98 protein-coding genes, 1 tRNA gene and 1 pseudogene are annotated in these 99754 nt (G+C 66.2%); 48 read left to right on the top strand and 52 right to left on the bottom strand.

What is annotated here, in order from left to right:
* Positions 1-92: 92 nt before the first annotated feature.
* Complete coding sequence (locus WEB52_16060; protein ID MEX2227948.1) at positions 93-1427, top strand: phage portal protein; 1335 nt, start codon at positions 93-95, stop codon at positions 1425-1427.
* Between the two features lie 175 nt (positions 1428-1602).
* A complete protein-coding gene (locus WEB52_16055) occupies positions 1603-2124 on the top strand; it encodes a hypothetical protein (GenBank protein ID MEX2227947.1) in 522 nt (173 codons plus the stop codon).
* A 50-nt stretch (positions 2125-2174) separates the two neighbouring features.
* On the opposite strand, the gene WEB52_16050 is transcribed toward WEB52_16055, so the two are convergent.
* Positions 2175-2525 (bottom strand): hypothetical protein, encoded by a 351-nt coding sequence (locus WEB52_16050; GenBank protein MEX2227946.1) that lies wholly within the window; start codon positions 2523-2525, stop codon positions 2175-2177.
* A gap of 91 nt (positions 2526-2616) precedes the next feature.
* Here WEB52_16050 and WEB52_16045 point away from each other — a divergent pair, with 91 nt between their 5' ends.
* Together WEB52_16045 and WEB52_16040 are read left to right on the top strand one after the other, a co-directional pair.
* Positions 2617-2754, top strand: coding sequence for a hypothetical protein (locus tag WEB52_16045; protein ID MEX2227945.1), 138 nt, complete (start codon positions 2617-2619; stop codon positions 2752-2754).
* A 101-nt stretch (positions 2755-2855) separates the two neighbouring features.
* Positions 2856-2981, top strand: a complete 126-nt coding sequence (locus tag WEB52_16040; GenBank protein ID MEX2227944.1) for a hypothetical protein — start codon at positions 2856-2858, stop codon at positions 2979-2981.
* A 386-nt stretch (positions 2982-3367) separates the two neighbouring features.
* Here the strand turns inward: WEB52_16040 and WEB52_16035 are convergent, their stop codons facing one another.
* Positions 3368-3739, bottom strand: a complete 372-nt coding sequence (locus WEB52_16035; GenBank protein ID MEX2227943.1) for a response regulator — start codon at positions 3737-3739, stop codon at positions 3368-3370.
* 258 nt (positions 3740-3997) lie between these two features.
* Here WEB52_16035 and WEB52_16030 point away from each other — a divergent pair, with 258 nt between their 5' ends.
* The gene (locus tag WEB52_16030; protein MEX2227942.1) at positions 3998-4474 is read left to right on the top strand and encodes an Hsp20/alpha crystallin family protein; all 477 of its coding nucleotides are present in this window, start codon (positions 3998-4000) and stop codon (positions 4472-4474) included.
* 84 nt (positions 4475-4558) lie between these two features.
* On the opposite strand, the gene WEB52_16025 is transcribed toward WEB52_16030, so the two are convergent.
* Both WEB52_16025 and WEB52_16020 read right to left on the bottom strand, forming a co-directional pair.
* On the bottom strand, positions 4559-6067 hold the full coding sequence (locus WEB52_16025) for a leucyl aminopeptidase (protein MEX2227941.1): 1509 nt from the start codon (positions 6065-6067) through the stop codon (positions 4559-4561).
* 170 nt (positions 6068-6237) lie between these two features.
* The gene (locus WEB52_16020; GenBank protein MEX2227940.1) at positions 6238-6669 is read right to left on the bottom strand and encodes a lipocalin-like domain-containing protein; all 432 of its coding nucleotides are present in this window, start codon (positions 6667-6669) and stop codon (positions 6238-6240) included.
* A 230-nt stretch (positions 6670-6899) separates the two neighbouring features.
* Between WEB52_16020 and WEB52_16015 the strand changes: the two genes are divergently transcribed.
* Positions 6900-7637 carry a phage Gp37/Gp68 family protein gene (locus tag WEB52_16015; GenBank protein ID MEX2227939.1) on the top strand — a complete coding sequence of 246 codons (738 nt, stop codon included), beginning with the start codon at positions 6900-6902 and terminating at the stop codon, positions 7635-7637.
* Positions 7634-8497 carry a three-Cys-motif partner protein TcmP gene (gene tcmP / locus WEB52_16010; protein MEX2227938.1) on the top strand — a complete coding sequence of 288 codons (864 nt, stop codon included), beginning with the start codon at positions 7634-7636 and terminating at the stop codon, positions 8495-8497. The genes WEB52_16015 and tcmP overlap by 4 nt, the downstream gene beginning before the upstream one ends.
* 49 nt (positions 8498-8546) lie before the next feature.
* Here tcmP and WEB52_16005 read toward each other — a convergent pair whose 3' ends face one another.
* From WEB52_16005 to WEB52_15985, 5 genes are all read right to left on the bottom strand, one after another.
* A complete protein-coding gene (locus tag WEB52_16005; GenBank protein MEX2227937.1) occupies positions 8547-8915 on the bottom strand; it encodes a P-II family nitrogen regulator in 369 nt (122 codons plus the stop codon).
* A gap of 13 nt (positions 8916-8928) precedes the next feature.
* On the bottom strand, positions 8929-10269 hold the full coding sequence (locus tag WEB52_16000) for an ammonium transporter (GenBank protein ID MEX2227936.1): 1341 nt from the start codon (positions 10267-10269) through the stop codon (positions 8929-8931).
* Positions 10270-10452: 183 nt separating this feature from the next.
* Positions 10453-11010, bottom strand: coding sequence for a carboxymuconolactone decarboxylase family protein (locus tag WEB52_15995; GenBank protein MEX2227935.1), 558 nt, complete (start codon positions 11008-11010; stop codon positions 10453-10455).
* Between the two features lie 240 nt (positions 11011-11250).
* Positions 11251-14622 (bottom strand): UvrD-helicase domain-containing protein, encoded by a 3372-nt coding sequence (locus tag WEB52_15990; protein ID MEX2227934.1) that lies wholly within the window; start codon positions 14620-14622, stop codon positions 11251-11253.
* On the bottom strand, positions 14619-17876 hold the full coding sequence (locus tag WEB52_15985) for a PD-(D/E)XK nuclease family protein (GenBank protein MEX2227933.1): 3258 nt from the start codon (positions 17874-17876) through the stop codon (positions 14619-14621). Before WEB52_15985 ends, WEB52_15990 begins: the two co-directional genes overlap by 4 nt.
* Positions 17877-18067: 191 nt before the next feature.
* Here WEB52_15985 and WEB52_15980 point away from each other — a divergent pair, with 191 nt between their 5' ends.
* Entirely contained in the window at positions 18068-18523 is a 456-nt protein-coding gene (locus WEB52_15980) for a nitroreductase/quinone reductase family protein (GenBank protein MEX2227932.1), read from the top strand.
* 6 nt (positions 18524-18529) lie between these two features.
* Positions 18530-19390, top strand: a complete 861-nt coding sequence (locus WEB52_15975; GenBank protein ID MEX2227931.1) for a hypothetical protein — start codon at positions 18530-18532, stop codon at positions 19388-19390.
* Between the two features lie 25 nt (positions 19391-19415).
* On the opposite strand, the gene WEB52_15970 is transcribed toward WEB52_15975, so the two are convergent.
* The 6 genes from WEB52_15970 to WEB52_15945 form a co-directional block, all read right to left on the bottom strand.
* Positions 19416-20156, bottom strand: coding sequence for an SDR family NAD(P)-dependent oxidoreductase (locus tag WEB52_15970; protein ID MEX2227930.1), 741 nt, complete (start codon positions 20154-20156; stop codon positions 19416-19418).
* Positions 20146-20568, bottom strand: a complete 423-nt coding sequence (locus WEB52_15965) for a hypothetical protein (GenBank protein ID MEX2227929.1) — start codon at positions 20566-20568, stop codon at positions 20146-20148. The genes WEB52_15970 and WEB52_15965 overlap by 11 nt, the downstream gene beginning before the upstream one ends.
* A 52-nt stretch (positions 20569-20620) precedes the next feature.
* Complete coding sequence (locus WEB52_15960) at positions 20621-21742, bottom strand: NAD(P)/FAD-dependent oxidoreductase (GenBank protein ID MEX2227928.1); 1122 nt, start codon at positions 21740-21742, stop codon at positions 20621-20623.
* Between the two features lie 138 nt (positions 21743-21880).
* Positions 21881-21955 (bottom strand) — tRNA-Thr (locus WEB52_15955).
* A gap of 43 nt (positions 21956-21998) precedes the next feature.
* Positions 21999-23351 (bottom strand): adenylate/guanylate cyclase domain-containing protein, encoded by a 1353-nt coding sequence (locus tag WEB52_15950; GenBank protein MEX2227927.1) that lies wholly within the window; start codon positions 23349-23351, stop codon positions 21999-22001.
* Positions 23352-23358: 7 nt separating this feature from the next.
* Complete coding sequence (locus WEB52_15945; GenBank protein MEX2227926.1) at positions 23359-24651, bottom strand: adenylate/guanylate cyclase domain-containing protein; 1293 nt, start codon at positions 24649-24651, stop codon at positions 23359-23361.
* A gap of 177 nt (positions 24652-24828) precedes the next feature.
* Here WEB52_15945 and WEB52_15940 point away from each other — a divergent pair.
* From WEB52_15940 to WEB52_15930, 3 genes and pseudogenes are all read left to right on the top strand, one after another.
* A pseudogene (locus WEB52_15940) lies at positions 24829-25029 on the top strand (dodecin family protein).
* Between the two features lie 314 nt (positions 25030-25343).
* On the top strand, positions 25344-26195 hold the full coding sequence (locus tag WEB52_15935) for an SDR family NAD(P)-dependent oxidoreductase (GenBank protein ID MEX2227925.1): 852 nt from the start codon (positions 25344-25346) through the stop codon (positions 26193-26195).
* A 141-nt stretch (positions 26196-26336) separates the two neighbouring features.
* Positions 26337-26813 carry a VOC family protein gene (locus WEB52_15930; GenBank protein MEX2227924.1) on the top strand — a complete coding sequence of 159 codons (477 nt, stop codon included), beginning with the start codon at positions 26337-26339 and terminating at the stop codon, positions 26811-26813.
* Between the two features lie 58 nt (positions 26814-26871).
* Here WEB52_15930 and WEB52_15925 read toward each other — a convergent pair whose 3' ends face one another.
* The 15 genes from WEB52_15925 to WEB52_15855 form a co-directional block, all read right to left on the bottom strand.
* Positions 26872-28386, bottom strand: coding sequence for an acyl-CoA carboxylase subunit beta (locus WEB52_15925; protein ID MEX2227923.1), 1515 nt, complete (start codon positions 28384-28386; stop codon positions 26872-26874).
* A gap of 203 nt (positions 28387-28589) precedes the next feature.
* The gene (locus WEB52_15920; protein MEX2227922.1) at positions 28590-29462 is read right to left on the bottom strand and encodes an aminoglycoside 6-adenylyltransferase; all 873 of its coding nucleotides are present in this window, start codon (positions 29460-29462) and stop codon (positions 28590-28592) included.
* A gap of 51 nt (positions 29463-29513) precedes the next feature.
* Positions 29514-29987: a pyridoxamine 5'-phosphate oxidase family protein gene (locus WEB52_15915; protein MEX2227921.1), complete on the bottom strand. Its 474-nt coding sequence runs from the start codon at positions 29985-29987 to the stop codon at positions 29514-29516.
* A 12-nt stretch (positions 29988-29999) separates the two neighbouring features.
* Entirely contained in the window at positions 30000-31103 is a 1104-nt protein-coding gene (locus tag WEB52_15910; protein MEX2227920.1) for an NAD(P)/FAD-dependent oxidoreductase, read from the bottom strand.
* Positions 31104-31256: 153 nt separating this feature from the next.
* Positions 31257-32156 carry a DUF4097 family beta strand repeat-containing protein gene (locus WEB52_15905; GenBank protein ID MEX2227919.1) on the bottom strand — a complete coding sequence of 300 codons (900 nt, stop codon included), beginning with the start codon at positions 32154-32156 and terminating at the stop codon, positions 31257-31259.
* A gap of 8 nt (positions 32157-32164) precedes the next feature.
* A complete protein-coding gene (locus WEB52_15900) occupies positions 32165-32572 on the bottom strand; it encodes a thioredoxin family protein (GenBank protein ID MEX2227918.1) in 408 nt (135 codons plus the stop codon).
* 2 nt (positions 32573-32574) lie between these two features.
* Positions 32575-32958: a hypothetical protein gene (locus WEB52_15895; GenBank protein ID MEX2227917.1), complete on the bottom strand. Its 384-nt coding sequence runs from the start codon at positions 32956-32958 to the stop codon at positions 32575-32577.
* A 12-nt stretch (positions 32959-32970) separates the two neighbouring features.
* Positions 32971-33171 carry a hypothetical protein gene (locus tag WEB52_15890; GenBank protein ID MEX2227916.1) on the bottom strand — a complete coding sequence of 67 codons (201 nt, stop codon included), beginning with the start codon at positions 33169-33171 and terminating at the stop codon, positions 32971-32973.
* A gap of 57 nt (positions 33172-33228) precedes the next feature.
* The gene (locus WEB52_15885) at positions 33229-33762 is read right to left on the bottom strand and encodes a hypothetical protein (protein MEX2227915.1); all 534 of its coding nucleotides are present in this window, start codon (positions 33760-33762) and stop codon (positions 33229-33231) included.
* A 504-nt stretch (positions 33763-34266) separates the two neighbouring features.
* Positions 34267-34908 (bottom strand): class I SAM-dependent methyltransferase, encoded by a 642-nt coding sequence (locus tag WEB52_15880; protein MEX2227914.1) that lies wholly within the window; start codon positions 34906-34908, stop codon positions 34267-34269.
* A gap of 85 nt (positions 34909-34993) precedes the next feature.
* The gene (locus WEB52_15875) at positions 34994-36919 is read right to left on the bottom strand and encodes an ABC transporter ATP-binding protein (protein MEX2227913.1); all 1926 of its coding nucleotides are present in this window, start codon (positions 36917-36919) and stop codon (positions 34994-34996) included.
* 12 nt (positions 36920-36931) lie between these two features.
* Positions 36932-38791 (bottom strand): ABC transporter ATP-binding protein, encoded by a 1860-nt coding sequence (locus WEB52_15870; protein MEX2227912.1) that lies wholly within the window; start codon positions 38789-38791, stop codon positions 36932-36934.
* 121 nt (positions 38792-38912) lie between these two features.
* Positions 38913-39629: a chlorite dismutase family protein gene (locus WEB52_15865; GenBank protein ID MEX2227911.1), complete on the bottom strand. Its 717-nt coding sequence runs from the start codon at positions 39627-39629 to the stop codon at positions 38913-38915.
* Positions 39622-40686, bottom strand: a complete 1065-nt coding sequence (locus WEB52_15860; GenBank protein MEX2227910.1) for an AsnC family transcriptional regulator — start codon at positions 40684-40686, stop codon at positions 39622-39624. Before WEB52_15860 ends, WEB52_15865 begins: the two co-directional genes overlap by 8 nt.
* Positions 40683-41696, bottom strand: coding sequence for an aldo/keto reductase (locus WEB52_15855; GenBank protein ID MEX2227909.1), 1014 nt, complete (start codon positions 41694-41696; stop codon positions 40683-40685). Before WEB52_15855 ends, WEB52_15860 begins: the two co-directional genes overlap by 4 nt.
* Before the next feature lie 275 nt (positions 41697-41971).
* On the opposite strand from WEB52_15855, the gene WEB52_15850 reads away from it, so the two are divergent.
* Both WEB52_15850 and WEB52_15845 read left to right on the top strand, forming a co-directional pair.
* Complete coding sequence (locus WEB52_15850; GenBank protein MEX2227908.1) at positions 41972-43648, top strand: DUF885 domain-containing protein; 1677 nt, start codon at positions 41972-41974, stop codon at positions 43646-43648.
* 15 nt (positions 43649-43663) lie between these two features.
* Complete coding sequence (locus tag WEB52_15845; protein ID MEX2227907.1) at positions 43664-44248, top strand: hypothetical protein; 585 nt, start codon at positions 43664-43666, stop codon at positions 44246-44248.
* 206 nt (positions 44249-44454) lie between these two features.
* Here WEB52_15845 and WEB52_15840 read toward each other — a convergent pair whose 3' ends face one another.
* Positions 44455-45081: a hypothetical protein gene (locus WEB52_15840; GenBank protein MEX2227906.1), complete on the bottom strand. Its 627-nt coding sequence runs from the start codon at positions 45079-45081 to the stop codon at positions 44455-44457.
* A gap of 98 nt (positions 45082-45179) precedes the next feature.
* Entirely contained in the window at positions 45180-45755 is a 576-nt protein-coding gene (locus tag WEB52_15835; protein MEX2227905.1) for a DNA-3-methyladenine glycosylase I, read from the bottom strand.
* Between the two features lie 98 nt (positions 45756-45853).
* Between WEB52_15835 and WEB52_15830 the strand changes: the two genes are divergently transcribed.
* The 4 genes from WEB52_15830 to WEB52_15815 all read left to right on the top strand — a co-directional run bounded on the left by WEB52_15830 (position 45854) and on the right by WEB52_15815 (position 48365).
* The gene (locus WEB52_15830) at positions 45854-46051 is read left to right on the top strand and encodes a hypothetical protein (GenBank protein ID MEX2227904.1); all 198 of its coding nucleotides are present in this window, start codon (positions 45854-45856) and stop codon (positions 46049-46051) included.
* Positions 46048-46653 carry a DoxX family membrane protein gene (locus WEB52_15825; protein ID MEX2227903.1) on the top strand — a complete coding sequence of 202 codons (606 nt, stop codon included), beginning with the start codon at positions 46048-46050 and terminating at the stop codon, positions 46651-46653. Before WEB52_15830 ends, WEB52_15825 begins: the two co-directional genes overlap by 4 nt.
* A gap of 85 nt (positions 46654-46738) precedes the next feature.
* Positions 46739-47869: a phosphotransferase gene (locus tag WEB52_15820; GenBank protein MEX2227902.1), complete on the top strand. Its 1131-nt coding sequence runs from the start codon at positions 46739-46741 to the stop codon at positions 47867-47869.
* A 70-nt stretch (positions 47870-47939) separates the two neighbouring features.
* Entirely contained in the window at positions 47940-48365 is a 426-nt protein-coding gene (locus WEB52_15815) for an SRPBCC domain-containing protein (GenBank protein ID MEX2227901.1), read from the top strand.
* 75 nt (positions 48366-48440) lie between these two features.
* Here the strand turns inward: WEB52_15815 and WEB52_15810 are convergent, their stop codons facing one another.
* Together WEB52_15810 and WEB52_15805 are read right to left on the bottom strand one after the other, a co-directional pair.
* Positions 48441-49646 (bottom strand): NUDIX domain-containing protein, encoded by a 1206-nt coding sequence (locus tag WEB52_15810; protein MEX2227900.1) that lies wholly within the window; start codon positions 49644-49646, stop codon positions 48441-48443.
* Positions 49647-49839: 193 nt separating this feature from the next.
* Positions 49840-50712 (bottom strand): NUDIX domain-containing protein, encoded by an 873-nt coding sequence (locus WEB52_15805; GenBank protein ID MEX2227899.1) that lies wholly within the window; start codon positions 50710-50712, stop codon positions 49840-49842.
* A 100-nt stretch (positions 50713-50812) separates the two neighbouring features.
* Between WEB52_15805 and WEB52_15800 the strand changes: the two genes are divergently transcribed.
* The 3 genes from WEB52_15800 to WEB52_15790 are packed head-to-tail and all read left to right on the top strand — an operon-like array spanning position 50813 to position 53707.
* A complete protein-coding gene (locus tag WEB52_15800) occupies positions 50813-51682 on the top strand; it encodes a PIG-L family deacetylase (protein ID MEX2227898.1) in 870 nt (289 codons plus the stop codon).
* A gap of 9 nt (positions 51683-51691) precedes the next feature.
* Entirely contained in the window at positions 51692-52576 is an 885-nt protein-coding gene (gene ccsB, locus WEB52_15795) for a c-type cytochrome biogenesis protein CcsB (protein MEX2227897.1), read from the top strand.
* A gap of 9 nt (positions 52577-52585) precedes the next feature.
* Positions 52586-53707: a CapA family protein gene (locus WEB52_15790; protein MEX2227896.1), complete on the top strand. Its 1122-nt coding sequence runs from the start codon at positions 52586-52588 to the stop codon at positions 53705-53707.
* A gap of 140 nt (positions 53708-53847) precedes the next feature.
* On the opposite strand, the gene WEB52_15785 is transcribed toward WEB52_15790, so the two are convergent.
* The 4 genes from WEB52_15785 to WEB52_15770 all read right to left on the bottom strand — a co-directional run bounded on the left by WEB52_15785 (position 53848) and on the right by WEB52_15770 (position 58905).
* On the bottom strand, positions 53848-54087 hold the full coding sequence (locus WEB52_15785; protein MEX2227895.1) for a hypothetical protein: 240 nt from the start codon (positions 54085-54087) through the stop codon (positions 53848-53850).
* A gap of 342 nt (positions 54088-54429) precedes the next feature.
* A complete protein-coding gene (locus WEB52_15780; protein MEX2227894.1) occupies positions 54430-55149 on the bottom strand; it encodes a dienelactone hydrolase family protein in 720 nt (239 codons plus the stop codon).
* Between the two features lie 25 nt (positions 55150-55174).
* Positions 55175-58012 (bottom strand): valine--tRNA ligase, encoded by a 2838-nt coding sequence (locus tag WEB52_15775; GenBank protein ID MEX2227893.1) that lies wholly within the window; start codon positions 58010-58012, stop codon positions 55175-55177.
* A 296-nt stretch (positions 58013-58308) separates the two neighbouring features.
* Positions 58309-58905 (bottom strand): amino acid transporter, encoded by a 597-nt coding sequence (locus WEB52_15770; GenBank protein MEX2227892.1) that lies wholly within the window; start codon positions 58903-58905, stop codon positions 58309-58311.
* A gap of 159 nt (positions 58906-59064) precedes the next feature.
* Here WEB52_15770 and WEB52_15765 point away from each other — a divergent pair, with 159 nt between their 5' ends.
* The 6 genes from WEB52_15765 to secA all read left to right on the top strand — a co-directional run bounded on the left by WEB52_15765 (position 59065) and on the right by secA (position 66615).
* The gene (locus WEB52_15765; GenBank protein MEX2227891.1) at positions 59065-59331 is read left to right on the top strand and encodes a metal-sensitive transcriptional regulator; all 267 of its coding nucleotides are present in this window, start codon (positions 59065-59067) and stop codon (positions 59329-59331) included.
* Positions 59332-59415: 84 nt separating this feature from the next.
* Entirely contained in the window at positions 59416-59625 is a 210-nt protein-coding gene (locus tag WEB52_15760) for a heavy metal-associated domain-containing protein (GenBank protein ID MEX2227890.1), read from the top strand.
* Between the two features lie 120 nt (positions 59626-59745).
* Positions 59746-62490 carry a heavy metal translocating P-type ATPase gene (locus tag WEB52_15755; GenBank protein ID MEX2227889.1) on the top strand — a complete coding sequence of 915 codons (2745 nt, stop codon included), beginning with the start codon at positions 59746-59748 and terminating at the stop codon, positions 62488-62490.
* A gap of 176 nt (positions 62491-62666) precedes the next feature.
* A complete protein-coding gene (locus tag WEB52_15750; protein MEX2227888.1) occupies positions 62667-62993 on the top strand; it encodes a hypothetical protein in 327 nt (108 codons plus the stop codon).
* A 221-nt stretch (positions 62994-63214) separates the two neighbouring features.
* Positions 63215-63475: a hypothetical protein gene (locus tag WEB52_15745; GenBank protein MEX2227887.1), complete on the top strand. Its 261-nt coding sequence runs from the start codon at positions 63215-63217 to the stop codon at positions 63473-63475.
* Between the two features lie 413 nt (positions 63476-63888).
* Positions 63889-66615 (top strand): preprotein translocase subunit SecA, encoded by a 2727-nt coding sequence (gene secA, locus WEB52_15740; protein MEX2227886.1) that lies wholly within the window; start codon positions 63889-63891, stop codon positions 66613-66615.
* Between the two features lie 78 nt (positions 66616-66693).
* Here the strand turns inward: secA and WEB52_15735 are convergent, their stop codons facing one another.
* The 3 genes from WEB52_15735 to WEB52_15725 form a co-directional block, all read right to left on the bottom strand.
* Positions 66694-68211: an ATP-binding protein gene (locus WEB52_15735; GenBank protein ID MEX2227885.1), complete on the bottom strand. Its 1518-nt coding sequence runs from the start codon at positions 68209-68211 to the stop codon at positions 66694-66696.
* Positions 68212-68597: 386 nt separating this feature from the next.
* Positions 68598-69293, bottom strand: a complete 696-nt coding sequence (locus tag WEB52_15730) for a DUF4389 domain-containing protein (protein MEX2227884.1) — start codon at positions 69291-69293, stop codon at positions 68598-68600.
* Positions 69294-69329: 36 nt separating this feature from the next.
* Complete coding sequence (locus tag WEB52_15725) at positions 69330-70133, bottom strand: hypothetical protein (GenBank protein ID MEX2227883.1); 804 nt, start codon at positions 70131-70133, stop codon at positions 69330-69332.
* 224 nt (positions 70134-70357) lie between these two features.
* On the opposite strand from WEB52_15725, the gene WEB52_15720 reads away from it, so the two are divergent.
* Entirely contained in the window at positions 70358-71671 is a 1314-nt protein-coding gene (locus tag WEB52_15720; GenBank protein ID MEX2227882.1) for an acetyl-CoA hydrolase/transferase C-terminal domain-containing protein, read from the top strand.
* 218 nt (positions 71672-71889) lie between these two features.
* Here the strand turns inward: WEB52_15720 and WEB52_15715 are convergent, their stop codons facing one another.
* The 3 genes from WEB52_15715 to WEB52_15705 are packed head-to-tail and all read right to left on the bottom strand — an operon-like array spanning position 71890 to position 73893.
* Positions 71890-72363: a DinB family protein gene (locus WEB52_15715; GenBank protein MEX2227881.1), complete on the bottom strand. Its 474-nt coding sequence runs from the start codon at positions 72361-72363 to the stop codon at positions 71890-71892.
* A gap of 10 nt (positions 72364-72373) precedes the next feature.
* Positions 72374-72955, bottom strand: a complete 582-nt coding sequence (locus WEB52_15710; protein MEX2227880.1) for a sulfatase-like hydrolase/transferase — start codon at positions 72953-72955, stop codon at positions 72374-72376.
* A gap of 26 nt (positions 72956-72981) precedes the next feature.
* On the bottom strand, positions 72982-73893 hold the full coding sequence (locus tag WEB52_15705; GenBank protein ID MEX2227879.1) for an LLM class flavin-dependent oxidoreductase: 912 nt from the start codon (positions 73891-73893) through the stop codon (positions 72982-72984).
* A gap of 558 nt (positions 73894-74451) precedes the next feature.
* Here WEB52_15705 and WEB52_15700 point away from each other — a divergent pair.
* A complete protein-coding gene (locus tag WEB52_15700; protein MEX2227878.1) occupies positions 74452-74823 on the top strand; it encodes a BlaI/MecI/CopY family transcriptional regulator in 372 nt (123 codons plus the stop codon).
* Here the strand turns inward: WEB52_15700 and WEB52_15695 are convergent.
* On the bottom strand, positions 74816-75079 hold the full coding sequence (locus WEB52_15695) for a hypothetical protein (protein MEX2227877.1): 264 nt from the start codon (positions 75077-75079) through the stop codon (positions 74816-74818). The genes WEB52_15700 and WEB52_15695 overlap by 8 nt on opposite strands.
* Before the next feature lie 13 nt (positions 75080-75092).
* Between WEB52_15695 and WEB52_15690 the strand changes: the two genes are divergently transcribed.
* The 12 genes from WEB52_15690 to WEB52_15635 all read left to right on the top strand — a co-directional run bounded on the left by WEB52_15690 (position 75093) and on the right by WEB52_15635 (position 81629).
* Entirely contained in the window at positions 75093-75704 is a 612-nt protein-coding gene (locus WEB52_15690; GenBank protein ID MEX2227876.1) for a M56 family metallopeptidase, read from the top strand.
* A gap of 135 nt (positions 75705-75839) precedes the next feature.
* Positions 75840-76103, top strand: a complete 264-nt coding sequence (locus tag WEB52_15685; GenBank protein ID MEX2227875.1) for a hypothetical protein — start codon at positions 75840-75842, stop codon at positions 76101-76103.
* The gene (locus WEB52_15680; GenBank protein ID MEX2227874.1) at positions 76100-76255 is read left to right on the top strand and encodes a hypothetical protein; all 156 of its coding nucleotides are present in this window, start codon (positions 76100-76102) and stop codon (positions 76253-76255) included. The genes WEB52_15685 and WEB52_15680 overlap by 4 nt, the downstream gene beginning before the upstream one ends.
* Positions 76246-76482 (top strand): redoxin domain-containing protein, encoded by a 237-nt coding sequence (locus WEB52_15675; protein ID MEX2227873.1) that lies wholly within the window; start codon positions 76246-76248, stop codon positions 76480-76482. Before WEB52_15680 ends, WEB52_15675 begins: the two co-directional genes overlap by 10 nt.
* The gene (locus WEB52_15670) at positions 76463-76810 is read left to right on the top strand and encodes a hypothetical protein (GenBank protein ID MEX2227872.1); all 348 of its coding nucleotides are present in this window, start codon (positions 76463-76465) and stop codon (positions 76808-76810) included. Before WEB52_15675 ends, WEB52_15670 begins: the two co-directional genes overlap by 20 nt.
* Positions 76811-76834: 24 nt before the next feature.
* Positions 76835-77200 carry a plastocyanin/azurin family copper-binding protein gene (locus WEB52_15665; GenBank protein MEX2227871.1) on the top strand — a complete coding sequence of 122 codons (366 nt, stop codon included), beginning with the start codon at positions 76835-76837 and terminating at the stop codon, positions 77198-77200.
* Between the two features lie 15 nt (positions 77201-77215).
* A complete protein-coding gene (locus tag WEB52_15660; protein MEX2227870.1) occupies positions 77216-77521 on the top strand; it encodes a hypothetical protein in 306 nt (101 codons plus the stop codon).
* Positions 77518-78465, top strand: a complete 948-nt coding sequence (locus WEB52_15655) for a hypothetical protein (GenBank protein MEX2227869.1) — start codon at positions 77518-77520, stop codon at positions 78463-78465. The genes WEB52_15660 and WEB52_15655 overlap by 4 nt, the downstream gene beginning before the upstream one ends.
* A 10-nt stretch (positions 78466-78475) precedes the next feature.
* Positions 78476-79198: an SCO family protein gene (locus WEB52_15650; protein ID MEX2227868.1), complete on the top strand. Its 723-nt coding sequence runs from the start codon at positions 78476-78478 to the stop codon at positions 79196-79198.
* A gap of 118 nt (positions 79199-79316) precedes the next feature.
* Positions 79317-79913 carry a redoxin domain-containing protein gene (locus WEB52_15645; GenBank protein MEX2227867.1) on the top strand — a complete coding sequence of 199 codons (597 nt, stop codon included), beginning with the start codon at positions 79317-79319 and terminating at the stop codon, positions 79911-79913.
* Complete coding sequence (locus WEB52_15640) at positions 79913-80644, top strand: cytochrome c biogenesis protein CcdA (GenBank protein MEX2227866.1); 732 nt, start codon at positions 79913-79915, stop codon at positions 80642-80644. Before WEB52_15645 ends, WEB52_15640 begins: the two co-directional genes overlap by 1 nt.
* A gap of 157 nt (positions 80645-80801) precedes the next feature.
* Complete coding sequence (locus tag WEB52_15635) at positions 80802-81629, top strand: aminoglycoside phosphotransferase family protein (GenBank protein MEX2227865.1); 828 nt, start codon at positions 80802-80804, stop codon at positions 81627-81629.
* A 63-nt stretch (positions 81630-81692) separates the two neighbouring features.
* Here WEB52_15635 and WEB52_15630 read toward each other — a convergent pair whose 3' ends face one another.
* Complete coding sequence (locus WEB52_15630; GenBank protein ID MEX2227864.1) at positions 81693-82667, bottom strand: D-glycerate dehydrogenase; 975 nt, start codon at positions 82665-82667, stop codon at positions 81693-81695.
* An 89-nt stretch (positions 82668-82756) separates the two neighbouring features.
* Here WEB52_15630 and WEB52_15625 point away from each other — a divergent pair, with 89 nt between their 5' ends.
* The 5 genes from WEB52_15625 (at position 82757) to WEB52_15605 (ending at position 91926) form a co-directional block, all read left to right on the top strand.
* Positions 82757-83437 carry a Crp/Fnr family transcriptional regulator gene (locus WEB52_15625; GenBank protein MEX2227863.1) on the top strand — a complete coding sequence of 227 codons (681 nt, stop codon included), beginning with the start codon at positions 82757-82759 and terminating at the stop codon, positions 83435-83437.
* Between the two features lie 276 nt (positions 83438-83713).
* Positions 83714-88036: a DEAD/DEAH box helicase gene (locus WEB52_15620; GenBank protein ID MEX2227862.1), complete on the top strand. Its 4323-nt coding sequence runs from the start codon at positions 83714-83716 to the stop codon at positions 88034-88036.
* Between the two features lie 642 nt (positions 88037-88678).
* The gene (locus WEB52_15615; GenBank protein MEX2227861.1) at positions 88679-89761 is read left to right on the top strand and encodes a hypothetical protein; all 1083 of its coding nucleotides are present in this window, start codon (positions 88679-88681) and stop codon (positions 89759-89761) included.
* Between the two features lie 82 nt (positions 89762-89843).
* Positions 89844-90935 (top strand): hypothetical protein, encoded by a 1092-nt coding sequence (locus tag WEB52_15610; protein MEX2227860.1) that lies wholly within the window; start codon positions 89844-89846, stop codon positions 90933-90935.
* A 178-nt stretch (positions 90936-91113) separates the two neighbouring features.
* On the top strand, positions 91114-91926 hold the full coding sequence (locus tag WEB52_15605; GenBank protein ID MEX2227859.1) for an enoyl-CoA hydratase/isomerase family protein: 813 nt from the start codon (positions 91114-91116) through the stop codon (positions 91924-91926).
* 265 nt (positions 91927-92191) lie between these two features.
* Here the strand turns inward: WEB52_15605 and WEB52_15600 are convergent, their stop codons facing one another.
* The 6 genes from WEB52_15600 to sodN form a co-directional block, all read right to left on the bottom strand.
* Positions 92192-93814: an FAD-dependent thymidylate synthase gene (locus tag WEB52_15600; protein ID MEX2227858.1), complete on the bottom strand. Its 1623-nt coding sequence runs from the start codon at positions 93812-93814 to the stop codon at positions 92192-92194.
* A gap of 97 nt (positions 93815-93911) precedes the next feature.
* Positions 93912-94496, bottom strand: a complete 585-nt coding sequence (locus tag WEB52_15595; GenBank protein MEX2227857.1) for a hypothetical protein — start codon at positions 94494-94496, stop codon at positions 93912-93914.
* Between the two features lie 260 nt (positions 94497-94756).
* On the bottom strand, positions 94757-95701 hold the full coding sequence (locus WEB52_15590) for a DUF5666 domain-containing protein (protein ID MEX2227856.1): 945 nt from the start codon (positions 95699-95701) through the stop codon (positions 94757-94759).
* Positions 95701-96321, bottom strand: a complete 621-nt coding sequence (locus WEB52_15585; protein ID MEX2227855.1) for a sigma-70 family RNA polymerase sigma factor — start codon at positions 96319-96321, stop codon at positions 95701-95703. The genes WEB52_15590 and WEB52_15585 overlap by 1 nt, the downstream gene beginning before the upstream one ends.
* Before the next feature lie 124 nt (positions 96322-96445).
* Entirely contained in the window at positions 96446-96799 is a 354-nt protein-coding gene (locus tag WEB52_15580; protein MEX2227854.1) for a S26 family signal peptidase, read from the bottom strand.
* A 32-nt stretch (positions 96800-96831) separates the two neighbouring features.
* Positions 96832-97347: a superoxide dismutase, Ni gene (gene sodN, locus WEB52_15575; protein ID MEX2227853.1), complete on the bottom strand. Its 516-nt coding sequence runs from the start codon at positions 97345-97347 to the stop codon at positions 96832-96834.
* Positions 97348-97583: 236 nt separating this feature from the next.
* Here sodN and WEB52_15570 point away from each other — a divergent pair, with 236 nt between their 5' ends.
* Complete coding sequence (locus tag WEB52_15570; GenBank protein MEX2227852.1) at positions 97584-98363, top strand: type III pantothenate kinase; 780 nt, start codon at positions 97584-97586, stop codon at positions 98361-98363.
* Positions 98363-99559 carry a bifunctional phosphopantothenoylcysteine decarboxylase/phosphopantothenate--cysteine ligase CoaBC gene (gene coaBC / locus WEB52_15565; GenBank protein ID MEX2227851.1) on the top strand — a complete coding sequence of 399 codons (1197 nt, stop codon included), beginning with the start codon at positions 98363-98365 and terminating at the stop codon, positions 99557-99559. The genes WEB52_15570 and coaBC overlap by 1 nt, the downstream gene beginning before the upstream one ends.
* The last annotated feature ends 195 nt before the right edge of the window (positions 99560-99754 follow it).

Genomic DNA, 99754 nt, shown 5'->3' with positions numbered 1-99754 from the left:
AAGCGGCGCGCGGTGCAGTGCGAGACGAGATCCTTCGCGTTCGCTCAGGATGACGGTTCGAACTTCCAGACGACGAGAGGAGCATGACTGATATGAACGAGTCCCATCCGATCACGCGGACGCTTGACGCGCAGCGGATCCGGCGCTATGCGGAGCACCTGGCGTTTTACGGCGGCGACCAGTGGCCGGCGTCATTGCGGCGGCAGAACCGGCGCCTGGTCTTCAATTACGCGAAGGCGATCGTCGACAAGACGGCATCGTACGTGCTCAGCGGGCTGAACTTCGGCGTCGACCCGGTCGACGACACGCCGGAGGCCGCCGCGCGCGCACGCGAAACCGAACGGACGCTGGCGCGCGTGTACGAGGAGAACCAGCTCGACCAACTCGACTTCGACAACGAAGTCGACGCGTCGATCCTGGGGGATGGCGCGTACAAGGTGACGTGGGACGCCGCTGCGCGTCGCGTGCGGATCACGGCGCCGGACGTGCAGGGACTCTTCGCGTGGTGGTGCGGCGACGACGTGGCCCGCGTGTGGCGCGTCGCGAGCCGCTATATGCTCGATGCGGAGGCGGCGCACAGCATGTACGGCATCGCGCCGCCGAAGGGCGCCCGGACGCGCGCCGGAGCGGCGCAACCGGCGATCGAGATCGTCGAGGTGTGGACGGATGGCGAATTCGAGCTGTGGGCCGGCGGCGCGCGCATCGAGCGGCGCGAGAACCCGTATGGCTTCATCCCGTTCGTCATCTATCCGAACCTGCGCGAGCCGAAGCAGTTCTGGGGCGTATCGGACCTGCCGGCGATCAAGGAGCCGCTTCGCGAACTGAACCGGGCGTTGACGCAACTCTCGATGATCCTGGAGCTGAGCGGCAACCCGATCGCCGTGCTGGAGAACGTCACCGAAAGCACGGACATCGCCGTGATGCCGGGCGCGGTGTGGGAGATCCCGGAGCGGGCGCGGGCGTATTTGCTGGACTTGCTGCAAGGCGGTGGCGTCAAGCTGCACGCGGACTACGTCGAGATCATTTATCGCGCGCTGCACGACCTGGGGGAGGCGCCGCGGACGGCGTTCGGCGACAATCGTTCGGGGCTTTCGGGCGTGGCGCTGAACGTCGAACTGGACCCGCTGCTGAAGAATGTGCAGCGCAAGCGGCTGATCCGCGCATCGGCGTTCAAGCGGCGGAACGAGATGGTCCTGCGCATCCTGGAGCAGCACATCGAGCCGCGGCCGGCGTACGCGCCGTATCGCTCGCGGATCATCTGGGGCAGCGTGCTGCCGCTGGACCGCAGCAGGCTCGTCGCGGACGAACGCGCGCTCGTCGCATCGGGCATTCACTCGAGAAGGCGCGCGGCGGACGAGCTGGGCGTCGAAGATCCGGAAAGCGAGTTCCGGCGCTGGCTTGATGAGCAGCGGATGCTGGGCGGGTGACGAGGTTGGAAACGGGACGCGGGAAGCGCGAGGCGGAGATGCCGGTGGTTGAGCGGCACTTTGCGAGACGATCGCAACCTGCTTGCCTGACGCCACGCTCATGCGCGGTCGTCGCGGGCGTAGACTGATCGTAGCCATCGCCCTCACCGGTGCGATTGCCTGACGAGGAGGCTCCATGCGATTACTTGCGACACTTGTTGTGCTCGTCCTGGTTGGAACCCTGGCCGGCTGCGGCGATGATGATGACAACAACAACGACGTGGATACGACACCACTCGGCATCACAAGCCCCACGTCCGTCAGCGCGAGTCCGTCCGCCGGCGGCTCGGAAGGGGCTGAAGTCAGCGTAGAACTCGTCGACTTCTCCGTCATTGCCGATGCGTCTTCACCTGCGGGCGACGTGACCTTCAACATCGAAAACACCGGCCCGGAACACGCGCATGAATTCGTCGTAATCCGGACGGATCTTGACGCAGCGAATCTTCCGACGGCGGACGATGGGTCCGTGGACGAGGAGGGAGACGGCATCGAGGTGATCGACGAGGTGGAGGAGATCGCGGAGGGGGCTTCCGAGACGCTGAGCGTCAACCTGGACGCCGGCCACTACGCCCTAATCTGCAACATTGTGGAGGAGCATAGTGGCGAGACCTTTGTCCACTACGATCGTGGGATGTACACCGACTTCACCGTCGAATAGCTGGTAGGCGTCAGCCGCTTCGCTTCCGACTCGGAACGAGGCATCCGGCGCTATTCGCGGACCAGGTGGTTGCAAAGCTGCTCGATCATTGCCTTGAGGTCTGCGGCGATCACGGGCGATACGAGATAGCCATCGGCGCCGGGTCTTGGCTCATCGCCCTCGTAGATATCGACGATGCAGACGTCCGGCTTGATGTTGCGCAGATCAGCGATGCAGTCACGCCTCTGACTCTTCGAGTCGCGCATGTTGAAGACGATGGCGGAGGGCCGGAGACGCCCGACCTCAGTTTTCGATCGAGGTTGCGTGGACTTCGAAGCGTCCTCGCGAAGCGCCCACGCCATGAGCCGCATGAAGGGCTCGCCGTCCTCCACGAGAAGTACGTTTGAGGGGAGTGCGGACATGGGCGCCCTAGCCGTCCTGCTTTAGCGGAGGCTCGGCCTTGTGCCGCATGGTATCGTTTTCACAAGCGATGCTCGCCCGCTACAAGTACGCATGTTCGCGTGGCTGCTGTTGGCAATCGACCGTTTCGCGCGGTGGCCGCTGCTCGTCGCGTGGCTGGCGCTGATCTTCGGGCTGTCATCGATCCCGAACGAGATCCAGCAGAGCGCGCTCGATGCGGTGAAGGAGTAGATTATGTTGGCGTCGATGTCACCTACTAGCAGGTGCCGTAGACGCCGGAGAACGCGTCTACGGGATCCGTTGGACCCTTGTCGAAATGACAGGACGCCCTGGTGCGACCCCAGGAGCAGCGCGTGCCCGGCGTCCAGCGCCCGCCGATGCCGTGGTACCAGCGCGGCGTACACGGCTCGACGCCCAGGATCTCGTCACGCGGCACCGTTTCGTCGAAGGGGCCGTAGCGGAATCGCAGGTCGCCTCGACGACATCGACAAAGAAGCGTGCTGGCGTGGCGCCGAAGAGCATGAGCAGTGGCCGCCAGGTCGGATCGATGAGCATCGGGAAACGCATGGCGAGATTCTACTGCGGCTGGCGACGCAGGGCGACAGCGGTTTTCCGTTTTCCGCGCGGGCTGAAAGCCCGCGCTCGATTGGCGTAGAACGCGGGCAGTGTCTGAGTCGATGTCGCGGGCTGAAAGCCCGCGCTCGATTGGCGTAGAACGCGGGCAGTGTCTGAGTCGATATCGCGGGCTGAAAGCCCGCGCTACAGTCGACGCGCCACGGTCAACGGGCGCCGCGATGCGTACTTTGTGCGCCCGGTTCTTGCTCGCTCGAGGTGTACGGCAGAATCAGCCGCCGGCGGCGCCATCCATCGCATAGTGTGTCAGCGCGGCGACGGCTTCGATCACGGCATCCGGTCGAAACGGCTTGGGAATGAACGCGTCCGCACCCAGCCGCCTCCGGTCGCCGCTCACGGCAGCCGACGTGACGATGATGGGCGCGACGCAGCCATGGCGACGGATCTCGCGGACGAAGCGCTCCGCGGGAATCTCTCCCACGGCCAGGTCGAGGATGATCGCGTCGGGCGGCTCGCGGTCCAGCGCGGCGAAGGCCGTTTCGGCATCGTGGGCGGTCTCGACGTCGAAGCCGCTGGTGTGCAGGGTGAGCCGGAGCATGCGGACGATGGTTTGGTCGTAATCGACGATCAGTACCCGTGTCATTCCGTTGTCCCCCCAACCCGGCCCGCCACAGGCGCGTCAAGTTAAGCGCATCTCGCATTTCAAAAGCGCAAATCGAGAAGCTTTTCACATACACGGGGATCGCAATGTCGTAACAATCCGCCGGTGCGGGCAGGGCTCGCGCGTTGGGCGAGAGCTGTGAGTGCTTTGACATTACGCGCACGGCGCCCGTTGCTTCGGCGTACCTGCACTGGAGCTAGCGTTGGTTGAGACGGCGCAGCAGTGCCAGGGAGGTGAATGTTGCAGGACAAGCAATCCGAACAGAACACGGACACCCAGGAGATCCCGGCGAACGTGTATCGCAGCGCTGAGCGCGTCACGATCTCGGCGCCGATGCCAGGGTTGGAGCCGCAGAACATCGTTGTGTACGTGTCGGACGGCCCAGTGGTGACGCTGCATGCTGACTTGCGCGGCGCGATGAAGGGCCAGAACGAGATCATCCTCGATGAGTGGACGGCGGGGCCGTACCACCGCGAGATCGAGTTGCCGACGAACGTCGATGGCGAGCGCGCGAACGTGACGTACAACAACGGCGTGATCGTCGTGTCGCTGCCGGTCGCCGATCGCACGACGACGGCCGAACTGATGCTCCACGGCGTGTCACCCACGCAGGGCGAACGCGTCGGTAACCGCGGGCGCAACATGCAGGGCGACACCGGCGGTGCCCGCGGCCGCGGCGAGGATACGACGAGCTACGCGTCCGGCGACACGATCTGATCGGTGCAAACGCGACTGGGAAACGCGTGGATGAGGGACGGACCGTCAACAATCCGTCCCTCGTTCTTACGCTAACGCGCGTCATTACGCGAAGGGGCGCTCTGCCAGGTCCAGCGCGAGGTTCACCAAGGTCCGCACCGGAATGCCGCTCGCGCCCTTCACGATCGTCCCTTTCTCCTTGTCGAAGAAGTCCACGCCGGCGATGTCGAGGTGGGCCCAGGGCCGCTCATCGACGAACTCCTTGAGGAAAAACGCCGCGGCGATCGATCCGGCATTGCGACCGCCGGTGTTCTTCACATCGGCGACCATGCTCTTGTTCAGATCCTTGTATTCCGGAAACATCGGCAGTTGCCAGCAGCGCTCGCCGGAGACTGTCGCTGCGGCCTTCACACGCTCCACGAGCGCATCGTTGTTGGCGAAGACGCCGAATGCGACGTCGCCGAGCGCGACGGAGATCGCACCCGTGAGCGTCGCGACATCGACGACCGGTGATAAGTCGAGCTGGACGGCGTAGCTGAGGGCGTCGGCGAGGATCAGGCGGCCTTCGGCGTCCGTGTTGATCACTTCGATCGTCTTGCCGTTCATGGCGCGAAGCAGATCGCCGGGCTTCGTGGCGTTGCCGCCGGGCATGTTCTCGGTCGCCGGCACGAGCGCGGTGACGTTGATCTTCGGCTTGAGCCGCGCAATCGCGATCATAGCCGCGACGACCGCGGCGCCGCCGGACATATCGCCCTTCATCTCTTCCATGCCAGCGGCGGGCTTGATGGAGATGCCGCCCGTGTCGAAGGTAATGCCCTTGCCGATCAGGCCGAGCGTCGCGCCTTCGCCGCCGCCACGGTACGTGAGCATTATGAACTTCGGCGGTTGCGCGCTGCCCTTCGCGACGCCGAGAAACGCGCCCATTCCCATCTCTTCGGCCTTGGCGCGGTCGAAGACCGTGAACCCGAGTTGGTGCTCGGCTGCCATCTTCTCCGTGCGCGCGGCGAACTCCGTCGGTGTCAGCACGTTCGAGGGCTCGTTTGACAGGTCGCGCGCGAAGTTGGCGGCTTCCGCCATGATCGTGCCGCGCTCCGCCGCGCGGTGCATCGCATCGACGCGGGTGGCGTCGTGCTCGACGAGGGTGATCGCCGCGACCTCGATGGCATCGTCGTCGGTCTTCTTGTGACGGTCGAACCGGTAGAGTCCCAGCACCGCGCCTTCGGCGAGGGCCTGCGTACACGACTCGGCGTCCAATCCGCCGATGCCCGCGCCGTGCGCGATCGTGGCGAACCGGGTGATGCGCTTGCCGCGCAGAAAGCGCGCGACGTTCGCGCTCAACTCGCGCACTTTGTCGATGTTGAAGTCGCCGGTCTTGCCGAGGCCGGCGATCAGCACGCGTTTTGCGGGCAGTTTGCCGAAGCTGTGCAACAGCGTCATCTCGCCCTGCTTGCCGCGCACGTCGCCGGCGGCGATCAGTTCGCTGATGGCGCCCGAGAGCGCATCGTTGACCGCGCCGGTGGCGCCGGCCGGAGCCGTGACGCCTTCGAAGAGGTTCACGACGATACATTCGGCTTCGACACTCTGAATGTCCCCGGATTCGACGGAGATTTGCATTCGGGCGGCCGCTCCTCGTCTATCGCATGAGTAGTTCGTGTGCTATGGCATCTTAGGGAGGCCCTTCACATGTGGCAATGCCACGTGGGCGCTCATTGATCATCGGCACGGGCGGGCTTTCGCCGAAGGCGCCGGACGCGGCGTCGAGTGCGATCCGTGCGTCTTTGTAATCACGAGATCCGCTGCCAGGAGGTCGCCGCGGCGACCGCGACACCGTCGGCGGTGATCAGGTCATCGCGCAGCGTCAGGACGTCGCCTGCGATCTCGAACCGGCGCACGAATTCCAGGCCAACCCATGCGGGGTGCGCCGCGCCGATCAGCCGATGCGTGACGGTCGCTTCTGCATCGTCGATCGTGAACGCACCGAAGTAGGCGACATAGCCGGCAACCGCCGACGCCATCGCCGTGTCGATTCCCGCGCGATCCGCGGCCCCCGGTGCGGGCCGGCCGGCGCGCATGATCTGCGCCGACATGTGGCCGGACGCGTCGTAGATGAGGATGCCCGTCGCGCCCTCGCCGAAGGGATTCGCGTGCTTGCCATCGGCGCGCTTCCATTCGGTCGAAAGGAGCGCCCACGTGCCGATGAGGTCAGATGCCGGCATGGTGGCAGAGTAGCGGGATCTGGAGGTTGGAGGCTGGAAGCGGGAACGACGCGGACCGGATGGCGATGGTTGTTGCTCGCCGCCTATCGAGGGAACAAGATCAACGCGTGGGGCGCATTGACTATGACGCGGTCGGGCGGTGAGCGATGACCTTGAGCTCGTGACGTCGTGTGAGGCCTTGACGAACGTTTGTTCTAGGATGATATCATACTCGGCGGCAGGAGAAGAGGATGTCTACCTTGTCCTCGATCGAGTGGACGGACGCAACCTGGAATCCAGTTACCGGGTGCACGAAGGTTTCGCCCGGCTGTGCTCATTGTTACGCGGAGACGTTCGCCGAACGGTTCCGCGGAGTTCCGAATCACCCGTACGAGCAGGGCTTTGATCTAAGGATCTGGGAGGAACGTCTCTCGCTTCCTCTCGAGTGGAAGCGTCCGAAGATGATCTTCGTGAATTCCATGAGCGACCTCTTTCATGAACGCGTGCCGGATGAGTTCATCAAAGAGGTTTTCGATGTAATGGCCGAAGCATCGTGGCACATCTTCCAGGTGCTCACGAAGCGACCAGAGCGTGCTGCCGCATTATCTTCAACGTTGCCTTGGCAACCGAACGTCTGGATGGGTTCGAGTGTGGAGAATCAGCGCTTTACAACGCGCATTGACGCGTTGCGCTCGACCGACGCTCACGTCCGATTCCTGTCATGTGAGCCGTTGCTCGGTCCGCTGAAGCTCGACCTACGGGGTATAGATTGGGTGATCGTCGGCGGTGAGTCCGGTCATGGTGCACGACCCATGCGTGCTGATTGGGCACGAGGTGTGCGTGACCAGTGCCAGGACCAAGGCGTTGCGTTCTTCTTCAAGCAATGGGGCGCGCACGACGAGAGCGGGGTGCGCCGTGCCAAGAAGGCAAATGGCCGCATCCTAGACGGCCGCAAGTGGGATGAGATGCCCACAAGCGCCACGCAATGAAGGACGACGATGAGGTCCAACCGGTTGACTCACAGGATCTTAGTGTTGGGGATGATGGACTCCCCGTGCGGGATGATGGAGAGTGGGCTGAGGAGAAGCTCTATTACATAGAGCGGTACATCCAAATCTTCACCACCGGAATGAAGTCGAAATGGCCGCGGCGCGTTTATATCGACCTCTTCACCGGCCCGGGTCGGTCCCGTGTTCGAGGAACGACTCAGGAATTCGAAGGATCGCCTTTGAGAGCGGCGAAGGCCAAGTATGCCTTCACCAACTTATTTCTGAATGATGCAGACCCGGCGGTTACCGCCGCGCTCGGCGCGAGGATAGATGACTCTCCGAGAGGGCGCACTACGATCACCACGATGGACTGCAACAACGCCGCGGTGCTCGCCGGTGACAAGCTGTTCACTCCACGCAATCGAACAAGCACGCTTGGCCTTGCCGTCATCGATCCCACTGCCTTTCAGATCTCCTTTGATGCCATAAAGCGGATGACTGGAGGCCGCAGGATCGATCTAATCATCACGTTCATGACTGGTTACCTTCGGAGATTCATCGACCAGCCGAGCTATGCGCCACAGCTAGATGCATTCTTTGGATCCGGGGACTGGCGTCGGTTCGTCGATGTCCGTGCGGAAGGCCGTCGGATCACGTTCGGCGCACTACTCGAGTTCTACAAAGATCGGCTCCGCACGATCGACTACATCCACGTCGATGACCATGTACGCATTCTGAACACCAAATCTAATCCGATCTACCATTTGATCTTCGCTAGTAAGAATCCTAAGGGCCAGGAGTTTTTCGAGAAGATCAGCCGACGGCAGTTCACCGGCCAGCACAGGATGGCATTGGAATGAAAAGGGCCTCCGTATCCCGGAGGCCCTTTTGCTTTTGGATCGTTTCGTACTACGCGACCGGCACGTCGCCGCCGCGCTCTACCGCGATATCTCCGCGCTCGCCGGTGCGGACGCGGATCGCTTCCAGCACCGGTGTGACGAAGATCTTGCCATCGCCGATGTTCCCCGTCCACGCCGCCTGCTGGATGACGTTCACGCAGTCGTCGACGCACTCATCGACGACGACGGTCTCGAGTTTCACCTTCGGCAGCATGTCCACAGAGTAGGGCTGCGCGCCGCGTCCCGCGTGCACGATGCCCTTCTGCGCCCCGCGCCCCGTGACGCCGACGATGTTCAGCCCGATGTAGCCGCGCGCTGCGAGCGCGTTCTTGACGTCGTCCAGTTTTTCCGGACGGATGATCGCTTCGACCTTTTTCAAAGAGTCCTCCTGCCTATCGGGTCGAGCCCGGTGTTGCTTGCGGCACACCGGACGGCTGGTGAATCGGCATGTCCGTGTGCACCGGGATCGCCTCGGGAATGCCGAGCACCGGCCCGCTGCCCCCGAAGACGTACGCTCGCTCGCCGTGCTGCGAGACGTCGAGGCCCGCGACCTCGTCCTCCTCATTGACACGTATGCCCACGGTGAGGTCAAGGAGCTTGAGAATGCCGAACGTGACGATGAACGAGTACGTCGCGACGGCGGCCACGCCGACCGCTTGCCGGCCAATCTGCTCCAGGCCGCCACCCTGCGTCAGACCGTCGACGCCGAGCGTGTTGGCAGCGGCGATCGTGAAGACACCGGTCGCCAGCGCGCCCCACAGGCCGCCGACGCCGTGCACCGCCACCACGTCCAACGAGTCATCGAGGTTCGTCCGCGTCCGCCACTGGACGGCGAGGAAGCACAGGGCGCCCGCGATGCCGCCGATCGCGATCGATTCCATCGGCTGCACGTAGCCGGAGGCCGGCGTGATAGCGACGAGGCCCGCCACGGCGCCGGCGGCGGCGCCGACGACGCTCGGCTTACCGGACATCCACCAGCTCATGCCGACCCACGAGAGCGCGGCGGCGGCGGCGGCGGTGTTCGTCACGGTGAACGCATTCGCCGCGACGGCGTTCGCCGCTCCGGCGCTGCCGGCGTTGAAGCCGAACCAGCCGAACCAGAGAATGCCGGTGCCCAGCAGGATCATCGTGATGTCGTGCGGCTCCATGGGCTCCTGCTTGTAGCCCTTGCGCCGCCCGAAGACCAGCGCGGCCGCAAGCGCAGCGGCGCCCGCATTGACGTGGATCGCGGTGCCGCCCGCGAAGTCGAGCGTCTTCATGTCAGCCAGCAGCCAGCCTTCCACGTCGAACACCCAGTGCGCGACGGGCGCGTACACGAGCAACGACCATGCCGCCATGAAGACGAGGAAGGGGCCGAACTTCGCACGCTCGGCGAATGCGCCGGTGATCAGCGCCGGCGTGATGATGGCGAACATGCATTGGAAGATCATGAACGCTTCGTGCGGGATGCCCGGACCCGCCTGCGAGTCCCCGGCGGCGCCGACGCCCTTCAGACCGAAGTGGTCCAGGTTGCCGATCAATCCCCAGCCCTCGACATCGGGGCCGAACGTGAGCGAGTAGCCGACGACGACCCACAACACGCCTACGAGCCCCATCACGATGAAGCTCTGCATCAGCGTGCCGAGGACGTTTTTGTTGCGTACGAACCCGGCATAGAAGAACGCGAGTCCCGGTGTCATGAACAGGACAAGTGCAGATGCAGATAGCACCCACGCGGTGTCCCCCGAGTTGATTTCAGGCATACGCCCCTCCCCTGGCTAGAAGCTCGTGATGCGGGGAGAGTATCGGCGTGATGTTACGGCCACGTTTCGTGGCAGTGATCCTTCGATTACGTGGTGGGAAGGCAGGCCGATGCCAGGGGCCGCAGGCCGGTGCAACATACGCCGTGCCCCGCCGGGTCGTCGCTCCCTCGAATGTCAGACGTCGATGCCGATCGCCTGCAGGTCCTGCGCCGCCGGTGCGTCTATGTCAACTTCCAGGGCGTTGAGCGTGCGCGACACCATGTTGTAGAAGCCGGTCACCATCGTCAGCTCGACGATCTCCTCTTCGTTGAGGAACTGCGCGACGGCGTCGAACGTCGCCTGCGACACGCGGGCGTCCGCCGTCAACTCGCCGGCGAACGCGAGCACCGCCATCTCGTGCGCGTCGAACAGGGCGCCGTGCGCGTCGCCGACGCCGCGGATCTGCGCGTCGGACAGGCCGGCGCGGCGCCCGAACGCGATGTGTTGCGAGAACTCGTACGGGGCACGGCACGCCATGCCGACGCGCAGGATTGCCAGTTCGCGCAGCTTCGGGTCGAGCTTGCCCTGCTCGAGGAAGTAGCTGCCGAACCGCATGAAGCGCAGGAGCGCCTCCGGGCTGTGGCTGAGGGCGCGGAAGATATTGAGGATCGGCCCGCGCTGCTCCATGCGCTCGAAGATCCAGCGGTGGTCTTCCGCCACGTCCTGCGTCTCGTTCAACCGCACGCGCGCCATGTGATCGCCTCCTCGTTGCCGGGCGATGGTAGTGCCTGCGAGGCTATGTGGCGAGCGTGGACGCCGGACCTGCGCCGCGACGGCGTCAACGATCTATGCGTTTCACGTCGGGATCCTTCGCGTTGCTCAGGATGACGCGATTCGCAGTGCCGGGCGTCGCGATCGGGCCGACGACTGTGCGTTTCAAGCCGGGATCCTTCGCTTTGCTCAGGATGACGCGCGCGGCGCACATAACTCGGATCACGCGAGCGCTTCCTCTGGTACGGGTTCGAGCCGCATAAGCGCCTCGGCCTCTGCGAGGAAGGCGTCATCGACAGGGTATGCGCGCTCGACGCCCGGGCGCGCGAAAAGGAACACGACTTCACGCACGGGCATCGCTGCCTGGCGCACCGCCCATGCGTAGACGAGGGCCTGGTTGCGATAGTGCGCCGCCCGCTCGTCGACGTCCTTCTCGGTTACGGCGTCGGTCTTGAAGTCGACGATCACTGCTGCGCTATCTTCCTCGAAGAGCAGGTCGATGCGGCCTTCGGCGAGTCCTTCCGGCAGACCGGCGCGCGTGGCGGCGTCGCGCGGCAGCGCAACCGTAAACGGCGCCTCCAACAGCATCCGCCGCGACCGCAGTGCGCGCTCGACGACAGCGCTCGCGAGGGCGCGGCGTGCGATCGTGGCGATCTCGTCTGCGCGTTGCGGCATGCCGGATTCGCTCGCGATCGCGCGCGCCAATACGTCGATTTCGTCGGTGCTCCGGAGTTCGATGCGCTCCAACAGCGCGTGTACGGCGCTGCCGAACTCCGTCGCGTTGCCGCGGCGCACGTCGTCGGTCGCAGCCAGGGGGCGCTCCCACTCCGGTTTCAGCGCCGAAGCGGTGCGCACGACGAGCGGACGCTTCGCACGCTCAACGAGCGCGTCGTGCTCGGCCAACCACTGCGCGCGTGCCGCGATGACACGCTCCGGCGCTCCGTCGGGCACAGCCGCCGGCTCGCGTCGCCACACCGGCAGCGCGGCCACGAGCCGCGGCAGCGTCGCCGCGTCGATCGACGGTGCGAAGCCGGCGTTCTCCTTCCGCAGCCAATCGTTGAGGCATTCGGGCACCTTCGGGATCTTGGCGTCGGCCGCATCGATGAACGGCACGACGAGCCGGTCCTTCGCACGCGTCGACGCCACGTAGAGGAGTCGCAGTTCCTCGGCTGAGGCATGACCCTTCTCGGCGTCCTCTGCTTCCGCGAAGCCGGGTGTCTGAAATCGCAGGTCCTTCCGGCCCAGGCGCATGTGCAGCGCCCTGGCGCCACGGTCGGCGATCACGCGCGTGTAGTCATAGCGACGCGTGCCCATGTTCGCGAACACGACGATCGGGAACTCGAGCCCCTTCGCCGCGTGTACCGTGACGATCCGCACGACGTCGTCGGTCTCTTCGCTGATCGGCGCGTCCGTCTCGTCGGTCGTGCGCGTGACGTTCTCCTTGAGCCAGCGGACGAATCCGCGCAGTCCGCCGCCGCTCGCTTCGGCGTACGTGCGCGCCTGGTCGATGACCTTGAGGAGATTCGCCGCCACCTGCTCTCCTTGCGGCTGGAGCATCGCGAACTCGACGAGTCGCGTTGCATCGAGCACGGCGCGGACCAGCTCGGACAGCGTCAGCGGCGAGCGCTTCACACCGTTGGCGTCGGTCCAGGCGTGGCGTTTTCGCGCGAGCCTTCGCAGCGTGTGCAGCGACTCGGCGACGGGCCCGGACCACTTGTCGTCCATGGAGATGAAGTCGAAGCGACCGCCATTGACCTTGTGCAGCAAAAGGTCTTCGTCCGAGCAGCCGAACGCCGCCGAACGAAGCGCCGCCACCGTCGCGACGCCGTCCGCGGGGTCGTCGATCGCGCGCAGCACGGCGACGAGTTCGCGCACTTCTTGCCGCGTGAAGAACGTGCGGCCGCCCTCGTGGCGGTAGGGCACGCCCGCGCGCGCGAAGGCCTCCTCGTAGATGACGAGTTCGGTGCGGCTCGGTATCAATACCACGATGTCGCCGAAGCGCGCCGGACGCTGCGGTTGCGCCGCCTTGCCTTCGCGCACGCGCCAGCCGCCGCCGGCGACGCGCTCACGCACGAGCGACGCGATCGCCTCCGCTTCAGCCAGGCGCACGTCACTGGCCTTGCTGCCGGCCGCCGTGCCTCCCACCAGCGTGATCGCATCCTCGGAGATGTACTCCGGGTGATGCGACAGCGGCACGTACGGCGGCTGCACGCCGGGGGTCTCCTCGAAGAGCTCATCGAAGGTGTCGTTGACCCAGCCGATGACGCCATCGACCGAGCGGAAGTTCTGCGTGATGCGCACAGGCGCGCCGCCGAAGACGTGGCGCTTCACATCGTCGTACATGGCGATGTCGGCGCGGCGGAAGCGGTAGATCGACTGCTTGGGGTCGCCGACGACGAACAGGCTCCCTTCGCGGAGCTTCGCACGGCGCCAGTCGATCGCGGCGCCTTCGGCGCAGAGCAAGACGATCAGTTCTACCTGCAGCGGGTCCGTGTCCTGGAACTCATCGACCAGCACGCAGCGGTACTTCTGCTGGAAGTACGCGCGCACCTCGGCGTTGTCACGCACGAGATCGCGCGCCCACACGAGCAGATCGTCGAAGTCAGCCTTGCCCGCCTTCCGCCGGCGCTCGTCGTAGAAGAACACGAAGCCCTGCAGCCACTCCAAAAGATCGGCGACAGCCGCCTCTCGCATGTCGCTCTTCGCGCCTTCGAGAAGCTTCGATACGACGCCAAAGCACGCCTTAACCGATGCCAGGTCACTCTTGGTGCGCCATTTCGGCTGCGCGCCCGACTTCGGGTTGACGCTGTCGAGGCTGACAAGCGCACGGCGCAACGCGTCTGGATAGCCCCGGAAGCCATCGAGGTCGTGGAGGTCCGCTTCGAGCCGCTCGATCTGCTGATAGCCGTAGTCACCGACGTCGATGCAGTGCTGCTTTGACGCGCGCAGTACGTCGATCTGCAACCGGACGGCGTCGAGCACGGCGATCGCATCAACGTGGCGCTTGGGATACGGCCGCAGCGGCAACAGATCGCGGTGCTCGTTCAGATGCTGAGCGGCATCTCGCACGAGCTTGAAGTCGAGTTGCAGGTTGAGCACGTTCACGAGTGCTTCCGGCGGATCGTCGCCGCCCGTTTGCGCCGTCAGCCAATCGCTCCACGCGGCGTCGAACTCCAACTGCGCCGGGAGCGTGTCCAGCACTTCGAAACCGGGATCGAGGTCGGCTTCGACGGGCCGCTCGCGCAACAGGCCCGACGCGAAGGCGTGGATCGTCTCGATGTGCGCGTGGTTGAGGCCACGGATCGCCGCTTCGAGACGTGTGCGCTCGACGGGCGCCGTTGCGACGTCCGCGAGCGCATCTTCGAACCCCTGACGCACGCGCGCGGAAAGCTCCGCTGCCGCCTTCTCCGTGAAGGTGATCACGGCGAGTTCGTGCACCGCCGCGTGGCCGGTTGCGATGATCCGCACGATGCGTTCGACGAGCACCGTCGTCTTGCCGGTCCCGGCGCCCGCCTCGACGATCATGTTCGTGTCGACGCGTTCGGCGATCTCGTCGCGGATCGCCTGGTCGGCGGGCACAAATGCGGTGCTCATTCGATCGCCTCAAGCGCAATGAAGGGGGCGGCGCGCGGGTCGTCTGCTTTAGGCTTCATGATGCGCGCGATCTGCGCGTCGCAGACATCCTTGTAATCGCAGAACAGGCAGTTGCTCCGCTTGTCGACGCTTTCCGGATTCGGGGCGAAGTAGCCGCCATCGACGCCATTGGCGATCGTCTGCAGGACGCGCTCGAACTGATCGTGCGACGCCGTGAGTTCGGCGCCGGAGATGATGTGCCGCTTGAAATTGCCACGGCTGCTGACGTAGAAGTACTGCGCATCGCCGTCGGTCTCCGGACGACCGAGCATGCGCGCCGCCGCGCGCAGGTAAATCGGCAATTGCAGCATGGTGCCCGCCGCGAAGCGATTGCTCTCTTTGGCGTTCTTCTTGCCCGTCTTGTAGTCGATGACGCGAAAGCCCGGGCCTTCGGTCGCCCAGTCGATGCGGTCGATGCGGCCCTGCACGCGCACCGTGCGCCCGGCGATCGCGATCGACAGCGGTTCGTCGGACGAGAGCGTCTCGTCCTCTTCGCCGAACCCCCGACCACCGGGGCCGAAGCGCGCTTCAAACGCGCCCGGCGGCATGCCGCTCGAAGCTGCGTCCTTCAGTTCCGCGTCGTACCAGCGCACGAGGTCCTCTTCGATGACCTTCTGGTCCATGCGCCAGATCAGCGGCCTCCCTGTGACGCCGCGCCGCACGCGCTCCTCGCACTCCTCGCGGGCGACGCGCATCAGCAGTTCCAGGTGACGCTCGCGCGCTTCGACGCGCGGCGGATCGTTGCGGATCGCGAGCATGAACTTCTGCAGGATCTCGTGGATCAGTGAGCCGCGCTTCAGATGGTCCATCCGCTCGATGTCTTCGGGCTCCTCGACCGGTTCGATGCCGAGCGAGTAGTGTACGAAGTAGCGATACGGGCACACGGCGTACATCTCCAGGCGGCTCGCCGAGACGCTCGCGCCCTCGCGCTGGAAGACCGAGTTGCGGCGTGCCGCCTCCACGGCCTCCCGCGAGATCATGACGCCGTCGTACGCGGACAGGGCGCCGCTCCGGCGCTGCTGCCGTGCGCACACCGCCCGATCGAACGACGGCGTCAGCGACGATACGGCTTCAATGGCCCCGGGCATCGCGCCCTCGTTCGACGCCTTGATCAGCCCGCGGTCGTATTCGGCCCGGGACAACGACGCCGCGATCTCGTCGTTCGCCAGCCGTCCGGCGGCGAAGCGGCGCACGTTGGGCAGCGCGTCCAGGTCGTCGAGCGCCACCCGGCGCCCCTCGATCGCTTCCGCGAGGCCCCTGTAGAAGTAGGAGGGCAGATGCTTGCCGGTGCGTCCTGCATCCGCGCGGGCAAACGACGCTGCCAGGTGCTCCTTCGCCGCCTGCACGCCGGTCCAGAAGGTCAGCGCCGCATCGTCTGGCTCGGTGCGCATCGGCAGCCTGGCGCCGGCGGGCGCGAGGTTGATCGCGCGTCGCTCGTGCTCGAGCAGCAGCGCGTCGGGACGCGGCGGCGGCGGCCACGCGCGCTCCGCGACGCCGAGCATGTACACGGCGCGAAAACGGAGGTGGCGCAGCGACGACGCGTCGATCACGGCGACGCCCTGTCGCCCGAACATGCGCACGGGCTCCTTCAGCACGTTCGTCGTGTCCCGCGCCTCCAGGTCATCACGCACCGCGCGCGCGAACTGCTCGAACGTGGCCGTGGCGCGCACCGCCGAAAGCATGCTTAGCTCATCGAGTGCAGCGATGATCGATCCCGTGCCCTCGGCGTACGCATCGACGAGCGATCGCAGGAACGCCAGGTGCTCTGCCCACGTGGCTTCGTCGGCGCGCGCTGATAGTGCTGCGTGGAAGTCCGATGCGAACCCGATCAACGTTTCGACGCGCGTCGCGACATCGGCCTGCCAGCCGAAGCGCTCGTCCTTCGACAGTTCGCGCTTTTCATTCGCGAGCCGCGTCAGCCGCTCGCGCCACTGGTCGATGCCCTCGACGACGCCCGCGTCGCGGGTGTACGTCTCCCATTCCGAGGGACGCACGCGGTCGTACTGCGCGATGGTGGCGCGGGGCAGTTCGGTCTCGGTGAGAAACTCCATCACCTTCGCGCGCGAAAACGTGCCGTCGCGCGCCAGTTCGAGAAGCGCCAGCACGCGGCGGCCCAGCGGGTGCGTCGACAGGAGGCGGCCGTCGTGCAGGTACGTTTCGATGCCCGCCTCGGCAAAGATCTCGTCGACCAGCGCGCGGTACGGATCGCGGTTGCGGTAGACGACGGCCATCTCGTGGAAGCGCATGCCGGCCTGCGCCCATCGCAAACACGCGCGTGCCGCCTCCCACACCTCGCGCACGGTATCCGGCGCGTTGATCAGCGTGATGTCGCCGGTCTCGATGCGATCGGCGTTGTGCCGCGCGAACAGCCGCCCGCTCACACGATCGATCGACGATCGAGGAGCAGCCGTGGCCGTCGACGAAGCATCGAGCAACGAAAGCTGGGCGGGCTGAAGCGATTTCGCGTCGGCCGCCGGCGCCGCGCTCGGTGCGGTTTCGACGCTTGCTCCTAGCTCGGCAAGCCGTACCCGAAACGCCGCATGGGCGTCGTCGGCGTCGGTGCCCGAAGCGGGCAGGAACACCGTGACGCTGGCCTGCGACGCGACATGCTCGATCAGCCGCACCTGCAGGTGCGCAGGCGTCCCCGATCCCCAGAGCCCGTACACGAGCAGCGGTCCCTCGAACCGCGCCCGCAGCGCCGCCGCGTAGTGCTTGCCGACGGTCGCGAAGCCTTCGCGGCGGCGCTCGTACTCGGCGTAGAGTTCGCCGAGCTCGCGCAGTTTGGCGCTGCCCATGCCGGCGGCTTCGTCGAAGCGGCCAGAGAAGCCGCCCAGTTCCAGCTCGCGAAACACGCGCCCCAGCGCCTCGACGAATCCGTCGCGCGCGGCGATCTTCGCGAAGTAGCCGGTCGCCGTCGCGGCGACGTCTCGCACGAGGAGCCGCTCGGCCGCCGGCGTCAAGCGCGGAAGCGCTCGCAGCGTCGAGTCGGCCTGCGACATCTGCTGCGCCAGTTCGTGCGGACGCAGGTAACGGACGTTGATCTGCGCGACGCTCCTGAGCGCGAGCGCGCGCCGCAGATAGGGCCGCAGCAGTACGTGCCCGACGAGCACGGTCACCGGCGCGAGCGGATCGTCACCACGTGCCGACGTTACCGCTTCCGCGAGCGCGTCCTCGAGGTGCGGGATGGTGCCCGTGATCAGCCTGGGAGGGGGCATAGCGACGCAAGTATACGTGGGAGCGGCGACAGCTCCTGTCGCCGTTATGGAAGCGGGAGGCGAGAAGCGGGAAGCGGGATCGCCGTGTCTACGCACGTCACTTCGTTCCACTCGGTCTCTGCGCAGCGGCCACTGATAACCGTTGCCGGGCGGGACGCGCGGGCGCACAATAGCCGCACAGAGGTGCAGCCATGCCGAAGTACCAGCCGCCCGATTTCTTTACGCAGCGCATCATGAACCCGCTGATCATGCTCGTCGGCAAGACGACGGGCATGACGATGAAGAACACGCACACATTGTCGGTGCGAGGGCGCACGTCGGGAGCGATGCACAGTGTGCCGGTGAGCCCGCTGGAGTTCGAAGGCCAGCGCTATCTCGTCGCGCCGCGCGGCACGACGCAGTGGGTGCGCAACATCCGCGTGTCCGGCGAGGGCGAACTGCGCCTCGGGCGCAAGCGCGAGCGCATCACCGTGCAGGAGATCGAAGACGGCGCGAAGGCGCCGATCCTGCGCGCGTACCTGAAGGTGTGGGAATCGGAGATGAAGAAGTTCTTCAACGGCGTCGGGCCTGACGCCTCGGCGGAGGAACTGCGCAAGGAAGCGGCGGACCACCCGGTGTTCAGGATCGCATCTGGCACGAAACGGTGACGGCACATGCCACGAATCGACGACCGCTGGCTTGATTCGATTGTCTACGTCTACCCATCAATTGCTTCCGCTGAAGCGGGAGAGAGGGTCGGTGGGTGCGGATTCCTTCTAGGCGTCCCATGGGAAAGTGACCAGGCCAAACCATCCGCCGAACGACGTCAGCACACCTATGTGGTGACCAATAGCCACAACATTCGAGAACACAAAGGACTTGTGATTCGGTTCAACACGAGGGATGGCCGTGGCGATGTGTTGGAGACGGTCGAGAGTCAGTGGGAGCACCACCCCGACGACGATGACCTCGCAGTCTGCCTAGTTGACCCACCTAGCGAGGACTATGCGACAAACCTTGTTCCAGTTGACGCGTGCGTGAACGCATTCCACGTGAACATGTTGGGGCTTGGCCCCGGAGACAACGTTTTCGCGCTAAGCAGATTCATCGGACACGACGGTGAACAGCGAAACGCACCCATCGTCCGCTTTGGGCATTTATCAATGATGCCAATAGAGCCGGTGCGGCATCAGCGCGGATACGACGTGGACGCGTTTCTTGTAGAGGCGCTTTCCTTGTCGGGCCATAGCGGTTCCCCCGTATTCGTCTATTTCTCGGATGATGCCTTCTCGAAGCCAGCGTTGCGAAGCGAGATCCCGCTTCCCACGATTCGTGGTCCTTGGCTGCTTGGAGTCGACTTTGCGCACATGCCCTCGTACGCGGTCCTCCAGGACAATGAGGGGGACCATCCAAAAGGCTGGAACGTCGAGATCAATTCCGGATTGATGGCAGTGTCGCCCGGCTGGAAGCTTCAGGAATGGCTTAAGCGACCGGACATGTCAGCACCGCGTTTAATTCGTGAGCAAGCGGAGTGATCCCCGTCCGAAAGGGCGCTACTCATTACGGCCCCACGCCACGCGCGACGTCACGCGCCGTCGCCTGCGCGACCGGGCGCACGACCATCTCGTCGATGTTCACGTGCGGCGGCCGCGTCACCGCCCACACGATGCAGTCGGCGATGTCTTCGCCCGTGAGCGGCGTCATGCCCTCGTAGACCTTCGCCGCGCGCTCTTCGCTCCCGAGCCGGACGATGCTGAACTCCGTCTCGACGAGCCCCGGATCGATCTCGGTGATGCGCACCGGCTTGCCTAACAGCTCGATGCGCAGCGTGCGGGTGATCGCGCGCACGCCGTGCTTGACGCTGGTATAGCCGGCGCCGCCGGGATAGGTCTCGAAGCCGGCGATCGAGCCAATGTTCACGATGTGGCCGTTGCCTGATGCTTCAAGCTTCGGCAGCAGCGCGCGCGTGACGAACATGAGGCCGAGCACGTTCGTCTCCCACATGCCGCGCCAGTTGTCGTCGTCGGCCTCCGCGATCGGCTCCAGTCCGAGCGCGCCGCCGGCGTTGTTGACGAGCACGTCGCAGCGCTCGACCTGCGCCGCGAACGCTTCGACGCTCTTACGGTCGCGTACGTCGAGCGCGATCGCCGTGGCGCCGATGGGCTCGGCGGCGGCGCGCAGCTTCTCGATCCGCCGCGCGCCCATCACGACATCGAAGCCCGCAGCGGCGAGCCGCGCCGCCGTCGCCGCGCCGATGCCGCTGCTGGCGCCGGTTACTACTGCTGTGCGCTTATCCTGCATGCGCCGCGGTGGCGATTGGAGGGCGGCGCTTGTGCCGCGATCCAATGAGGTACGCCGAAGCGATCGGCGCCAGCCCAGCAGCCATCCAGACGACCAAGAGAGTCACACGCACAGGATCGGATGCACTCAAGCAGTCGTCGCATTGAGCATCGCGAATCGCAACCCAAAGGAAGAGGGTCGGCAGGAACACCATCACCGCCGCCCGGACGACGGCGTACGCCACGAGCTTTGGACTCAATCCCGCGACCCGCCACCAGCCCAGGCCCGGAAGCAGGCTCAGGTAGAAGATGGTTGTACCCACCACGCCGCCTCCGCTGATCGCGACCTCCAGTGAGCGCACGATCAAGAGTGCGGGTATGGGCCAGAACTCCAGCGCGACGGCTATCCAATCCACCCGTGAGTTCTCACGCATGGCGACGATTATGCATCATTCGGCTGCCTGTTTGCACTCCCCTCGTCCGCGGTCACAGGAGCGATGCCACCTTCCGCGCGATCGCAGGCGCCGCCGTCATGCCCGGCGACTCGATGCCACCCAGGTGTACGTAGCCGCCGTCGCGCCAGATCAGGAAGTCGGCCTGCGGTCCGCCGGCTGCCTGCAGCTTCGGGCGGTAGCCTACCTGTCCGGGCTCGAGGTCGTCTGCCTCGAGGAACGGCAGATAGCGTTGCGCGGCGGCGAGAAATTCGCCGCGGCGTACGTCGTCGGCGCGATAGTCGAGCGGCGCGCCGTCGTCGAGCCACTCCGTGTCGGGGCCGAGGTGCACGCCGCCGTCGACGTCGATCGTCACGTGTACGCCGAGGCCGCCCTTCGCGTGCTCGGGCACGGGGTAGACGAGGTGCCGCGCCAGCCGCGCCTTCGCCGGCGTCACGATGTCGTAGTAGCGGCCCTTGTTCACCGTCTGCCGCATCACCGGCGTCGCGTCCGTGCCGTCGAGCGGGTAGCCGAGCATCGATGCGATCGCCGGCGCGCCGAGGCCGCCGCTGTTCACGAGCGCGTCGCTCGTGATCGACGTCTCCTCGCCGTCCGGGCCGCGCATCGCGATCGTGAAGCCACCGTTCGCGCGGGCGATCGACAGCACCTCGTGCTTGAGCGCGATCCAACCGTCGCGCCGCTCGACCTCCCGCGCGTACGACGCCATGAGCGCGGACTGGTCGACGACGCCCGTGCTGCCCGAAAACAGCCCGGCGACGCATCGCACGTGGGGCTCGATCTCGCGCAGCTCCGCCTCATCGCGCACGACGCGCATCTCCGGCACGCCGTTCTCGCTCGCACGCTGCGCGACGTCGTCGAGCGCGTCGAGTTCGGTGGCGTCGACGGCGATGATCAGCTTTCCGAGCCGGTGCGCCCGCACCGAATGCGCGGCGCACCATTCGTAGATCAGCGCGTTGCCTTCGAGGCAGAGGGTGTGCTTGAGCGAGCCCGTCGGATAGTAGATGCCGGCATGGATGACGCCGCTGTTGTGCGACGACGTCTCGAAGCCGAAGCCGGCATGCCGCTCGATGACGGCGACCTGCCGCTTGCGTGCGAGTTCGGCGGCGACTGCCAGCCCGACGACGCCGCCGCCGATGACGGCAACCTCAACGTCCATTGGGCCATGCTATCGGAGGCTGGAGGCTGGAGGCTGGAGGCTGGAGGCTGGAGGCTGGAGGCTGGAGGGGCAAGACAACTGCCGCAGCTGGGACGCGAACGGCCCGCGAGGTCGCGGACCGTCGTTGGGATGTCGGCCTGGAGCCGGCGGTCAGATTCGAACTGACGGCCTGCTGTTTACGAAACAGCTGCTCTACCACTGAGCTACGCCGGCACGAAGGCGCCTCGCATCGCGAGGCGAGGGTAGTATAGCGAAGTCACTCCGCCGCCCGCACCGCGAACACGCGCACCGGATCCGCGATGCCCTTGAGCGCATGCTCGCCGCGATCCTCGAACATCACGCCGGACGACGTGCGCGCGAGGTCGCGCACCGTCGCCGAGACCAGGATGCCGCCGGGCTCGCAGAGTCCGCAAATGCGCGCCGCGACGTTGACGACGCCGCCGTAGAAGTTGCCGTTTTCCTCGGTCACGTCGCCGGCGTGTACGCCGACGTGTAACCGCAGGTCGCTCCGCTCGCTGACATCGACGCAGTCCGACGCCGCCTCGAGCGCGCGTACCGCCGACGAAAACACCGCCATGACGCCATCGCCCAGTACCTTCCCTTCGACGGTCGTGCCGCCGCGCGCGGTGATGGCGTCGCGCATCGCCTCGTCGAGCGCGCGCGCCTGCTCGCGAAACGCAGCATCGCCGAGCCGCTCCGTCAGTCCGGTGCTGTCGACGATATCGGTGAACAGCACGGTCCGAAGGCCGGGGCCGGTCTGCCGCCCGCCATCGCCTGTGGGCGCCGGACCCGGCGCCGGTGCATCACCGAGAAAAGCGGCGACCGCATCGGAGACCAGCCGTGCCGCCCCGTCGCCGAGCCAGCTCGTACCGACATCGAAGAGCACGAGGCGCGCGCCCGGGATGCCGGACGCGATGCGCTGACCGAGTGCCGCCGTGAAGAGTTGCGTCTGCCGCTGTTGCATCACGAGCGTCGGGGCGCGCACGCGCGCGAGTGATGCGGTGACGTCGCTCGTTGCGAACGCTTGTCGCAGCAGGCGCGCCGCCACAGATCCATCGGCCGACTCACGGATGACGTTCGAGACGTCCACGTTGAGGCCAGCGTAGTCGAGACGCCCCGAAAGATCCGTGAGCGCTTGCGCCGCTGCTTGCCAGTTCGTCTCCGCCAGTTGTGCGAAGGCCTGCGTCGCCGCGTCGCTCATCACATCGGCTGGACGTGCGAATGTCGAGTACAGGAGGAGCGCAGTTACGCGGTCCGGGTGCAGCGCCGCATAATCAATCGCACGGGGGCCGCTGACGCCGCTGCCGAAGATGGCGAAACGTTCAATCTTTGACGCATCGATCACCGCGTCAAGGTCGCGCAGCAGGCCGCCGTGGCTGAAATCGTCGACGTCGCGCTGCGAAAGCCCGGTACCGCGCGCGTCGAAGCGCACGAGCGTGCGGCGGTACCCGAGGCCTCGCATCATGTCTTCGTGCGGCGCGAGCAGGTGGGTCAGCGAAAGCGACTCGACGAAGAACGGGCAGGCGACGATCGCCGGGCCCTCGCCCTCGACGCTGTAGGCGATGCGGATGCCGTCCTCTGTCGTGCAGTAGCGGATTTCGCGTTCCATGCGGCAATTATCCGCGATCGGGCAGGACGGCAAACACCCGCACCGGATCGGCGATGCCCTTTAGCGTGTGTTCGCCGCGGTCCTCGAACCTCACGTTGGACGACGTGCGCGCCAGGTCGCGCACCGTCTGCGACACGAGGATCTCGCCGGGTTCGCACAGCCCGCAGATGCGCGAGGCGATGTTCACGGCGCCGCCGTAGACATTCGTCCCCTCGCCGATCACGTCGCCGGCGTGGATGCCGACGTGCATCGGCAGGTCCTGGCCGAGCGCCACGCACGCTCGGGCAGCGGCGATCGCCTGCGCGGCCGATGTGAACACGCCCATGACACCATCGCCGATCACCTTGCCATCGATGGGCGTGCCACCGTGCGCGCGGACGGCCGCGCGGACGCCATCTTCGACGATGCGTGACGCCGCACGAAACGCCGCGTCTCCCATGCGTTCTGTGAGGGCCGTGGAGTCGGCGATATCGGTGAAGAGGATGACGGCGATCCCTCCATCCCGCGCCACGCTGACGGGTGTCGTGTCATTGAGGCCCATGAAGTCGAAGACGGCGTCGACGATCGCTTCGTGGTCGGGATACGGAGTGGGGGGATGCCCGGGCACAAACCGCAGCTGGCCATGTGACAGGTGCGCAGCAAGGCGCATCGCATGTTGATGTGGCACGCTTTCCCGATGGATGATCAGCACCGGAATCGTGACGCGGGGTAGCAGCGCATCGAAGTCTGGTTTCCGCCAGTCCATGCGCCGCGCGGACATTTCCGGGGTCGTCGTGTCCTTGTACGCCTTCCCCATCGCGCGCTGCAGAGAGACCGGACCGTCCGGAAACAGGCGGCTTGCCCACAGGCGCCAGAAGTACGACCAGTCGCGAAGCGCGGCTTTGGCCATCTCCTTGTTCGGGTTCGACTCGATGAGCGGTGACCACAGGATCAGGCTTCGCGACCGCTGCTCTTCACCGAGCACATAGGTGAGACAGACGTGCGTCGCGATGTCGGCGAACAACGTGAACTCCCGCAGTCCCGCTGCATCCGCGACAGCTGCGATGTCGCGCGCTTCCGCTTCCGGCGATAGATCGTCGACCTCGCGCTGCGATGCGCCGGTGCCACGCCGATCGAACATGACCAGGCCTGTGCGGCTGGCAAGCGCGTCGAAGTACGCCCGTGCTTCGGGGATGGGGAACTGCGTGTCGATGCTGAGTACGGGCGTGTTCGCGTAGAGCAGCGGTGGGCCGCTGCCGTACGTGGCGTACGCGATCCGGGTGCCGTCGGCGCTCGTGCAGAAGCGGAACTGCGGATCCATGACCGACAGTATCGGCGATCCGCAGGCCACGGAACCACGATTCGAAAAAACGCCGAACTCGAACGGCCCTGGGCGTCCGACGCCAGCGAGGATGGTTCGTGCTCCACCGCTTGCCCGCCTGTGATACGATCGCTCTCCCCAAACCCGCAGGTGCGGCACGCACACATGGAGGCACCGATGTCGGTAGCACGAGTCACCGAGATCACGTCCCAGTCTGCCCGCAGTTTTGAAGACGCCGTCAGGCAAGGGATCCGGCGCGCAAACGAGACGTTACGCAACGTCTCCGGCGCATGGATCAAGGAGCAGCAGGTCGTCGTCGAGGGCGGGCGCATCACCGGTTACCGCGTGAATCTGCTGGTGACGTTCATCCTCGAAGACGCGCCGCGCGGCCGCGCGGCAAAGAGCGCGCTCGCCGCCGCGGCGCCGGCGACGCGGGCGCCCGCGAAGAAGGCCGCCGCGAAGAAGACGGCACGCAAGCGCACGACGCGCAAGCGGGCGCGGCGGTAGTCAGCGGTTCCCGGCGCATCGGCACTTAGCCGTTCGCGGTTCCTTTGGAGCGCGCTTCAGGGTTGCCTTACATGCGGCGGACCGCGCCCGAAGACATGCGCGCCCGCCACAGTCTGCGCGCGCATTGTTCCCCTTCGCGCCCGTCGATACCTTGACGGCCTCTCCGAGGCCGAAAGGACAGCGCGATGAAAGACTTCAAAGACAAGACGGCCGTCGTCACCGGCGCTGCCAGCGGCATCGGGCGCGGGCTCGCCGACAAGTTCGCCGCCGAAGGCATGCGCGTCGTCCTTGCCGATGTCGAACAGACGGAGCTTGAGCAAGCCGCCCGCGAAATGACCGACGCAGGCGCCACGGTGCTCGCCGTCCGCACCGACGTGTCGAACGAAGCTGACCTGCACGAACTCGCGCGGCGCACAACGGAACGATTCGGCGGCGTGCAGATCCTCTGCAATAACGCAGGGGTGGGCGGTGGCGGTCCGCTGCCTTCGTGGAGCACGGAACAGCAGGATTGGGACTGGGTGCTTGGCGTCAACCTCTGGGGCGTGATATACGGCGTGCGCGCCTTCGTGCCGCTGATGCTGGAGCGCGGCGAGGAAGCGCACATCGTCAATACGGCCTCCGTCGCCGGTTTGATCGCGGGCGCCGGCGGTCCCGCGTACACGGTCAGCAAGTTCGGCGTCGTCGCCTACTCGGAGACGCTGCATCACGAGCTTGCGTTCGCATCGGGCGGCAAGATCAAGGTCTCGGTGCTCTGCCCGGCGCTCACGAACACGCGCATCATCGAGTCAGGCCGCAATCATCCCGCCGGCCCGCGCCCCGAACCGGCGGAAGGCACACCCGAGCGTGCGATGGTCGACATGATCAGCGGCATCTTCGCGGGCGGCATGGCGCCGTCGGAAGTGGCGCAGCAGGTCTTCAAGGCGATTCGCGACGAGCGCTTCTACGTGCTCACGCATCCCGAACACAACGACGTGTTGCGCGCACGCCTGGACGCCATTCTCTCTGGCGACCCGCCGCCGACGCTCATGCCGGGGTAGCCGACGCGCCTTACGAACTGACCGATCTCCCCTGACACTCTACGTCAGTTGAATGCGGTTTCTTTACGCCGATCCGCTGGCGCCACCTTGCAGTGCCTGTGCTACGATCCTAATTCACCACGAACTCAAGGAGGCATAACCGTGGCAGTGAAGCCCATCCCCGACGAATACAACACCATCACCCCCTATCTCTACTTCGATGGCGCGACGAAGGCCATCGACTGGTACAAGCAGGCGTTCGGCGCGAAGGAGCGTATGCGCATGCCCGGCCCTGGCGGCACGATCGGCCACGCCGAACTCGAAATCGGTGACTCGATCATCATGATGTCGGACATGGCCGAGCAGTCGCCGAAAAAACTGGGTCACGTGACGTCATCGTTCGTGCTCTACGTGAAGGACGTCGACAGCGCTTTCAAGAAGGCGATCGATGCCGGCGCGAAGGAACTGCAACCGCTGGAGGACAAGTTCTACGGCGACCGCATGGGCACGCTCGCCGATCCTTTCGGTCACGAGTGGTCGCTCGGCACGCACGTGGAAGACGTCAGTCCGGCGGAGATGCAGAAGCGCTCGCAGGCCGCGATGGCGCAGATGGCCGGCGGTTCGGAGCGCTCCGCGTAACGTCGGCCGACAGCAACGTCGGGGTGCGGACGCGATCGCGTCCGCACTCTTGTCTTGTCTAGAGCGGGACGTTGCCGTGCTTCTTCGCGGGCATGGTGTCCGTCTTCGAGCGCAGCATGCGCAGCGACTCGATGACGGCTCGCCGCGTGTCGCGCGGGTCGATGACATCGTCCACGTAGCCGCGCGCCGCCACGATGTACGGGTTCGCAAAGCGCTCGCTGTACTCCGCGACGAGTTGCGCGCGTTCCGCCGCCGGGTCGGCGGCCTCCTGCAGGCGCGCGCGGTAGAGGATGCTCACCGCCGGGTCGGGTCCGACAACGGCGACCTCTGCCTGCGGCCACGCCAGGTTCACATCCGCGCGGAGGTGCTTCGAGCCCAGCGCGTCGTACGCGCCGCCGAAGGCCTTGCGCAGGATCACGGTCACCTTCGGCACCGTCGCCTCCGCGTACGCGTACACCAGCTTCGCGCCGTGCGTGATGATGCCGCCGTACTCCTGCGCCGTCCCCGGCCGGTACGCCGATGTATCGACCAGCGTCAGCACCGGCACGTTGAACGCGTCGCAGCAGCGTACGAATCGCGCCGCCTTGCGCGCCGAATCGATGTCCAGCGACCCGGCAAGGTTGTTCGGCTGATTCGCCACGACGCCGATCGGTTGCCCGGCCATCCGCGCGAAACCCGTGACGAGGTTCATCGCGAAGAGCGACTGTACTTCCATGAAGTCGCCGTCATCGACGATGCGGTCGATGACCTCGCGCACGTCGTAGCTCTTGGTGCTTTCGGCCGGGACGATCTGCAGCAGGTCGTCGGCGCGGGCATGGGGATCATCGGCGGATTCGCGAGTGGGCGGTGGCTCCATGCTGTTCGAAGGCAGAAACGAGAGCAGGCGCCGTACCTCCAGCAGCGCATCCTCGTCACGGTCGAGCACGAAGTGGCAGGCGCCGCTATGCTGGGCATGGGACATGGCGCCGCCCAGCTCGTCGTGCGTGAGGTCTTCGCCGGTCACCGATCGGATGACTTCCGGGCCGGTGACGAACATCTGCGCCGTGCCGCTCGTCATGAAGACAAAGTCGCTGAGTCCCGGCGCATAGGCTGCGCGGCCCACGCACGGCCCCAGCACGACGGCGATCTGCGGCACCGCGCCCGAAGCTAGCGCCATGCGCATGAGCACGTCGCCCCACGCGCCCAGCGAAGCAATGCCTTCCTGCAGCCGCGCGCCGCCCGTGTCGTACAGGCCGATCACGGGGGCGCCGGTCTTTATCGCCAGGTCGAGCACCTTCGCGATCTTCTCGCTCATCGCTTCAGATAAAGACCCGCCGAAGATCGTGAAGTCCTGTGAGAACACGAACACCACACGTCCGTCGATGCTGCCGTAGCCGGTGACGACCGCGTCGCCCAGGTAGTGGCGCTCGGCGAGCCCGAACTCCTCAGCGCGGTGAACGACGAGCTGATCGATCTCCTCGAACGTGCCGGCATCGAGCAGGATGTCGATGCGTTCGCGCGCGGTGAGCTTTCCGCGTTCGTGCTGGGCTTCGTTCCGGCGCGCGCCGCCGCCGAGCCGCGCCTGGTCCTTCATGCGGAGCAACTGCTCGAGCCGCCCGTCGCTGTCGGTTATCGAGGACTGTGTGATGGGATCGCTCCTCTGAAGGCCGCATCATGCGATCAGCGGCGATAGTTGAAGTGGCTACGACCATCGTCGAGCGATGCGTTGCGAGGAGCAATGGTACGTTCGCACCATCTGCGCCGCGTGAACGTCGGGGCGCGCTGCAATAGACGTAGCTAGTGCGGCATCGTCCGCAGCCGCTGCCAGTACGCGACCACTCCGGCGTCCATCTTGTGCGGATACCGATAACCGAGGCCCGCAGCGACTTCCAGCGCGACGCGCCGGAACACCGCGCCCGTCCGAAACAGCGCCTCCCAGTTCTCGTCCGCGTCGGCGCCGACGAATGTCGCCTCGACCTCGGCCCAGATGTCCGGCGGCAGCCGCCGCTTCAGGTGCCGCCCCACGACGCCCGGCCGCACCGACCAGTCGTGCGCGATCTCGACGTGCCACTCCAACATGCGGCGCATCACATCGAGCTTCATGACGCACTCGAGGTTGTACTTCCACGCGAACAACTCATCGCGCCAGATGTTCTTCGCGACGTACGTGGACTCCCACCAGAACTCCTCGACGACCGCGAGATACTCGGCTTCCGTGGGCTTCGACGGGATGTGCGCGCGGTACGTCGCCGGCTTGAGGCCGTCGGCGAGGCCGTCCTTGTCCAGCAGGACGCGATAGCCGACGTCGAGCAGGTTTGGCAACCGCGGTTGCTGCTTGATGCGGTCGAGAAGCGCGGCCTCCATGAGGAGGTGGTCGACCTTCGTACCGTCCTCGTACACAACGAGCCGCGTGATGCCGTCGTAGCCCTGGTCGTTCCACTCGCTGCGGAAGCGCACCAGCGGCGCGCCGTACCACGCCAGCCACGACTCATCGCGCCGAAGCGGCTCGATGGTCGTCACGACCAGCAGCAGGTCATAGTCAGACAGCGCGTCGACGGGCGCATCCGGCGCGGCGCGTGAACTCTCGAGGATCAGCGCGCGGACGTGCTCGTTGCCGGACGCCCACGCGACCGCGCGGCGCAGGACGGGATCGCTCTCTTCTTCGACCATCGTTCGAGTATAGATGCGGCTCCGGTCAGGCGACGGCCGTCAGGCGAGCGATTACTTCTTCGCGCGCCAGACGATCGATGCCTGGCCCGGCGGCAGCAGCGCTGACAACTCGATGCGCCACGGCGTCAGCTTGAGCACGCCGAACTCGCCGCCGTTCGGGCCGCCGCTCCACGGTGGGATGATCGCGGGGTCGTAGCCCAGCGGCGGCGGCGTGCTCTTATAGAGGTCCCAAATGCGCTGCTTCGCTGAGGGGTCGTCGACCCACTCGGCCTTGCAGTCCGCGTAGATCTGTTGGTGCTGCTGGTCCCAGTAGGACAGCGAGACGTGCGCGTTCTTCGCCAGGTGCTTGGCCTTGTGCGAGTTGCGGCTGGTGCCGATCCAGCCCGTCGAGCCTTCCCAGATCGGATGCAAGATGCGCGTGCGCGGCCGGCCCTTGAGGTCAACCGTCGCCACCGTACACCAGACGATGCGCGCGACCCGCGCATTGAATTCGTCAGCGATCTCGTCGAATGATGCGGTTTCCATGCGCCTCCTCGCTCAGTCGCCCTGCGCTTGCGCCGCCTCGATCGCTGCCACCATTTCGGGCGGCGGCGTGCCCGAAGCGAGGGCGATGGTGAATTCGTACATCGGCTTCGCGATCTCGTTCCGCTGCTGTTCGTACGCGGCGAGCGCATCGTCCATCGCCGCGCGGCCGCTCAGGCCTTCGTCGAGCGCGGTCGAAAGCAGTTCGGCGTCGCGGAATGCGTCGTTGATGCCGAGACCGGTGATGGGGTCGCGATGATATCCCGCGTCCCCGACGAGCGCCCATCCCGGGCCATACGGCTTGCGGAAGAAGTTGGGGACGTCGGCGGTGCCCTCCCAGCGCTCTTCGCGCTTGCCGGCCCTCACGCGCTCGTGCATAGCTGGCGAGATGGCCTCCATGTAGCGCATGAAGTTGCCTTCGATGTCGCTGCGGAACTCTTCGAACATCTCGTTCGACTGGCCGACGGCGATGCAGTCGAGGCCGTCGTTGGTGGGGAAGGCCAGGATGCCGCCGTTCTCGCCGATGTGCAGTTCTGCGCCTTCGAGGTTCGTGCCGGAAAAGTAACTGTAGTACGCGCACGAGAGCGAGGGGTGCTCGTCGTAGGCCGGCGCATCGACGATCTTCGCCACGCGTGAGTGCATGCCATCGGCGCCGACGACGACGGTCGCGCGTTCTTCGAAGACTTCGCCGTCCTTCGTGCGCGCCCGCACGCCGATCACGCGATCACCTTCGATGAGCAGATCCTGCAGCGTCACGCCCTCGCGCACCTCGGCGCCGGCTTCGCGCGCTGCATCGACCAGGAGTTTGTCGAGCACGGTGCGTCGCGGACAGTAGGCCCTCTCGACGGGAGCGCCGGGAATCTCCGGCGGCGTCAAGCCGAAGCCGTTCATGAAAAACGTGATCTTCTCGATGGGCCGGCAACCGGCGGCGTCCATCTTCTCGATCAGGCCCCACTTCCGCAGTCTCGCGACGCCTTCGACCTGGATGTAGTGCGTCGAGAGAATGTCGCTCGGAAACGTCGAGCGGTCGATAACCAGGATGCGGTGGCCTTTTTGCGCGAGCAGCATGGCCGTCGGCGATCCGGCGCACCGCGCGCCGACCACGATCACGTCGTACATGTGGTACCTCCTTCAGTGGGCCCCCCGGCATCATATGACGCGCAGTGGCGCGGCCGACAGGTGCCGATCGGATGAGCATTTCGTACCGGGAATCGCCTCCGTTTTCGCGAGAGGGCTGGACGCGCTCGCACAATCCGCGTGCCGTCATCGTCTTCAATCGAGCTTCGAAAGGCGGATCGAGCCGGCGCGCGTGCGCAGCCGCACCTTCGGACCGCCGCCCTCAGGCCCCGCCCCGTTGCGACGCGGCGGCAGGTCCGAACGCACGCTTCCGCCGCCGCTTTCCGCATCGACGAAGAACGGAAACTCCGTATCCACGGAAAGCTGAATGGAGCCGGCCAGCGCCTCGAACTCGGCGTCGGCCACGATCTTGCCGCGATAGCGCGTGCTGCCCGCACGGGACTTGACGCTCATGCGACCGCGCACGTTATCGATGTTGACGCTGCCGCTGCGCGAGCCAACCTTCAGGTCGCCTTCGACGTCATTCACTTCGACGCTGCCGCTGCGGGCATCGATCGTGACGCCACCCTGGACGTGATTGACGGCGACCTTGCCGCTGCGCGCATCGGCCGTCACCTCCCCGCGCACCCGCTCGATGAGCAGGCTGCCGCTCTTCGAGATCGCGGTGACGTCGCCCGTGATGTCGTCGACGCCGACTTTCCCGGACATCGCCTCGGTGTGGACCACGCCCTCGACGTGCGTGATCTGCACCGATCCGCTCTTTGAGAGCACGCGCACCGCCGAATGCAGCGGCACGCGCACGTGATAGTCGACGCGCGAGCCCTGTCCGAACAGCACCGCCCAGCCTTCGCGCTTCGGGAGCGCCGGCATGCGCACGATCACGCGGTGCGCGTCTTGCTCCATCGCCTGCTCGACCAGCGCGGCGGCATCGTCGGCCTCGACGGAGAGGTCCGTCCAGACGCGCACCACCGCGTCGATGACGACGCGGTCGGTCTCACGGCCTTCGACGATCACCGTGCCGGAGCGGCTTTCCAGGTGCAGGACCGCCTTCTCTCCCGTCTTGAATTCGCGGTTGATCGTGCGCACATGCTCCATGGGTCAGCTCATAATCCCGCGGTGAATCCCCAGAGTCGGGCGGTGAAGTCATTCCACTTCGCGCGCGCTTGGGGCGGCTCCTCGAGCCGCACGACATCCGGGTCGAGCGCCCGGCGCAGTGCGCTTGCGAGTTCCCGCCGTGAATGCGGCCCGACGATGCGTGCCACCTCCTCCGCCCCCTGCAGGACCACGAAGGTCGGCAGCAGGGTGATCCGAAAGCGCCGCCGCAGATCGGGATAGGCATCGATGTCGACGGCACGTACCGGCAGGCGCCCCACCGGCAGTTCGACGCCGCCCGCGCGCGAGGCGATCGGCCGCTGACGGCAGCGCGATGACGTGAACTCGACGACGAGCGGCACGCCCGCGACGGGAATCTGCGATTCGCTGGTGAAGGCGCGCTCCGGCGCGATGTTCATCGTCATCGCCAGTCATCCCCGTCCCAGTCCACCGCCCAGCCGGCGCGTCTGCGATGGCGTGCGTGCCAGCGCCGGCCGCGAAAATCGTCGTGTCCACCATCGAGCGTCAGGAGCCTCGGCATGAAGGCAGCGACGCCGGTGACCGCCGAAAGTGCGATCAGCCAATCCTTGTTCGCATCGACAGCGCCCGCCAGCAGCATGACCGCAAGCACGAACGATGCCATGCGGACATCCAGCACCGGCCGCGGCATCAGGCCGGACCACGGGCGCAGCAGTCTGAAGGCGGAGATGCCCGTCACCACGACGAGCGTAATCAGCCAGCCACGCGTCGGGTCGATGTTGCCCGCAAGCAGCAGGAGCGCCAGGACGAATGCAAGTATGCGCACCGCGACCCCCTTCTATCGTGCGAGCGCTTCGCGCACGCCGGCGTCGTGGTCGAGCGTCATGCCCAGGCGCACGAGCGCCGATGCGACCGCGCGGCGCACGCCTTCGTGCCGGTGCATCTCGTCCAATGCGGCGATCGTGTGCGGACTAATGTGCTCGAGTTGACGTTGCCGCTGCTCGATCATGATCTCGTCGATCTGTTGGCTGTGCATCATGGCTTCCTCTCCGTTTCGCGGACCTTCGCTCCGCGCTGTTCCCACCGGGATCGATGGCTAATCCTCGTCGCCGCCAACCCATCCGCTAAACCGCGATCCCCGCCGCCCGGGACGATCCTCATCGCGTCGGTGATGGCTCGTATCATGCCCCCACGATGGCGGCGGCCCTGACTCTGACGCTCGCAACGCGCGCGCCAGCGCCTTCACGAACCAGGAGTTCGCCGAAGTGCCGCCTCGCTGCGCTGCCTGCGTCGCGAGATCCTTCAGCTCTGCGGGGATGCGGATGGTGATTTTTTCGATGTCGCCTTCGAGCGATGCCCAGCGCGCGTCATCGCCGTCGCCGTGCTTCTCCTCGACCTCGAGCGCGAGGCCTCCCGGGCGGTACGTCAGGCGGATGCGGAAGTGCTCGCGCACCTGCTCATCGATCGACTGGACGATCTGGGACATCAGGTCGTTGACCGCGCGCTCGAGCGGCACGCGGGCGGTTTCGATGTAGGTCTCGAGGTGGCGGCGGCGCTCCTCGTTGTCGATCAGCCCGAGGGGCTGCTTGAGGGCGTCGAAGAGGGCTTCGGTGCGAAGTTCGGTGGCCATGGCGCCTCCGCGCAGCTAGTAGCCATCGGTAAGATGGCGTTATGATGGCACTATGCTGGCAGTCTGTCAAGAGGGATCCTCGCCCAGGTTGACAATATTTTTCGGCGCGTAAGCGGCGTGCTAGGCCCAAATCGGGAACCTGGGGGAAGTGCGAGAATTGGAGAATCCGCCTCGAGCCCCGAAGCTGAGCTGCGTGAAGCGCCATCCCTTCGTGATGCGCCGTACAGGCGGCGATTAACGCTCGCGCAACCGGAAATCATCTACTGTTGGGTGTGCGACCCCTGCACGCCACGGACGGCGCGGAGCGGATGTATGACACGAGGCACGGGGCATCGCACCGTCCGTGCGCGCAGGCGGTCGTCTTTGATGTAGCTCCGGCGTCAATCCGCCTTCGCTCGCACGGTCTACGGCGCCGGTTTCTCCCAGAGCATCACGCTGAACCATGGCACGCGAAACGCGCGCGCGAAGTCCGGGTGCGCGCGCAACTCCTCGGGAGGCGTGGGCTCAACGAAGCGTCGAAGAATAAGCCCGGCCTGCCATGTAGGCAGAGAGCGGTCGATGCCAGTTGCGGATGCGCAGGCCGTTCCACTCCAGAACCGCGCTCCATTCGGAACCGTAGTTGTCGATCGGCACGAAGAGCTCGTTGCCATCGTCATCGCGCTGCCAGCCGTGGTTCTCCGCAACGGACGCGCTAGCGAAACCAATGTTCACGGCGACAAGGCGGCCGCCTGGTCTGAGCGATCGCGCCATCTCCGCGATCGCTTCCACATAGCCCTCGATGTCGACGAGCGTGATGTAGCTGACGGCGAGATCGAAGGCGCCATCACGCAGCGACATGGCCTCGGCGACGGCGCGGACGGGCGACATGTTGCCGCGATCTCGGGCCGCAGCCACGAGCGCCGGAGTGGGATCGATGCCGATGCATTCGGCGCCGCGTTCGGCGAGCATGCGCGCGAAGCGGCCTTCGCCGCTGCCGACATCGAGCGCACGCCGCCCCGTCACATCGCCGCAAAGATGCAGGACGAGCGGATCAAGCATCTTGCGCGTCATGTCGCGCTCGATGCCCTCGATCCACGCCGGCGCGGAAGCGTGCCAGCCGCCATCGCGCGCGAGGCCATCGTCGGGAACGGTCAGATCGATGGACACAGGGCTGATGTATAACCGCGCTCGCGGCGTCCGGCAAGCACGTCGCCGCCAGCGGCCCGGCGCGTCGCCGCTAGATCCGCCTAGCTCAGTTACCGGCCGGAGCCGTAGCCGGCTCTTCCGCCTTCGCGGCGCCGTTCTTGCCGAGCGCGTGCTGCTCGTACGTCATGCGGTACAGGTTCGCGTAGCGGCCGCCGAGCGACAGCAACTCGTCGTGGCTGCCCTGCTCCGCGATCCGCCCGTGCTCCAGCACGATGATCCGGTCGGCGTTGCGGATCGTCGACAGGCGGTGCGCGATGACGAACGACGTCCGCCCTTCGAGCAGCGTCTTCAGCGCGCGCTGAATGACCTGCTCCGTGTGCGTGTCGACGTTGGCCGTCGCCTCGTCGAGGATGAGGATGCGCGGCCGCGCGATGATCGCCCGCGCGAAGCTCAACAACTGCCGCTGTCCGACGGAGAGGTTCATGCCGCGCTCGTGCAACTCCGTGTCGTAGCCATCGTCGAGCCGCATGATGAAGTTGTGGGCGCCGACGAGCCGTGCTGCCTCCTCGACATCTTCGACCGTGGCGTCCGGGCGCCCGTAGCGAATGTTGTCCGTGACGGTGCCGGAGAACAGGAACGGGTCCTGCAGGACGATGCCCGTCTGCCGCGCCAGGCTCTGGTGCGTGACGTCGCGGATGTCGTGACCATCGACGGCGATCGAGCCTTCGTTGATGTCATAGAAGCGGAGCAGCAGCGACGTGAGCGTCGTCTTGCCGGCGCCCGTCTGACCGACCAGCGCGATTGTCTCGCCGGGGCGCACGTGCAGGTCGATGTTCGCCAATACGGGCACATCCTCGACGTAGTTGAACGTCACGTTGTTGAAGTCGACGCGCCCGTCCACTTCGCCTAACTCCAGTGCGTCCGCCTTGTCTTCAAACTCCGGCTTCGTGTCGAGCACCTCGATGACGCGCTCGCCGCCGGCCATCGCGCGCTGGAGCTGCGTGTACTGGAGCACCAGGTCGCGCACCGGGTCGAAGAGCAACTGGAGTTGCAGCACAAACGGGATGAGCACCGCGATCTCGAGATGGCCGTTCATCACCCGATAACCGCCATAGCCGATGACCAGCGCCATCGCGACCGCCACCGTGATCTCGACGAGCGGCATCACAGCCGCCGTCAACCTGCCGGCGGCGACGTTCGCATCGAGGTTCTGAGCGTTGATGCGGTCGAAGCGCTTGGCGTTCTCGTCCTCGCGCGAGAGGCTCTGGATCACGCGCACACCGGAGACGTTCTCCTGCAGGTTCGCGTTCACCATCGCGATCGCCTGGCGCACGCGGATGAACGCTTTGCGCGAGTAGCTCTGCCAGACGAGCATGGCGATGACGAGCACGGGAATGACGGTGAATGTGACGAGCGCGAGTTGCCAGTCGAAGTAGAGCAAAAACGCGACCGAGAACGCGATGCCGACGATGTCGCCGAAGATCGTCAGGAAGCCGCTGGTCATCAGCTCTTGCAGCGACGTCACGTCGCTGGTGACGCGCGACATCACGCGACCCACTTCGTTGCGGTCGTAGAAGCGCAGCGAGAGCTTCTGGAGATGCCCGAACATCTCCTTGCGGAGCTTCAGCAACAGGCGATGACCCATCCAGCCGGACATCGTGAGCTGCAGGAACGAGAACACAGCCGCGCCGGCCGCGAGCCCCAGGTAGATGAAGCCCCAGCGATTGAGGTCGTCGAAGTTGGTCCGTCCCGCCGCATCGATGAGCCCGCCGACGGCGAGCGGCATGGTGCGCGTGAGGACGGCGAAGCCGAGCGTGCCGGTGAGCGCCAGCAGCAGGCGCATGCGGTATGGCGCGACGTATTTTGCCAGCCGCGTGACGACGCGGTGGTTATAGACGGAGCCAAGCTCGTCGTCGCTCCAGCCGTCGGTGCTGCGCTGCAGGGAGTTCGGACGAAGCTGGCCCCCTGGCCCGCCGCCGAAGTGTCCGCCGCCGCTCCAGCCACCGGCTGAACCGCCGCCCCAGTACGCCAAGTTGTCCTCCGCTCAGGCGCCGCCGGCGGCGGTCGCCGCCTCGGCCTCTACCTGCACTTCTCCGAGCGTCTCGAGGCGCTTGCGCTCGCGCTCGTACGCTTCCTCCTGGTCCCGCAGCTCCACGTCGTAGATCTGGCGGTACAGGCCGTCCTGCTCAATCAGCTCTTCGTGACGGCCGCGCTCCACGATCTGGCCGCCCTTCAGCACCAGGATCTGGTCGGCGGTGCGCACGGTCCGCAACCGCTGCGCGATGACGAACGTCGTGCGGCCCTTCATCAGTTCGGCGAGTGCCTGCTGAATCAGGTATTCCGTCTGCGTGTCGACGCTCGATGTCGAGTCGTCGAACACGAGGATCTTGGGGTCGAGCAGCAGCGTGCGCGCGATCGAGATGCGCTGCTTTTGACCACCCGAAAGCGTGATGCCGCGCTCGCCGACCCAGGTGTCGTACCCGTCGGGCAGTTGTTCGATGAATTCGTGTACGCGCGCCAGCTTCGCAACATGCACGACGTCGTCGTTTGAGGCGTTAGGGGAGCCGTAGGCGATGTTCTCTCGGATCGTCGCTGAGAACAGGAAGACGTCCTGCTGGACGATACCGAACGTGCGCCGCAACGACGACAGCGTCACATCGCGGATGTCCACATCGTCGATCGTGATGCGACCGCCGGTAACGTCGTAGAAGCGTGGCATAAGATTGACGACCGTCGACTTGCCGGAGCCGGTCTGGCCGAGCAGCGCGACGACCTGGCCGGGCTTCGCATCGATGTCGACGCCGCGCAGCACGGGGCTGATCGTGTCATAGCCGAACGCCACGCCGTCGAAGCGCACGTGGCCCTTAACGTCGGTCAGTTCGGCTGCGTTCGCCTTCTCCTGCACCGCCGATTCGGCGTCCAGGATGTCGTAGATACGCTGGCCGGACGATTGGGCGCGCGCCCACAGCATGGTGATAAAGCCGATGCTCCGCACCGGAAGCTGGAGCATGGCCAGGTACAGCAGGAACTTCGCCAGCTCACCCGCCGTCAGGTTGCCATCGGCGATCTGGTTCGCGCCGACCCACGCCGTCGCGACCATCGCGAGCGACCAGACGCCGGTGAGCAGCGGTGTGTACTTCGCCTGGAGCTGGCTTGACATGTAGGAATTGTCGAACAGGTCCGCAGCTTCGGTATCGAACTTGTGCTGCTCGTTGTTTTCGCGTCCGAATGCCTTCACCACGCGCATGCCGCTCAGGTTTTCCTGCAGCACCACGCCCAGGCGTCCTTGCAGTTCCTGCGTGCGCAGCATGATCGGCCGTAGTTGCGACGTGAAGCGGATCGCCAGGGCAGCGGTGATCGGGATGAAGATCCAGCTGATCATCGCCAACTGCAAGTTCGTGGTGCCCATGAGGCTAAGCGTCGCGATCAGCAGCACCGCGATGTAGACGAGCCGGATCGCGCCCATGCTGATGAACATTCGCACGCCTTCGACGTCTTGGGTCGCGCGCTGCATGATCTGCCCGGTCTGCGCTTTGTCGTGGTAGGCGAAGCTCAGCCGCTGCAGGTGGTTGTAGATGTCGTTGCGGATGTCGTACGCGCAGCGCTGCGCGAGCCACTCCGCCGTGAACGTCTGAAAGTACTGGAAGATGCCCCGGAACGCTGCCGCCCCGACGATCAGCCCGGCGGCGATCATCAGCGTCCGCTCATCGCCCAGCGCGACGTCGACGCCGCCGACGGTCTGGATGTCCAACCCGGTGTCGATGGCGTACTGCACGAGCCACGGACCTGCGAGTTGGAACGCCGTCAGTCCCGCAAGCGCGCCCCAGACGAGGAAGACGCGCTGCCGGTAAGGCAGCGCGTAACGCAGCAGGCGCAGAGGTACGGCTAGTTTGGTGGGGGCCATGACGCGGAAGTCTAACAGACCCTGACGTGCACGTAAAGGTAGGCGGACGCTGGAAGCTGGAAGTTGGAAGCGGAGGCGGGAGGCGGGGAGGCGGGAGGCGGGAGGCGGGACGCGGGGCGGTCTAGCGGGCCAACGCGCCCGCGCGCACGCGAAACTCGTCGACGAGTTGTGACGGCGTGCGCAGGACGCATGTGAACATCGGTGTGTCGCGCAGCGTGTACGAACTGGCGCGCGTGTAGCGCAGGTCCTGCACGAGGTCCAGGAACTCCGCCGGATCCGTGCCCTCGAACGCAACGACGAATTCCTGATCGTCGATGCCGTAGCTGTAGCTCGTGTTGATGCGGATGCGCGGGTACTTTTGCCCGACGGCGACGTGCTCGCGCATGATCTGGCCGCGCTCCTCGCTGGAGAGCTTGTACCACTCGCGCGTCTTCACCATCGGATAGACGAAGACGTACGGCGCGCCGTCCGGGTACGCGCGCAGCGCCTCGCGCTCCGGGTCGGTCTCCTTGCGTGCATACGGCGACGGCTTCGTCATCGAGATGAAGTTGTGCGACAGCACCAGGTGGTCGCCGGCCGCCGTCGCGCGTACGTTGCGTTCGAACTGCTGCAACGGCTCCGTGCCGGCTTCGGTCTTCAGCCAGACGCCGAAGTCGGTGTCAGCGCGCAGCCCGACGATGCTGTAGCAAAACTGCCACGGCGCGACGGGCATGGCGAGCGCTTCTGCCAGTTGATCGAGGTCGCGCGAGCGGTCATCGGTGCTGAGGGCGCGCCACGAGTCGGCGAATCGATAGAACGCCCAGCGCATGTACTCGCGCTGCGAGGACGGCTCAGGCATGCGACGCGCTCCCGCGCAGATGCTCGCGTTCCCACTCGTCATACGCCGGCGTGAAGTACTCGAGGCGGATCTTCTTGAACTCGGTCGTGCTGTACAGCACGGCGTAGTCCTTCAATCCGTGCTGGTCTGCGAGCTGTTCGACGAAGGCTTCGCACTCGCCCTTCTTGCGCGCGTGGATCATCGTGAAGAGGTCGTACTTCCAGTCTTCATACGTCGGGCGGCGATAGCAGTGGCTGATCGTCGTGTAGCCGGCCATCGTCTGGCCCATGTCGTCGACGGCGGCGTCACCGACGTTCCACACCGCCATGCCGTTCGCGCCGAATCCGGCCTTTCGATGCCGCAGGATCGCCGCAAAACGCCGCAGGAAGCCGCGCCGCTGCAAATCCTGTAACTCTTCGATCAGCCCGTCGACGGTCGTGCCGAGGCCGCGGGCAGCGGGTGCGAACGGATCCGGCTCGAGCGGCAGGTCGCCCTGCACGGCGCGGATCACGTCCCTGTCGCGCTCGGTCAGCGTGTGCTGTGACGCCACCTCGCGCTGGCTGTGCGTGTATTGCGGCGCCGAGCGGTCGTCGATCTTGCGCTCGCCGGTCATGTCCAGCGTAACGCCGATCTTGTACAGCTTGAGCGTCGGCAGCATGCGGGTCGAGGTGGCGCCGGCCGCCTCGTGCAGCACGTCGACGTGCGCCTGCAAGTCGGCGCCCGGCGGCACGGCGATCGTGAACCACATGTTGAAGGCGTGCGTGCGCTTGTAATTGTGACTGACGCCGGGGTGCGCGTTGACGACTCTGGCGGCACGCACCAACTGCGCATCCGGCACACTCATCGCGACGAGCGACGTCGCATAGCCGAGTGCCTTCGTATCGAAGATCGGGCTGACTTGCCGGAGCACGCCCGATTCACGCATCGCCGCCACGCGTTCGATCGTTTCCTCCTGCGAGATGCCGATGCGCTGCGCCAGTTCCGCGAACGGTTCACGGATCAGCGGGAACTTGTCCTGCATCTCGTTCAGCAGGTGCTGGTCGGTGGCGTCGAGCGCAACTCGCGCGGCCGTCGTCATCGCGCCGCCGCCGCGGTGGCATTCTCGGCCGCCTGCTCCAGCCCGAAGTTGGACTCGTACAAATCCTGGATGCGCGCCAGCTCCTCCGACGTGAGATCGGGGATCTCGCAGGCGCCCGCGAACTCCGCCATCTGCTCGCGGTCGTAGATGTTCGGCAGCGCCGACGCGATCGCGGGCTGCGTGAACAGCCATTTGAGCGCCACCTGCCCGAGCGTCGCACCGGGGCGCCCTTCGACGAGAAACTGGAGTTGCTCGACCTTCTTGATGCCGTTAAGCAGCCACGATCGCGGGCGGTGGCGACGATGGTCGTTCTCGGCGAACACGGTGTCTTCGGTGTACTTGCCTTCGAGCATGCCGGAGCTGTGCGGCACGCGCACGACCACGCCGACCCCACGCTCCGCCGCGGCGTCGATGTGCGCGCGGCCGGGATCTTGCTCGAGCAGGTTGTAGATGATCTGCATGCCATCGATGTTCCGCTCGCGTACTGAGCGCACCCCTTCGTCCTTCCAGCCGATCGCCGGACCCAGCGCGACGCCGTAGCTGCGCAGTTTGCCTTCGCGCTTCAGCGCTTCGAGCGTGTCGAACGTCTCGTCGTTGTCGATCGTGTCCATCTTCGGGTTGTGCAACTGGTAGAAGTCGATACGGTCGCGCTGCAGGCGACGCAGACTCTCTTCGACGGCCTTGCGAAGGTGCGCCCCGCTGAAGTCCTGCGGGATCTCCTGCTGGCCGCGCCGCCGCTCGGGGTACGAGTAGAAGTCGTAGCCGCCCTTCGTCGCGATGATCACGTCAGGGTCGTTGCCGAACGCGCGCCCGAGTTGCTCCTCGGAGCGGCCGTTCCCGTAGCTGTCCGATGCGTCGAAGAAGTTGATCCCGAGCGCCTTCGCATCGCGGAACATGGCGATGGCGTCGTCGTCGGTGTAATCGCCCCACCAGCCGGTGCTCGTCGTCCAGACGCCGAAACCGACCGCGGAGACGTCGAGGTCGGTGTTGCCCAGCCGCCGGTATTGCATCGGACCTCCCATGAGCGAAGCGACCTTAGTGCGCGATTGCACTATTGATCGGAGGGCGGCGCTGCGCCACCGAAAACCTGTGGATATATACGCACGCTACGTTCGCGTCACGTCAAGCGGGGCCGATCGGCCCGTGGCGGCAATGCGCGTGGTTCCTGACCGGCGACGCTCCTACAACCACGGACGAAGATTGGCGACAGACAACCAGCCACGGGCATCACCCTGCGGGGACAACCCACTGCGGCGCCGCCCGCGCCCTGCGAACGGAGTACAGCATGTCGCGCGTCTATGACCTTGCGCACCGGTACGTCGACGAATTCGTCGCGCTCGATCCGCTGGCGGCGACGCGCCTCGGCATTCCGGGCCATGACGCCGAGATCAGCGACCTTTCGCCCGCCGGCGCCGCAGCTTCCGTGGCGCACGCGCGCAAGACGGTAGCCGAGCTGCAAGAGACGCCGGTCGAGGGCGAAGCCGACCGCATCGCGCGGGACGTCATGCTCGACCGTCTCGCCGTGCAGATCGACCTGTACGGCGCCGGCGAGCAGTACATGTCGGCGCGCACGCTCGGCAGTCCGCCGGCGGGATTCCGCAGCGTCTTCGACCAGATGCCGCGTGCGACGGCGGAAGACTGGTCGAATATCTCTTCGCGCCTGAACAAGTCTTCGCAAGCGCTCGACGGTTATCGAGAGACGCTCGCTGAGGGCACCGCAAAGCGCCGCACCGTCGCCGCGCGGCAGGTGCGCGAACTGGCGCGGCAGGCCGAGGTGTGGAGCGGTCAGAAGCAAGGCCAACCATCGTTCTTCAGCACCATCCGCGCTGACTTCGAACGCAGCGGGATCGGCGACGACGCTCTGCGCGCCGACATCGAGTCAGGTGTGCGCGTAGCGGACGAAGCGTACGCGTCGCTCCGTCGCTATCTGCTCGAAGAATATCTGCCGCACGCCGTCGAGCGCGATGGCTCCGGGCGCGAGCGCTACCAGCTCGGCGTGAGCAACTTCGTCGGCGCCGCGCTTGATCTCGATGAGACGTACGCGTGGGCGTGGGACGAACTGCACCGCCTCGAGCGCGAGATGGAGACGACGGCGGAGCAGATCAAGCCGGGGAGCACCGTCGAAGAGGCGCGGGCGCTGCTCGACAGCGACCCCGCGCGCCAGGTGGAGGGCGTCGAGGCGTACCGGGCGTGGTTGCAGGAGAAGCACGACGACGCGCTCGACAAGCTCGATGGCGTGCACTTCGCGATCGACGAGCGGATCCGGCGCATCGAAGTGATGATCCCGCCGCCCGGGGGCGCGCTCGCGGCGTTCTACACCGGGCCGTCCGAAGATTTTTCGCGGCCCGGCAGGACGTGGTTCCCCGTCGGCACGCGCACGACCTTCCCGAAATGGACCGACGTCACGACCGTCTACCACGAAGGCGTGCCCGGTCATCACCTGCAGGTCGGCGCGACGAAGTGCCTGGACCTTTCGCGGTACCAGCGCATGCTTGCGTTCGTCTCCGGCCACGGTGAGGGCTGGGCGTTGTACTCCGAGCGCCTCATGGCCGAACTGGGATTCCTCGACGTGCCGGACTACTACATGGGCATGCTCAGCATGCAGGCTCTACGCGCCGTCCGCGTCATCGTCGACATCGGCATGCATCTCGAACTGCCGATCCCGAAGAACGAAGAGTTTCACCCGGGTGAGACGTGGAGCCACGACCTTGCCGTCGAGTTCACGATCGAGAAGACGGGCATCAACCGCGAACTCGTCGCGAGCGAGATCCTGCGTTACCTGGGCTGGCCGGCGCAGGCGATCAGCTACAAGGTGGGCGAGCGCCGCTGGCTCGCCGCGCGCGACGAGGCGAAGCGGCGTCAGGGCGCATCGTTCGACCTCAAGCGCTTCCACACCGACGCGCTCGGCCTGGGGCCGATGGGGCTCGCACAGCTCGAGACGGAACTGGCGCGGATGGCTTAGCCTAAGCAGGACACCATGGACGGGACTAACAAACAGGATCCACCTCCGAAGATCTATCGCAACCCGGCGGATCTGAGTCAGATAATCCGAATCATGCCGGGAGATCCGCGCCGCCATCCGGGCGACGTACGACGCGGGCCCTATGTCGTCGTAACCGGTCCGAAGATCGAAGCAGAACGGAGTAGGCCTGTTCCACTCGCCGGCAATCCAGAATTAGACACACCGAAGGACGAGCGCGACAAGGAGACGACGCTTGACGGCGGGCTGCGCGGGGCCGTTCTTAGCGAGGTCGTCGACTATGACCTGTGGCTGTGGGAGGTTTTCTCCGAATCGAAACGCCTGTTCAGGGACCAGCCAGATCACGTGAATCAAAGACTTTCCGCTCTGACAGTCGCTGAGATGGTTCAAGAGAACCTCGTGGTTCTCGTCCGCGGCAACCGCTTCAAAGGACAGCTGGATCAGCTGTACTCTGAAGAAGCCGTGCGTTTGATCATGACCGAGGAAAGCTGGCGTGTTCCCGTCACCGACCAGGAGGAGCTGCAGATTCGCATTACCGATGTCGGCTCCGACACTTTCCTCCAGAAGCTGAGCGCTTCCTAGAGGTCTCTCAACACTGGGTTGGGTCACGGAGCAAGATGTGGGGCCCGAAACACGGCCTCACGTGATCGTCGACCAGCCCCCGCGAAATCCTGCGCTACCTGGGCTGGCCGGCGCAGGCGATCAGCTACAAGGTCGTTTCCACACCGACGCGCTCGGCCTGGGGCCGATGGGTCTCGCGCAGCTCGAGACGGAACTGGCGCGGATGGCTAAGTAGAAGGCGTCGCGGGAAGGCGGCGTAGCGAGAAGGTCGCGGCAGCCACCCAGATCGGAAGCGCCACCAGCGGCCCGACGGATAGGCCAAGCAGCAGGAACGCCGCAAGCGGAAAGCCCGCGTACGAAACCCAGCGCGGCGCGGAGCGTTCTTTCAACGTCACGATCGATGAGGCGACGATCATCGCCGCCGCGGGGATCACGGCGAGCGCGCACAGCAATACGTAACCAAGCTGCGGCGGTCCGGCGGCGCCGGACGCGAACTGCCCTGTATCGCCGAACCCGCGACCGAATGCCATGCTGAGCGATACGGTCATGAGCGCCGCCGCCGCGACGACGATCAGGAGGCCGGCGAGCGCACCCGCAAGGCCTGCGACATCCGGCCACGATGCTTCGTTATCCGCGACGCGAAGCGCGCGGCGCAGTTGTACGGCGAACCATATGAGCACCATGCCTGAAGCCGCGAGCAGATAGCCGCCGACGATGTCACGCGCCCGGTTGCCCCGCTCGGCGAAGTACTCGTCGAACGTGGCGTCGGGATCGCCGAACGTGCCAAGCAACTCACCCAGCAGAACGCCCCCCGCGACGAACAGCACGACGAACGCAGGCCCGGCGATGGTCATGTGCGACTCCTCTGGTTCATGGCGCCCCCCTCATCGATCGTCGCTGCCCCAGCGACGCCAACGTCCTCTATCCGTGACCGTTGCGTCAATCGGGTGTACTATCCGCGCTTCTGGGACCTGAAGCACGACGTCACGTGATCGTCGACCAGGCCGGCCGCCTGCATGAAGGCGTAGCAGATCGTCGAGCCGACGAACTTGAAGCCGCGCTTCTTCATGTCTTTGCTCATCGCGTCGGACTGCGGCGTCTTCGCCGGCACCTCGGCGAGCGATGACGGCGAGTTGATGCGCGGCGCACCATCGACGAAGCGCCAGACGTACGCATCGAACGAGCCGAATTCACGCTGCGCGTCGAGCACGCGGGCGGCGTTGTTGATCGTCGCGAGGATCTTTGCGCGATTGCGCACGATGCCGGCATCGGCGATCAGTGCTTCGACCTTGCGCTCGCCGTAGCGCCCCACCGTCGCCGGCACGAATTGGTCGAACGCGCGACGATAGCCTTCCCGTTTGCGCAGGATCGTCAGCCAGCTCAACCCCGCCTGCGCGCCCTCCAGCGTCAGCAGTTCGAAGAGCGCCCGGTCGTCGTGCAGCGGCACGCCCCACTCGTCATCGTGATAGGCGATGTACAGAGGGTCAGACGTGGCCCAGGAACAGCGCGTAGGCGTGCCATTTGTCATGCTGTGGGTGCCCTTTGCCACTACCAATGCGCGTCCGGAGGACGCACTATATCGGTGCGGCCTTCGCTGCTGGAGGCCTAGCGCAAAGGAGGTCAGGTATGGAAGGCGCTCTTGCGCTCGTGGCGGGCATCCTTGCCTGGGCGGGCGTCGCCGCGGTCGCCGTGCTCATGGTGCATTTCTTCCAGGACGACAATCAGATCCTCGCGTTCATCCCGATCCTCATCGCCGTGGTCATCGCCTGGGCTATCGGTGAGGTTGTGACGCGACGCGTCTTCGGCGAGGAGGCGCAGCGATGAGCATCATGGAGCGCGCATTCACCAATCGCGAGCTGCGTGATCCGTCGTGGTTCGCGGCGATCTTCAACAACACGTCCATGGCGCCGCTCTGGCTCCTCGCGCGCGCGTATCTCGGCTACCAGTGGCTGCTGGCGGGCTGGCACAAGGTCTGGGGTGACGAGCGCTGGATCGCCGTCGAAGGCGAAGATGGCCAGCCACTGCGAGGATTCTGGGTGCGCGCCACGGAGATCCCGGAGCAGGGACAACCACGCATCACCTACGACTGGTATCGCGACTTCCTGAATTACATGATCGACCACGAGTGGTACACGTGGTTCGCCTGGATCGTCGCCTTCGGTGAGGTGATCGTCGGCATCGCGCTGATCGTGGGGTTGTTCACGGGCCTCGCGGCGCTCGCCGGTGCGACATTGAACTTCAACTTCCTGCTCGCCGGAAGCGCCAGCACCAACCCGGTGTTGTTCATCATCGCCGTGCTGATCCTCATGGGCTGGAAAGTCGCCGGCTGGATCGGCATCGACCGCTGGTTGCTGCCGGCGCTCGGGACGCCGTGGGATCCCGGCACGGTGGTGCGGGAGACGGCGCGGACGGTGTCGCAGCGCTAACGGCCACCGAGCGTCGGCCATGCGCACGCGCGGCTTAGCGCGGCGCTCACTTGAGCCTCACGCACTGCTGTGCCATCAATCCCCCGTGATCGAGCCGCAGATCTCCGACGACGAACTGGTCGCGGGCGTGCGCGCGGTGCGCCGCGATGGCGCGAGCGTGCGCATCAAGAAGCGCAAACGCCTGCGTCCGACGGCGGGGCTCACGGGCTCGTATTTCGAGCGCGTCCAGCTCGAGATCGCCGGCGCGAAGCAGAAGGCGATCCTGAAGCAGGGCGAGTTGCCCTACGGCCCTCCGACGAGGGAGCATGCGTTCTTCGCCACGCTCGCGCACGGCGTCCCGATGCGCGTCCCGGCCCTTTATGGCATCGGCCCAGTACCGCAGAACGGCGGCGATGGCTGGGTGCTCATGGAGGCGCTGCCGCGCGGCCGGCGCATCATCGAGTGGGCGGCCGAGGAGACGCCGCGTGCGCTCCGCAATCTCGCGGCCCTGCACGCACAGTACCTGGGCGCCGCGCCTGCAGGGCTGGTGCGGCCGTTCACCCGCGACCTCGCCTACATCTTCTCCTTCCTTGAGGGCGGCATCGAAGCCCTCCGCCAAAAGTACGCCGCGTACCCGCACTTCCCGCGCGCCGTCGGCGAGCGTTCGCTCGAACTGGCGTCTCAGCTCGCACAGCGGCCCGATATCTTCCGCCGCGCCTTCGAGCGCTCGCCGGAGACGCTCCTGCACGGCGACTATCATCGTGGCAATCTCCTCGTGCGCGATGGCGAACCGCACGTCGTCTTCGACTGGCAGTTCGTGTGCGCCGGGCCGCCGGCCTACGACCTGGCGGTGTTCTGGCTGTACATGGGCGCGGTCAACAAGCCGGGCTTCCTGCGTTTCTTCGACCGCATCGCGGTCGTGCCGCGCGACATGACGTGGCAGCAGGTGCTCGAGGTCTACTGCGACGAGTTGTCACGCCTGCGGCCGGACGCCGACATCGCCGCGATCACGTCGTGCGCGGATCATGCGCTGGCGTGGGAGCCGTTCCGGCAACTGACCTACATGGGACGCGGGCTGGATAACTTCGCGGGCTACATGAACTTCATCTATCGCGACCATCGCAAGATCGGCGGCTGGTTCGCGCGCTGGGTCGGCATCGAAGAGGGTTTCCGGTTGTACGGCGAGGTCTTCGCCGACTTCGAGGAGCGCGCCGAACGCCTGCTGGCGTCGGGGTAGATCCAGACGGGGCGACGACCCAGTATCTCTAGCAGGGGCGTGAACCGCCCGGCATGAGGAGGCACGCGCAGTGAAGTATTACGAAGCCGGCACGACGATCAACGCCCCACCAGGACGCGTCTGGTCAATCCTCATCGACGGGGCGAAGTACCCGGAGTGGGACGCGGGCGTCGACCGCGTCGAGGGCACGATCGCGGCCGGTGAGACGATCAAAGTTGTCTCTAAGGCCAATCCCGGGCGTGCGTTCCCGGTGAAGGTGACGGGGTTTGAGCCCAACGAGTCGATGACGTGGTCCGGTGGCATGCCGCTTGGGCTGTTCAAAGGCGTGCGCACCTTCAAGCTCACCCCGAATGGCGATGGCACGACGCGGTTCGATGCGCGGGAAGAGTTCACCGGCCCGTTGCTGCCGCTGATCTGGCGTTCCATGCCCGATCTGGGACCGTCGTTCCAGCAGTTCGCCGACGGCCTGAAAGCGCGCGCCGAAAGTGTCGTTTGAGCGACGCGGTCTGGAATATCGACTGCCGCACGGTGGATGGTGCCGGGACGGATAACGTCGCGTAACCAAACTCGCTCAGTCCACCGATGCGAAGATCTCCTCCGGTTCGCGCGCCGCGACCTTGCGCAGTCGCGCCCGCCTCACGGCGTCTTCGATCGACGATAACTGCGCGAGCGCCTTGCGCGTGTCCGATGCGACGCGCGCGGGTTCGGCGTTCTTCACGCGGTACTTGAACAGCCAGTACATGAACTCGCGCAACTCCGAGAGCGAGATCGTGCGTCCGGCGCGCTGGCCTCGCTCCGCGCGGAACTCGGCGAACAGTTCGGATCGGCCGCGGCCGTAGATGCGCTCGTAGAGCGGATCCCGCGCGTGCTCGGGGTCGCGCGGATCCTTGATCGCCACGCTGACGAGCTCCTTCACGAGATCGAGCTCCACGGCGTACTGCAGCGCCTCTTCGACGATCACGCCGTACACGTAGTTGAGGTGCGCGCGATGCTTCGTCTCGCCGATCATCTCGCGCAGCCGCTCGTCGGCGATGCGCGCGCCGTGCTCCTCACCGGGCGCCCGCCCTTCGAACAGCAGGCGCTCAGCCTCGTCATCGGGCACCGCGTCCGGGGCTTCTCGAAGCAGTCGCTCCGCGAGCAGCAGCCAGTCGAACGCTTCGCCGCCGATGAGATAGCGGAAATGCCGGGCTCCGACCTGTTCATCGGGCTGTTGCCAGAGCGCGATCGCCTGCATGAGCGCTTCGAACCACGGCTCACCGGCGTCGATCGCGCCGCGGAAGTGCTCGACCGGATCGACGGCGTGCGCGTGGTCCTCGAAGGCATCGCCGCGCAAGTACCGCGCGTAGACCGGTGCCGCAAAGAAGTCTTCGAGCACCTCGCGGTGGTTGTAGGCGATGTCCAGGCCATCGATGCCGTCCGGACCAAGGAAGCGCAGTTCCTGGCCCTCGCCGCAGGTCATCTCCTCGACGGGCGTCTCGCACGGCGCATGAAACAGGTACAGCTCGAAGTCGGACGAAGCTCTTGTCGCGGCGTTGCGCTTGCCATCGGTCGCGCGGCGTCCGTTAAAGTAGTAGGCGCGGAACGGCTCGATGCGGCCCGGCGTGAGGCCCGTCTCCTCCTCGGTCTCGCGTCGCGCCGCCTTTTCCGGCGACTCATCGCCCTGCGACGCACCGCCGACGATACCCCAGTGGCCCGGGAACATGATCTTCGGGTTGTCATCGCGAAGCTGCATGAGCACGCGTCCCTGCCTGTCGACCAGCAGAATGCCGGCGCTCATCTTTCGGGGGACATGTCGTGGTTCGGTCAATGGTCCTCGCGCTGACTGCAACGCGCGTCCGAATGCAGACGCAGTCTTTCATTATGCGAGATCGGCGGCGAGATTTACAGCGCGTGCGTTGGTCGCCAGTCGTCGGTCTTCGGTCGTCAGGGATGATGGTGCGGAGCCAGGCGTATCGTGTGCGCGCCCGGCATCACGAGTTCGGCGTGCGCGCCAGCATGGCGGCGTAATGATCGCCCGCGGTAAAACTCTCGATGAGCAGGCGCAGCTCCGTCACGATCGTCTGCGGCAGCGCATCGGGCGAGAAGTACGCCATCCCCTGACCCTCCCCCAGCACCAGGGCTTCAATCGGCACGTCGACCAGCGCGGTGTAGATGTAGATCAGTTGCGGCGAACCGCGCGCCGGAAAGTCGACGGCAGCATAAAGCTCATACCGCGACGGCGCCCACGCCAGCTCCTCCTCCATCTCGCGCAGGAAGCCTTCGTCCGGCGTCTCGCCCGGTTCGATCTCGCCGCCGAAGGAGCCCCACTTGCCGGGGTTCGCGATCTCCGGCTTGTCATCGCGATGCTGCAGCAGAAAACGGCCATCCGCGCCGACGAGGAGCGCCGTCGCGGTCAGCACGTCGTAGCGGCGTTTCAGGCGGCGATACGTGCGCGACGCGGCGAACTGCGCGACCACCTCGCCGATCCCCGGCATCGTTTCGGGCGGCAGCGCGCTCGGGTCGAAGAGCGCCATCCCCTGTCCCTCGCCGAGGACCAGCGACTCGAACGGCACGTCGAGGTGCGCGCCGTACGCGTACGACGTCGTGGCGCCGCCGTGATGCTCGATCTCGCGCGTCGTGAACAGCTCGATATGGCGCGGGCGCCACGCCAGTTCCTCCTCGATCTCGCGGAGGAACGCCTGCGTCGGCCGCTCGCTCGCCTCGACATGGCCGCCGAAGAAGCCCCACTGGCCAGCCCCCACCAGCCCCGGCTTGTCGTCGCGATGCTGCAGCAGGATGCGGCCGTCTTCCGCCACGATCAGCCCGACGGCGATAGCGCTGCTGATATGTTGCTCTGGCTTCACGACGACCAGCATATCGGCCGAACGGCGAGGTGAGACCCGCGAGGCCAACCGACGACCGACGACCGACGACCGAAAACCATCGATCCGCTAGGATCAGCGCGTGGTTACACGAGTAGCGAAGAAGGCCGCTTCGACGGCGCGACGCGCGAAGAACGGCGAGCGCGAGCCGACCGTCGAAGAAAAATGGGCGACGTACTCGCGCGCGCTGATCATCACCGCGCACCCCGATGACGCGGAGTTCCTCGCTGGCGGCACCGTGGCGAAGATGTGCGCCATGGGCTGGGAAGTGACGCTCGCCGTCGCGACCAGCGGCGATAAGGGCACGCGCGACGCCAATCTCCGCCCGCAAGAACTCGCGGCCATGCGCGAAGCCGAGCAGCGCGCCGCCGCCGACGTGTTGGGATTGCATCGCGTCGTGTTCTGGGGCATGCCCGACGGCTGGCTCGAAGAGGGGCCCGAACTGCGCGGCATGGTCGTCAAGCTGATCCGTCAACTGAAGCCCGACGTCGTCGTGACGTGGGATGGCTTTCGCGCCGGCTTCAACCACACCGACCACCGCGCGATCGGCCGGGCCGTGCGCGATGCGCTCTACCCGGCGGCGCACGATCCGCACTACTACGGCGAGCTGACGCGCGCGGGCATCGGCCCGTGGCGCACGGCTGAGCTATTGCTTGCTGGCTCACAGGACGCTGACTGCCATGTCGACATCGGCCCGTATCTCGAAAAAAAGGTCGACGCGATCTTGTGCCACAAGAGCCAGATCGAGGCGCGCGACCGCGAAGAGATGCTGAAAGGCTGGCGCGCGGCGGCGAAGCGCAACAAAGACCGGCGCAAGCAGACCGGTTTCGAGTTTGCCGAGAGCTTCAAGCGCATGGAGTTTCGCAGGCCGCCCGGCGCTCCCGGCACGCCTGCGCCGGCCGATGCGCAGCCGGCGGCCGCAAAGAAGGTATCGAAGGCACGCGTGCGGTGAGGAGGTGTGGTGGAGTCGCTGGCGTTTGACCTCTTCGTCGCTTCCTACGTCCTCTCGCTAGCCGGATCGGCGGCGTACGTGGCGATCCCGCTGTGGCCTCGCGTCAGCTACCGCGCGGCGGAGACCACCGCCGGCACGCCGATGACCGTCGCGAGCGAGAGCGAGCCTCCGTCGTGGCTGGCGCCGTTCGCGACGGGCGCCTCCTGGCTGACGCTCGCGACGTTGACCGCGTCGCTCGTCACGCGCTGGATCGCCGTCGAGCATCCGCCGTACGCGAACATGTACGAGTACACGATCGCGCTCGGGTGGGGCAGCACCGTCGTCTACGTGATCTTCGAACGCTGGTACGGTCAACGCGCGCTCGGCGCCGTGCTGTTTCCAGGCATCGTCGGGTTGTTCACGATTTCGCTGGTCTTCTTCCCCGCCGAGGTGACGCCGCTGATCCCGGCGTTGCAGGCGAACCGCATCCTGGGCATCCACGTCGGCATGATGATGGCCTCGTACAGCGCGCTTTCCATCTCGTTCGGCGCGGCGGTGCTCTACCTTGTGCAGGATGGCAAGCGTCGTTTCGCGCGACTGCCCTCAGGCGCGCGCCTCGAGGAGATCGCCTACAAGTCGGTGCTGATCGGCTTCCCGATGCTCGCGCTTGGCATCGCGCTCGGCGCCTGGTGGGCGAATGACGCGTGGGGCCGGTACTGGGGTTGGGACCCCAAGGAAACGTCGGCGCTGGTGACGTGGTTGATCTACGCCGGCTACCTCCACGGGCGCGGCCTGCGCGGCTGGCGCGGCAAGCGCTCGGCGTACGTCCTGATCCTCGGGTACGCTGCCGTCATGTTCACGTACTTCGCCGTGAATCTCTGGGTGTCGGGCCTGCACAGTTACGCCGGCGTGTAGCCGGCGCGCGTGAAGTCCTCTCGATCGTTCCGGTGGTGCATGCTCGCCGCTGCCGTGCTCGCCATGGCAGTGTCGGCGATCGCATTCGCCGGCTGCGACGACGACCCGCCGGGCACCACCGTCGAAGCGGAGGCGACGGTCGGCGCCCCGCCGGACATCCGCATCGATCCCACGCCAATCGACGAGCCGACGCCCGGTCCCGCCGTCACGACGCTGGTCTTCACCGGCGACATCATCCCTGCTCGCTGCACCAACGCTCGGCTCGAAGAGGTCGGGCACCGGGCCGCGGTGTTCGCCGTCCATGACCAGTTAGCGTCAGCGGACCTCACGATCGGCACGCTGGATAGCACGATCTCCACCGTCGCGCGGCCCATCGGTTGCACGCCGACGTTCAACCTCGCTGCGCCCGCGGCGGCGGTCGACATGCTCACCTACGGCGGCTTCGATGTCATCTCGCACGCCGCGAACCACATCAAGGACTGTGGCGCTGTTTCGTGCGGCGACCAGGCGATGTTCGAGACGCTCTGGCTGTTGAGGAGCGTCGGCATCATGCCCGTCGGCAGTGGCGGCAATCTGCGAGATGCGCGAGCGCCGGCCGTCGTCGAACGCAACGGCATCTGGTTCGCGTTTCTCGCGTACGACGACATCGCGTCGTACTACCACGCGACGGAGAGCAGCGCGGGATCGGCGCCGATGGACGCCGCGACGATCGCGCAGGACGTCGCGGCCGCGCGCAACTTCGCCGATGTCGTGATCGTGCTGCCGCACTGGGGCGTCGAGTACGTCGCCGAGCCGACGGCGCGTCAACGCGCATTCGCGCAGGCCGCGGCTGCCGCCGGCGCTGATCTCGTCGTCGGCAATCATTCGCACTGGGTGCAGGCGCACGAGCAGATCGGCGAGACGTTCGTTGCGTACGCGCTGGGCAACTTCGTCTTCGACCAGGACTGGTCGCGCGAGACGCAGCAGGGCGCCATGCTCGAAGTCACCTTCACGAACGACGCCATCAGCGGCTATCGCTACATCCCGGTGCGCATCCACGATCAGTATCAACCGCGGATCGCCGAGTGGGACGAGGCGTGGGAGATCCTGCGCCGCATCGAAGCCGCTAGCGATCTGCTGCGCACGCCCTGATTGGTGCCGTCGGCCGCGTCGAGACGGCTCTCTAGATCGAGCCGGCGAACATCAAGCAAGGATGGTGTGATTGCCGCTGCGACGCGTAGGACGACCCGACCGTCGCGGCTCAAGATCGAAGCAAGAACGGCTGGCAGAAATCAGGTCTCGAAGCGCGATTCGTGGACGGCAGCCTTGCCCGGCGTGTACCCGCCAGCGGGGCGTGCCGGCCGCGCCCGGCGCGGGCGCTGCGGACGTGCCGGCTGCTGTCCGGACGCGTTGTCCTTCATCCAGGCCGGCAGGTACTTCTGGTAGCGGTCAGCCCCGTTGGCCGAAGCCGGCTGCTGCTGCGCAGGCCCCTTGCCGGGACCGCGACGGCGATTGCGGTTGTTCTTTCCCATTGCACCTCAATGAGCGTAAAGCAGCGCGAGCGCATCCTGCGCTGTCCGCCTGACGAGATAATCGGCTGTTTAGCGACGCAAGAGAGGGGAGAATCTTGCGAGGGCTGCGAAAGTCAGGGTGTTGCCCTACTTCTAAATCTAGACGGAACGCACGTAGTTTGTAAATAGCGTTTGGCTCGCGAATTTGTGTCGGCCGCCTCGCGATCGGCCGCTATCGTGCCGAAACCACCAGGTTCTCACCCTATTCGACGCTTTGTCTTCGCAGAATTGTTCCATCAGACGGATCGCTCGTCCGGTCACCGACACCGGGCAAAAAATACTGATCCCGTCCAGGTGACCTGCTTAGATGGCCGGATCGGCCAGCTGCCTGCGGAAAAAGGCCAGGATCCGACGGCGCGCGTCGTGCGCGGATGGCTCGTGATAGCTGGCTGCTGATAGCTTCGCGGCCATCCTGTCGACGAACGAAAGCTCGTTGGGACGGTGGTCGTTGAGAAAGCCATGCCCGGCGTCGGGGTAGACCTTGATGTCATGGTCGACGCCGGCGGCCGTCAAAACCGGCTCCAGAACGTCGGGCACGTTCCGTACACCGGGCCAGCGGTCCCTCGCGCCGTAGCTGGCAACGATAGGGCAAGCGCGCGGCAGCGCACGACGGGACTCCTGAGTGAGTCCACCGTAATTAACGCTCGCGACGTCGAAGCCGTGATCAGGCGCGAGCATCAGCGCCAATCCGCCGCCGAAGCAGAAGCCGATCACACCCGTGCGGCCGGTGCAATCGCTGCGTTCAGTAAGCCAGGTCCGCGTGGCGTCCAGGTCAGGTAGGGGGCCAGCGGGATCACGGATCGCGGCGAAGAGACAGCGCCATCGTCCTCCCCAGTAGAACAGGTCCGGCGCCACGGCGAGAAAACCTTCAGAGGCGAGCCAGTCCGCCTGCTCGTGAAGATCGCGACTCACGCCTGCGGCGTCATGGATGACGACGATGCCCGGCCACGGCCCGTCACCAGCCGGAGCGGCGATATAGGCCGGCATTTCGCCGCGCTGCGCGCGAATCCTAGCCTCACTCATGGACGCTGCACAATCACAAGAAAAACTAGAGTTCCGCCTGGCTCGCCCTCAGACCATCCAGCCGCTGCCGCACCGCCGCCAGCCGCTCTTCCTCCGTCGCGATGATCTTCGCGGGCGCCTTCGCCCGGAACTGCTCGTTGGACAACTTCGTCTCGATGCGCCCGGCGTCTGCTTCCGCATCGGCGATCAGCTTCTGCAGGCGCGCGCGCTCCGCTTCGACGTCGAAGAGGCCGGCGAGCGGCACGACGGCGGTCACGCCCTCCAGCACCGCCGTCGCAACTTGTTCGCGCGGCGCTTCGTCGGCGCTCGCGACGACGTGCAGCGGCCGCACGCGCGCCAGCGTCTCGATATATGGCGCGCCCGTCTCGAGCACGCTGCGAGCGCCATCGGCGACGGCGTACGCTTCGATGAACTTTCCGGGCTCGACCTTCCTTTCGGCGCGGATGTTGCGCAGCGCCCGCACGACGTCGATCAGCGTGCTCATCTCGCGTTCCGCCGCGTCATCGTGGTAACCGCCATCGCCGCGGGGATACGCCGCGACGATTAGCGCCTCTTCGTCGATCCCATCGACCCGCGACGCGAGGCTCTGCCAGATCTCTTCCGTCACGAACGGCATGAAGGGATGCAGAAGCCGCAGCGAGCGGTCCAGCACGTACGCCAGTACCGGCAACGGCGACGGCGACGCAGCATCGCCGGAGCGCGCGCGCACTTTCGCCATCTCGATGTACCAGTCGGCAAACTCGCCCCAGACAAAGTCATAGACTTGCCGTGCCGCCTCGCCCATCTCGAACTTCTGGAGCTGCTCGTCGACGCGGCGCGCGAGCCCTTCGACGCGGGAGACGATCCAGCGGTCTTCGAGCGGCGCGTCTGGCCCCGGCATCGTTTCGAGCACGCGCACCTTCTCGTCGCCGACCATCGACAGCACGAAGCGCGCTGCGTTCCAGAGCTTGTTCGCGAAGTTGCGGCTCCCCTCGACGCGCTGCATCGAGAGCTTCAGGTCGTTGCCGGGCCCGCTCGACGTGATCAACGTGTAGCGCAGCGCGTCGGCGCCGTACTCCTCGACGACATCCAGCGGGTCGACGCCCGTGCCGAGCGACTTGCTCATGCGCTGGCCCTGCTCGTTGCGCACGGTGCCGTGCAGATACACGTGGCTGAACGGCACCTCGCCCATGTTGTAGAGGCCGAGCATGATCATGCGGGCGACCCAGAGGAAGATGATGTCGTACCCCGTCTCCATGACGCTCGTCGGGTACCAGTACTTCAGGTCGTCGGTCTCTTCCGGCCAGCCGAGCGTGGAGAACGGCCACAACCCGCTCGAGAACCACGTGTCGAGCACGTCGGACTCTTGCAGCAGATGGCCGCCACCGGTGGGCGAGCGGTCCGGTGTCTCGACGGAGACAATCGGCGTGGCGCCGAGCGCGCTCCACGTGCTGTGCCGCTCGATTGCTTCGTGCGACAGGCCTTCGGCGCGCAGTTCGTTGTACGTCGCGACGCGCGGCGCCGCGTCTTTCGGCGCGCCAGGATCGCGGTACGTGACGATGATCTTGTCGCCGTCCTCGTCAGCGCTGTACCAGACGGGGATGCGGTGCCCCCACCACAGCTGGCGTGAGATGCACCAGTCGCGGATGTTCTCCATCCAGTTCAGGTAGATGCGTCCGAAGCGCTCCGGCACGAACGTGACGCGACCCTCGCGCACGACATCGATACCGGGCGCGGCGAGCGGCTTCATGTTCACGAACCACTGCCAGCTCATCAGCGGTTCGATGACCGTGTGGCAGCGGTAGCACGTCGAGATCTGCATGGTGTGCGGCTCGGTCTTCTCCAGGTAGCCGAGTTCCTGCAGGTCGCGGACGATCGTCGTGCGCGCGTCATAGCGGTCCATGTCCGCGTACGGGCCGGCGTTTTCGTTCATCGTCGCGTCGAGGTTCATGGCGTTGATGATCGGCAGACCGTGGCGCTGGCCGATCTCGTTGTCCGTCGGATCGTGCCCCGGCGTCACTTTCACCGCGCCCGTGCCGAACTCCATCTCGACGGCGTCATCGCCGATGATCGGGATGACGCGTTGCAGCACCGGCAGCATCACGGACCAGCCGATGTGCTTCGCGTAGCGCTCATCTTTCGGGTTCACGGCGACCGCCGTGTCGCCGACGTACGTCTCCGGCCGCGTCGTCGCTACGACGAGATGCGCGCCGGTCTCGCGCGGCTTGCCGCCGGCGTCCGTGCCGTTGACGATCGGGTAGCGGATGTACCAGAGGTTGCCCTGCACCTCTTCGTGCTCGACCTCCAGGTCGCTGAGCGCGGACTGGCAGCGCGGGCACCAGTTGATCAGTCGCTCGCCGCGGTAGATCAGCACCTCGTCGAACATCTTCTTGAAGGTTGTGCGCACGGCGCGCTGGGGGCGGTCGTCCAGCGTGAACGTCTCGTGCGACCAGTCGGCCGAGGCGCCGAGGCGCCGGTGCTGGTTCGTGATGATCGGCCGGTAGCGCTCGACCCACTGCCAGATGCGCTGCCCGAATGCTTCGCGGCCCAGGTCGTGGCGGCTGAGCCCTTCCTTTGCCATGTCGCGTTCGACGGCCGTCTGCGTCGCGATGCCCGCGTGGTCGACGCCCGGCAGCCAGAGCGTCGGGTCGCCGAGCATGCGGTGCCAGCGGACGAGGATGTCTTCGACGGTGTCCGTCAGCGCGTGCCCGAGGTGCAACTCGCCGGTGACGTTCGGTGGCGGCATGATGATCGAGAACGGCTTGCGGCCGGGATTGACGCGTGGCTTGAAGTAGCCACGCTTGTCCCAGAACTCGTAGACGCGTGCCTCCGTGGCCTGCGGGTCGTAGGCCTTGGCCATCTCTCGTTCTGCTTGCTGCGTCATGTGGATCTCCGTCGTCGGACCGTTGGCTGGAGGCAATGAGAAAGCCCCGCGCTTTCTGCCGGGGCCTTGTTCCTGTCGATGCGCGCGCGCCTGCGACCGGTCAGCGAACCCCTCGCGCCGGTACTACTACTACAGCCTGCGCTTGCGTGCCAGTCATGGTGCCTGATTCTACACGATCGGTCATCGGCCGTCAGTCGCCTCTGCCTCCCACACGAGCGCGGGCTTTCAGCCCGCGCGGGTTGTGCGCGAAGCGCACCTCAGCGCGTTGCTTGGCTCACGTCAACACTTCGCCGCTTCTACAACACCTTCAACCACGGATGCTCCGCGTGCGCCACATCCAGCGCATCACGCAACCACCGCCGCGCGCCTTCGTCGAGCGACGGCAGTGTCGACGTGAAGTCCGCCGCGTTCTTCGCGATCTCGTGGCCCTTCGCCTTGTACAGCAGCGCGATCTCCGGCGCCACGTACGGGATGCCGTCAGACGACACTCGCCCGACGCGCTTGATTGGCAGCGTCACGCGATGGTCCCGCCGACAACGCCATGCGCCGGCGCCGTCGTGGTCTTCGAGCAGCACTTCGAACCTCCACGGGCCGTCGCGTTCGCGGCGCACCCAGAACTGGTGGTACGGCATGTCGAGCGGCCGCTCACCGTGCCACGGGATTAGCGCTCCCGCCTCCGCGATGCAGATGTCCCAGCCGGGCAGCATCTCGGCGAGCGCGATCTCGTCGCCACGCAGCATCGCCAGGTCAATGTCCTCGTGCCGTCGCGTCTCGCGGCCCAGGTGAAGGTCGAGCGCCCAGCCGCCGGCCACCCACCACGGACGGGTGAACGCGCGAAAGAGTTCGCGCGCCTGCACCGGCGTCAGCGCGTCCCAAACGTATTCCGCAGGCAAATGACGTCCTCCCAGGCTGGACATTGTATGCGCGGTCTGACCCCTTCGACCTCCGAGCTGGACATCGACCGGGCGTACCCCCCGCCAGGGGGTTGACAGCCCGCGTCGGAAGCGCTATCGTGGGTCTATACCCCTACCCATGGGGTCTGGGAGAGAGCGATGCGAGACGAGACCAAGACCGACGTCCTCAAGCGCCTCAACTTCATCGACGGCCACCTGGCCGGCATCCGCCGCATGATCGAAGCGGACAAGTACTGCGTCGACGTGCTCAAGCAGACCTACGCCGTCCGCCGCGCCATCGAAAAGATGGAGGGCATGATGCTCGACGGTCACCTGCGCACGTGCGTCGTCGAAGGCATTCGCGAAGGCCGCGACGAGCAGGTGCTCGGGGAGTTGGGCGAGCTCTACGAGCTGGCGGGGAAATAGACGCGTGAGGCGAGAAGCGGGAAGCGGGACCGGAACGATAGCGACGCAGGCACACAGCGTTTTTGACTGGAGGCAATCACAACCATGAGCAAGACACTACTGTTCGACGTGAAGGGCATGACCTGCGACAACTGCGTGCACCACGTGACGCAGGCGGTTCAGGGCGTGCCGGGCGTCACGCAGGTGATCGTGGAACTCGCATCGAACTCCGCGAAGGTCGAGGGCGAGTTCGACGAGAGCAAGATCGTCGACGCCATCGAAGAAGAAGGCTACGAGGCGGCGGTCCGCGCGTAACGCGCAGACGCACAGACAGGGGCTCAGGTAGGGGCGCATAGCGGTGCGCCCCTACGCGAACGACAAACGACAAACAACAAACAACAGACAACAGATCGCAGCGCTAGAGGACACAGCATCATGGCCACACAGCAGATCAACACGACATTAGACATCTCCGGTATGACGTGCGCCTCCTGCGTGCGCCGCGTCGAACGCGCGCTCGGCAAGGTCGAGGGCGTCGAGTCGGCGAACGTGAACTTCGCGTCGGAGAAGGCGCATGTCGTCGCCGGTCCCGACGTCCACGTCGAGCACCTGATGGCGGCGGTCGAGAAAGCCGGCTACCAGGCCGCCCCGGCTTCTGAGCACGCCGACGAGCGCGCGCACCACGCGCGCACGACGCTCTTCGAGGTGCTGTTCGGCGCCGCGCTGGCGATCCCCGTCGTCATCCTGTCGATGGCGATGGACATCGCGAACATCTACATCAACGACGACCCGAACCTGCACGGCTGGATCGTCCTCGCGCTCGCGACGCCGATTCAACTCGGGCTCGGCTGGCGCTACTACAAGAGCAGCTTCGCGTCGTTGCGCCACCTCAATCCAAACATGGATGTCCTGATCGCGCTCGGCACGAGCGTCGCATACGGCTACAGCGCCTGGGTCGTCATCACGGAACAGCCGTACGTGATGTTCCTCGATGTCTCGGCTGCGGTGCTCGTATTCATCACGCTCGGCAAGTACTTCGAAGAGCGTTCGAAGCGCGCCGCATCCGACGCCATCGGCAAGCTGCTTGGTCTCTCGGCGAAGTCGGCGCGCGTGCTCCGTGACGGCGCCGAAGTCGAAGTAACGATCGATGACGTGCGCGTCGGCGACGTGTTCGTCGTGCGCCCCGGCGAAAAGGTGGCGGTCGACGGCATCGTCCGCGAAGGACACAGCGCCATCGACGAAGCGATGATCACCGGCGAGTCGATCCCCGTCGAAAAGCGCACCGGCGACCGCGTCATCGGCAGCACGATTAACCAGGGCGGCGTCATCTACGTCGAGGCCACGGCCGTCGGCGAGGGCACTACGCTCGCGCAGATGGCGCGCATGGTGGAAGAAGCGCAGGGCTCCAAGGCGCCGATCCAGCGATTGGTCGACCAGGTCGCCGCGATCTTCGTCCCTATCGTCATCGTCATCGCCGCCGGCTCGTTTCTCGGCTGGGGCATGCTGACGGAACCCGAGCACGCCTGGTCCGACAGCCAGTGGATCTTCGCGATGCGCGCAGCCGTCGCCGTGCTCGTCATCGCCTGCCCCTGCGCGCTCGGGCTCGCGACGCCGACGGCGATCATGGTGGGCACGGGCATCGGCGCGGAGCGTGGCATCCTCATCAAAAACGCCGAGGTGCTGGAGCGCGTGCGCGGCCTCAATGTCGTGGTGCTGGACAAGACGGGCACGCTGACCGAAGGCCGTCCGCAGGTGACAGAGGCGATCCCGACCGGCGTCATGTCCGAACAGGCGCTGCTCACCATCGTCGCGGCGGCCGAGCGCGGCAGCGACCACCCGCTGAGCCGCGCCATCGTCGATGCGGCGGTCGATGCCGGCTACGACCTGCCCGCCGCGACGGACTTCGAGTCGTTGACGGCGCGCGGCGTCGCGGCGACGGTCGACGGCAAGCGCGTAATCGCCGGCAACCGGCGACTGCTCGAAGAACAGGGCATCGCGCTCGACAACGATGCCCTCGCGGAGTCCGCACGCCTCGAAGAGATGGGCCGCACCGTGATCTTCGCCGCGGTCGATGGCAGCGGCGCCGGCGTGATCGGCATTGCTGACGAGGTGAAGAAGAACGCCGGCCGCGCCGTCGATGCGCTTCACGCGCTCGGTCTGCGCGTGATCATGATGACCGGCGATAACGAACGCGCCGCGGCGACGGTGGCGCAAAGCGTCGGCATCCGCGAGGTGCGCGCCCAGGCGCGCCCCGAAGACAAGCTTCAACTCGTGCGCGAGCTGCAAGCGCAGGGCCTCCGCGTCGCCATGGCCGGTGACGGCGTCAACGACGCACCGGCGCTGGCGCAGGCCGATATCGGCATCGCGATGAGCACCGGCACCGACGTCGCGATCGAGGCGGGTGACATCACGCTGCTCAACGGCGACATCAGCAAGGTCGCTGAGGCGATCGCGCTCAGCCGCAATACGCTGACGACGATCAAGCAGAACCTGGTGTGGGCCTTCGGCTACAACGTCCTCGCGATCCCCATCGCGGCGGCGGGCCTGCTCAATCCGATCATCGCGGGCGCGGCGATGGCGTTCAGTTCGGTCTCGGTCATGACGAACAGCCTGCGGCTGCGCAGCAAGGCGCGGAAGATCGCGCGCGAGAGCGGGAACGTCTACGAGCCGTCTCGCGCCGGGTCCTCGTGGTCGGCGATCGGCGGCCCGGCGGTCGCGATGGTGCTCGCTGCGGCGATCCTGTTCGTGCCGCTCGCCGTGTTCACCGGCATCAGCCGCGGCTGGTTCGATGCCGACCCCTCCCTCGCCGCCAACGAGACGCGCGTCACGCTCTCCAACTTCGATGTCGACGTCTCCCGCTCGAACCTTCCCGCCGGCGACGTCACGTTCTTCGCCGAGCACGAAGAAGAACGCCACGTTGCCGGGAACGACGAGCCCGGCGAGACGCACGACCTGGTCGTCATGCGTATCCGCGACGACGGCGGCCGCGAACTCGCCGGTCGCAGCGCCGTTCTCCGCTCCGGCGAGGATGAAGAGCTACGGCTGACGCTGGAACCGGGCCGCTACGAAGTGTTCTGCAGCATCGTCGAGGAAGTGCAGGGGGAGACGGCCGACCACTACGAGCTGGGCATGCGAGAGACGATCGTCGTCGAAGGGGAAGTGCGGAATCTATCAAACTGAGAGGACGTAAGCCGCCCGCAGATTCTCGCCCTACTAATCGGTATGTTGTGGGTGTATCATCTTTATGTCCGAGTGGGTATACAGCTTGCCGCACAGGGCGTACCGTAGCGTTGGGCGTGGCGCCGCTTCTCGCTGACTACGGGAGCCTCTGAGGGGAGCCAGGGAAGGGATCGTCTATGCCGCCCGTCGTCGTGGTGGAAAATGAACGCCCCCTGCAGAAACTCCTCCGCTGGGCACTCGAGGAAGAAGGCCTGCTGGTGGATACGGTCACCCCGGAAGACGCGCCGAACTGCGTCGATGCCGTCATCTTCGTGATCAATGCCCAGATCCCCATCGCCGAGCGCGAGACCATCGCCGGGTACGCGCATGCGATCGGGGCGCGCGTCATCGATCTTCTGGCGCCGGACGAGCCATCCTCGCCACCATACGCCGATGCGGTGGTGGCGAGCCCGTATCGCGCTTCCGATGTCGTACGGGCCATCGCACAGCTACGCATGAGTTGAGGCCGCTGCCCGCACCCGCAGAACTTTCGTCTCCTTCACGCGGAACAGTTGACAGGCTTTTCGACCGAGTACTATGGTAGAAGGGTCGAAGGAGGCCGCCGCCTTGGACTGTTCCCGGCCCGCGCCCCATGCACGCAGCAGCAGTTGCACCGTGTGATCACGCACACGGTGCTTTTGTGTCTACTGGTCCACCCCGCATCAGAGGGAAAGGAAACCGCCCCATGAACTCTGGACTGATCGGCAAGGTCAATAAGGCCAAGCGCTACGCGCAGGAGCGTGACAGGATGCACGTCAATAGCCTGCAAGTCGAGTTCCGAGGTGAAAACGAGAACCACAGCGTCGGACTCGATGGCGAGGCCTGGAAGTGCTCGTGTGACTTCTTTGCCGGTTGGGGCGCCTGTGCGCACACCATGGCCCTCGAACGCGTGCTAGATGGCATGATCCCCGTCGCGGCTATCACGCCAGAGATGGCGCACGCGTAGGGCTCGTCGTGGGTCTTCAGGGTGCGGTCGCCGCGTGAGCTGGTCAGTGAGACCAGCGTGGAGCGCCGAGACTGCCCGCGAGGCCAATGGAACTGAATAGACGCCGTGAAGGCCGGGTAACCCCGGCCTTCACCATGTCTTCGACCACGCGGGACGAAGGGCTCCCTGGCCCGGCTTCCCATCTAACCCCAATCCTATGTTCGGCCGCGCGACCGCGGATCTGGGACGGATCTTCGAGGTCGGGCGGGGCCGAACGGCCACATTCCCTGCCTGTGCGGCGTATTCATCGAGGACGGCCAAGATAGGGCATTCGTCTCACTTCCGTAATGGCCGCCGCCGACGCAGCTTCGCTCCTGCGTTCGGTACACTGTCCCGACACACGCAATTCGCGCGCGGACGCGCGCAGGACACTCATGAAGCTTCTCACTAAGATTTTCGGCGATAACGACCGTGAGGTCCGCAAGTACCTCCCCCTGGTCGACCAGATCAACGCGCTCGAGCCGGAGACCGAGGCGCTCTCGGACGAGGCGCTCAGGGCCCGCACGGGCGAGTTTCGCGCCCGGCTCGCGGACGGCGAGACGCTCGACGACCTGCTCCCGGAGGCCTTCGCCGTCGTGCGCGAGGTCGCGCGGCGGGCCGTCGGCCAGCGTCCCTACGATGTGCAGCTCATCGGCGCCATTGTCCTGCACCAGGGCAAGATCGGCGAGCTGAAAACGGGTGAAGGCAAGACGCTCACGGCCACCCTTCCGCTCTACCTCAACGCGCTCGAAGGCCGCGGCGCCCACCTGGTGACCGTGAACGACTATCTCGCCAAGCGTGACGCACAGTGGTACGGCCCGGTCTACGACATGCTCGGGCTCAGCGTCGGCGTGCTGCAGCATGACTCCGCGTACCGCTACATGAGCGAGAAGCAGAGCGACACGGAGAACATGGAGCACCTGGCGCCGATCCAGCGTCGCGAGGCCTACCAGGCCGATATCACGTACGGCACCAATCACGAGTTCGGCTTCGACTACCTGCGGGACAACATGGCCGTCTCCCTCGATGCCACGGTCCAGCGCGAGCGTCACTATGCGATCGTCGACGAAGTCGACAACATCCTCATCGACGAAGCGCGCACGCCGCTGATCATCAGCGGGCCCGCGGAAGACAGCGCGGCGCGCTACCAGACGTTTGCGCGCCTGGCGCCGCGGCTCGCAGTCGACGAGGACTACACCATCGACCTTAAGGCGCGCGCCGTCTTGCTCACCGAGGAAGGCATCGAGAAGATTGAGAAGCTGCTCGGCGTGCAGAACATCTACGCGCCGGAGAACTACCGGCTCACGCGCTACATGGAGGCGGCGCTCAAGGCGCAGGTCCTCTACCAGCGCGATGTCGACTACGTGGTGAAAGACGGCGAAGTCGTCATCGTCGATGACTTTACCGGCCGTCTCATGTTCGGCCGCCGCTGGTCCGATGGTCTCCACCAGGCCGTCGAGGCAAAGGAAGGCGTGCGGATCCAGAACGAGTCCATCACCTACGCCACGATCACGCTGCAGAACTACTTCCGCCTCTACCACAAGCTCGCCGGCATGACGGGTACCGCCGCGACCGAGGCCGAAGAGTTCTTCAAGATTTACAAGCTCGAGGTCGTCACCATCCCGACGCACCGGCCGATGGTCCGGGAAGACTTCAACGACCTCGTCTACCGCTCCGAGCGCGCGAAGTTCGAAGCCGTTGCCGAGGAGATCGAAGAACTGCAGCAGGAAGGCCGCCCCGTCCTCGTCGGCACCGTGTCGATCGAGAAGTCGGAGTACCTGTCCGACTTGCTGAAGCGCCGCGGCATCGAGCACCAGGTTCTGAACGCCAAACTGCACGAGAAGGAAGCCGGCATCGTCGCGCAGGCCGGGAAGTACCGCGGCGTTACGATCGCGACGAACATGGCGGGCCGTGGCACGGACATCGTCCTCGGCGGCAAGCCGGAAGGGCGCGAAGACGGCGACTGGCAGCACGAGCACGACCGCGTCGTCGAGGCCGGCGGCCTGATGATCATCGGCACCGAGCGGCACGAATCGCGACGCATCGACAACCAGCTCCGTGGCCGTTCCGGACGCCAGGGCGACCCGGGCACGTCGCGCTTTTACGTCTCGTTCGAGGACGACATCATGCGCCGCTTCGCGCCGGAGTGGTTGCCGAACATGATGGCGCGGCTCGGCATGGAAGAAGACATGCCCATCGAAAGCGGCTGGGTCAGCAAGGCGATCGAAACAGCCCAGACCAAGGTCGAAGGCCACAACTTCGACATCCGCAAGCACGTCGTCGAGTACGACGACGTCATGAACACGCAGCGCGATGTGATCTACACCGAGCGCAACAAGATCCTCGAGGGGGCTGACCTCAAGTCGAACGTCATGGAGATGGTGCGCGAAGAGCTGACGGCTATCGTCAACGCAAATGTCCCGACGGACGATCCCGCCGACTGGGACATCGATGCGTTACTGGCGGAAATCAACGCAACCGTGAAGCTCTCCGACGAGTTCACGCCGGAGGCCATTGAGCAGATGGATCCGGAAGCGCTCCTGCAGGCGATCCTGCAGTTCGCCGACGACGCCTACGACGACCGCGAAGAAGAGTTCGGCGAGAACGTGATGCGGCAGCTGGAGCGGCTCGTCATGCTGCGCTCCATCGACTCGCTCTGGGTCGAGCACCTGACCGCAACCGACGAGATGCGCCAGGGCATCGGCCTGTCTGCGTACGGGCAGCAGGATCCGCTCGTCGCGTACAAGCGCGAAGCGCACGACATGTGGGGCCAGTTGCTCGGCAACATCCGCAATCGCATTGCGCGCTCCATCTACCACGTCGAGATCAAGCAGCAGCAGCCGGCGCGCCCGACGCCGCCCCCGCTGTCCGTCGCGCAGCAGCCGGGCGTCACCGAAGCGAACGGCGCCAGCCAGGCCGCCCCGGTCATGACCGATGACCGCGCGGGCCGCGCGATCGCGGCGGCGGCGGGCGTGAAGGCGCCGCCGCGTAACCTGCGCACCAATCAGCCCGGCGAGGGCGGCAACGGTCAGACCGTCGTGTCCGCGCAGAAGGTGGGCCGCAACGAGCAGTGTCCCTGCGGCAGCGGCAAGAAATACAAGAAGTGCCACGGCGCCGCGTAGCGAAGCGGCCAGCTAACCACGACAAACAACGTAGGGGGCTCGACGAGCCCCTTACGCTTTGTTGTTTGCTGCGGCAGCCTACTCCGCGCCCGCATCTTCATCGGAGAGCGGCAAGCTGAAGCCGATCTGCGCGCCGCCGCCCGGCGCCATGGCCGCCCACATTTCACCGCCCAACGCTTCGATGATCCGCTGGCATACGGCGAGGCCGATGCCGACGCCGGAAACGTCGCGCGACGTCCGCGTAGAGCGGTAAAACGGCTGGAAGAGCTTCTTCGCTTCTTCCGGCGCAAAGCCGTGTCCGCGGTCGATCACGAGCACGCGCAGATCATCCCCGTCGCGCCGTGCGACGACTTCGATCGGCTGACCTTGCGGACTGTACTTGTCAGCGTTGCTCAGCAGATTCTCGATGACCTGGCGAATGTACACCGGGTCGGCCAGCACGAAGGCGTAGCCGTCCGGCGCGTCGAGCGTGATCCGGCGGCCGCTCTTGTGCGCGAATTCGTCGATCGTTTCCCGCAGCACGCGGCGCACGAACACCGGCTCTACCGCCAGTTCTTGACCGCGGTCGAGCCGCGCGAGCACCAGCAGGTTGTCGATAATGGCGTGCAGCCGCTGCGACTCCGATTCGATGTCCTGCAGCGCGTTGTTGCGCGACTCTTCGTCGAGGCGAAAGCCCTTCGTGCGCAGGATCTGCGCGTTGCCGAGGATCGTCGTGATCGGCGTCTTCAGTTCGTGCGAGACAAGCCCCAGGAACTCGTCCTTGCTCGCGTTGGCCGCGCGCAGGTCGGCGGCGACGCGCTCCCGCTCATCTTCAAGCTGCTTGCGGTCGTGAATGTCGACGTTGACGGCAACCCACCGCTCGATGGCGCCGGACGGATCGCGGATGGCGACGCCGCGCGATAACAGCCACCGGTACTCACCGTCGTGGCGACGTCCGCGGAACTCCATCTCGAACGGCTCACCTGAACCGAATGACCGTGTCCACGAGTCCACGAAGGCTTCGAGATCGTCGGGATGGATCAATCCCGCGCTGCGCCAGTCGCGCGAATCTTCGACCTTCATGCCGAAGAAACGCTCCCAGGCCGACGTGGCGTACTCGACCTCCCCGTTCGGCCCGATGGTATACGACATGGCAGGCGCCGCCTCGACAATGCGGATCAGGCGCAAGATCTCATCGCGCCCGGCGCGTTCCGCCACCCTCTGCTCTGACATGTCCGAGACGATCGCGAAGAACCCGCTCCTCGGTTCGGCGCCGCCGTCCGGGATGTACGTAACTTCGACATCGCGGCGAGGCCCGTGGACGTAAGGCATGCTCGCGGAGTACGTCAGAAACTCGCCGCCGCACGCCCGCTCCATGTACGGCCGCGCGATCGCGTACGCGTCCTCGCCGTCGACTTCGCGGAAGTGCTGACCGGGAAGCGTCGCGACGTCGAGGCCGAACCACGTCTGGTATGCGCGGTTAGCGTAGCGGTAGCGATGATCGCTATCGACATAAGCGACGAGCACGGGAACCGAATCGGCGACGCTGCGAAGCAGCGATAGCTGCCGCACCAGCTCCTCCGCCGACGGCTGCGCCGAGGCGGTGAACTTAGCCATGGAGAGACGAACTCCTTTGCGGGACTGGCCTATGATCGTAACGCTCCAGGAGACGGATCTGATCCGCGATGGCCCGCTCGACGTTGCGTTTCCGTAACCTTCGTCGGCGCGGCGTCGCAGAAGACCGGCTCGCCCGGTGCTGAGACGGAACGTCAATTCTACCAGCCTCCGGAGGTGCGATGATCGTTCGCGGCAAAACAATCTACTTTCCGCCGCCCGGAGTCGGCCGGGCCCCCTGGGAGCTGCGCTTCGAGCCGTGGGTCCAGGCTCTCCGACTCCCCCAATCCACGCCGATCCCGCAGCGTATCGCCGGCATGAAGGGCGTCGACTGAGCGGGATCATGGATCGGCATGACCGGCGCGTGGAGTCGGCCGTTGCGCCTGAGGCTACGCGTCGAACGAGAACGGCGGATATTCGTCGCGCATCAGGTAGAGGTACGTTTCGACGCGCACCGTCCAGCGAAGATAGCCTACCGCGAAGCGGTACAGGCCCTCCGGGTAGGCGCCGGTGAACAGGATCGCGAACCACGCGATGACGGCCGTGACAAACCACGCGATGCTCAGGAAGAACAGCACGATGATGTGCGGAATGGCGTAAATCAGGCGCAACCCGACGGACCACAGGTCCCGCGGCTCCGCCGGATACTCGACGCGATACGTCACCGGATAGTCGCCATCGCCGAACGGCGGATACTCATCGCGCAGCAACGCCGAGTACGCGATCGCGCGCGTCCGCCAGCGCATGAAGTAGTGCGTGAAGTCCCAGATGCCACGCGGATGGCTGCGCGTGAACAGGATCGCGAACCACGCAACGATCGCCGCCACGCCGGCCGCGAGGCCAATGACGCCGTTGCCGCCGAAGCCTGAAATCTCCGGGCCCATCCCCCAGCCCCCATCACCCCGCCACCAGACAAACCCCAGGCCGCCGCCGAATGCGAAGCCCGGCCCGCCCACGAGCAGAAGGTGCGGGATCGCCAGGATGATGCGGAATCCCACGGTGAGCCGGTTGCGGTCGGTAAGCTGCGGTTCGACGTCGTACTCGATCGGGTAACTGGCGGGCATGGGGGCGGCGGTATCGTTCATGGGAGTCTGATCCTTCTCCTCCCGCTATGTCAGGCCTCAGCCGGGGCCGCCGGTGCGATCGCCGGGAAGATGCGCTGCGTTGGCGTTCAGCATCACGGCATAACGCCGCGCCGCGTCTATATCGGCCTTGTCATGCGACGCCTTGTAGCAATTGAGGCTGTCAAGCAGATGGTCCGCGACCACGCTCGTATCGACGCCCATGATGTAGCGCTCGCTCATTTCGTTCAGCGCATCCACGTACAACTCGAAGTGCTCGGCCAACCGCGTGAGCGTGTCGCGCTGGTGCGTGTCTTCGGCGACGTCCTGCTTCGCCGCGAGCCGGTACATCGCCTTGCCCGTCGAAACGTAGTAGCTGCCATCGACGAGCGGCGCGGCGCGACGGCGCAACAGCGTGCGGTGACCCGGCCGCCGCCGCGTCAAACTCGAAGGGAACACGCCCGAAAGGAAGAGCGCGCTATCGGCGTAGGCGCGGTACGCCTCGTAGCGGCTGCGGAAGAATTGCGCGCGCCTCTCGTCATCGAGAATCTCCGAGAAGTACAGCCGGTGCATCTTGCCATCGGCGCCCACCGGAAACAGCTCGCGCGTTGCCAGGTAACGGTCGAGCATCGCGCCCAGGTACTCGATGACGCCGGCGTGGCGGCTCCCGCGTCCGACGTACAGCACCTTGATGATGAAGAGGTCGAAGAGCGCGCGAGAAGAGATGCACCGCACATCGCCGATGTCGTCGTAGACCGCGCGCACGAGTTCATCGACGGCGCGCGCGAAGCGGACGTCGGCAGCGTTCCGCCCATCGTTGCCGGCGATGACGGCTTTCAGCTCCTGGATCCGCTGTTCGATCATCGCTGTCATCGATTGTAGCGGCACAGCCTTGCGAAGTGGTTACGTCCCCGCCGGCGGCTCCGCCCTTTCGATCTCATGATCGGATGCCGACGGGTGCGAATGCAGAGGCGCGCGATTGTGAAGAATGGAGCGACCGCTCTGCGCGGGAGACAGTCCAGCCTCGAGCCTCCAGCCTCCAAACTCCAGCTTCCAGCCCCCACCCGCAGCCGTTACCCTCCCCCGCGATGGACTGGCGCCAACGCTACGCCGACAGGCTCACCACCCCCGAGGACGCCGTGCGCGCCGTCCACGACGGCGATCGCGTCGTCATCGGCATGCACTACCAGACGCCGCTCGCGCTGTGTCGTGCGCTCGCCGCGCGCGCCAGCGAACTGCAGAACGTCGAAATCGAGAACTCCATCTCGACGTTCATCTCCTGGTGGGACGACGACGAGCCGAACAACTTCGCCGTGCGGTCGTTCTTCCTGCAGGCGAGCGACCGCCCCGCCATGCGCAAGGGCTTGCTCGACTACGTGATCGCGCCGCCTACGCGCTCGGATCAGAGCTACTGGCTCGACCGCAAGCCCGACGTGTTCCTCGTCAGCATCTCGCCGCCCGACGACGAAGGGTGGTGCAGCTTCGGCATGAGCGTCTGGGGCGCGCCCGAGGTCTGCCGTGAAGCGACGACCGTCATCGGCGAGGTCAACGAGCGCTTCATCCGCACGGGCGGCGACAACCGCGTGCACATCTCGCGGTTCGCGCACCTCGTCGAGGCGCCGCCCGTGTGGAAATACCTGCGCCGGCCGCCGCGCACCGACGAGGAGAACGCAATTACGGAAGTCATCTGCACGCTCGTCGCGAACGATATCGTGCAGGACGGCGACACGCTGCAGATGGGCACGGGCACCGTTTCCGCCGCGCTCGCGCCGTTCCTGGCGCATCGCCGCGACCTGGGCGTGCACTCGGAGCTGATCTTCGGCGGCATCCCGGAACTGGTCGATGCCGGCGTCGTGACGGGCGCCCGCAAGACGCGGCATCCGGGCAAGGTCGTCGGCGCGTCATTCGGGCCGCTCTCGCAGGACGGGTTCCGCAAGGTCGATGGTGACGAGCGTTACGAGCTGTACTGCATGAGCCACACGAACGACATCGCCGTGATCGCCGCGCACGACAACATGTGCGTCGTCAACAACGCGCTCATGGTCGACCTCACGGGACAGATCAACGGCGAGACGATCGGCCCGGAGATCTACAGCGGCACCGGCGGCGCCTTCGCGTTCGCCATCGGCGCGTTGCACGCGAAGAACGGCCGCTCCGTCACCGTGCTGCCGTCAACGGCAGTCGTCGATGGTGAGCGGCGCTCGCGCATCCTGGCCATGTTCCCGCAGGGCAGCGCCGTCACGGTGCCGCGCGGCTACGCCGATATCATCGTCACCGAGTACGGCGTCGCGCGGCTGAAGCATCGCACGCTGCGTCAGCGCATCGATGAGCTGGTCGCGATCGCGCACCCCGACTTCCGCGCCGACCTCCGCGCCGACGCCCGGCGGCTGTACGGCGTCTAGGGACGAAGTTGTAAGTCGTAAGTTTTCAGTTGTCAGTTCTGGTGCGGGCTTCTGGCTCCCCGGGCGCCAAACGGTTCTCCTCCAGCTACACATCCAACAGCCGAAGCAAGCCGCGCGGGCTGAAAGCCCGCGCTCGAATGAAGAAAACTCTGCGCCTCGGCGTCTCTGCTGTCTAGCGTTTCCTGTCGACCAGCGACCAGCGACCAGCACCCAGCGAACTACCGCCCCGCCTCCCACAACTGGCGCGTTAGCGACAATTGTCCCTCGTGCTCGCGCAGATGCTCCATCCCGTGCAGCAGCGCGAACGCCGGCGGCACTTCCTGCGGGTCGCCGGGGCCGGGACGCGTGCGCGTTTTGCGCATCGCCGCCCAGTCAATCGCGTCGCGCGTCGAGAGCAGTGCGTCGCACTGCTTCGCCATATCCTCGAACCATTCGCGCAGTTCCTCGGCGTTGGTCGTCGACGTCAGGAACTCGGCGTCGCGGTCGCGCTCCGCCAGCGGCGCGCCCAAAGCGATGCTCAGCCACGATCGCGTGCTGCTCCAGGCGTGGAACGTGAGCACCGCCATCGAATTGATCTCGTCGCCGGCGGGACGCCAGTTCAGCGCATCCGCGTCCAGCCCGTCGAGCGAGCGGCGATAGTCTTCGATCGACTGCTTGAGGTTGTAGCGTGCGGATGCAACGAACGGATCCATGGTGATACTCCTACGCCAGTCCCAGCCGCACGAATTGGTCCGAAGGCGCCTCGATCTCGACCAGCGCCTGGCGAAGTCTGCCCGCGGCCTCACGTTCGACGCGTTCGCCGCAGCGGTTCTCGTCTTCGGTCGGGTCGTTGCGCAGATCGTAGAGATGATTGCCGCTGAAGTTACCGTAGGCCCAGAACGGCAGCATGTCGCCCTGCGCGAACGGTTGCCGGATCACCGGCACCCTCGAGCCGTTCGAGGCCGGCGGCGAGAACAGGTGCGGGTGGTCCGAGATCAGCATCGTCGTCACGCCCGCGGCGCGCAGGTCATGCGTGATCGCGTGCTCCCAGATCTCGATCGACCCCCACGGCTTCCAGAGAAAGTCGAGCGCGCCGCACAGCATGTCGTGGCGCGCGGGCATGCACGGCAGCGAACCCGAGTAATGCTTCTCGAAGCGCACTGCGCGAGCGGCGAACCGGTCGAGGTTCGGCGTCGCGAACTCGCGGCCGCCGTACGCGCCGAGCATGTGCCGGTTCATGCTGTCGAGCAGCACGACGATCGCGTTCTTCGGCGTGCGCGCGACGGGCTGCGGTTCGGAAGTCATAGCGGCGATTATAGCCCGACCGGGCGTCACGCGAACGAAGGTATGACTTCGTCCGAGAACCGCATGAGGCTCTTGAGGTGCACGCGCGGCAGCTGGAACACGATCAGCTCGTCGAGGCCGTCCTCGGCGGACCGCCGCACCCTGCTGCGCACCTCCTCCAAGGAACCGAAGAGCTGCCGCGCCAGCTCGTCGTCCGAGGTGTTGAACTGCTCGCGCGCAATCTCCGACGCGCGCCGCACGACGGCCGGGTCGTCGTGCATGAAGAGGTGCGTCTCCAGCGTGCGCCTGATCTCCTTCGGATCGCGTCCGATCTCCCGGCAATACGCGTCGATCTTTTCGTTCGCCTCGGCGAGGTTAATCATCGGGTTGGCCGCGTCGGCATACTTCGCGATGATCCGCAGCATCGCATCGCTGCCGCCGCCGATGAGGATCGGCGGGTGCGGCCACTGGATGTTCTGCGGGCTGTACGGCGGACCGTCCAGGCTGTAGTGATCGCCGCGAAACACCGGCCGTTCCTGCGTCCAGAGAGCCCTGATCACCTGCACCGCCTCGTCGAGCCGCTCCGCCCGCTCGCGCCGCGTGCCGAAGTCGATCCCGTAGCGGCGGTTTTCGCCCGGCCACCCCGCGCCGATCCCCAGCTCCAGGCGTCCGTTCGAGATGTGGTCGATCGTCGTCGCCATCTTCGCGAGCAGCGCCGGATGGCGGTACGCGTTGCCGGAGACGAGCACGCCGAGCCGCACGCGCGATGTTGCCTGCGCGATCGCCGCCAACGCGCTCCACGCGTCGAGGCGTGGGTCGTCAGGCGGGCCATTCCCCATCATCGCGTCGCTGATCCACAGCGAAGCGAAGCGCGATTCAGCATCGATCGTGCGGGCGACCTGGAGCAGTTCGTCCCACGCGATCGGCGCTTCTACCGATACGCCGAATCGCATTCCCATGAGATCTGCACGCTATGACTCGTCGCATGCCCCGTCAAGATGGTCCCTGCCAGCGCGTGTCAGCAGCGTCGCTGCGAATTCCGCATCATCGCGCGCTGGCGTCCCCCGACCTGTCGACGCCCGGACAGAAGGGCACCGACATGCGGCTTGGCGAACAGCGGTAGGAGAAGTGGCCACGTCCTTGTGCCTCGGCGAACGTCCCGCGTATCGAGTCCGACTGATGCTGCTCGGCCGTCTTGTCCGCAGCAGCGCCACCGCTCCCGCCGGATGCCGATTGGACGATGAGATAGACGATTAGAATCGCGAGGCTGAGAACGCCCGCCGCGACTGCCAACGGTCTCCACGTGATGCGCCGGGGTTCCTTGTATGTCGCATAGCGCCCCATGGCAGGCTTCTCCGCCCGCCCTTTGTGCGTTCGATCCACGCGCTTCTGACCTCTGCTCATGAACCTCCCAGCCTGCGGTACACTCCGCGATATCAGACGCCGGACGTGACTCCGACACGGTGTAGTAGTGAGGCCGTATGCCAGGGAAGCGAAGCCAAACCGGTGCCCGTGGCGTGGCGAATCTCGGGCCGCTGGAAGCTCGCATCATGGCTGTGGTCTGGGATCGAGGCGACGTCACGGTGCGGAACGTGGCTGATGTGCTCGAATCGGACACTCAATCCGCCTACACAACTGTAATGACCGTCATGTCGCGCCTTGTGGACAAAGGCATGCTCGCTCGCAAGGCCCGCGGTCGGGCCTACCTGTACTGGGCTCGTGTGGGACGACAGGTGTACGAGGACCAGCTCTCACGAAGCCGGGTGCGAGGCTTGTTAGAGAAGTTCGGCGACGTTGCCGTCGTGCAGTTCGCGGCGGAGCTTCAGGACGTGGACCCCGAACGCGCGCGACTGCTCGGTGAACTCTTGCGGCGGAGGCAATCTAAATGAGGCGTCGTGTCCTGATCGTCGCCGCGGCGCCCGCCGCATTGACCTTGGCGGTGGTTTCGTCGGCCTCGGTGGCGCACGCGATGATGCGTGGATACACCGAGCTGTCACTTGCATGCATGCGGGTCAGCGACGCTGTCCGCTCGCATTTGGACATGGTCGCCGCCGCGATGTTTGGGAGTCTAGCCCTCATCGCCTTGCTCGCGGCGGCGTCCGCGTCATTCCAGCAGCGCCGGACTCGCCGCGTGATCTCCGACATCAAGAGCGGACGAGTGCTTACGATCTCTGGCGAACTCGGAGCGCTGGCGTCGCAGCTCGGGTTGATGGACGGCATCGACTTCGTAGATGCGGATGAACCGTTCGCGTTCTGCCACGGCCTTCGGCGCCCTCGTCTGATGATCAGCAGGGGAGTGCTCGACATACTCGACCCCGATGAACTGGAAGCCGTACTGCGTCACGAGGCCGCGCACCTGCACGAGCGCGATCCGCTGCGGATCCTCGTCAGTCGTGCGATTGCGACAGCCCTCGCCTTCGTGCCGTTCAGCGCAGGGCTGCGCGATTCCTACCTCTGCCGCAGGGAACTGCGCGCAGACCGTGCAGCGGTTGATGCGATGGGTGACGCGCTTCCGATGGCGTCGGCACTGGCGAGGATGCTACGTGCCGGGCACCGGAGCGCCTTCGCTTCGCTCGCTGTGGGAGCGCTTTCAGCGACGGACATCCGAATAGATCACCTGCTGGGATGCGTCACGCCCGAGACTGCTCTGCTCCGCAGCGCGAACCCCCTCCACGCGCTCGCGTTCGCGACCCTTTCGATGTTGCTGCTCTGCGTGCTGGTCGCGACGGCGCATGCGGCCACCGGCGTGCGTCCGTGTTTGCCGTGCTGAGCTAGCCCCTCTCAGGCGCCGTCGGAGCGTTTCGGCGCGTCCGTTCTCGAATCTAGGGAATCCCCGGTGCGACTCTACTACGTATCGTAGTAGACTGTGGCCAGAAACGGACACCGTTCCAGAAGGAGCACACACATGGAAAACCTACCCCTGATTCTGGTCGTGCTCGCGTGTCCGATCGGCATGGGACTGATGATGCTGCTTATGGGGCGGGGGATGATGGGCATGGGGCGTGGCGACAAACACGACGCCGTGACCGACATGCCCGATCCGATGCCGGCGGATCCCGAGAAACGGATGGCGTTGCTCCAGGCGCAGCGGCAGTTGCTCGATGCCCAGATCGCGGCGACAGAGGAGTCTGAGTCCGCGCGCTCGAACGCGGACGAGGCGGCGCGATGAACTCTGCCGCGAGAAAGTCGCGCGGCGCCAAAGCGAAATCCTGGTGGGCGCGTCGCCGGAACAGGAACGCGTTGTGGTTGAGCCTCGCCGACGCCGGCCTCGTCGGCATCATCGCGGTATTCGTCTGGGCGCGGAGCCAGGCGTGGGCGTGATGTCGGAAGGCGACGTTCCCGTGGGGCAGACCGTCGAGGCGGTGCAGCTCGAGGACAGCCGTACGGGCGAGATGTTCGACCTCGGTCAGTATCTCGGGAAGTGGGACATCGTGGTCGTCGCCTACATGGGCGACTTCTGCTTGGGGTGCGCGGAACTGGTCGCGGAGCTTGAGCGGCGCGTTCCGGAGTTCGAGGCGGCGGACGCCTATGTCGTCGCTCGGGTATGAGGTCGGCAACGTCGGTCAGGAGACCGTCCAGAAACGCGGCATCAACTCGTACCCGGTGCTGCAAGAGTATCCGCCGTACACCTTCACGAAGAGCATCGGCATGTGGAGCGAGCACATGCGGATGCCCTTCATGGGGTACGTCATCATCGACAAGTCCGGGAAGATCGTCGCCGGGCAGCAGACCTCGCTGAGCGAGGCGAAGGGCGCTGCACCGACGAACGTCGACTACGTGCTCGCAGCGCTCAACTCGGCTCGTGTAGGCGGAGGCGCACCTGCGAGTTCAGGCGGCGCCATCCCGGCGATCGGAAACGGGCTACGAGGGCGGTAGACGTTGTCCGGAAGAGCCGCGTCAATGACGCTCATTGTTGTCTTCGTCGCCGCGACCGTTCTCGCGGCGTGCGGGTCTGGAGGTAGCGAAGACGCGTACGGCGAGCGGGATCCGCTCGGCGTCGCGGGGAACGCCGTGACCGTGGAACTCACGAATCTCCAGTTCGCGCCGCAAGGCATCAGGATCAAGGCGGGCACGACGGTGACCTGGGTGAACAATGACGCGGCGGTACACAACGTGCGCCAGATCGACAGCGTCTTCCTGAGCCAAGACGTGATGCCGCGGGGTGATACGTTCTCGTACACGTTCGACGCGCCGGGCACGTTCCGCTACCAGTGCACCTTCCACCACCCGAATATGAACGGTGTGGTGATCGTCGCGGACAGCTAGCGAGGAGGTCGGACGATGGAATGGATCATTGTGGCCGTCGTCGCGGGAGCAGCGCTCATCTGTCCCGCCATGATGTTCGGGCCCGCGCTGCTGCAACGCCTCGGGCTGCGGAAGGGCACGTCCAATCCGATGTCGTGCATGGGAATGTCGGCGGGCCATTCATCACGCGGCGACGAACTCGAAGCGTTGCAGCGTCGCGCGGCAGAGCTAGACGACGAGATCGCCATGACGCGGATCCTCGCGGACGGCGCAGCGCGCCGAAGCCAGCACGCAGAAGATCCCCCCAGCGGGCGCAGCGTGACCGGAGGAGAGCATAGATGACGACAACGGCGAAATCAGGCAAGTCCCGTCAGCAGACTAAGCCCTGGTGGTCGCAACGGCGTAACCGCAACAAGGTTTGGGTGGGGCTGCTCGGCGCGGGCCTCGTGGCATTGATCGGGATCTTCGTCGTCTTACAGTCGGGCGGTGACGACGGCGCATCGTCATCGTCGAGCCGCTTCCCCTCGATCTACACGTTCGAGACGGCCGACCTTCATTCGCTTAGCTTCGACCCTTCGAACTCGCAGCGTCTCGTGTTTGGCCATCACGGCGGCGTCATGGCCAGCGAAGACGGCGGAAAGACATGGAACGCGCTGGTCGATCGGCAGAACTTCGACGGGATGAACCTGGTCTTCGACCCGCAGCAACCGCAGACGTTGTACCTCGCAGGTCACAACGTCTTCTCCCGCAGTGACGATGGCGGCGCCACATGGCAGGCGGTGAGTCACAACCTCCCCGGCCTCGACCTGCACGCGTTCGGCGCCTCGCCGGTTACGGGCGGGCGGTTCTACGCGTTCGCGCTGGGCAGAGGCATCTTCGCGAGTGAGGGTGGAGCGTCGGAGTGGTCGCCTCTGTGGCCGGATGCGCCGCAAGGCACCAACTCGATCGTCGAGATGAGCGACGGGACGCTCTTGGTCGGCGCCAGCGACAAGGGCATCTTCCGGTCTGAAGACGGCGGCGCGACCTGGCAGGAGTCGCGAGGCGGCATCGACACCGGCCTGATCTACTCGATCAAGGGGGAGCCCGCCAGCCGCCGCGTGTACGCGGGCACGAGCAATGGTCTCTTCGTCAGCCCCGACGGCGGCCGCAGTTGGAGCCCAACCGCGCTCGACGACGCCCAGATCGTCGTCGTGGGCGTGAGTCCCGACAACCCTGATGACGTGATGGCGATCGACGGCGGCGGACGGCTGTACCGTTCTGCGGACGGGGGCGATACCTGGGGATGACGGAACGCGCATGGCCGAGGCGGTGACGGCAGGACGCTTTGAGAGGTGGCGGAGGCTATGGAGGGCGATCATCCTGCCCCTGAACGCCGTCGCGCTGCTCCCCGTCATCGTAGGTGGCGTGATCGTCGGAGCGCGCCTCCTGGGCGATGAGACCAGCGACGCGCAGCCGCCAGACGCGCGTTACGAAGGGGCCGCCCTCGAAAGACCGGCGCCGGACTTCAGCTTGATCGACCAGGATGGCCAGTCAGTCGCGCTCACGGACCTTCGAGGAAAGGTTGTCGTGCTCGCATTCATGGACAGCCGCTGTGACGACACCTGCCCGCTCACTGCACAGGAGCTTCGACTCACGGCGAACGTATTGGGCTCGCGAGTTGACGAGCGCGTAGCGTTCGTCGCGATCAACGTGAACCGCAACTTCAACCGGCCGGAGGACGTCGCGCTCTTCACCCGCGAGCAGCACCTCGACGAGATCCCAGGATGGCGCTTCCTCACCGGACCCCCCGAATGGCTGGAGCCGGTCTGGACGGCCTACAACATCAACGTGCAGCCCCCGTCTGAGCCGGGAGAAGACGACTTCCAGCACTCCCCGGGCGTGTACGTAATCGACCAGCAGGGCAACCTCGTGCGTCACGTCTCCGTGCCGCTGCTCGAGGACCCCTCCATCCCGACGTGGGATGGCCGGCCGCTGCGGGAACTGCTCGAGCTCCACGTGCGAAAGCTGTTGGAGCAATGAATGAGCGCGGATTCGGCCCGTCGTGAGACGCGGAATCGTGTGATGAGAAATGGGCATGGTTGAGCAAGACACGGCCGAGCATACGCCCCGCTGGCGAAGACTGTGGAGGTCGTTCATCTTGCCGCTCAACGCGGTGGCGCTCATCGTGCTCCTCATCTGGCTGCTCGACAACGGCCGCCTGCCGGGTTTGAGCAGCAATGGTTCGACCACGTCCGTGTCGGACAGCGATTTCTACTCCACCAGCGGAGAGCCGCTGGGCGCCGATCGGGGAAGCGGCCCCGGCCTGGGCAAGCCGGCGCCCGAGTTCACGCTGCTCGACACCGGCGGCAAGGTCGTCCACCTCAGCGACTTCCGCGGCAAGGTGGTAGTGCTGAACTTCTGGGCCACCTGGTGTCCGCCGTGCCGCAAGGAGTTCCCCGAGCTGGTCAAGACCTACGCCGGCGGGACGGGCGACGTGGTCGTCGTCGGCATCAACATGCAGGAGAACCGCGATCAGGTGCGCGCGTTCGCCGACGACTACGGCGCCGACTTCCCGATCCTCATCGATCCGAAAGCGGAGGCGGCCGACGCGTACCGGCTGCTCGGGCTCCCAAGCACCTACTTCATCGACCAGCAAGGCGTGCTGCGCGAACAGCACTTCGGCCTGCTCAAGCGTGAGATCATCGACGACAAGATCGGGAAGACGCGGGCCGCCGGAATCGCCGCGGTGCCCTGATGGAAGTCACGCTCTTTACCCCGCTCCTGGCGTTCACAGCAGGGCTGCTCTCCTGTGCTTCTCCCTGCGTGCTGCCGCTCGTACCCGCGTACGTGGCAAACCTGTCAGGCGTCGCGGCGGCCACGGCGGATGCGTCCAGGCGGCGCAGCGCGGTCATGCTGCACGCGAGTGCGTTCGTCCTCGGGTTCACGCTGATTTTCGTCGTGCTCGGCGCCTCGGTAGGGTTCGTCGGCTACGCGATCCGCGATCAGGAGGACCTGCTGCGGAAGGTCGGCGGCATCTTCATGATCGTCATGGGGCTGCAGGTGGCCGAGATCATCCGCATCCCTTGGCTGAGCCGGACGTTCGCACCACTCGATGAACGCTCTCCGATCGGAAGCGTCGGCTATGCACGCTCGGCCGGCGTCGGCTCCGCCATGGCGGTTGGCTGGACGCCCTGCCTGGGCCCGACGCTCGGCGGCATCCTAACGCTCGCTGCAACGTCTGACACGGCGCTGCAGGCGACCGGGCTGCTCCTCGCGTACTCGGCTGGTCTCGCGGTCCCGTTTCTCGTTGCCGGCCTCGCGCTCGACCGCGCGACCGGCCTCGCGCGCCGGATGCGCCCGGTGATGCCCTTCATCTCGGTTGCGAGCGGCGTCGTGCTCATTTTCGCCGGGGCGCTCTTGTACACGGATGCGCTTGCGCGCTTCAACCGCTACTTCACGTTCAGTGGACCCGGCGCGGACCTGTGATCGGTCATCGGGGTTTGCTTCCCATGAGATCTGCACCCTATGACCCGTCGCCAGCCACGTAAAGGCGGTCCCTGCCAGCGCGTGTCAGCAGCGTCGCTGCGAATTTCGCATCATCGCGCGCTGGCGCCCCGCCGCGACGATCGCGGATGATCGGCGCATGGTGGCGCAGCAGCGACGTAGGATCGCCGAAGGGCGCGAAGCCGAGATCTTCGAGTGCGACGGCGATTCCGTGCTCAAACTCTTTCGCGACGACCGCGCGGCCGCCAGCATCGAGCGTGAAGCCGCCGCGATGAACGCCGTCCGCGCCGCCGGCGGCCCCGCGCCGGAAGCGCGCGGCATCACGCGCGAGGACGATCGCCCCGGCCTCATCATCGAGCGCGTCGACGGGCCCGACATGCTGACGCTGCTCGGCAAGAAGCCGTGGTTCGCATTCGCCGCCGGCCGTATCCTCGGCGAAGCGCACGCCGCGCTCCACGACGTCGTTGCGCCGGCCGGACTGCCGGCGCTCAAAGATCGTTTCCGCGCCCGCATCGAGGCGGCCGCCGCGCACGCCACGCAATACGCGCAACTCGCGGACTTCGTACTGAGCAAGCTCGAAGCGTTGCCGGCGGGTGACCGCGTCTGCCACGGCGACTATCATCCCGGCAACGTGCTCGTCACCTCCGATGGCGCGCGCGTGATCGATTGGCCCTCCGCCATGCGCGGCGACCCCCACGCCGACGTCGCGCGCACGCTGCTCGTGTTCGACATCGCCAGCGTGCCGCCCGGCGCGCCGACGATCGTCCGCCGCCTCGAAAAGCTGGCGCGCCGCCTGATCCGCTCGCGCTACCTCGCGTCGTACAAGCGCCTGCGCCCGCTCGATGACGCACTGCTGGCGCAATGGCGCATCCCCGTCGCAGCCGAACGCCTGCACGACGGCATCGAAGACGAACGCGACAAGCTCATGGCGATCCTCAATCAGGCGATGCAAAGCGGCGGCGTGTAGCTGCGTTGTCCCCGCACTTTCCATCCCGCTTCCCGCCTCTCGCTTCCCGCCTCCATCACACCCTCACCCGTACACCTCGGGATTTACGCAGTTCGGCAATCGCTCACCGCGCACACCCGCGAGCACGTTGTCGATCGCCATATCCGCCATGCGCCCGCGCGTCGCATGGCTCGCGCTGGCGATGTGAGGCAGCAGCACGGTGTTCGGGGCGCGCATCAGCGCGTCGCCCGGCGGTATCGGCTCCACCTCCGCCACGTCGAGCCCGGCGCCGCCGATCCACCCCTCGGTGAGCGCGCGGGCGAGCGCCTGCTGATCGACGATCGGCCCGCGTGCGGTGTTGATGAGGATCGCCGCCGGCTTCATCGACCGCAGTTGTTGCCCGCCGATCATGTGGCGCGTCTCGTCGGTCAGCGGCACGTGCAGGCTCACGAAGTCCGACTCGCGCAGCAACCGCTCCATCTCGACGCGCTCAGCGCCAGCCACGTCTTCCTCCGGCTGTGAACGCGTTGCGTACAGGACGCGCATGCCGAAGCCCTGCGCCCGCCGCGCCGCTGCACGCCCGATCTTTCCGAAGCCGACGATCCCCAATGTCGCGCCGTGTACGTCGTGCCCCAGCAGCAGGTTCGGATCCCACGTGCGCCAGCGCGCATCGCGCACGAAGCGCTCCGCCTCGACGATCCGCCGCGCGACGGCGAGCATGAGCGCAAACGCCAGGTCCGCCGTCGTCTCCGTCAGCACGCCGGGCGTGTTGCCCACCGCGATGCCGCGTTTCGTCGCCGCGGCCACGTCGATGTTGTCGTAGCCAACGGCGACGTTGCTGATCACGCGCAGGTTCGGCGCCGCGGCGATGAGTTGCGCGTCGATGCGGTCCGTCAGCAGGCAGACGATGCCGCCGGCCTCGTGCGCGCGCTCCCGCAGCGTGAGGTTGCCCGGCGGCACATCCCCCGGCCACAGGTCGACGTCGACCTCGCGCCCCAGCCGCTCGACGGCATCGCCGGGCAGCCTGCGAGTGACGAAGACTCTGGGCCGATCAGCCATGAGCGCATGGTACGCGAATGACCTTCCTTCGAGCCGCACGCTGACCTACTGCTTCCTGCCCCGGCACGCATCAACCTAGAATGCCGTGCATGAACGGCGCCGCCTTCGCCAACTCGCCGCTGCTCGGCCGCATAGACGCCGACGATCTGCGGTCGCTGGCACGAGCCGCCGTGCGGCGTTCGTTCGCTGCCGGCGAGATCATGTTCCTCCGCGGCGAACCCGGCGACAGCGTGTTCGCGATCGTCAGCGGGCGCGTTCGCGTGTTCGTCGAGGGCAGCAGCGGTGACGTCGTCCTCGGCACCCGCGGCGAGGGCGACGTGCTGGGCGAGATGTCATTGCTCGATGGCATGCCGCGCAGCGCCAGCGTCCGCGCGATCGATGATGTCACCGCCCTCTACGTCGCAAAGGATCGCTTCGACGCGTGGCTGCGCGATCACCCCGCGGCGTCGCGCGCCATGCTGGAAGTGTTCGCGAGCCGGCTGCGCGAGGCGACGGACCAGGTCGCCGGTATCGCGCTGCTCAGCGTCGAGGCGCGCGTCGCACGGCGCCTGTGGCAGATGTTCGCCGCCGCGTCGCACGATGGCGCGCCGCTGCCGGACGCGTCGATACGCGTCAACCAGACGGAGCTTGCGCGCGCCATCGGCGTCACGCGCGAGAGCGTGAACAAGCACCTCGCGCGCATCAAGCAATCAAACGTCATCACCATGGCCTCCGGCCGCGTAACGCTGATCGACCCCGAGGCGCTGCGTGCGCTGGGAGAGGATCTCTAGCGCTCCCATCGAGGCGGGCGGTCCAGTGGCGCGAGCTTTCAGCCCGCGATGCCGACCGAAGAGAGCGCACATCCTCTCCTAATCGAGCGCGGGCTGAAAGCCCGCGCGGCTAAACGGCATCAGCTTCGACGCAGCGTGCTCCTCGCGAAAAACTGTCACAACTTGCCGCCACTCTCCTGACACACCGTTGACCACAACTTGCCCGCGAAGCTGTGGTCAGCCGGCCAGACGCCGCGATACACTGGAGTTCGTCCGTTCCCGCGAAGAAGGCCTGATTTGAACCTGCCAGCGCATTTCCATCCCGCCGTCCGGGCGTGGTTCCACCGGCGCTTCGATGCCGCGACCGATGCTCAGCTCCGCGGCTGGGAGGCGATCGCGCGCGGCCGCGACACGCTCGTCGCCGCCCCGACGGGCTCCGGCAAGACGCTCGCGGCGTTCCTGTCGAGCATCGACAGCCTCTTCAAGCGCAGCCTCGATGGCACGCTCGAAGACGGCGTCATTGACGTCGTCTACATCTCGCCCCTGAAGGCGCTGAGCAGCGACATCCAGCGCAACCTGGAGGCGCCGCTCACCGAGATCCGCGAAGCCGCGCGTGACATGGGCTACGACGCGCCCGAGATCCGCACGGCGTTGCGCACCGGCGACACGACGCAGGCACAGCGCGCGGCGATCCTCCGCCAAGCGCCGCACATCCTGATCACCACGCCAGAGTCGCTGTATCTCATGCTCACCGCCGAGCGCAGCCGCGCGCTGCTGCACAACGTCCGCACCGTGATTGTCGATGAGCTGCACGCACTGATGCGCGACAAGCGTGGCAGCCACCTCGCGCTGTCGCTCGCGCGTCTCGACGCTCTCTCCGAGCAGCGGCCGCTGCGCATCGGTTTGTCGGCGACGATCCACCCGATCGACGAAGCAGCGCGCTTCCTGATCGGCAGCGACCGCGACGACGCCGACGGCTCGCCCGCATGCACGATCGTCAACGTCGGCCACCAGCGACAACTCGATCTGCTGGTCGAAGTGCCCGCCAGCGATATGCAGGCCGTCGCCTCAGCCGAGCAGTGGGGTGAGATCTACGACAAGCTCGCCGCCATGATCTCCGAGCACCGTACGACGCTCGTCTTCGTCAACACGCGCCGGTTGGCAGAGCGCGTCGCGCACAACCTGGCGGAGCGCCTGGGCGAGGAGCACGTCGCAGCCCACCACGGCAGCCTGTCGAAGGATCGGCGGCTGCGCATCGAGCAGCGGCTCAAGGCCGGCGAGATGCGCGCCATCGTCGCGACCGCTTCGCTCGAACTCGGCATCGATGTCGGCACCGTCGACCTGGTGTGCCAGATCGGATCCCCCCGCGCCATCACGACGTTCCTGCAGCGCATCGGCCGCAGCGGTCACGCGCTCGGCCTGACGTCGCGCGGGCGTCTCTTCGCGACCTCGCGCGACGAGTTGGTCGAGTGCGCGGCGCTGATCCGCGGCGTGCGCGCGGGCCGTCTCGACCGCGTCTGGCCGCCGGAAGCGCCACTCGACATCCTCGCGCAGCAGATCGTCGCGGAGTGCGCGAGCCGCGAGTGGCGAGAAGACGACCTGTACGCGCTCGTGCGCACCGCGAAGCCGTACGAAACGTTGCCTCGCCCGGACTTCGACGAGGTCGTCGACATGCTGAGCGAAGGGCCCGCGCAGTCGCTGGGGCGTGGCCGAGCCTTGCTGCATCGCGACCAGATCGGCGGCACGCTCAAGGGCCGGCGTGCGGCGCGGATTACGGCGCTGACGTGCGGCGGTGCGATCCCCGAACTGGCCGACTACAAGGTCGTGCTCGACCCCGACGAGACGTTCGTCGGCACGGTCGATGAAGATTGGGCGGTCGAGAGCATGGCGGGCGACATCTTCCTGCTTGGATCGCACTCGTGGCAGATCCGGCGCATCGAGTCGGCGCGTGGCGTAGTGCGCGTCGCGGATGCGCAGGGACGGCCGCCGTCCGTGCCGTTCTGGCTCGGCGAAGCGCCGTCCCGCACCCGGGAGCTGTCCGAAGAGGTCAGCCGCCTGCGAGAAGACGTCGCAGGGCAGCTCGAAGGCGACCACGATGTCGCCGGCTGGCTCGCAAAGGAGTGCGACCTCGACCGCGCCGGCGCGACGCAGGTCGTCGAGTACATCGCCGCGGAGAAGGGCGCGCTCGGCGTGCTGCCGACGCAGACCGACGTCGTCTTCGAGCGCTTCTTCGATGACGCGGGCGGCATGCAACTCGTCGTCCACGCGCCGTTTGGCGGTCGCATCAACCGCGGCTTCGGTCTTGCGCTGCGCAAGCGCTTCTGCGTGAACTTCGACTTCGAACTGCAGGCGGCCGCGACGGACGATGCGGTGGTGCTGTCGCTCGGGCCGCAGCACAGCTTTCCGCTCGAAGATGCCTTTCACTTCGTGAAGTCGGGCAACGTCCGCGAGGCCCTCGAGCAGGCGATCCTCGTCGCGCCGATGTTCGGATCGCGCTGGCGCTGGAACGCGACGCGGGCGCTCGCCGTGCTGCGCGCGAACGGTGGCAAGCGCGTGCCGCCACCCATCCAGCGCATGCGCTCCGACGACCTGATGACGGCCGTGTTTCCGTTGCTCACCGGCTGCCAGGAGAACGTCAGCGGGCCGCTCGAGATCCCCGACCACCCGCTGATGCGCCAGACCGTGCGCGACTGCCTCTACGAGGCGATGGACATCGACGGGCTGACCGCAGTGTTGCAGCGCATGGAGGCGGGCGAGATCAAGCTGCACGCCCGCGATACGACGGAGCCTTCGCCGTTCGCGCACGAGATCCTGAACGCCAAGCCGTACGCATACCTCGACGACGCACCGCTCGAAGAACGGCGCACGCGCGCGGTCTCGCTGCGGCGCACGCTGCCCGAGCACGCTCGCGACCTCGGCGTGCTCGATGTTGAAGCGATCGACCGCGTGCGCGACGAAGCACGCCCTGAGCCGCGCGACCCGGACGAACTACACGACCTGCTGCTCGGCCTCGTCGTCATGCCATCGGTCACGCTGAGCGAAGCGAACGACCTCGCCGTACCCGCGACGGCATCCCACCGCGACTGGTTCGAAGCACTGGCGACCTCCGGTCGCGCCGCCGCAGTGCGCACCGGCGCGGGCGAACTGTGGTTCGCCGCCGAGCATCTGCGTTCCGTGCAGGCGCTGTACCCGGGCGCGGACATCACACCGGCCGTGCGCTTGCCATCGCACCTGGACGGCGTCGTGCCGGAGCGTGAGGACGCCGTGCTGACGGCAGCGCGCGGCCACATGGAGTACCTGGGCCCGGTGACGCCTGCGCAGCTTGCTCCGATGCTCGCGCTCGGCGCGCCGGAGATGACGTCCGCGCTCGCGCGTCTCGAAGGCGAAGGCGTCGTGCTGCGCGGACACTTCACCCCGGGCGCCGACGACGAGGAGTTCTGCGACCGGAGGCTGCTCGCGCGCATCCACCGCTACACGCTGGACCGCCTGCGCAGCGAGATCGAGCCTGTCAGCGCGCAGGACTTCATGCGTTATCTCCTCGCGCGTCAGCACGTCGGAGGTGACCGCCGTCTTGAAGGCAAGCGCGGACTCCTCGACGTGATCGCGCAACTCCAGGGCTTCGAGATCGCGGCGTCGGCGTGGGAGCGCGACGTGTTGCCGCTGCGTGTCGCGAACTACGACCCGCGCTGGCTCGATGACCTGTGCCTTGCAGGGGAAGTCGTATGGTCGCGCCTCTCGCTGCGCAAGAATGGCAACGGGGCGTCGCGCTCGTCCGGCCCGTCGCGCGCGACGCCGATTACGCTGGCGCTGCGCCGCGACGTGCCGCGCCTGCTCGACGTCGTGCGCGGCGCACAGCAGCCCGATGCGCCATCCACCGGCGCAGCGGGCGCGACCTGGGACGCGCTGAGGCAGCACGGAGCGCTCTTCTTCGATGACCTCGCGTCGGCGAGCCGCCAGTTGCCGGTACAACTCGAGGAAGGGCTGTGGGACCTCGTCGGCCGTGGGCTCGTCACCGCCGACGGCTTCTCGGCGCTGCGGCAGATCATGACGCCGCAGGGCAGCCGCGGTCGCAGCGCGCGTCGTCATGCGCGCTACGGCGGCGCAGCGCGGCCGTCACGCGTGTCGGCGCCGCAGGGGCGATGGTCGATCGTGCAGCGCTTCAGCGAAGCGTCAGCGAACGAAGACGTAGCGGAAGCGGCCGCGATGCAATTGCTCGCGCGATACGGCGTCGTGTTCCGTGACCTTGTTGCACGTGAAACATTGTCCGTGCCGTGGCGTGACGTCGTCCGGGCGCTGCGACGCCAGGAGGCGCGCGGCGTCGTGCGTGGCGGGCGTTTCGTGTCGGGCTTCATCGGCGAGCAGTACGCCATGCCGGAGTCCGTCGACGCGCTGCGCAAGGTGCGGCGCTCCGAGCGCACGGGCGAGGTGCTGCGGCTGAACGCGTCGGACCCGCTGAATCTCGCCGGCATCATCACCCCGGCGCCGCGCGTGCCCGCGCTGCACACGAACGCGATCGTCTTTCGCGACGGCGTGCCGGTGGCGGTGGAAGAAGGCCGCAAGACACGTCTCCGCGAGGACGCGGCGGAAGGCATCGGGGAGTTCCTGGGGCTGCCGGTCTAGCCGCGGCTGAGCACGTCATCATCCTGAGCGAATGCGAAGGATCCCGTTCCGGCAACGCGGATAGCAACCGCGTTACAAGTGGTGCAAGGAGGGCGGCCTGTTGTGCCAGGAGATTCTTCGCTTTGCTCTGAATGACTCGCCACCGTGCCGTCATCCTGAGCGAATGCGAAGGATCCCCGCGCGGCGGCGCTCAACGTATCCGCGGTAGAGGTGGTGCAAGGACGGCGGCCTGTGCGCCAGGAGATTCTTCGCTTCGCTCTGAATGACTCGCACCGTGCCGTCATCCTGAGCGAATGCGAAGGATCCCGTTCCGGCGACGCGGATAGCAACCGCGTTACAAGTGGTGCGAGGACGGCGGCCCGTGTGCCAGGAGATTCTTCGCTTCGCTCTGAATGACGGTGTACAACGCTCTGAGTGACCGCAGGCCACGCTCTGCAGTCACCGGCTCTTGTCTTTGGCCTTCGCGTCGGGACTGCAACGCCCGCCGGACAGCACCTCGTGAGGGTTGTCACAGGCCAAAAGACTCTCCCATTATCCCCTCGCCTTATGGATCGATCGGGCCCGGAGATCGTATGCTTAGCGCGTGCTAAGGAACGAAGCTCAGCCGCCGATGATCAGGGTGGCGTGACAGGAGGACGTGGCATGCGGCCAGAACTCATCGCGGAACTGAGGAAAGAGACGGCGGGCGAAGACCTCGACCTGTCGTGGCTCGAGAAGCCGGCCGCCCAGCACGGGCTGCGCATCGCGCCCGGCAAGCGCGGCCTGACGCTCGAAGACATCGCCACCGAATCGTACGGCGACATCCCGGCGACGACCGCGAATCAGACCGGCCGCATGCGCGGCGCCGCCCCGCGTGCAGATGCACAGAGCACGCAGAAGATGTGGCCATCGAAAGCCGCGTCGTGGTCTGAGTCAGCGATGCTGCTCTACGAAGAAGCGGTGCAGCGCCAGTGGTCGTCGGCGACGGATATTCCGTGGGACCAGATGCCGGAACTGGACGACGACATCGAGATGGCGATGTCGCAGCTCTGCACGTTCCTGACGCAGGTGGAATTCATCGCCGGCGACGTGCCGGGCCAGTACGCGCCAAACGTCAGCGCGGAGTACTTCGAAGTCGGGCTGTTCCTCGCATCGCAGATCATGGACGAAGCGCGCCACCTGGACGTGTTCCGCAAGCGCGCGCTGGCGAATGGCATCGGGTTGCTTTCGGCCGGACCGGGGGCGATCGGGCTGCTGACGGCGCAGGACTTCACGGAGATGGCGGCAACGCTGCACCTCGTCGGTGAAGGTTTCGTACAGTCGATGTTCCGGATGGGCGAGTTGTTCGCCCAAAGCGAAGTGGACAAACGCATGTTCCGCCTCGCCGCGCAGGACGAGAGCCGGCACGTCGCGTTCGGCGTCATGCACATGAAGTACGTGATGGACGTGCAGCCGGAGCGGCGTGAAGAGATCCACACATACCTGGACCGCATGGAAGGCCAGCTTGGCGCCGGTTCCGCGCAGGCCGGGCTCACCGGCGGCGGCGCGACATCGGAAGCGCTGGCCATCTTGCTGGGCGGCGGCACGTCGGAGACGCACCTGAACGAGGGCTACCGCAAGTTGCTGGCGATCCGGAAGCGGCAGGTCAATGAATACATGCACCGGCTGGACGTCGTCGGTCTCGGTGATCGGCGCCAGCGCATGGCGCCGATGATGCAGATGCTGCTCGACCCGCCGAAGAACTAGGATGGCGACGCGCACACGATTGTTGGCATCGGCCCGCGAGCGCGGCCGATGCGTTGTCCCGCACGAAAGCGAGCACCGAGACATGGCAGACGCCGAGACCAAGACAGACGAACAGGCGGAGCAGCCGCAGCAGACCGCGCCCGCGCAGCAACTGCCGTTCCAGATCCCGCCGCTCGACATGAGCTGGGCGAAGGTGCCGACCGAGCGCCCGCCGAAACCCGTGATCGGCGAAGACGGCTTCACGCTGCGAATGGCCGACGCGAATTCCTACGGATGGGTGCCGGATCACTGGCCATACCTCAACGACACGCCGCGCGGTTCCTGGCCGGCCGACGACATGGGCTTGCCCGCGCCCTACACCATCTACGACAAGTTCGAAGTCTGGGCCGACAACTGCGCCGATCTCTATGAGACGGCGATCAAGGAGCAGTGGAAGCCGGCGACGCAGATCTCCTGGTCGACGATCGAACCGCTGGCGGAACACATCGAGGCGTCGCTTGACCAGATCTACTCGAACATCTCCGAGCAGGCGTACAACTCGAACCAGGTGCTGATGGGGCGTCTCAAAGACATTTCGTACGGCTACCACGAGGTGAAGCTCTACCTGGCGACGCAAACGTTCGACCACGCGCGCCACGTCGAGGCGTGCCGCAAGCGCGCGCTCTCGAACAACGGCGGGCTTGGCGTTCAGACGCCGGGCTTCTTCAACCGCGCGGTGTACGCGGCGTTCAAGTTCACCGAGTTCGTGATCTATGTGAACATCATCCGCACGTCGTTCCTGCTGGGGCTGTGCGAGTGGGGCGAGAAGCTCGCGCGCTCCCAGGCGGACCGTCAGCTCTTCGACCTGCTGGCGAGTGACTTGCGCCGCCACCTTGCGTACGGCACAGAGCACCTGAAGGTGTACCTGAACCACAGCACGTCGCACCGGTCGCACGTGAAGAACTGGCTCGACCGCGGCGAAGTGATGATGGCGGCGGACCTGCGCCGCGACAAGCCGCTACGGGAAGCGATGATCCTGGCGCTGGGCGAGACGGTCGCCGAAGGCAAGGCGAAGCTCGGCGAGCTGCGGCAGTCGCAGCTCAAGCTCTACGCGAAGGCGCTGGAAGCGGCGACCGTGTACAAGCGCGAGGAGCACATCGTGAACGCGCTGCGGTCGGTGATCGAACAACCGTAGGGGGACGACACCGCTGAGGCGCAGAGACGCAGAGGGCTTCTTTTTAACCGCGAGCATTCAATCAAACAGTCGACGAAACCACAGAGGCACAGAGGCGCGGAGTTGTTCTTAATTGAGCGCGGGCTTTCAGCCCGCGTTCTTTGCGCGTAGGATGCGAGCCAGCACAAGGGAGGTACAGATGCCGGACATGGAGTACGTGCAGACCCGCCGCGAGGGCCCCGTCCTCGTCGTCACGTTGACGAATCCGCCGCGCAACTTCATGAACGGCCCGATGGTGCTGGAGATGGCGCAGACCATCGATGCGGTCGAGCGTGACGCCGAGGTCCGCGCGATCGTCTTCACCGGTGGCGTCGATGGCATCTTCATCACGCACTACGACGTCGGTGAGCTGTCACGCGCGTCCGATACGACGCGCGAGCAGGTGCTGGCGCCGCGGGAACCGTCGCGGCACGTCGACCTGCACCCGCTCAACAAGCTCCTGCTCCAGCTGCAGACGCTGCCGCAGCCGGTGATCGCCGCGATCAACGGCACGGCGATGGGCGGCGGCTGCGAGTTCACGCTGGCGTGCGACTTCCGCATCATGGCGCGTGGTTACCAGATCGGCCTGCCGGAGGTGCGCGTGGGCATCCTGCCGGGGGCCGGCGGCACGCAGCGGATGGCGCGCCTGCTCGGCACGGCGAAAGCGCTCGAGCTAATGCTGCTCGGCAACACGGTCGATGCGGACACGGCGGCGAGCATCGGACTGGTACACCGTGCGGTCGACAAGGACCGTGTGCTGCCGGAAGCCATGGCGCTCGCGAACGAACTGGCGTCGCGGCCGCGCCTGAGCGTAGCGCTGATCAAGAAGTGCGTGATCGACGGCGTGCAGATGCCGCTCGAGGAAGGCCTGCGGCTCGAGCAGCGCTCCTTCAGCGAGACGATGCGCTCAGACGACGCGTCGCGGCTGATGCGGGCGTATCTGACGAGCGAGCGGCCGCTCAACGAGCAGTAGGTTGGTTCACCGCAGAGGCGCAGAGGCTTGGGTTCAAGTACAGATTGCGACGCTCCAGTTATGAGGTGACGATCTTGTTCACCGCAGAGGCACAGAGACGCAGAGGATTTGGGTTTTAAGGAGCGCGGGCTTTCAGCCCGCGTTCTCGTTCGTAGAAGTGAGATCTGATTCTGACGCCTGCGCTGTTATGCCGCGCGGGCTGAAAGCCCGCGCTCAAGTACCGAGTCGAAGACGGGATTCTTCGCTTCGCTCAGAGACGCCGCAATTATCCCAGCGCGGCGAGCCGGCGCTCCTTCGCCTGTTCGGCCGCGAGGCGTTCGAGGCCGCCTGATGCTTCAAGCTCGGCGAAGATCATCGCGTCGGCGATGGCGTGGTGGCCGGCGGTCTCGCGGATCTCGCGCAGCATCTCCTGGCCGACCCATCGATACGACTTGTGTCCCTGCTGCGACGTGCGCAGCTCGATGAGGTGCATCGCCTGGCGCGCGTTCATGTCCATGTAGAAGCGGATGCGATACGCCATCGGCACGGCGTACTGGCAGGCGTGCTCGAGCCCGGCGTCGCGCATCTCGCCGTACAACGCAGCGCACGCGCTCATCACGCGCCGCCAGTCGTCTTCGATGCCCCAGGCGATCGCTTCTTCGGGGACGTCGTAGCCGAGGTACGGCGAGAGCGGCTGCCAGTCGAGCGTCATCAGCCGGTGGCGTTGCAGGTCGCGGAAGGCGCCATAGTCGACGACGACGTCGAAGCGGTAGGAGGTGCGCTCGAACGCGCGTCCGGGCTTGTGACGGCGGTTCGTGCGCTCGCCGATGTGCGTGCGGAGCAGTCGCGCGCGCTCGTCGGGCAACAGGCGCCGCGCGAGGGTCAGCGCTTCTTCGTCGCTGACGTCCGTGTGCGGGTAGATCGCTGACGCGACGACCTTCGTTTCGCCATCAGGGTCGTATTCGGTGAGCCGCACGTACGACGGTGCCTCGGCATGCCGGGGCAACGCGATGCGTGCGACCTCCGCGTGCGTGTTCGCCGCCGTATCGTGCATGTAGCGTGACCACGCGACGCCACGGTCCTCGCGGTCGATGCGACGCATGAAGACCGGGATCACCTTGCGCAGTTCAACGAGCGCCTGCGCGCCGGCTTCGCGCGCTTCCGCGAGCGGGTGCTCCTGCAGGCGCAGCAGCAACGCTTCGAACGCTTGCGCGGTGCCGAACACGCCGACGTTCGCCGTCGTGGCGGCGGGCAGCAGGCCGCGGAGAATATCGCATGCTTTCGCGCGGATGCTCTGGCGATAGGCGGCCTTCGAGTCCGACTCCGCGCGCGGGAACTGCTCGCGCAGGCGCTCCTCGACGCGCGGGAACCACGCGGCGTACGTCTCGAAGCACAGATCCATCGTCGCGATGAAGCTCGCGCGCAGCGCCCGGTCGACGATCTCCGCCGGTACGTGATAGCGCCAGCGGCCATCGGCCTGCTCGTTGTTGTAGGGGATGTAACGCGTCGACTGCTCCAGGTACGCCATGAGGCGGCCCCACTCGATGACCTTCGTCAGCACGTTCGACACGTGCTCGAACGCGATGTGCGCGCCCGCCAACTGCGCGACGGAATCCTCGCCGTATTCGACGAGCACGCGTTCGTACAGTTCCTCCGCGCGGCCGACGCCGAGCGTCGCATCCGTCTCTTTGCTGTTTGCTGTTTGCTGTTGGCTGTCGTCGTCCTTGTAGAACTCGTCGAGAAACAGCCGTCGCAGCGACTTGGGCGAACGAGAGTAGCGCGCGAACAACGCGCCCTTCACGACTTCGGGCAGGTTGACCAGGGCGAAGACCGGCTCGTCGACGTTGGTGAAGTGACGTTGCAGGATCTCGCGTTCTTCCGGCGTGAACTCCGATTCGGGTCCGGGCATCAATGCCTCCGCGCACGTCCTGCCATGGGGATGCCGCATTTTATCAGGCGGGCTGGATGCCGGAGATCGCGACCTCCGGCATCCGGCCGCGATTCGCTCAGCTCAAGGGCGGTTGCCCCTGCCGCATGCGCATGCCTCCGGGCAGCCCACCGCTGTGGAAGCCGCGGAACGGACCGCTGCCATCGACGATGTCGCCGATGTTGGCGGTGAGCGCCGCCAGGCGCTCGTCGGCTTCCGCCTGCGTGAGCGTGCCGTCGGCGACCTTCGCGTCGAGCGCCGCCGACGCTTCCTGCGTCATGAAGGCGATCAGGGCGTCGCGGCTCTGGCCGTGCGCTTCGGCGACGGTCGCGAGCGTCGCACCGTCAGCCTGCAGTTCGGTGCGAAGTTCCTCCGCGGTGACGCCGAGGAAGCCGGCCAGCGCTGCGGGGTCGACGAACTTGCCACAGCCGCCTGCGCGCTTTTCGGATGTGCCGTCTTCCCGATCGGCCGGCGGAGCGTCGGCGTCCGGCGTTGCGTCGGACGGCGGGGTCTCGTCGGCGGCCGGCGTCTCCTGCGCGGCGGTGACGGTCGACGGCGGCGTCGACGTCTCTTCCTGCGCCATCACGGCGCGTGCGCCCACGAACGATGCGATCGCGAGCGCTGCGGTGGCGGCCAGCCACCACTTGTTCTTCAGATGGTTCATGTCACGTCTCCTACTTCGGTCCGGTTGCGTTGACGACGGTCCGGCTAACGCATCACCACACTTCCTTTCACGGCGTGCGGGTGTTGCCGTGATGGTGGCACGCAGCGACGGTCTCGCGCGTGACCAAACGGTTGCGGTGAAGTTACGCGCGCGCCACACATGTTGTGACGCGTGTCTGCGCACGGGTCATAGACGTTGCGACGAAAAATGAGACGCGGCGGGAAACGGCCCGCCGCGTCCTTTCGAAGCTGGGTCAGGCGTTAGTCATCGTCATTGTCGTCGTCGCCGCCGTTGCCATCGTCACGGTCGCGATCATCGCCGTCGTCCCGGTCGTCGTTGTCGCCGTCGTCGTCGTCGTCGTCACCGTTGCCCGGGCCTGAGTTGTCATCGTCGAAGTGGTCGCCGTCGTCGTCATCTGCGTTGCCGGGGCCGCTATTGTCGTCGTCGTCATCATCGTCGTCGCGATCGTCGGTCGGGGCGGCCGTGGGCGCGTCGGCGCCGGGCATCGAAGGGGCGACGGTCGGGAAGCGCTCATCATCATCGCCGTCTTCGAGGTGCACGCGCGTCGCGACGATGCTGTTGTCGGGCTGCAGCGAGCCCTTCACTTCGACCCGCTGACCGGCGACGAAGTCACTGAGGGCAATCGGGTCGCCGCCACGCGACAGCTCGGTGCTGCCCGTCACGATCACCGTGCGGATGTCGCCGTTCGCGCTGATCGTCAGCGTGCTCGTGGATGGTTCGACCGTCACGATCGTGCCTTCGAGCTCGACGCGGATCGTCGAGTCCGAGGCGATGCCCAGGAACTCGCGCACGGGTTCCGGCGCGTTCCCCGTCGCCGCCGATGCGCCGAGTCCGAGCGCGCCGAACAGCACAAGCGCCGCGGCGACCGCAATGCCCTGGAACGCGAGCGGACGCCCGCGGAACGAGTTGAAGATCGACATGATGCCTCCGCCACCCCCGGTCCCGACCGCCGAAGCTTCGACCTGGTCGAGCATGCGCCGCATCGCCTGCGTGCGTTGTGCGGGGGCTGCGTCGAACGCGGGCGCGCTCAACAGCAGGTCCGCGGACTGCAGCAGCGGAGCGAGCGTTGCAGCCTGCTCGGGGTGCGATGCGAGGATCGCGTCGAGCGGCTCGCCGTTGAGCAGGCGCTCGACCGCGCGATCCACGGCGCCCTCGATCGTCTGGTCGTCTTGCGTTTCGTCCATTACCTGCCGAGCTTTCCGCGCAGGGCCTGCAAGGCACGCATCTGCGTCACCTTCACGGCACCCTCGCTCTTACCCAGCATCGCGGCGACTTCCGCGACGCTCCTGCCTTCGACCAGCCGCAACATCAGCACGTCGCGATGTTCCGCTTTCAGCGCGCCGATGCCTTCGCGCACCTCGCGCCACTCATCGGCGACGACGAATGCGTCCTTCGCCGCCAGTTGCCGGGACGCCTCGGCCACGTCGATCGACTCGGTCTGCATGCGGCGGCGCCGCTTCAGCAGATCGACGGTCTCGTTGTGTGCGATGCGGAACAGCCATGCCGCCACGGGCGTCCCTCGATAGTTGAAACCCTGTATCCCCTTCACCGCCTCGATGAACACGCTCGCGGCGATATCATCGGCATCGGCGAGGTTGCCGGTGCGCAGGAGCGCGTAGTTGTAGACGCGCTGATACTGCTCATCGAACATCTGCCGCCAGGCGCGCGGATCTAGCTCTGCCAGCGCGAACGCAAGTTCCTCATCGCCCGGAAATACGCGCGTGGTGGGGATTGCCTGTGCCCCCATCGTCATCGCCGCAGGCTCATCGGCAGATCGGTTCCCTTCAGGAGGTACATCTGTCATGACGGCGAAAATGTAACAGGAGGCTGGTCGCTGGTGGCTAGTGGCTGGTCGCTGGTCGTTGGGGGTTGGGCGCTGGTTCGTTGGAGGTTGGAAGCTGGGAGGTTGAAAGCTGAAAGCGGGGCTCCTAGTAACGCAGCCAGGCCTTGCCCACGATCCGCCGGCGGTCGATGAAGCCGAACGTTCGCGAATCGCGGCTTTCGGGCGCATTGTCGCCGAGCACCCAGATGCGGGACTGCCGCGGCCGGGCGCCGTCGGGCGCGGGCGCGACGCGCTTGATCAGCAGGCGCGCGTCATCCTGCGGATCGCGCAGCACGACGACATCGCCGATGGCCGGCGGACGGCGCAGGTACGCCAGCCGGTTCACGATCAGCCGGTTGCCGGCGCGATACGCCGGTTCCATGCTCGGGCCGTCGACGATGTATCGCGAGACGGGCGAGATGCGGCCCAGAAGGCCCGACAACAGCCGAAGGATGCTCATACGTGATCCTTCGGCTGGCCGGAGTCTGTCCGCTAGTTGGCCGGGACGACGAATTCGCCGCCTGCGGCCTGGTTTGAAGGCTGCTTCTTCGTCGGCACGCCCTTGGTGTCCCAGAAGATCTCGGCGAACTGCTGGCAGAGGCCCAGTAGCTCCTCGGCCGCCTTCAGGTCGATGTTCTGCCGCGCGGCGCCGGCCTTCTTGAGGATGCTCCACGTGAGTTCGGGAATGTTCTTGTGCTTCTCGACGTGCTCCGGCTTGAAGTAGTCGCCGTAGATAATGCGCACCTCGCGCTTGACGATCTCCGCGTGCTCTTCCTTCACCGTCGTGAAGCGGGAGATCGCGTGCGCGTTTGCCTTTGCGTCGGCGACGTCGAGGCCGTCGATGAGCTGGTTCATGCGGAGCACGCTGAGCGCGGCGACCTGCATGAAGTGCGGGTCGTAGATGCCGCACGGAATATCACAGTGCGCGTGGGCGGTCGCCGGCGGCGCCAGGCGGTCGATGCGGCGCAGCAATCGGGAGGCCAGTGAGGGGACGGTCGATCGAGACATAAACGACTCCTTCGTTGTCAATCCTGTGCGGGGAAGCTTAGAAGTACGTACAGTCTAGCCCCGCCGGGACAAGGCTCAAGACGGGGGATGGAGGTCGGAAGTCGGAGGTCAGACTGAGCCGAGGGCAGTTCCGGCGACCGCGATGTCGTTTGCCTGCGACTCATTCTCCGACCTCCGACATCCGGCCTCCCGCTTCCCGACCCCCGATATACTCAGGCGCGAACTACAGGAGTCATATGCTGCTCGCGCTCGACATCGGCAACACGAACGTCACGATCGGCGTGTTCGACGGATCGCAGTTGTGCGCGACGTGGCGCATTGCGACGGACGTCGAGCGGCTGCCGGACGAGTACGCCGTGATCATGCTGGGGCTGCTTCGCAACGAAGGCCTGGACCGTGCGTCCATCACCGAGGCGATCATGGCGAGCGTCGTGCCGGACCTGGCGCCGGTCTTCGAGCAGTTGTGCCGCCGCTACTTCAAGACCGAGCCGATCATCGTCGGGACCGGCACGAAGACCGGCGTACGCATCGTCTACGACAATCCGCGCGAGGTCGGAGCCGACCGCATCGTCGACGTCGTTGCGGCGCTCGAGCTGTACGGCCCGCCGCCGCTGATCATCGTCGACTTCGGCACGGCGACCGTCTTCGATGCCGTCTCGGCGGAGGGCGACTACCTGGGCGGCGCCATCGCGCCGGGGATTGGGATTGCGTCGGAAGCGCTCTTCGAGCGCGCGGCCAAACTCTACCGCGTGGAGCTGGAGCGGCCGAAGACTGCCATAGGGAAGAATACGGTGGGCGCCATCCAGTCCGGCACGCTCTTCGGCTACGTCGGGCTGATCGAGGGGATGGTGGCGCGATTCAAGAAGGAGCTGGCCGGCACGGCGCGCGTGATCGCCACGGGCGGCTGGGCGCACCGGCTGGCGCAGGAGACGCAAGTGTTCGATGCGGTCGACGAGAACCTGACCCTGACGGGGCTGCGCATCATCCACGACCGGCACGCGATCGGAGGCCATTGATGCTGCGAGGACGGCGCATCGTGCTCGGCGTGTGCGGCAGCATCGCGTCATACAAGGCGGCGGAGGTCGCCAGCAGGCTGACGCAGGCCGGCGCGCTGGTCGACGTGATCCTCACGGACGCCGCGCAGAAGTTCGTGTCGCCGCTGACGTTCCGAAGCCTGACGTTGCGCGAGGTGTTCACCGACATGTTCGACGTGCAGTCGTCGGCGGCAGAACAGCACGTCGAACTGGCGCGCGCGGCGGATGCAGTCGTGATCGCGCCGGCGAGCGCAACGACGATCGCGCGGATCGCGCACGGCCTCGCCGACGACATGCTCGCGCTGACCGTGCTCGCGACGACGGCGCCGGTGATCGTCGCGCCGGCGATGGATGGGCAGATGTGGCAGCACGCGGCGACGCAGGCAAACGTCGAGACGCTGCACAAGCGCGGCGTCGTGTTCGCCGGGCCGGAGGAAGGCCGCCTCGCGAGCGGCCGCATGGGCCCAGGGCGTCTCGTCGATACCGAGACGCTGCTGGGAGCGCTGCGGCAGACGTTGGGCAAGCGCGGCGACCTCGCCGGACGGCGGATCGTCGTGAGCGCCGGCGGCACGCATGAGCCGATCGACCCGGTGCGATTCGTCGGCAACCGATCGTCGGGCAAAATGGGCTTCGCGATCGCCGAAGCGGCGCGTGACCGTGGCGCCGATGTGACGCTTGTCACGGGACCCGTCGCGCTGGCGACCCCGCACGGCGTCCGCCGCATCGACGTCACGACGACCGTGCAGATGGCGTCGGCCATGCAGCAGGTCACGGCGGACTGTCACGCGCTGATCATGGCGGCGGCCCCGGCTGACTTCCGGCCCGCGAATCCGGTGGACCAGAAGATCAAGCCTAGTGCGGAAGGCATCGCCGTCGATCTCGTGCCGAACGAGGACATCGTCGCGGGGCTGCACGGCGGCTTCATCAAGGTCGGCTTCGCGGCAGAGACGCAGGACATCCTCGAAAACGCGCACGCCAAGATCGCGAAGAAGGGCCTCGACCTGATCGCCGCGAACGATGTGACTGCCACGGACGCGGGCTTTTCGACCGATACCAACCGCGTGTCGCTGATCGATGCCAATGGCAACATCGAATCGCTGCCACTGCTCTCGAAGTACGAGGTCGGCAACCGCATTCTCGACCGCGTCGTGCGTTTGTTGCACGATCGCGCGGTCTGAGGCGCGAGGGATAGTCGTCGCGCAGGCGAAGCTCATCAAATGTGCTGATGGATGCCGCGCGGGCTGAAAGCCCGCGCTCGGTTTAACTGACCTCGGGCCTCCCACACCGTCCCCCGCCTCGAGGTGCGGACGCGTATCATCGCGCAGTGAAACTGATCGAAGGTGCTGATGAGTGCCGCGCGGGCTGAAAGCCCG

It is taken from the genome of Dehalococcoidia bacterium, assembly GCA_040902535.1.
Taxonomy (GTDB): domain Bacteria; phylum Chloroflexota; class Dehalococcoidia; order DSTF01; family JACRBR01; genus JBBDXD01.
The sequence above is the reverse complement of the archived record's forward strand: the minus strand, read 5'-3'. Positions and strand labels throughout refer to the sequence as shown.

Bases quoted from the DNA above. Each gene is read 5' to 3' on its own strand.
- WEB52_16060 (MEX2227948.1), top strand. From the start codon at position 93: ATGAACGAGTCCCATCCGATCACGCGGACGCTTGACGCGCAGCGGATC.
- WEB52_16055 (MEX2227947.1), top strand. From the start codon at position 1,603: ATGCGATTACTTGCGACACTTGTTGTGCTCGTCCTGGTTGGAACCCTG.
- WEB52_16050 (MEX2227946.1), bottom strand. From the start codon at position 2,525: ATGTCCGCACTCCCCTCAAACGTACTTCTCGTGGAGGACGGCGAGCCC.
- WEB52_16045 (MEX2227945.1), top strand. From the start codon at position 2,617: ATGTTCGCGTGGCTGCTGTTGGCAATCGACCGTTTCGCGCGGTGGCCG.
- WEB52_16035 (MEX2227943.1), bottom strand. From the start codon at position 3,739: ATGACACGGGTACTGATCGTCGATTACGACCAAACCATCGTCCGCATG.
- WEB52_16025 (MEX2227941.1), bottom strand. From the start codon at position 6,067: ATGCAAATCTCCGTCGAATCCGGGGACATTCAGAGTGTCGAAGCCGAA.
- WEB52_16020 (MEX2227940.1), bottom strand. From the start codon at position 6,669: ATGCCGGCATCTGACCTCATCGGCACGTGGGCGCTCCTTTCGACCGAA.
- WEB52_16015 (MEX2227939.1), top strand. From the start codon at position 6,900: ATGTCTACCTTGTCCTCGATCGAGTGGACGGACGCAACCTGGAATCCA.
- tcmP (MEX2227938.1), top strand. From the start codon at position 7,634: ATGAAGGACGACGATGAGGTCCAACCGGTTGACTCACAGGATCTTAGT.
- WEB52_15995 (MEX2227935.1), bottom strand. From the start codon at position 11,010: ATGGCGCGCGTGCGGTTGAACGAGACGCAGGACGTGGCGGAAGACCAC.
- WEB52_15990 (MEX2227934.1), bottom strand. From the start codon at position 14,622: ATGAGCACCGCATTTGTGCCCGCCGACCAGGCGATCCGCGACGAGATC.
- WEB52_15985 (MEX2227933.1), bottom strand. From the start codon at position 17,876: ATGCCCCCTCCCAGGCTGATCACGGGCACCATCCCGCACCTCGAGGAC.
- WEB52_15980 (MEX2227932.1), top strand. From the start codon at position 18,068: ATGCCGAAGTACCAGCCGCCCGATTTCTTTACGCAGCGCATCATGAAC.
- WEB52_15975 (MEX2227931.1), top strand. From the start codon at position 18,530: ATGCCACGAATCGACGACCGCTGGCTTGATTCGATTGTCTACGTCTAC.
- WEB52_15970 (MEX2227930.1), bottom strand. From the start codon at position 20,156: ATGCAGGATAAGCGCACAGCAGTAGTAACCGGCGCCAGCAGCGGCATC.
- WEB52_15965 (MEX2227929.1), bottom strand. From the start codon at position 20,568: ATGCGTGAGAACTCACGGGTGGATTGGATAGCCGTCGCGCTGGAGTTC.
- WEB52_15960 (MEX2227928.1), bottom strand. From the start codon at position 21,742: ATGGACGTTGAGGTTGCCGTCATCGGCGGCGGCGTCGTCGGGCTGGCA.
- WEB52_15950 (MEX2227927.1), bottom strand. From the start codon at position 23,351: ATGGAACGCGAAATCCGCTACTGCACGACAGAGGACGGCATCCGCATC.
- WEB52_15945 (MEX2227926.1), bottom strand. From the start codon at position 24,651: ATGGATCCGCAGTTCCGCTTCTGCACGAGCGCCGACGGCACCCGGATC.
- WEB52_15935 (MEX2227925.1), top strand. From the start codon at position 25,344: ATGAAAGACTTCAAAGACAAGACGGCCGTCGTCACCGGCGCTGCCAGC.
- WEB52_15925 (MEX2227923.1), bottom strand. From the start codon at position 28,386: ATGAAGGACCAGGCGCGGCTCGGCGGCGGCGCGCGCCGGAACGAAGCC.
- WEB52_15920 (MEX2227922.1), bottom strand. From the start codon at position 29,462: ATGGTCGAAGAAGAGAGCGATCCCGTCCTGCGCCGCGCGGTCGCGTGG.
- WEB52_15915 (MEX2227921.1), bottom strand. From the start codon at position 29,987: ATGGAAACCGCATCATTCGACGAGATCGCTGACGAATTCAATGCGCGG.
- WEB52_15910 (MEX2227920.1), bottom strand. From the start codon at position 31,103: ATGTACGACGTGATCGTGGTCGGCGCGCGGTGCGCCGGATCGCCGACG.
- WEB52_15905 (MEX2227919.1), bottom strand. From the start codon at position 32,156: ATGGAGCATGTGCGCACGATCAACCGCGAATTCAAGACGGGAGAGAAG.
- WEB52_15900 (MEX2227918.1), bottom strand. From the start codon at position 32,572: ATGAACATCGCGCCGGAGCGCGCCTTCACCAGCGAATCGCAGATTCCC.
- WEB52_15890 (MEX2227916.1), bottom strand. From the start codon at position 33,171: ATGATGCACAGCCAACAGATCGACGAGATCATGATCGAGCAGCGGCAA.
- WEB52_15885 (MEX2227915.1), bottom strand. From the start codon at position 33,762: ATGGCCACCGAACTTCGCACCGAAGCCCTCTTCGACGCCCTCAAGCAG.
- WEB52_15870 (MEX2227912.1), bottom strand. From the start codon at position 38,791: ATGGCCCCCACCAAACTAGCCGTACCTCTGCGCCTGCTGCGTTACGCG.
- WEB52_15865 (MEX2227911.1), bottom strand. From the start codon at position 39,629: ATGCCTGAGCCGTCCTCGCAGCGCGAGTACATGCGCTGGGCGTTCTAT.
- WEB52_15860 (MEX2227910.1), bottom strand. From the start codon at position 40,686: ATGACGACGGCCGCGCGAGTTGCGCTCGACGCCACCGACCAGCACCTG.
- WEB52_15855 (MEX2227909.1), bottom strand. From the start codon at position 41,696: ATGCAATACCGGCGGCTGGGCAACACCGACCTCGACGTCTCCGCGGTC.
- WEB52_15850 (MEX2227908.1), top strand. From the start codon at position 41,972: ATGTCGCGCGTCTATGACCTTGCGCACCGGTACGTCGACGAATTCGTC.
- WEB52_15845 (MEX2227907.1), top strand. From the start codon at position 43,664: ATGGACGGGACTAACAAACAGGATCCACCTCCGAAGATCTATCGCAAC.
- WEB52_15840 (MEX2227906.1), bottom strand. From the start codon at position 45,081: ATGACCATCGCCGGGCCTGCGTTCGTCGTGCTGTTCGTCGCGGGGGGC.
- WEB52_15835 (MEX2227905.1), bottom strand. From the start codon at position 45,755: ATGACAAATGGCACGCCTACGCGCTGTTCCTGGGCCACGTCTGACCCT.
- WEB52_15830 (MEX2227904.1), top strand. From the start codon at position 45,854: ATGGAAGGCGCTCTTGCGCTCGTGGCGGGCATCCTTGCCTGGGCGGGC.
- WEB52_15825 (MEX2227903.1), top strand. From the start codon at position 46,048: ATGAGCATCATGGAGCGCGCATTCACCAATCGCGAGCTGCGTGATCCG.
- WEB52_15810 (MEX2227900.1), bottom strand. From the start codon at position 49,646: ATGAGCGCCGGCATTCTGCTGGTCGACAGGCAGGGACGCGTGCTCATG.
- WEB52_15785 (MEX2227895.1), bottom strand. From the start codon at position 54,087: ATGGGAAAGAACAACCGCAATCGCCGTCGCGGTCCCGGCAAGGGGCCT.
- WEB52_15780 (MEX2227894.1), bottom strand. From the start codon at position 55,149: ATGAGTGAGGCTAGGATTCGCGCGCAGCGCGGCGAAATGCCGGCCTAT.
- WEB52_15775 (MEX2227893.1), bottom strand. From the start codon at position 58,012: ATGACGCAGCAAGCAGAACGAGAGATGGCCAAGGCCTACGACCCGCAG.
- WEB52_15765 (MEX2227891.1), top strand. From the start codon at position 59,065: ATGCGAGACGAGACCAAGACCGACGTCCTCAAGCGCCTCAACTTCATC.
- WEB52_15760 (MEX2227890.1), top strand. From the start codon at position 59,416: ATGAGCAAGACACTACTGTTCGACGTGAAGGGCATGACCTGCGACAAC.
- WEB52_15755 (MEX2227889.1), top strand. From the start codon at position 59,746: ATGGCCACACAGCAGATCAACACGACATTAGACATCTCCGGTATGACG.
- WEB52_15750 (MEX2227888.1), top strand. From the start codon at position 62,667: ATGCCGCCCGTCGTCGTGGTGGAAAATGAACGCCCCCTGCAGAAACTC.
- WEB52_15745 (MEX2227887.1), top strand. From the start codon at position 63,215: ATGAACTCTGGACTGATCGGCAAGGTCAATAAGGCCAAGCGCTACGCG.
- secA (MEX2227886.1), top strand. From the start codon at position 63,889: ATGAAGCTTCTCACTAAGATTTTCGGCGATAACGACCGTGAGGTCCGC.
- WEB52_15735 (MEX2227885.1), bottom strand. From the start codon at position 68,211: ATGGCTAAGTTCACCGCCTCGGCGCAGCCGTCGGCGGAGGAGCTGGTG.
- WEB52_15730 (MEX2227884.1), bottom strand. From the start codon at position 69,293: ATGAACGATACCGCCGCCCCCATGCCCGCCAGTTACCCGATCGAGTAC.
- WEB52_15725 (MEX2227883.1), bottom strand. From the start codon at position 70,133: ATGATCGAACAGCGGATCCAGGAGCTGAAAGCCGTCATCGCCGGCAAC.
- WEB52_15720 (MEX2227882.1), top strand. From the start codon at position 70,358: ATGGACTGGCGCCAACGCTACGCCGACAGGCTCACCACCCCCGAGGAC.
- WEB52_15715 (MEX2227881.1), bottom strand. From the start codon at position 72,363: ATGGATCCGTTCGTTGCATCCGCACGCTACAACCTCAAGCAGTCGATC.
- WEB52_15710 (MEX2227880.1), bottom strand. From the start codon at position 72,955: ATGACTTCCGAACCGCAGCCCGTCGCGCGCACGCCGAAGAACGCGATC.
- WEB52_15705 (MEX2227879.1), bottom strand. From the start codon at position 73,893: ATGGGAATGCGATTCGGCGTATCGGTAGAAGCGCCGATCGCGTGGGAC.
- WEB52_15695 (MEX2227877.1), bottom strand. From the start codon at position 75,079: ATGTCGGAGATCACGCGGCGAGTCCGGCGCTGCTGGAATGACGCGGAC.
- WEB52_15685 (MEX2227875.1), top strand. From the start codon at position 75,840: ATGGAAAACCTACCCCTGATTCTGGTCGTGCTCGCGTGTCCGATCGGC.
- WEB52_15680 (MEX2227874.1), top strand. From the start codon at position 76,100: ATGAACTCTGCCGCGAGAAAGTCGCGCGGCGCCAAAGCGAAATCCTGG.
- WEB52_15670 (MEX2227872.1), top strand. From the start codon at position 76,463: ATGTCGTCGCTCGGGTATGAGGTCGGCAACGTCGGTCAGGAGACCGTC.
- WEB52_15665 (MEX2227871.1), top strand. From the start codon at position 76,835: ATGACGCTCATTGTTGTCTTCGTCGCCGCGACCGTTCTCGCGGCGTGC.
- WEB52_15660 (MEX2227870.1), top strand. From the start codon at position 77,216: ATGGAATGGATCATTGTGGCCGTCGTCGCGGGAGCAGCGCTCATCTGT.
- WEB52_15655 (MEX2227869.1), top strand. From the start codon at position 77,518: ATGACGACAACGGCGAAATCAGGCAAGTCCCGTCAGCAGACTAAGCCC.
- WEB52_15650 (MEX2227868.1), top strand. From the start codon at position 78,476: ATGGCCGAGGCGGTGACGGCAGGACGCTTTGAGAGGTGGCGGAGGCTA.
- WEB52_15640 (MEX2227866.1), top strand. From the start codon at position 79,913: ATGGAAGTCACGCTCTTTACCCCGCTCCTGGCGTTCACAGCAGGGCTG.
- WEB52_15635 (MEX2227865.1), top strand. From the start codon at position 80,802: ATGGTGGCGCAGCAGCGACGTAGGATCGCCGAAGGGCGCGAAGCCGAG.
- WEB52_15630 (MEX2227864.1), bottom strand. From the start codon at position 82,667: ATGGCTGATCGGCCCAGAGTCTTCGTCACTCGCAGGCTGCCCGGCGAT.
- WEB52_15625 (MEX2227863.1), top strand. From the start codon at position 82,757: ATGAACGGCGCCGCCTTCGCCAACTCGCCGCTGCTCGGCCGCATAGAC.
- WEB52_15615 (MEX2227861.1), top strand. From the start codon at position 88,679: ATGCGGCCAGAACTCATCGCGGAACTGAGGAAAGAGACGGCGGGCGAA.
- WEB52_15610 (MEX2227860.1), top strand. From the start codon at position 89,844: ATGGCAGACGCCGAGACCAAGACAGACGAACAGGCGGAGCAGCCGCAG.
- WEB52_15605 (MEX2227859.1), top strand. From the start codon at position 91,114: ATGCCGGACATGGAGTACGTGCAGACCCGCCGCGAGGGCCCCGTCCTC.
- WEB52_15600 (MEX2227858.1), bottom strand. From the start codon at position 93,814: ATGCCCGGACCCGAATCGGAGTTCACGCCGGAAGAACGCGAGATCCTG.
- WEB52_15595 (MEX2227857.1), bottom strand. From the start codon at position 94,496: ATGAACCATCTGAAGAACAAGTGGTGGCTGGCCGCCACCGCAGCGCTC.
- WEB52_15590 (MEX2227856.1), bottom strand. From the start codon at position 95,701: ATGGACGAAACGCAAGACGACCAGACGATCGAGGGCGCCGTGGATCGC.
- WEB52_15585 (MEX2227855.1), bottom strand. From the start codon at position 96,321: ATGACAGATGTACCTCCTGAAGGGAACCGATCTGCCGATGAGCCTGCG.
- WEB52_15580 (MEX2227854.1), bottom strand. From the start codon at position 96,799: ATGAGCATCCTTCGGCTGTTGTCGGGCCTTCTGGGCCGCATCTCGCCC.
- sodN (MEX2227853.1), bottom strand. From the start codon at position 97,347: ATGTCTCGATCGACCGTCCCCTCACTGGCCTCCCGATTGCTGCGCCGC.
- WEB52_15570 (MEX2227852.1), top strand. From the start codon at position 97,584: ATGCTGCTCGCGCTCGACATCGGCAACACGAACGTCACGATCGGCGTG.
- coaBC (MEX2227851.1), top strand. From the start codon at position 98,363: ATGCTGCGAGGACGGCGCATCGTGCTCGGCGTGTGCGGCAGCATCGCG.